This is a genomic window from Cognaticolwellia aestuarii (assembly GCF_002000025.1).
Lineage (GTDB): Bacteria > Pseudomonadota > Gammaproteobacteria > Enterobacterales > Alteromonadaceae > Cognaticolwellia > Cognaticolwellia aestuarii.
The window spans coordinates 115,344-230,686 of record NZ_MUZV01000001.1 but is presented as its reverse complement, the minus strand read 5'-3'; the positions used below and the strand labels follow the sequence as shown (position 1 = coordinate 230,686).

The following is a 115,343-nucleotide window of genomic DNA, read 5'->3' as shown; positions in this document are numbered from 1 at the left end:
GCGGGAGAAAGTACGTAGTTTCGAAAAGTCAGCACAATATGCCAATGCACCACGTTTGAGTTGGCTAACAAAAGATAATCTCCCGTTTGGTACACAGCCAGAAATCTTAGCAGGTGCCTATCTCAATCGAGATGCTGCAAAAGCTTTATTTACTGGAGCCGCTCGCACTCTAGAAGATATTTTTACCGCAGATACTAACAATAATGCCATTAAGGGCTTTGACTTACCGTATAAAGTTAGCTTGAAAAATCGCTCACGCTATGAAGAAATCTCAAGTCCAAATATTATTGCCGCGGTCGAAGGTAGTGATCCACAACTGAAAAACGAATATGTTGTTTTTAGCGCTCACCTTGATCACATAGGTATAAGTTCACATACCGATGATGAAGACACCATTAATAATGGTGCACTGGATAATGCTTCTGGTGTTGCTATTTTACTCGAAACGGCTCGTTTATTAGCAGAAATGCCAATAAAGCCAAAACGTTCTGTGCTGTTTGTTGTAGTGACAGGTGAGGAAAAAGGTTTATTAGGCTCTAGTTACTTTGCTAATAATCCTACCATACCTGTAATGCAATTAGTGGCAAACGTAAACTTAGATATGCCGTTAATTCTCTATCCTTTTGCCGATGTTATAGCGTTTGGTTCAACGCATTCAACCATGGGGGAAATTGTTGAGACAGCAGCAAATAAAATTGATATCGAACTTAGTGAAGACCCCATGCCGGAGCAAGCACTTTTTACTCGCAGCGATCACTACAGCTTTGTTAAGGCGGGTATTCCATCAGTCTTTTTAATGACAGGCTTTAAATCAACCGATGAAAATATTGATGGTGGTGCCGTCTTTGGTGACTTCTTAAAAAATCATTATCATCAACACAGTGATGAAATAACTTTACCGATAAATTATCAGGCTGCAGCGAGTTTCGCATTGGTTAATATGATGATAGGTGTAGAGATAGCAAACCAAGTTGAGCGCCCTAAATGGCATGATGGTGATTTTTTTGGTGTTACTTTTACACAATAATCATCGCTGATTAAAGTAAAAAACGTAGATTTTATATAAGGATAGTATTAATTGATGAATGCTCTTGAATATGCCCTGCAGGCTAATGGATCTTTCGCGTTACCTGATGCCTGTTTTAAGGTTAAAGCCTTAATGGAGGAGGATGATTCGACGATTGAAGATTTCGCCAATGTTATCAGCGTCGATCCATCGATGACTTCGCGTTTATTACAAATAGCCAACAGTGCTATTTATAGCTTTCCTGGTGAAATAAGTACCATCTCACGTGCTATTACCATTATAGGCACGCAAGCTATATACAATATGATGTTAGTTGATGTTGCCGCCACAGCGTTTAAACATTTTTCAACTCAGTCGATAGATCTGAAAAGATTTTGGCATATGAGTGTTTTTTGTGGCTTGGCAACAAAAAACTTAGCTATTACTGCTGGTATTCGTGATATTGAACGATTATTTGTTGCTGGCTTATTACAAAATTTTGGGGAATTAATTGTTGCTAAAGTTTCTCCAGAGTTAGCAAAGCAGTGTGAGGCCTACAGTGCCGAGATTTTACCTTGGCAGCTACAGCAAAAGGTCCTCGGCTTTACGTATACTGAGGTTTCAGCTGAATTACTGAAAATTTGGCAGATCCCAGAAAAAATTATTTTGCCCATTCGCCATTACAACAACGCTCAAAATATCGACATTAATAAAGATGTGAAAGTAATGTATCTCGCATCACGATTAGCATTAGTTGAATGCCACCCTGAAATATTTGACTATGACGATAATGTTGATACTGCTTTATGTCAGTCGTTAAATTTTACATCAGGTGATCTAGAAGCTGCTGCAAATTTCGCCACAATAGAAACAGATAATATTCTCAATATTATGAATGCTAAGTTTTATGGTTAGAGGCGCTTAGAAAGTGCAAGCAATATTATACACTTTGTTCGTTGTTGCTAACTGACAAAACAAGACATTATTATAGAAGCCTGCTAGCATCGGTGGGTTGAATAAATGAAATTATCTCAATAAAAATGGGCACTGTGTAGTCACAATTATAATTATTAGCCCTACAAAATTATTTCGAAGGATGTTTATGAGTACAGAAAGAGAGCATTTTAGTTCCCGTATAGGGTTCATTTTAGCTGCAGCGGGTTCGGCAGTGGGTATAGGCAATTTGGTTGGTTTCCCTGTGAATGCAGCCAAAAATGGTGGTGGCGCATTTTTATTAATGTATGCTCTTTTTGTTTTTTTAATTTGTTTACCGGTAATGATTGCCGAAATGGCGGTTGGACGGAAAACAGAGAAAGAACCTGTTGGTGCTTATAAAGCGCTAAGTGGAGGCAGTAAAGCTTGGGGAGCGGCCGGGTTCTTAGGCGTGTTAACGCCTTTTATGATTGCTGTATTCTATATGGTATTAACGGTATGGATTTTTGGTTATATTGTTTTAACATTGACCGGTAACCTAGATTATCTAGCAAGTAGTAATGGCTTTGGTGAGTTTGTTAATAGCCCATATTTATTTGCTGGCATGGTGGTCGTTGCTGCAATTATTAACTTTATTCTAGTTGCTGGTGTTAAAGATGGTATTGAACGGGCATCAAAAATATTAATGCCGACGTTATTTATCATGCTCCTGATGATGGTGGTTTATGTTTTAACACTAGATAATGCCATGGCAGGGGTTAAGTTTTTTCTAATTCCTGATGTGTCGAAACTAACTCCAGCAGTGATTAATGGTGCTTTATCACAAGCGTTTTTCTCTTTGTCATTAGGCATGGGTATTTTGATTACTTACGGCTCTTACATTAATCGTAAAACTGATATTGTTGGTTCGGCAAAATTGGTTGCGTTAACCGATACGGCTGTAGCATTTACCGCTGGTTTGATGATTTTACCCGCGGTATTTTCATTTAATCCTAATGTGAACCCTGCAGAGTTGAGTGACAGCTCAGTATCGTTAATTTTTACTTTTTTGCCGAAAATATTTTTAGCCCTTCAAACCTCTATTGGTTATATTGGTGCTAGCGCTGTAGCTGCTTTTTTCTTTATTTTGGTTTTCTTTGCCGCGATTACCTCATTAGTGTCAATTTTAGAAGTGCCGGTTTCTTATCTAGTTACAGAGAAGCAACATAGCCGTAAAAAAGCCTTGTCGATACTACTGATGACTGCAGGGCTGTTAACTGTGTTTGCGACATTATCTTTTGGCATGGTGTCTTTCTTTACTGAGTTCACCTCTTATGCGGGCGGTGTACGTTCATTTTTTGATGTGGTTTATGATATTTTTTATGACACGATCTTACCGTTAAATGGCTTCTTATTATGTGTATTTGTTAGCTATCGCTGGAAAAAACTGCAGTTATCTGAAGAGCTTGCTTTAGGGAATGCAAATTACAAAGGCTCTTGGGTTGAAAAGTATATTAACTTTTCATTAGGTACTTTTATTCCGGTGATCGTGCTTGGTATTTTCATTAATACAATTGCACAAAAGTTTTTTGCTTATAATATCTTCGGTTTTTAGTTAGTGACAAAGAGATATAATTTGCTGTGAATTAAAGCTATTAGATAACCCATAAGGCCGGATAATTTGTTATTATCCGGCCTTATTTTTTAAGCTGAACTGGTTTAGTGTAATGATCGAATTTATCCAAGCAAATGATTTCCAAGAAAGCCAACGACTATTTCATGGTCGTGGACATGCTTATGCTAATTTGTCTCATGTCAATATTGATTGGTTAGAGCCTGTTATTTTAATTAGCTTATATCAAGAGGTCGAAGCAACTTGGTTAGTAGAGTTAGTAGCTAAGCTTCAGAAGCTGACAGACAAGTGTCAATCAATTCAGGTGCAATATCGCTGTCGAAAATTCGCGCCCTGCGAGTTGCTTTGGGGGAAAGAAGTTACCCACTTATCTGCTCTAGAGCACGGTTTAAAATATCATATCAGTTTAGGTAAAGCACAAAATTCAGGCTTATTTTTAGATATGCGCAATGGCCGAGAGTGGGTTAAAAACCGTAGTGAAAATAAACGGGTATTAAACTTGTTTTCATATACTTGTGCCTTTTCAGTTGCTGCATTGGCTGGTAATGCAAGTAAAGTCGTTAATATTGATATGAGCAAAAGCTCGTTAGCGAAAGGGCGTGAAAATCATCGTTTAAATAATCAAGACCTAACGAAAGTGATATTTGAAGGTGTTGATATTTTTAAGTCTTATGGCCGTTTGAAAAAGCACGGACCTTATCAGTTATTGATTTCCGATCCGCCGTCATTTCAAAAAGGTAGCGTTGATATTGAAAGAGACTATAAAAAAATTATCCGTCGCTTACCTGAGCTGATGTCGGCAAACGCCGATGTTTTATTATGCTTAAACTCCCCAGACTTAAATGAAGAGTTCCTTCTTGCTGAAGTGGCAAAAGAGTGCCCAGACTGTGTTTACCAATACCAAATTGATACACCTGAAGTATTCAAAGAAGCGCATCAAGGAAAGGGCTTAAAGTGCCTTTATTTCATTTATCAACCTGAAGTTAATGCTTAGGCTATTGCTGTTTGACGGTAGTTTGCTTGATAACTGAGTAATAAATAAATGATATATGTAGATCTACTTGTTTATTACTCTGGCTCATTCATGTGAATTTTTTAACTCCATACAACTCGTGCAGCTAATAGAATCAAAAAACTTCCGGTGACTTTATCAACAATATGACTATTTGCTTTTAACTTATCTAAAATAGGCCCACGAGAGATGGTAAATGCAATAATGACGTACCAGAGCATATCAATAATACCTACAGTGGCTGTCATAATGCCCTTTTGTTGCCATCCAGCATTAGGCTCAACAAATTGACTAAATAGTGCTAGAAAGAAAATAGCAAGTTTAGGGTTGAGAAAAGCAATTAAGAAACCATCTCGCCAACCATTTATTGATGGGTCTCGTGTTGTTTCTTGTTGAGAAAGTTGCATGTTCTGTTGCTTGCTCATTAGGGACTTTATACCTAAATATAAAAGAAATGCCGCACCAGCGTATTTAATTACTGAGAATAGTAATGGTGATTGCACAATCAATAAGCCAATACCTGTAGCGGTGATTGCAGCATAAAGTGCTACGCCTAACCCATGGCTAATTGCTGTAGCATAACCTTGCTTTGAGCCACCACTTAAGGTGTTTTTAATAACTAAAGCTAGGCTAGGCCCAGGTGATAGCGCGCCAAGAATACAAATAACGACAAGTGATAACCATAAATGCAATTCCATAAAATTTTATGCCTTAAAATGTGCGACTAATGTTGGTTTTTAATTCGAAGAAAGCTGGCAAATCTTGGCACACCTTGCTGGGTTTTACCAATATATTTGTAGGTGATGATACTACCAATTTCAGGGGGATGTTGGCGTTGTTGATCAGAAAACCCACTTCCTATTTTAAAAATAATGCCTTCAGGTGTTTCAACTCTAATCGCCCCTAGCATGCCGGTATATTTTCCTTTGCCAGCAAGGTGTGCAATAACTTTCGCCTCGGCATCTTGATGCTTTTTGAGTTTTAATAAGTTTTTACTGCGACCAATTTGATAGTTTGCTGTAGCGAGGTGCAGCATCAATCCTTCGCCGCTTTGAGCAACGACTTTATCTAAAAGCATATATAATTGGATATTATCTGTGACCTTGAATTGTGAGACCATAGCCAAATAAGGTGAATGTGTTTTGTTCAGTAATTTATTCATGGTTTTAGCGCGGTTACTGAAGCTACCGGGTTGGTGAGGCAGATCGAAAACCATTAATTTTAAGTCTTTCCAACACTCGCCGTTAGTGTGCTTACGTCGAACACATCCACTGATGGTATCAAATTGTCCACGCTGACTCCATAATTCACCATCCATTGCTATTGTAGGCCAGTTAGCAATAAACCATTGTGGTGGGGACAGAACATTGCCGTTACGGGTTAATAGGTCTTTTCCTGTCCAGTATCCTCGAACACCATCTAATTTTTCGCTGACTAAGTAATCTGTAATAACGATATTTTGATGATATTTAGTTGCCAATTGTAGTTTAGGTTGCTCTTTCAGAAGGGCATGATTGCTGGCCGGAAGAGCGTAAGACCAGGTTGATAGTAGTAGCACTAAGCCAGAGTAGAGTGTGCTGTTAAATGATGATTGAAACATCCTTGTTCCTCTTTTTATATCGGTTTAATTGTTTTGTTGACTATGACGTGAACTTTACTGCCTGATTTTATTGTAGTTGCGGTTGTTGGGTTATGCTAAATATCAGCAAGGTTGTTTTGAAAACACATGTTTCATGCTGAACTAAATTGCCATTAAAGCCAGTGGTAGAGTCGAAAATTATCTAGAGTTGACTACACTTTTGTTATGGAAATGGAATTCTGTAGGTAAGGCAAGATGAAACAGATAATACTCTTTAGCTTGTTATTCATAATACTTTTTAGCTCTTTCGAGGTTATAGCAGGTAAAAAGCACTGCCAAAGTTATCGTAAAAAGCTTGATAGTATTCAAGCTAAGCAACGTCAAGCTAACTCAAATAAACGCAGCAATAGTTTAGCGACTCAAGAGGCTAAAGCCCGAAAAACTTGGTGGCAATGTGAAAATGGTAAACTTAAGCCTAAGGCGAAAAAGAAACCGCGAGTAAAAATAAAGCGAACTAATAAGAAAAAAGTTATTAACCTTCGCCGTGTTGACGGAAAAAAAGCTAAGTCGCCAAAACCTATTATGCCTTTTTCTACTCAAAATTCGGTAATGATTCACGCCAAATATCAAGGCGAAAAACTACAAGCTTGGTTACTATTTTATCAACCGAAAAAAATTTGTCGTCGACCTAAGTCCATGTCGCAATTTTCAGCATGTGCTGAAGAAAAAAGGCGTCAGCAAATAGAATTTGAAAAAAATTACTGAGAGCTCTTGCTCTCTTGACTATTATTTTGTCTTTTGCACCACTTTATGAAGTGTTTTTAAGCTAAATTAAATTTAGCTTATTGATAAATAAAGGTAATTAAATTTGGAATGTGTTTTGCTAATTCTTATGTAAACCAATAAGATTATTAAAGGCAAATAATGAAAAAAAATATATTAGAGCAATTAAAGCGCAGTACTCGTACTGCTTTAGGCTTTTTATTTTTATTGCTTGGTATCGTGTTTATCTTACTACCTGGGCCGGCAGTTATATTTATTCCACTGGGTTTAGCTTTGCTAAGTGTAGAGTATGATTGGGCGAAGGTCTGGCTGAAAAAAAGTCAGAAATACTTTCGACAAGCAGCTGTTAAGGCCGATCAAAGCTTGCGCTGGTTAGGGAAAAAATTGCGCAGCTGAATGTTAATAGGTTAACTTGGGGTAATCAGGGTTTCTGATTGTTACCCCATAGCTTATGCCGAACGTTGTTTTTCGGCCATGTAACGAGCTTTAGTTTGGTTGTACTCGGTAACTATATTATCAATAGTTTCTTGGCAATATTCACGTAAGCCACTTAATAACATAAACTTTTTACCATGTCCTATCACTTTGCCTTGTGATACTAAATCAAATGCTAAACAAGCATTTCCGCGCTTACCATCTTGTACTAACGTTGTTGAAGACAGGCTTAATGTGATTTCTTGAAAATCCAATTGCTCTAATTGAATTGACATACTTTCATACATGATCATCGGGCGCGCTGGGTTGATCATCACCTGATTTTCTTTCATTAGTTCAACGAGAATATGAGGAAAAGTTTGACCTGAAAACTCAACATAGGCACGGGTTAACGACTCAATAGCTTGATTGTTTTTGGTGCTATTGCCAGCAACAGACATATTTAAATATTCTTTTGCTTTATCGTCAATAATACTTGCTGTTGTGGTAATTTCTGTTGGAATATTTAGCGTGGTAGCATCAGTTACCATACCTGAAAATGTAAAACTCATTTCCTGATGTAAACCGGCACGTTCCAAAATTAGTGCAAATAGCAAGTCTCCGGGAACACAAAAGCGTTTAGCGTCGATGTTATGTAACGGATTAAAATCATCGGCAATTTGTTTTGCAAAATCACTGGCCTGCTGGCGTGTGAAGCTAATTTTATCATCTGTAATACGGCAATAGTTCTCTAAAAACATAGATATGTGTCATCACTTTAAGCTACTAAAATCGGCGCTATTCTATCAGTATGGTTGCGCAAAATCGAAGTTTATTGAGCTTTTATTTACAAAGCAGACCAGTAAAAACAAGGGGTTTAGGCGAACAAGTGTTTATTATTTTACTTGTTGGCATGCTGGTAATTTTCAACTATTAGCTCTTTGTGGCGCTTACTGAGTTGCTTAAGTTGATATTCACGGCGGCTTGCTTGCTGGCGATCTTGTTGCGCTTCAGCATAAGCAAGTTTTACCGGACGGCGCACACGTGTATATTTCGCCGCTTTTTTATTGCAATTGTTATGCTCATTTAAACGGCGTTCTAAGCAGGTGGTGATACCCGCATAAAGACTATTATCAGCACAGCGAAGAAAATAAACGTACCACATTTTAAGTAAATAAAGCCTGAACAGTGAGGTATCTATGTATCATCGCAAGTTTTTTGCTGATATTCGAGCTAAAAATGAATTAGTACTAGCTGCTAGTAGGTGATTTTTATATTATTGGCGACTGAAAAAATAACGGGTTGGTATATGTTGCAAATAGAAACAGGTGCTCTGCGCAAAATGCGTGCAGATCTATCTTTAGATGGTACGGTGAACTACCGTATGGTGCTTGGTGAGCAAGAAGTTGCGTTGAATTCGCTGATCGGTAAGCACCTAACACTGCAGTATAGTGGTCATATTGATTGTCAGCACTGTGGCAGAAAGACTAAAAAAAGTTATTCACAGGGGTATTGTTACCCATGTATGCAAAAATTAGCACAATGTGACATGTGTATTATGAAGCCCGAAACTTGTCATTTTGAGCAAGGAACGTGTCGCGAACCACAATGGGGAGAAAGTAATTGTATGATCCCTCATTATGTTTATTTAGCTAATACTTCAGGTTTAAAAGTGGGTATTACACGTCACACCCAGATACCTACTCGCTGGATAGATCAAGGGGCAACTCAAGCTTTGCCTATTTTTAAGGTGAGTACTCGCTTACAGTCTGGTTTGGTTGAAATAGCATTAGCTGAATATATTGCTGATAAAACAAATTGGCGAGCTATGCTTAAGGGAAGTGCTGCGGCATTAGATCTTAAAGCTATTGCAGAAGAGCTAAAGCCTAAAATTGCTGAGAAACTGGCTAGTGTTAGTTTGAAGTATGGCGCAGAGGCTGTTACTGAATTGGATGAGGATGTGATAAATTTACATTTCCCTGTTCAACAGTATTTAACAAAAATATCATCATTTAATTTTGATAAAACACCGGAAGTATCAGGTATATTAGTGGGTATAAAAGGTCAGTATCTGATTTTTGAGACAGGGGTCATTAATTTGCGGAAATTTACCTCTTATCATGTAAGTTTACAGGTAAGTTAATTGTGTTAAAGGATAATTTACATAAATAGGTTAAACTGAATTTATTAGTTATCGCTTTAATTTATCTTAAATTCGGTAAAACAAAATTAGGCATTTTATATTAGCTATCTCATCTATCGATCATTATGCCTACTGGCTTTTTGAGATAGTTTAGTTATGCCTACTTAGTTTAAAGTGCTGCAAAGGAATAAGCGGCAGATTTATTTGGGAATAATGTTAATGAACGTTAATGATTATGCAGAACGAGCGAGTGAGATATTTGTACTCTCGGATTCTTTTATTCGTATCAAGGAATTGATTGATGATGAAAGTTCTACAATTGATGATATTGCCGATGTTATTTTATTGGATCCGGCATTAGCGGGAACCATCTTAAAGTTAGCCAATAGTACCTTTTTTAATTATCCCGGTAGAATAGACACTATTTCTAAAGCTGTACTAGTGCTGGGTATTACAGAAGTTTATAACTTAGTTATTGCTTTTTTTACTAAGAAAGCTTTTAAAGGAATTATTGCTAAGCAGGATTATCTTGACGACTTTTGGTGTAAAAGTGTTGATTGTGCACTGATTGTTAAATATATAGGCACTAGGATTAATGTGCCGAATGCCGAACGTTTATTTATTTTAGGCTTACTCTATAACTTAGGGGAACTTGTTGTCCAACAGGTAACTCCAGAGAAAACGGTTGAAGCGAACGGTTTTTCTACAACTGAATTACCTTGGCAAAAGCAAATCGAAAGCCTTGGTTTCACCTATGGTGCATGTAGTGCTGAGCTATTAAAGCAATGGCAATTACCATTTAGTATTATTGAGCCAATTCGTAATCAAGATGAAAATGACTTTACTTACAGCAGTGATGAAAGCAAGTTGTTGTATCTGGCGAAGCGTATAATGCTAAGCCAATATGATTGCAGTTCACATGATGTGGAGTTGTTATTAACGGAAGATGCTATGCAACAGTTGCCAATTGATCAGGATATGCTTAAAGGTGCAAATAATTTTTGTGATCTTGAACGCTTGAGTATTTTGTCTATTTTAAATCCTGGCGCCGCGATGATTTATTAAGCAGATAGGGGGCGGACTTTCCTAACGACTATTATTTTCTTTCTTAAGCATAAAGTACTCAGCTTAAATTTTATTCAGCAGTTGTTCAGTTGTATTAACATCACCAGTAAACAATCATAGTAATAACAAGTTAGTGGTGTTAATTCTGCCTTACCTCCCCAACGAAAGTCGTATTTAAAGTTTATTGTATAAAGCCTGATACCAAGTGCCTAAATGGCGCTAGGGTATTAGAGTGATGCAGGGTACTCTCCGATAAAACCATTATCCTCTACTGTTAAGGTTAGCAAACTAAATACTGACGATACTATATCTTTGAGTCTAATAAGGCTGAGCCTGAGATAAGCTAAGCCCGTCAATACGATGATTTCTGCGTGGTTCAAGGCTTATCAGATTGATAATAAACTAGACGGAAAATTTTATGAAAATTGACTAAAGTGATTGCAAATATCGCGTTATATTAATTTTTTTTCACACATCTGTTATTCCGAACTCAGGTTAATAAAGCTCTTTCTTAGACGAGTTGGTTAACCTTGTATTTTTAATTAGCAATGCATTGCGATTTCATATCAATAGCTCAGCCGCCTCTATGTGCAAGGAGCTAAACTCGCCCTATTTTAACTCGCTATGGTAAGAGTAACTAACTGCTCCGTATCAGGTTATTCAATATAATAAATTAATTTATCTGGACTGTTTTCAATGCACCAGTAGCTTGCAATTCACTTGCTATCGCACTGTCATGGTGCGAGGCACCTAAGATCTAACTTGTTATCTACTTGTTTTTAAAGTTATTTTTATTTGGCATGGCGCTTGATAAGCATTAACTAACGAAAAATAAGGGAAAGTAAAATGAAACTAGTCAATGCGATAATAAAACCATTCAAACTTGATAATGTCAGAGAAGCGATCTCTGAAATTGGTGTTGAAGGATTAACGGTGAGCGAAGTAAAAGGTTTTGGCCGTCAAAAAGGGCATACCGAGCTTTATCGTGGTGCGGAATATCAGGTGGATTTTTTACCAAAAGTAAAACTTGAAATTGCGGTTAATGATGATGTGGTGCAGCGCTTAGTGGAAGCTATTGCAGAGTCAGCACATACAGGAAAAATTGGTGATGGCAAAATATTTGTTTATGACCTTGAACAAGCGGTACGAATTCGCACCGGCGAACAAGACGCAGAAGCGCTATAGGAGCTCATCATGGAACAAAATATTTTTCAACTTCAGTATGCGATGGACACCTTCTACTTTTTAATTTGTGGTGCCTTAGTGATGTGGATGGCTGCAGGTTTTTCGATGTTAGAAGCGGGCCTAGTTCGAGCTAAAAACACCACCGAAATTTTAACTAAAAATGTCGCCTTATATGCGATTGCTTGCATGATGTATTTATTTGTTGGTTACGACATTATGTATGGTGGTGGTATTTTCCTGTCAGGCATTGAAACGGTTGACCCTGCGAAAGTTTTAGCGGATTTTTCTTCGCGAGAAGATGGTTTTACTGGTGCAGCAATATATTCAGCAGCATCTGACTTCTTTTTCCAGGTTGTGTTTGTCGCGACCGCGATGTCGATTGTGTCGGGTGCAGTAGCTGAGCGCATGAAATTATGGGCATTTCTAGCTTTTGCGGTGGTATTAACTGCTGTTATTTATCCTATGGAAGGAAGTTGGACTTGGGGTGGCAATGCGGTTTTCGGTTTATACACTTTATCTGAATTAGGTTTCTCAGACTTTGCAGGCTCAGGTATTGTGCACATGGCGGGTGCAGCAGCGGCATTAGCAGGGGTATTATTGTTAGGGGCTCGTAAAGGTAAGTATAGTGCTGATGGGCACGTTAATGCGATACCAGGCTCTAATTTACCTATGGCGACATTAGGTACCTTTATTTTGTGGATGGGTTGGTTTGGCTTTAATGGTGGCTCGGTTTTGAAACTTGGCGATATTGCTAGTTCACATTCGGTTGCTATGGTATTTCTAAACACTAATGCGGCAGCGGCAGCGGGTGCAGTAGCGGCATTAGTATTAGCAAAAGTTCTATTTAAAAAAGCAGATTTAACCATGGCACTTAATGGTGCGTTGGCTGGTTTAGTTGCGATTACGGCTGAGCCATCAACACCTACACCATTGCAGGCAACATTATTTGGTGCCTTAGCTGGTATTATTGTTGTTTTTTCAATCATCAGTTTAGATAAATTAAAAATTGATGATCCTGTTGGTGCTATTTCTGTACATGGTGTTGTGGGTTTACTTGGTTTGTTATTAGTACCGGTGACGAATAGCGGCTCAACATTAAGTGGACAATTGATCGGTGCAGCGACGATTTTTGTTTGGGTATTCTTTACGAGTTTAGCAGTATGGTTTATTTTGAAGAAGTTAATCGGCATCAGAGTTACTGACGAAGAAGAGTATGAAGGTGTTGATAAATCGGATTGTGGTATGGAAGCTTATCCTGAGTTTACTCGTGGCTAACTAGTTTACTGATATTAAGGTGATCGAGCCTGTGCTTTAGTTTGCACGGGCTTTTTATTATCGAGTGTTGCACTATTTACCCCAAATATTATGGGCAAAATAATGCTAATGAAATAATTATTAAAGAGTTACTGCCATTAGCAATAAAATGTGTAAAATTAACGCATTAGTTAAATGTTTATAAGCGGATTTTGAAATGGCAAGAGAACAGTTTGGGGTATGCGCAGAGCCTAGCCTACACGGATATTATTTATTATTTAATGCCTTAGATGATAAAAATTTATTTTTACGTAAAGCACTTTCTCGTTTGCCTGCCTTATTTGATAAATATGCCGATCGTTTTTCAGAAGCTAATTTAGCTGGTGTTATTGCAATTGGTACGAACTTTTGGGATGAGCTATTTCCTCAAGCACGTCCTAAATATTTACGACAGTTTCCTGAAATGGCAGAAGAAGACTGTACGGCTCCGTCTAATAACTATGATCTATATATCGAAATTCGGGGCGATAGAGCAGATGTTAATCATATTGTTGCAACGAAAGTTTGTCAGCTATTGTCTGATAGTGTTGAATTAGTTGAGCAAGTGAGATCATTTCGATTTTTAGATGGTCGCGACCTCACTGGTTTTGTTGACGGTACCGAAAACCCTCAAGGACATCACCGTCGTCGAGTGGCCTTGGTTAACGAAGCAGAAGACCCTGAGTTTGCTGCCGGTAGTTATTTACATATTCAACGATACCGACATAATTTAAACTTATGGAACTCTTTGGCAGTAAAAGACCAAGAAGATATTTTTTCACGTACAAAAGTGAACAATGAAGAATATTCAGAAGAGAATAAAGCGCCCACTTCGCATATTAAACGCGTTAACCTCAAAGACAGTGAAGGAAATAGCCTTGAAATTTTGCGCCAGAGTATGCCTTACGGTGACATGAAACTACAAGGCTTGTTTTTTGTATCTTATTGCCATTCACCAGAGCCTTTTGAGCTGATGCTTAAAAGCATGATCACCGGTGATGCTCACGGGCACAGCGACCATATGCTTAAATATACGCAAGCCGAAACTGGTGCAGCTTTTTTTGTGCCGAGTTTAAATATTTTAGCTAAGCTTGGTGAGTAGCAAAACACTGGTGTTATCGTTATCGCCACAAGGTTGGTTTTTAAGGTATTTGAGTGCGCTATGCTCATAGAACATCTTTTATTAAGGTTTGTTTGTGCCTTAAAAATTGATGTCACAATGAGCATGACTGGTGTAAACCGCCAGTGTTTTAAGTAGGTTACCTGTTTAGCTTAAGTTTTTTAGAAAAAGCGCTTCAAGCTTAGCAATAGTTTGTTTGATTTCTTTTACGTCGGTTGGGGCGATAAAAATAGTGTCGTCACCGGCAATCGTACCAAGTACGCCATCACTTTTACTGACACTATCGAGCAGGCGTGCAATTAACTGAGCAGCACCTGGACTTGTTCGAATAATAATCATCACATCGTTATGTTCGATATCTAGCACCAGCTGCTTTAAAGGGCTTTTAGCTGTTGGCATACCAAGTTCTGCAGGCAGGCAATAAACCATTTCTTGACGAGCGTTACGTGTTCGTACCGCACCAAACTTACTGAGCATACGCGATACTTTTGACTGACTAATGTTATCAAAACCTTGAGACTTTAGTGCATCAGCAATATCTCCTTGTGAGCTAAATTGCTCTTGTTTTAATAAATCTTTGAATGCTTGTACTAAAGCTTCTTGCTTTTTTTGTCCGCTCATAAATAAGTTCGCTGTTTAATGGCTATTTTTATCGATTATTGTTGGTTTGTAATACCTAAGTATTATTCCACAATTTTTATTATACGTTATCCTTATAAGCCAATACAGGTTAATAATCATTGTTTTTTGGCCACTTATGCTATATCTTTTGGCCGACAAATTATTACGTAATTACTCAAATTTCGGAGACATCAAATGAAAGTTGCTGTGCTAGGCGCTGCTGGTGGTATCGGCCAAGCGTTATCTTTACTATTAAAAACTCAATTACCTGCCGGTTCTGAGCTATCTTTATATGACGTTGCGCCAGTTGTTCCAGGTGTTGCTGTTGATTTATCACACATCCCTACTGCTGTAACAGTTGCTGGCTTTGGTGCTGACGATTTAGCTGCTGCGCTTTCTGGTGCTGATATTGTTATCATTCCAGCGGGCATGCCACGTAAGCCTGGTATGGACCGTGCAGATTTATTTGCTGTTAATGCTGGTATCATTAAAACATTGGCGGAAGGTATTGTTGCTAACTGTCCAAAAGCATTAGTGGGTATTATTACTAACCCTGTAAATGGTACTGTGCCAATTGTTGCTGAAGTATTCAAAAAAGCGGGTACCTACGATAAAAACCGTGTTTTCGGTGTAACAACACTTGATGTTATTCGTTCTGAAGCGTTTATTGCTGAATTGAAAGGCTTGAATGTAAGTGACGTTAAAGTACCGGTAATTGGTGGCCATTCAGGCACAACAATTTTACCATTGCTTTCACAAGTTGAAGGTGCAACTTTCTCTGATGAAGAAGTAGCCGCTTTAACACCTCGTATTCAAAATGCGGGTACAGAAGTAGTAAATGCTAAAGCTGGTGGTGGTTCTGCAACACTTTCAATGGGTGCTGCTGCTGCTCGTTTTTGTCTATCTTTAGTTAAAGGTTTACAAGGCGAAGATGTTGTTGATTACGCTTACGTGGAAGTTGAAGGTGGCGATGCGCCATACTTTGCTCATCCAGTGCGTTTAGGTGTTAACGGTATTGCTGAAATTTTACCATACGGTGAGTTAAGTGCTTTTGAAGAAAAAGCAAAAAATGACATGCTTGCAACACTAAAAGCAGACATTCAAGAAGGTGTTGATTTTATCAACGGTTAATCTAGCTGTATTGTTTGTTTTAAAAACCGCGTTTAACGCGGTTTTTTATTGTCTAAATTTTCTTGAAGCCGTTACTATGTCAGCAGTGTACTAGCGGCTGTTGCTTTAGTCGTTTATAGCAAAGGCTAAAATGAAAGCTCAATAGGCCTTAGTTTTATCAAAAGGAAGCGTAATGACAACTGAAAACAACCAACGATGGCAACTCATTCGTGAAAGTATCAAATTTCAAATAAAACTAATTTTAGATGCAGGCAGAGATCTAATACTTAGTCCCGTAGCTATTATTTGCACTGTACTCGATTTATCAAAAGATAATAGTAAGGATGAAGGTCACTTTCAGCGCTTAATGCTATGGGGTCATAGTACGGATCATTGGTTAAACTTATTTGGCGATTTACCTGCAGATAAAAAGCCAAGCTCAGCTGAGTCTGCCGGCAATAATGAGCATGAGGAAAGTCAAAACGGCACTGAAAATGATGGTGATGAAGCCGTACCTGAAAATGCCAGTGTCATTAAAAATCAAGTCGATGAAAACTTAGACAAGCTGTTTAGTAAAATTGAACTGCTGCTTGATGAACAGCCCCAAGAAGGTAGACTCACAGCCGTTGCCAAGCAAAAAATAACAGACTATTTATCAGTACTTAATTCAAAAGGTCAAGAAAACACTAGCCTAGATAGTGCCTCTACTGCTGAGACAAAACTGCCAATATCGCAAGTTAATGAAAAAGAGTCTAACAATAAAAACAGTACGTTGGATTAAATTTATACGATTTTTCAGCCGTGTTCTCGCTTGATATTTCGATGTTAAAGTTAACTTGAGGGTAACTTTTATCTTCTGGCAAGACAAAATAGTAATTATATCGAGATGTGGGTAAAATGTAGATTATCTCATTGATTATGACTGCAATATGACACAGCCCCTTGATTACCAAACTACATTTATATTAGATAAATCTCATTTTAATGAATGTTATGAAGAGTCGGTACAAACAGCAACGTTTGCTCGTTTATATGGCAAAGGTTTAGCACTACTGATTGTTGGCACAAGCTTAGTACTCTTTTCAGAGCTCAACCCTTATGCTGCATGGTTTATTTTCTCTCTTGGTGTACTGGAACTTATTAGTACTCGCTATAAAAAAGCGTGGTGGGTTGCCCGTCAAATGTTAAGTAAAGTCGCTAAAGCGGAAGTTACCTTAAAAATGAATGCAGACTACATTCATATTTCGTCATTTTACAATGACAATAAAATGTTATTTAACGATATTGAACAGATAGTGCCAACAGCAAATGGCTGGCTCATCACTCATAACTCAGTTCGTCATTATATTGCTAATCGCTGTCTTTCAGAGCCGGCAATAGCATTCTTACAATCTAAAGCTTAAAATATATCGACTACTTGGTTATTATCTGTAGTCAACCGTTCAGACCGTGAAAGATATCGAGGCTTGAGTAGCCGTTGATAATATCATCTTAACTTAAAGTTAAATGAGAATAATTCTCAAAAACCTTGACAGTTATAAATATCTTCATTAGTCTGGCGGAAAATTTAGTAATCTCTTTTCTGACTGTTTAGGCGGCTTAATGTTAAATAAAATCTGGTTTATTAGTTTTGTTTTTATCACACTCTTAACTGCAAGTACTCATGTTGCAGCAAATGCTGAGGTGAATGTTTATTCTTATCGACAACCATTTTTAGTTAAACCACTTTTTGATGAGTTTACTAAAGAAACAGGGATTAAAGTTAACGTTGTTTTTGCCAAGAAAGGTATGGCTGAGCGTTTAGCTCGTGAAGGTGAGTATAGTCCTGCAGATATTTTATTAACCACTGATATTAGCCGTTTGATTGAGTTACATGATAAAGGGCTTTTACAGGCGGCAACCTCGGCTGAAATGACTTCAGCGATCCCTGCGCAATATAGAGCGTCAGACGATACTTGGTACGCACTAACTACACGTGTTCGTAATATTTATTCTGCTAAACGCTTAGGCAAAATAGATTTTAATTATGAAGATCTTGCAGATAAAAAATGGCAAGGAAAAATTTGTACTCGCAGTGGTAAGCATCCTTATAATGTGGCGTTAGTTGCATCTATGATTGCAGAGCATGGCGAAGCAGACACGCTAACCTGGCTAGAAAAAGTGAAAGCTAATTTGGCACGTAAGCCACAAGGCAGTGATCGCGCGCAAGTACAAGCCATTCACCAAAACTTATGCGATCTCTCATTAGGTAATAGTTATTACTTTGGTAATATGTTGAAAGATGAGAAGCAAAAAGTCTGGGCTGATGCGGTTTATATTAACTTTCCAAATCAAAATAATCGCGGTGCTCATGTTAATATTTCTGGTATGGCGATGGCCAAATATGCTCCTAACCAAAGCAACGCTTTAGCGTTAATGAACTTTTTAGTTTCAGAGCCTGCACAAAAAATGTATGCAGAAACAAACATGGAATATCCGGTACGCCCGGGCGTTGAGCCGTCAAAATTAGTAAAATCTTGGGGGCAGTTTAAAGCTGACAACTTGTCACTAGAAACTATTGCTCAGCAACGCAAAGCTGCGTTAATTTTATTAGATAAGGCGCAGTTTGATTTATAACTCTTTCTCTTAAGGCTTAGCCTTGTGATCATTGGAAATAAAAATACCAGCTGGAAATTTTTCAGCTGGTTTTTTGCTTTTGCATTGATGTTGCCCGTTGTTGTCATGCTACTGGGTAGCCTTAATGCCGCTAGCGATTTATTTAGCCATTTGTGGGCTACGGTATTACCAGAATATATCAGCAACACTCTTGTGTTAGGTGTTTTGGTTGCACTGTTATCCTTATGCTTTGGCGTTCCTGCGGCTGCTATCATCAGTCAAACTAATATCGTTATGGGCAAACAACTGCGTTGGTTGCTGATGCTGCCTTTAGCCATGCCGGCATATTTGGTGGCATATTTATATACCGATCTATTTGATTATGCTGGTCCAGTGCAGCGCTCGTTGCGAACATGGTTTGATTGGCAATCTCCCAATGATTATTACTTTTTTGATATCCGAACGATGGGCGGTGCAGCCATCGTGATAGCTTTAGTGCTATTTCCTTATGTCTACATGCTGACCCGTACGGCTTTTGAACAACAAGATCGAAATTTATTACGCGCAAGCCGATTATTAGGTTGTTCAGAGCGACAAAGTTTTTATCAAATAGCATTACCATTAGCTCGACCTGCAATTGCCGTGTCATTGGCATTAGTCATAATGGAAACACTCGCTGACTTTGCAACTGTTCAATACTTTGCTGTTAATACGTTAACTACGGCAATTTATGACACTTGGTTAGGTTATAGTGACTTTGCAGCGGCCAATGCACTTGCCAGTGTTTTAATGTTGTTTATTTTATTTGTTGTTGTTGCTGAACAACGAGCTAGAGCAGGGCAGCGTCATCAATCAAGCCGACCTAACACTCAACAGCAACGAAAAAAACTCTCTTTTACGCAACAAGTTATCGCCAGTTTGTTTTGTTGGTTTTTAGTTTTTGCCGGTTTCTTATTACCGGTGGTATTGTTACTAGTCATGGCGTTTGATTATGCGGATCAACAACAATTTTTAGCCTTAATTGAGACTGGAAAAAATAGCATAGAAATAGCGACTTACAGCGCGACTATCGCGACGTTAATTGCTTTGATATTGACATTATTTCAACGTTTACATCAAAGCCGTGGCCGAATGCTACCGTTACAAATTTCAGGTTTTGGTTATGCTATTCCAGGCACTGTACTAGCAATGGCAATGTTGGCGACTTTTGGGCCTATCGATCATGGCATCAATGATCTAGCTAAAATATTAGGTTTTACTGCCCCTGGTTTAATATTGTCAGGTACGGTGTTCGCTATCGTTTTTGCCTTTGTAGTGCGGTTTTCAGCTATTGCTAATGGTACGCTCAGTGCTGGACTTGGTCAGATCCCTCGTTCACTTGATTTAGCACCGGCAAGCCTAGGTGTAAAAACCTTACCTGCGCTTTTACGTGTGCACTTACCGTTATTAAAATCATCTATTCTTGTGGCTTGGCTATTAGTTTTTGTTGAAGCGATGAAAGAGTTACCGGCAGTATTGCTTTTAAGGCCATTTAACTTTGAAACTTTAAGCACACAAATATATCAGCTTATTTCTGATGAACGGCTAGAGCAAGGGGCACTCGGCGCTATTTTAATCGTGTTATTTGGCTTATTGCCTATTATTTTGCTTAATCGCCAAAAGGACAATCCGTGAACGCACATATTACCATCGAAAATTTAGCGGTTGAACTTCAATCAAAGCTGATTTTATCGCAAGTTGACTTATCACTGGCAAAAGGAGAAATATTAGGGCTTGTTGGGCCAAGTGGCTGTGGTAAAACCACACTATTAAATACTTTAGCTGGTTTTATTGGGCAAAGTAGCGGGAATATTAATATAAATACCGCAGAAAAAGTCATCAACGTTAGTCTTGAAAATATGCTGCCGGCGGAAGCACGTAATATTGGTATGATATTTCAAGATTACGCTTTGTTTCCACACCTAAGCGTGACTGAAAATATTTGTTTCGGTTTGAAAAAAATTTCCAAAGTAGAGCAAAAGTCTCGTTGTGCAGAGTTATTAAGCTTATTGGAGTTAACTGACTTTGCTGATCGCTACCCGCATCAATTATCTGGCGGTCAGCAACAACGGGTTGCTATTGCTCGTGCTTTAGCACCACGACCAAGCTTATTATTACTTGATGAGCCTTTTTCAAATATTGACGCGAGATTGCGTCATGAACTAATGATTGAGATCAGGCAGCTATTAAAGCGACTCGATATGACGGCCATTTTTGTTACCCACAATAAAGATGAAGTATTTACCTTTGCCGATACAATAGCGGTTATGCACCAAGGTAAAATATTACAGGTAGGATCGCCGACAGAAGTTTGTCAGCTACCTAATAGCTGGCAAGTTGCTGACTTTTTACAATTAGGCAGTTGGTTGCCTGTGGTATTTTCCCGTCAGGATACACAGTCTAAAGTTTTGAGCTTAATTGGCGAATTAGACCTTGATAGCATTATTAATCGAGATCGCTATGATGATACAAGTACAACAAACTTTCAGTTGCTAGTGAAAGCAGCAGATATCGAATTAGCTCAACAACAACCGAGCAATGCTATTATTGAACACATTGGTGTTACCGAGCAAGGTTACCGGTATATATTAAGCAGTATTAAAAAAGACTCAGCACTGGCATTCTCACAGGTCAGTTTTTATAGCCAAGAACTGTTCGTTTTAGGTGCCGAATTAGCCATTCAGTTAAAGCCTCAACATTTCCTGTTATACCCAACTATTGCTCATCAGTAGTTCGGGTAAAAGTAACACCCGTGTCGCTAATTTGTGACAGATAACCCGAGTTTTGGCGTAAAATATTTAATTTTATCGCCATAATTGGGTGGCAGATCCACAAAAGCCCACAAATTCATCCACTTCCCTCAAAGCCTTTATTTTATAGGCGCTCAGCGTGATCAAATTACAAAAACTTTGCTTGACATAAGTTTGCTTTACTCTCTAAACTGTATGATTGTGGGATAAAGTGGGAAATAGTGGATCAAAAGTGATCCCAAACAATAAGTTGAACTATGTACAGAGGCACTAGCGCAATAACGCTCGACAGCAAAAATAGGATCACGATACCAACAAGGTATCGCGAAGAGCTATTTGCCGATTGCCAAGGAAAAATGGTCTGTACGGTTGATATTCAACATCCATGCTTATTGTTATATCCACTGCCTGAATGGGAAGAAATAGAATTAAAGCTTTGTGGTTTGTCGAGTATGAATCCACAAGAGCGACTATTACAGCAAGTGCTATTAGGTAACGCTTCAGATTGTGAAATTGATAAAAGCGGTCGTTTATTAATAAATGGTCCATTACGCCAACATGCAGGGTTAGAAAAAAACTTGATGTTGGTTGGGCAATTAAGAAAATTTGAAATTTGGAGCGATAGTGCTTGGCAAGCGCAAATGCAACAAGGCATTGCGAAAATACAGTCGGGTGAAATAGAGCTGACAGACCGCTTACTTGATTTATCCTTGTGATAACTCGTTGAATGATAATAACTAAATGGCGTTTATAAATTTATAATGCAACACGATAATGCACATATTTCAGTACTGCTTGAAGAGTCAATCGCAGGGCTCGCGATAAAACCAGAGGGTATTTATATCGACTGTACTTTTGGTCGTGGTGGACATTCAGGTTTAATTCTTGAAAAGCTTGCTTCAAATGGTCGCTTGATTGCCATTGATAGAGATCCTACAGCAATAGCCGCAGCAGAAAAGTATGCCGATGATGAGCGTTTTATTATCGAGCATCATGGCTTTGCTGACTTACAAATGATTGCTGAAAAACACCAGTTGGTTGAAAAAGTCGATGGTATTTTATTGGATCTAGGTGTGTCGTCGCCACAACTTGACGAAGCTGAACGTGGTTTCAGCTTTATGAAAGATGGCCCGCTTGATATGCGTATGGATACTACGCGTGGACAAACTGCAGCTCAGTGGCTTGCAGTGGCTGATGTCGAAGATATTACCTGGGTGTTACGAACTTTTGGCGAAGAAAAACATGCTTGGCGTATCGCTAATGCCATTGTCGATGAACGTGAAGTTAATCCATTAACACGCACCGGACAATTAGCACAATTAATTAAAAAAACTGCGCCACAAAGAGAAATTAAAAAACATCCAGCTACGCGCAGCTTCCAAGCTATTCGCATGTATATCAACAGTGAATTAGAACAAATTGAAAAAGCTTTAGCAGCGTCTTTATCTGTACTTGCGACCGATGGTCGTTTAGTGGTGATTAGTTTTCATTCACTTGAAGATCGCTTAGTAAAACAGTTTATGAAAAAAAATTCGCAAGGTAAAAAAGTGCCACGAGGCATGCCAATTAGCGAAGCAGAATTAAATAAAGGTAAGAATTTAAGTTTAGTTGGACGTAAGTTGAAACCAAGCAAAGGTGAAGTTGAAGAAAATGTCCGTTCTCGCAGCTCGGTACTTCGTGTTGCGCAAAGGCTAGCGCGTTAATTACGGTGCTTTAGTATGGCAACCAAGAAAGTAGTGTTAGTACTTGATATTTGGCAGGATATTCGACGTCATCTTGCCATTTATGGCATTTTATTATTGGTATTACTATCAGCGTTTTCAGTTATTTACTTTACTCACTTAAATCGACAAACCACCAGTAAAATTGAAGTGTTATTAACAGAACGTGATGGCTTAGAAAACGAATGGCGTAATTTATTGTTAGAGCAAAATAGTTTGGCAGAACATAGTGCCATCGAAAGTAACGCAGAGAAGCAACTGAATATGACAAGACCAGATGCCAGCTCAGAAATTATTATTAAATTACCATAAGTTTTAGCACGAGTAGGGCTATGAAAAAACCAGCACAATATAATCCAAACACGGTAGCATGGCGTTTTTACGTTGTGCTAGGTGCTGTTGTGCTGATTTATGCTGGTTTAATGGCTCGTACAGCGTATATTCAAGTATTTGAACCTGACATGCTGAAAAAGCAGGGTGATAACCGTTCGCTTCGCACCAATACAAAAACGGTACAACGGGGATCTATCGTTGACCGTAATGGTCATGAATTAGCGATAAGTGTACCAGTTGAAACCGTTTGGGCAGATCCTAAAATTATCTTTGATAGCAATGCTTTATCTATGAAAAAGCATTGGCAAGCTTTGGCTGATGTATTAGGTCAAGACGTTAAAAAACTGCAAGTAAGAATCACTAAAAACCCGACTAAACGTTTTGTTTATATCGAGCGTAAAGTGGCACCTGCGATGGCTAACTATATTCGTGAACTAAAAATTCCTGGTATTCATCTTCGTAAAGAATCAAAACGTTTTTATCCCGCTGGTGAAATAAGTGCACATGTCGTTGGTTTCACAAATGTTGATGACAAAGGTATTGAAGGCATTGAGCGTGTTTATGATCAACTACTGACTGGTGTAGATGGTGAGAAAAAATATCGTAAAGATGCCAAAGGTCGAAAAATAGAAATACTATCAGTAAAAGCATCTACGCCACCTGAAAATATTACTTTAAGCATAGATCAACGCATCCAAGCTCTTGCTTATCGTGAGTTAAAGGGCGCGGTGAAAGCTTTTAAAGCGACCTCAGGTTCGGCAGTGGTCACCAATGTAAATACAGGTGAAGTGCTGGCATTGGTTAATAGTCCATCATATAACCCAAATAACCGTGCTGGTGTTGCTATTCATCGTTTTCGTAATCGCGCTATTACTGACATATATGAGCCGGGTTCTACGATGAAGCCACTAACCGTATTAACGGCTTTAGAATTTGGCAGTGTAGAGAAAGATAGCATAATTGATACTTATCCAGGTTGGATGCGTTTAGGTGGCAGTCGTGTTTCCGACCCGCGATACCTTGGTAAAATCACCTTGGCTGAGCTATTGGTACACTCTTCAAACATGGGTACGACTAAGTTGGCATTATCGGTACCAAAAGACTATTTAATTGATAAGTTTTTTGATGCCGGCTTCTCGGAAGATACAGGTACGGGCTTGGTTGGTGAAAGTTCGGGTATGATGCATGATCGAGCTCGTTGGTCAAAATTTGAATTGGCCACTTTGTCTTGGGGCCATGGTGTGGCAATCACGCCGATCCAACTCGCCCGTTTTTATACCATATTAGCTAATGGTGGTATTAAAACACCATTAACGATTTTAAAACAAGATCCCAAAAATCTAGCGAAGAAAAACGATGAACGTATTTTTTCAGCTGAACATAGCCAAAATGTAGTAGAAATGTTGGAGCATGTTGTCAATGAGCACTATACCGTTGCAAAGGTTGACGGTTACCGAGTTGGTGGTAAAAGTGGTACGGCAATTAAAGCCTTTGCTGGTGGTTATGGTAACGATTATGTTGGCTTATTTGCTGGTGTTGCACCTGTTTCTGATCCTGAAATTGCCGTGGTGGTGGTGATTGATGACCCCGGTGGCGATTTATATCACGGTGGTGAAGTTGCCGCGCCAGTTTTCTCCCGCATTATGAAAGGAGCGCTGCGGCTACTTAATGTGCCGCCAGATGCTAATACCAAAGTAACCGCTGTAACGGCAGCGCCAGAAAACACCAAAGTAGCCAAGGAGCGTGACCATGTTTGATCACGCTTTACGCGTTTCTAATCAACCAAGAAATTTTGCTGCCATTGAAGCGGTATTAAAACTGGCGGGTATTCGTTTAAATCCCATCGACTTGATTGAACTTAAGGCTAAATTTTCTCAACAGCATCAGCCCGATACTATTACTGCTGATTTGGTTAATGACACTCGAGCAATTAAGCCAGGTGATGTATTTTGTGCCGTTATTGGTAGTTTACGTGACGGACGTGAATATATCGCCCAAGCGCTTGCCGCCAATTGTTCAATGATAATACAAGAAACAACAGAGCCTTCAGCTCATGGACAAGTATCTTGGGTGCAGAAAACTGGCACACAAGCTATCGCGATATTGAATTATTTCAATTTGAATCAAGATTTATTTAATGTTGCTAAAGCATTTTATGGTGCGCCTCAGCAGGCGATGAATGTTATTGGTATTACCGGCACTAATGGTAAAACCAGCACCAGTCAAATTATTGCTAATTTATTAGATTACTGTCAGAAAAACTGTGCCGTAATAGGTACTAATGGTGCTGGTAAGTTGAGCAACTTGCATAACATTGAAAATACCACACCTGGCGCAACTGAATTGCATCAGTTATTGGCGTCGTTTAATCAACAACAGATTACTGACGTTGCGATGGAGGTTTCATCTCATGCGTTAGCACAAAGGCGTGTCAGTGCCGCGTTATTTAACACCGCAGTATTTACTAATTTAACCCGTGATCATTTAGATTATCATCATACTATGTCGGCTTATGCTGATGCGAAAAAACAAATATTTACTGGTGATAGTCAGCAAGTTGCCATTATCAATGGTGATGACAGTCAAGGGCGCAATTGGCTCAAACATTGGCCTGAAGTTCAACCTGTTGTAGTTTATGGCCGCAGACAAGATATTAGCGCTTATCAGCGTTTTGTTCAGGCAGTTAATGTAAAACATCATATTGACGGTGTTAGTTTTACGCTAAACACCGAGCGAGGCCAGTGCCAAATTCGTAGCCAGTTATTAGGTGACTTTAATGTTGACAACCTCCTTGCCGCTATTGCGGTATTAATGATTGAAAACATTGAGCTGGCGAACATTGCGAACGCTATTAAGCAACTTGTGCCGATTATTGGCCGTATGGAAGCTTTTTCATCAGCGGGTAAACCGACAGCCGTTGTTGACTATGCCCATACCCCTGATGCTTTGGCGAGTGCTTTAGATGCTTGCCGTTTACATTGTCAGGGGCAGCTTTGGGTAGTTTTTGGCTGTGGCGGCGACCGTGATGTTGGCAAACGTGCCTTGATGGCAAAGGTTGCTGAAGAAAAAGCCGATCAGCTAATTATTACCAATGACAATCCGCGTAGTGAAGCACCTGAAGCAATAGCTGGCGATATAATGTCAGGTTTGCGTCAGCCTGAACGTGCTAAAAAAATATTAGATAGAAAGAGCGCGATATTAAGCGCATTACAAAATGCACAGCCTAATGACGTTATTCTTTGTGCCGGTAAAGGCCATGAAGATTACATCATTATGGGAACTGAAAAGCATCATTATGATGAACGCGCTGTAGTCAGCGGATTTTATACAACAGAGGTGGTGCTATGATCGCGCTAACGTTAACTGAGCTGACTCAAGCTATTGATGGCCAATTGTTTGGCGAAAATTCAACCATAGATGCTATCAGCACAGACAGTCGTGCTTTAAATGCTGGCGATGTTTTTTTAGCGTTGCAAGGACCAAATTTTGATGGTCATAAATTTGTTCAGCAAGCTGCTGAGCAAGGCTGTAGCGCTGTTATTGTGCAACAATTTTATGATGAGATTGCAATTGCACAAGTGGTCGTTGCCGATACACATCAAGCCTTAGGTCAAATTGCCGCGTATGTGAAAGCAAAAGTTGCCCCAAAAACGGTTGCAATCACCGGTAGTAGTGGCAAAACCACGGTAAAAGAAATGGTTGCCGCTGTGTTAAGTCGTTTAGGTAGTGTTTTAGCAACCCAAGGTAATTTTAATAATGATATTGGTGTGCCGCTTACCTTATTGCGTTTAGAAGAAAAGCATGACTTTGCTGTTGTTGAGTTAGGTGCAAACCACATTGGTGAAATTGCCTATACCTCAGGCTTAGTAAAACCAGATGTTGCCATTATTAACAATATTGCTGCTGCACACTTAGAAGGCTTTGGCGACTTATGTGGTGTTGCTCGCGCTAAAGGTGAAATTTTTTCAGGGTTAAGTGCTGGTGGTGTTGCTATATTTGCTGCAAATAATCCATGGCTTGATAAATGGCAATGGCGCTTAGCTGATAAAAAAGTACAACACTTTTCTTGTGAAGAAACTGCCGATTGCTATAGCCATCAGGAAGTTTTAGATGATAACGGTTGTGCAAGTTTTAAACTAACTACGCCAATAGGCAGTACCTATATTGAGCTGACAGTACCAGGTCATCATAACGTTTGTAATGCGGTGGCAGCGGCAGCTATTGCCTTGGAATTTGGAGCAAGTTTAGATGATATTCGTTTGGGCTTAGCTGAAATGGCGGCAGTTAAAGGGCGTTTGAATTTATATCAACTGCAGCAAAACCTTAGATTAATTGATGATAGTTATAACGCCAATGTTGAGTCAATTAATGCAGCATCAGACCTTTTAGCCAGTTACCCAGGACGCAGAGTACTTATTCTTGGCGATATGGGCGAGCTGGGTAGTGAAGCGCGTCGTTATCATCAAGAAGTTGGTGAGCATGCAAAAAGTAAAAATATCGACGACCTTTTGACCTTAGGTGTGCTAAGTCGAAATACTTCAGATGCTTTTTATCAGGGCAAGGATAGACAAGATCTTCATTTTGGCAATAAAGAGGCGTTAATGTCGCGATTACAGCAAATGCTGCAAGGTGAAGATCAGCAAGTGACAATTTTAGTTAAAGGTTCGCGCAGTGCTCATATGGAATACGTAGTGGCTGATATTATTCAATGGCAAAACAGTCTAACACTGCAGGAGCAGGCATAATGTTACTTTGGTTAGGTGAGTATCTTACTCAATATTATTCATTCTTTAATGTTTTTTCGTATTTAACATTTAGGGCCATTATTTCAACGCTTACCGCGTTAGTTATTTCGTTATATTTTGGCCCTAAATTAATTCGTGCTTTGCAAAAAATGCAGATAGGGCAAACTGTGCGAGATGATGGACCAGAAAGTCATTTGTCAAAATCTGGTACACCAACGATGGGCGGTTTATTAATTCTAGCCTCAATAGTGGCCAGTGTTTTGTTGTGGGCAGATTTAACCAATACCTATGTTTGGGTAGTATTATTTGTTGTTGTCAGTTTTGGTATTATTGGCTTTGTTGATGATTACCGTAAGGTTATTCGTAAAGATTCTAATGGTTTAATTGCTCGCTGGAAGTATTTTTGGCAAACCGTTGCTGGCTTAGCTACCGCAATATTTCTGTATCAATTTGCCCAAAGCCCAGAAGAAACCACCTTACTTATCCCATTTATTAAAGATGTCTTACCGCAACTTGGTTTGCTTTATATCGGTTTGGTTTACTTTGTCATTGTTGGTACTAGCAACGCTGTTAATTTAACTGATGGGCTTGATGGACTTGCGATTGTGCCAACCATTATGGTGGCCGGTGCATTTGCTGTTTTTGCTTATATGACGGGTCATGCCAACTTTTCTGCGTATCTACATATACCTCATATTGCTTTAGCGAGTGAGTTAGTCATTGTATGTACCGCTATTGTTGGCGCAGGACTAGGCTTTTTATGGTTTAACACTTACCCTGCGCAAGTTTTTATGGGCGATGTTGGTTCATTGGCGTTAGGTGCAGCACTAGGTGTTATTGCGGTACTGGTTAGGCAAGAATTGGTGTTATTTATTATGGGCGGTGTTTTCGTGATCGAAACCCTTTCAGTTATCTTGCAAGTTGGCTCTTATAAGTTACGCGGACAACGAATTTTCCGCATGGCACCAATACATCATCATTACGAGTTAAAAGGTTGGCCTGAACCAAGAGTGATTGTCCGCTTTTGGATTATTTCTTTAGTGTTGGTACTGGTTGGGTTAGCAACCTTAAAGTTAAGGTAAAAATAGACGCGTGAATAAAGAACTGCAGCAGTCGGTAACGGCGCAATTAGCGAATAAACGCATCGTAATACTAGGTATTGGTATAACGGGGTTATCGTGTGCGCGCTTTTTACATCGTTACAAAATTTCATTTGCAGTGAATGATAGCCGTGCTATGCCAATTTCCCCAGGCGATTTCAAACATCAATTTGCTGATAATACATTAGTACTAGGCCATTGGGATCAAGCGTTGATTGCACAAGCTGATGTCTTGATTGTTAGTCCTGGCATTGATATTGCTGAAAGCGAGATTGATAAGGCGATCTCCAAACATTGTGATGTTATTGGTGATATTGAGCTTTTTTGTCGTTTAAGTGATACCCCTATATTAGCGGTTACTGGCTCGAACGGTAAATCGACAGTAGTTTCTATGCTTCATTATGTTGGTAATGACTTGGGCTATTGCGTGCAGTTAGGCGGAAATATTGGTTTGCCAGTATTAGACCAAATAGATAAAGTGCAGGCAGATTTTATTGTTTTAGAGTTATCGAGCTTTCAACTTGAAACCGTGAAAAGCATGAAAGCGTTGGCTGCTACTGTATTGAATTTAAGTGATGATCATTTAGATCGTCATAAGACGTTGGCAAATTATGGTGCAATTAAGCAAAGCATTTATCAAAACTGCACCTATGCCATTTTTAACCGCAACGATCTCGCGACACAGCCAAACGCAATTTATGCACAAAGCTCGCACTTAAGCTTTGGTATTGACCCAGCTCAATCAGGTGATTTTGGTCTCGCTACTGTACATGATGAAAGTTACTTAATGTATGGTGAGCAAGCTTTGTGTGCTTTGGCTCAGCTACCATTACAAGGTATTCATAATGCCTTAAACTATCTTGCTGTATTGGCGTTAGGAAAATCTGCTGGTTGGGATTTGAACGCTATGTTAGCGAGTTTAATGGCTTTTAAAGGTTTAGCGCATCGTTGTGAAGTGATTGAAAGTAATGACGGTATTCGCTGGGTTAATGATTCGAAGGCAACCAATGTTGGTGCTACTTTGGCGGCCATTGAAGGCTTATCGCCAACCCTTAAAGGTAATAAGTTAATTTTAATTGCGGGTGGAGACGGTAAGGGCGCTGATTTTTCACCGCTGAGTCAGGCTTTAACGCAGCAAGTAGATTATTTAATTACGCTAGGCAAAGACGGTCGTGCTATTGCTTCTTTAAGGGCTGATCAACAGGCAGATAAAACAACGCATGTTGATTCATTATCAGCTGCAGTAGCGCTTGCTAGAACACAAGCTCATTTAGGTGACATGGTTTTACTCTCTCCCGCCTGTGCCAGCTTAGACATGTTTGCTAATTATGTTGAGCGTGGTGTGGTGTTTATCAAATCAGTGCTAATGCAAAAGGAAGGCAATTAATGTCAGTATCTTTTGCTAATTTTTCGCAATGGGCTTTACCGCAATGGTTACAAGCTGATACTAAAGCTGTAGCCACTTTTGACCGTAGCTATGTAGCACTGGCACTGAGCATGTATATGATTGGTTTAGTGATGGTGGCTAGTTCATCAATGCCAATAGCTGAGCGATTATTTGATAATCCATTCCATTTTGTCATTCGTCATATGATCTACATTGTTTTGAGTTTAGGAGTTGCGGCTCTGGCATTACAAATACCGATGAGTCGTTGGCATCAATATAGTGGCAACTTGCTGTTATTGGGAATAGCCCTACTTGTGGTGGTATTACTCATTGGTCGCAATGTTAATGGCTCTACACGCTGGATTGCCATTGGCCCGATAACTATTCAAGCAGCCGAGCCAGCAAAATTATTTTTCTTTTGTTATCTATCAGCCTATTTGGTTAGGCGTCGTGATGAGGTGATGGAAAATATCAAAGGCTTTGCTAAGCCTTTGGTGGTTTTTGGTGTTTTAGGTGGTTTGCTATTACTGCAACCAGATTTAGGCACTATTATCGTGATGTTTGTTACCACCTTTGGCTTGCTATTTTTAGCCGGTGCGAAGTTATGGCAGTTTATTGCCATTGCAGGGGTTGGTATTAGTTTGCTGTCGATGTTGGCGTATTTATCGCCTTATCGTTGGGCTCGTGTTACTGGCTTTCTTGACCCGTGGAAAGATCCCTTTGGCAGTGGTTATCAGTTAACCCAGTCATTGATGGCTTATGGGCGCGGTGAAACGTTTGGGCAAGGTTTAGGCAATAGCGTTCAAAAATTAGAATATTTGCCTGAGGCACATACTGATTTTGTCATGGCCGTGTTAGCAGAAGAGTTTGGTTTTGTCGGCATTAGCGTTATTCTGCTGCTAAGTATGACCTTGGTTTTTAAAGCTTTGTTACTCGGTAGAAAGGCGGTTAACCAAGAAAAATATTTTGAAGGTTTTTTTGCTTACGCTATTGGGATTTGGTTTTGCTTTCAAGCCGCTGTAAATATTGGTGCGAGTGCGGGGATAGTGCCTACTAAAGGCTTAACTATGCCATTAATCAGTTACGGCGGCAGCTCAATGATAATTATGACAATTGCGCTGGTAATTTTAATTCGTATCGATCATGAAATTAGATTACAAAGCATACAAGCGACAAGCAGAACCACAGCAACCAATAAAAATAGTAAAAAGAAACGAAATAAAGTGAAGAAAACAGAACTTATCGAGGGTGAAAATGACTGAACAAACAAGTCATGCAGTAAAGCGCCCGACACTACTAGTGATGGCGGGCGGTACGGGTGGCCATATATTTCCGGGCATTGCTGTCGCGGAAGCATTAGTAAAACAAGGTTGGAACATACATTGGCTTGGTACTGCTGAGCGTATGGAAGCTGAACTTGTGCCAAAAAGTGGTTATCCGATTTCATTTATCAATATTGCCGGTATCCGCAACAAAAATTGGCAAACATGGCTAAAAACGCCGTTTAAAATACTGCAATCTGTACTGCAATCTATACGTGTGCTACGTGAAGTTAAACCCGATGTGGTCCTAGGAATGGGCGGTTATGCTAGTGCGCCTGGAGGTGTTGCTGCATGGTTATTACGTATTCCGTTAGTTTTACATGAGCAAAATGCAGTTGCAGGGATGAGTAATCGTTTTCTTTCACATTTTGCGACTAAAACCTTAAGTGCTTTTCCTGGCGCTTTTAGTAAAAGAGTAACGCCAGAGGTAGTTGGAAACCCATTACGTAGCGATATTATTGCCATTGAAAATGTGATGCCAGAACAGCCGGCGACCAGTAAAAAAGTGTTAGTGGTTGGTGGTAGTTTAGGGGCAAAAATTTTAAATGATGTTGTGCCACAAGCGATGAAGCAGATCAAAGTGCAAAGTATTGATGTTTGGCATCAAACCGGTGGTGGTAATGAACAAACAGTACTAAAAAGTTATCAAGACTATGGCTTGCCGGAAGAAAAAGTAAAAGTAACCGAGTTTATTGATAATATGGCCGAGGCATATCAATGGGCTGATGTGGTGATTTGTCGTGCTGGTGCGTTGACCGTTTCTGAGTTGGCAATGGCAGCCAAACCCGCGATATTCGTACCTTTACCGCATGCTGTTGATGATCATCAAACCAAAAATGCTATGTACTTGGTTAATTGTGGTGCTGCAAAGTTAATCACACAAAAAGAGTTCAATGGTACAACCTTAGGGCAAATGTTAAATAGCTTGTTTATATCAGACAAAGTGGTTCAACAGATGTCTAAAGCTGCACATAATGCTGCGCATGCAGATGCAACCAAACGTGTTGCCAATGCTTGTATAGAGGTTGCACAACAATGAGTAGAGAAATGACGACAGAAAAGAACAGCGATACAACTTTAGATAATGCTAATAATAGGGTGCCTGAAATGCGCCGTGTTAAAACCATCCACTTTGTCGGTATTGGTGGCGCTGGTATGGGCGGTATTGCAGAAGTATTACTCAATGAAGGCTATCAAATTACCGGTTCAGATATTGGTGAAAATCCAGTAGTTAAGCGCTTGAGTGCTTTAGGGGCAAAAGTAACTATTGGTCATCATCAAGACAATGTGATTGGTGCTAGTGTTATTGTAGTTTCAACAGCAATCAATGCTGAAAATCCAGAGCTTGCTGCGGCACACCAACAGCGTATTCCTGTCGTACGTCGTGCTGAAATGTTAGCTGAATTAATGCGTTTTCGTCATGGTATTGCTATTGCGGGTACCCATGGAAAAACTACCACAACTAGCCTTATTGCCAGTATTTTCGCGCAAGCTAAGTTAGATCCAACCTTCGTTATTGGTGGCTTACTTAATAGCGCAGGCACTAATGCACGATTAGGCAGTAGCCGTTATTTAATTGCTGAAGCGGATGAAAGTGATGCTTCGTTTTTACATTTACAGCCTATGGTTTCGGTGATCACTAACATTGATGAAGATCACATGGAAACTTATCAAGGTGATTTTGAAAAGCTTAAAGATACCTATATCGAGTTTTTGCACAATTTACCTTTCTATGGCTTAGCTGTGGTGTGTTTAGATAACCCAGTTGTGCGAGAAATACTGCCACGTATAAGTCGCCAAGTGATCACTTATGGCTTTGCTGAAGATGCAGATGTTAGAGCAACACAGTATCAACAATCAGGCGGCATAAGCTCATTTGTTGTTGAACGTGATGGTAGCGAGCCTTTGCCAATTAGCGTCAATTTACCTGGACAACATAATGTGTTGAATGCTTTAGCCGGGGTTGCAGTCGCTGTTGATGAAGGGGTAGCCGATAGTGCTATTCAGCAAGCATTACAAAATTTTGCCGGCATTGGCCGACGTTTTGAAACCTTAGCAACATTGGCCACCACCCATGGTGAAATGTTATTAATTGACGATTACGGCCATCATCCAACAGAAGTAAAAGCGACAATTTCTGCCATGCGTAAAGGCTGGCCTGAAAAAAGATTAGTTATGGTGTTTCAACCTCATAGGTACTCACGTACACGTGATCTATATGAAGACTTTGTCGAAGTTCTTTCAGAAGTTGACTGCTTATTTTTACTTGACGTATATGCCGCAGGTGAAACAGTGATAGCGAATGCCGACAGTAAAAGTTTAGCGCGAAGTATCCGTCAACGAGGTCAAATTGAGCCTATTTATGTCAGTGATACAGAAAAATTAGCAGAACTGATGGCAGCACAATTACAAGATGGTGACATGGTGATCACTCAGGGAGCTGGCAATATTGGTGCTATTGCACGTAATTTAGCGGCAGATGAAAAATTGATGGTAACAACACGATGAAAGCTTTGATCGAACAAAAACTGGCAGTTTTATATGGTGGTACATCCGCAGAAAGAGCGGTATCACTTAACTCGGGTAAAGCAATAGCTAAAGGTTTAAGAGAAGCGGGCTTTAATGTTCAGCTAATTGATACACAAGACTATTGTTTAAGTGATTTAGCGACACTTGACATTGATCGTGTTTTTATTGCTTTGCATGGTCGTGGTGGTGAAGACGGTTGTGTGCAAGGTGCTCTGCAATATATGAACATTCCGTACACCGGATCAGATGTGCTTGGCTCGGCGCTTTCTATGGATAAAATTCGCAGTAAGCAAGTGTTTCAAGCCTTAAACTTGCCAACAGCGGCTTTTGCTATTGTCAATAAAACGGAGTATCAAACCGGAGATGCGGATAAAATATTACAACAATTAGGCGATGTTGTGATGGTAAAACCGGCAAATGAAGGCTCAAGTATTGGCATGTCGAAAGCCAATAATGCTGAAGAGTTAGATCAAGCCCTAATTGCCGCCTTTGAGTATGACCATCAAATATTAGTTGAAGCTTGGATTCAAGGTCCTGAATATACCGTGGCAATTTTAGGGCAAACGCCTTTGCCCGTTATTCATATGGAAACTCCGCATGATTTTTATGACTATGATGCCAAATATATGTCGACCAGTACGCAATATCATTGTCCATGCTCATTATCGAAAGCCGACGAGACAGAATTGCAATCTATCGCATTAAAAGCATTTAATGCCACAGGCGCAAAAGGTTGGGGAAGGGTTGATGTCATGCGTAACACTCAAGGTCAGTGGCAGCTATTAGAAGTGAATACGGTACCCGGTATGACCGAAACCTCACTTGTACCTAAAGCGGCAAAAGTACATGGCTTAAGTTTTAGTGAGTTAGTGACAGAAATTGTTGCTATTAGTGCGCAAGGCAGCTTGTAAACTATGGCAGAGGCAACAGAAAAGCAGCTGCCATTAAAAGACGAGGTGGCAAATTTACACTGGTCATTTTGGCTCGGTGTTACGTTTTTTGTTGCTGTTATTGTTGCCATTTTGTTATTTGGAATATTTTTAAATAAACGCTTAAGTGCTGAAGAGTCAGCACCGGTTACATCAATTGCTATTGCGGGCGAAATGCCGTATACCACGCGTTTAGATATTGAAAGCGCGATAGAAAAAGTAAATTTGGGTAACTTTTTCAACTTGGATGTTAATGATGTCCAACAGAAAGTGGCTAAGTTGCCTTGGGTATATTCGGTTTCAGTACGAAAAAAATGGCCCGATGAATTAAAAATTTATGTGGTAGATCAAAAGCCTATTGCTCATTGGAATGGTGATTTTTTGATTAATGAAAATGGCAAAGCATTTCAGGCAGACGTAAACCGTTTATCTGATAAGCTACCGGCATTTTACGGCCCAGAAGGTAGTGAAAAAATAGCCTTAGAAAACTTTAGAAATTTGAATAAATTGCTGGATTTTAGTCAGTTAAGTATCGATGAATTAGTGCTGTCGGAGCGTTTTGCATGGCAGCTTATTTTAGATGATGGTGTAACGATTAATTTAGGACGCGATAACCGCGTTGAACGCATTCAGCGGTTTATGGATGTTTATCCACAGATAAAATTGAACACTAAGCAAGGTCAACAAGTTGATTATGTTGATCTGAGATATGATACCGGTTTAGCCGTTGGTTGGAAAACCGCGGACAATAAAGAAAGAGTTTAACCTTAATGTCAAAAGTAACTGAAAGAAATTTAGTAGTTGGATTAGATATTGGAACGTCAAAAATTTCAGTAGCTGTTGGTGAGATCACACCTGATAATCAGCTCAGTATTGTTGGTGTCGGTAATCAGCCTGCTCGTGGCATGGATAAAGGTGGTGTTAATGACCTTAACTTGGTTATTCAATCCATTCAGCGTGCGATTAACGAAGCTGAATTAATGGCAGACTGCCATATTACTTCAGTTTACCTTGGCATTTCAGGCAAGCATATCAGTTGTCAAAATGAAAACGGTATGGTGCCAATTAATGATAAAGAGGTGATGCAGGATGATGTCGATAACGTTATTCATACTGCCCGCTCTGTCCCTATTTCAGCAGAGCGACGCATGTTACATGTGTTACCACAAGAATATAGCATTGACTGTCAAGACGGTATAAAAAGCCCTATCGGCATGTCAGGTGTGCGTATGGAAGCCAAAGTACATATTGTCACCTGCGCGAATGATATGGCAAAAAATATTGTTAAGTGTGTTGAGCGTTGTGACCTAAAAGCCGACCAATTAATATTTTCGGCGCTGGCGTCTAGTTATGCAATTTTGACTGATGATGAAAAAGAACTCGGTATCTGTGTTGTTGATATGGGCGCAGGCACTATGGATATTGCGGTGTTTACCGGTGGTGCGCTTCGTCATACTGCTGTTATTCCAGTTGCCGGAAACCAAGTCACTAGTGATATTGCTAAAATTTTCCGTACGCCATTAAGCCATGCTGAAGAAATTAAAGTACAGTACGCCTGCGCGTTACGCCAAATGGTTAGTATGGAAGAAAATATTGAAGTACCCAGTGTTGGCGGGCGTCCAGCACGTTCGATGTCACGCCATACTTTAGCGGAAGTTGTTGAGCCTAGGTATCAAGAATTATTTGAACTGATCCAAGAAGAATTACGTGAATGTGGTTTAGAAGATCAAATTGCCGCAGGTTACGTTTTAACTGGTGGTACCGCTAAAATGGAAGGCGTAGTTGAGTTTGCTGAAGAAGTATTTCAAATGCCAGCACGAGTTGCTCAACCGTCAGATATCTGTGGATTGAAAGAGTATGTGAACGACCCAACATACTCTACTGTTGTCGGCTTGTTGCACTATGGCATGCAAGCGAATCAACAGCAAAGTAATGAAAAAAAGAAAAGTGAGTCAGTCGGAAGTATCGGCTCAAGAGTGCTTGCTTGGTTTAAAGGTGAATTTTAATTAGCGATTTTAGTCACTAATTAAAAAGTATAAAAGAGTTTTGGTGGAACAAAACGTATTAAAAATCGGAGATAATAAAAATGTTTGAATTAATGGAAGATCACAACGCAGAAGCAGTCATCAAAGTTATTGGTGTCGGTGGCGGGGGCGGAAACGCGGTAGAGCATATGGTGTCACAAACCATTGAGGGTGTTGAGTTTATTACTGCTAACACCGACTCACAAGCACTACGTAATTCAGCAGCGAATGTTACTTTGCAACTTGGCCATGACGTGACTAAAGGCCTTGGGGCTGGGGCGAACCCTGAAATTGGTCGCCGAAGCGCAGAAGAAGACCGAGAAACTATCAAAGAGACACTGCAAGGTGCTGATATGGTTTTTATTGCTGCGGGCATGGGTGGAGGAACCGGTACCGGTGCTGCGCCAGTCGTTGCAGAAATAGCCAAAGAAATGGGGATTTTAACGGTTGCAGTAGTAACCAAACCATTTCCTTTTGAAGGCAAAAAACGTATGAATTATGCGGATCAAGGCATCGAGTTTTTAGCAAAAAATGTTGATTCTTTGATCACTATCCCGAACGAAAAACTATTGAAAGTACTTGGGCCTGGCACAAGCTTATTAGATGCTTTTAAAGCAGCGAATAATGTTTTATTAGGTGCTGTGCAAGGTATTGCGGAACTTATTACTCGCCCTGGACTCATAAACGTTGATTTCGCCGATGTTAGAACCGTCATGTCTGAAATGGGCACAGCGATGATGGGATCTGGCACTGCATCAGGGCCTGATCGTGCAGAAGAAGCTGCAGAAGCTGCTATTTCAAGCCCACTACTTGAAGATGTTGATTTAGCTGGAGCGCGCGGTATTTTAGTTAATATCACTGCCGGAATGGATATTAGCATTGATGAGTTTGAGACTGTTGGTAATGCGGTTAAAGCTTTCTCATCTGAAAATGCTACGGTTGTTGTCGGTGCTGTTATTGACCCTGAAATGACAGAAGAATTACGAGTAACTGTAGTGGCAACAGGTATTGGCGCAGAACGTAAACCAGATATTACTTTAGTGAACCCAGCACCTGTAGCCGAGCCACAAGTTGTAGGTGGTGACTATATTCCTAGCGCACAACCTGAAATGTCTGCAAATCCTGTCACTATGCCAGAAGCAAATGCTCAAGCGCAGAAAGTTGCAGCGACAGAGCTTGATGACTATTTAGATATTCCTGCATTTTTACGTAAACAAGCGGACTAAAATATCGTCGAAGCGTTAGCTATGCAATACTAAAAATGTTGGTTTTTTGATTTTGTTAGGCTTTTTTGTTATATTACGTCTCCGCTTATTTCGGCGGCGATTTACTAGTGCAAAATATAGGCTTAAGAAGGCTATTTATGATTAAACAACGTACGTTAAAAGAAAGTGTCTCTGCTATTGGTGTAGGGTTACACAAAGGTGAAAAGGTGCAGATTACTCTCCGTCCTGCGCCTGCTAACACCGGTATTATTTTTCGCCGAGTTGATTTAGATCCCGTTGTCGATATTCCAGCGACGCCGGAAGCTGTTGGTGAAACGACTTTGTGTACGTGTTTAGTGAATGAGCAAGGTGTTCAGATTTCCACCGTCGAACATTTGCTCTCTGCTGTTGCAGGTTTAGGTATTGATAACCTGATTGTTGAGGTTGACTCACCTGAAATTCCAATCATGGATGGTAGTGCTTTACCGTTTGTTTATTTAATTCAATCAGTAGGTATTGAAACTTCAAATGTTGCTAAACGCTTTTTACGTATTACTAAAGCTATTCGCGTAGACGAAGGTGATAAGTGGGCAGAATTAAAGCCTTATGAAGGCTTTAGAGTTAATTTCGCTATTGAATTTGAACACCCGGTTATTGCGAATACTTGTCAAACGATGAGTATGGACCTCTCGAGTAGCTCATTTATCAAAGAAATTAGTCGTGCTCGCACCTTTGGTTTTATGAAGGACATTGAGTTTTTGCGTTCGCATAACCTTGCCTTAGGCGGTAGCTTGGAAAACGCTATTGTTTTAGATGAATATCGAATGCTCAACAAAGATGATCTTCGTTACGACGACGAGTTTGTTAAGCATAAAATATTGGATGCGATTGGCGACTTGTATATGAGTGGTGTCAGTATTTTAGGCGAGCTAAATGCATTTAAATCAGGTCATGGCCTTAATAACATGCTGCTACGTGAAGTATTTAAACAAGTGGATTGTTGGGAATGGGTAACGTATGAAGATACCGTTGAATCTCCGATTCAATTCCAAGAAATTAGTGCAACAGCATTTTAGTATGATTGAGTCGCAATAATCACTATTATAAAACCAGTCTTTGTACTGGTTTTTTTATCATTAAATTTTTATTGGTCATTGTTATTTTTTGCATGCGAAGCAAGTTTTTCTAGTTTTTTACGTAGGCTATCAGGAGCACTGCGTGCAACTTCTAATAACTGTGTTGCTGTGCGTGCTGATATAGTCGAGTTTACGGCGTTAGGAATAACGGTTTTTTCGGGTATTTTCGTGCGAAAAGGTGTGACTTTAATTTCTATTTGGTTGAACTCATTATTTGTTACTTCGCTAAGCTTTCGACAAATGTTCATTCTTTCAAATTGTAAACGCTGACTCCAAACAGCAGAATTTACTTCAATGACGATGGCATTCGCTTTGAAATTGGCTATTTTCCATACATCCTCTGGTAGGTCTGGGCAAATTTGTCGTACAATATCAGCCAATACCGTTAAAAAGTTGGTTTTTGCAGCTATTTGTGCCAAAGTGCCTGACGTTGAATTAAACAGCGCTGACATGTCTGTGGGGATTTTCGATTTTCGTGCCATAAGTCAGCTCTTGAACAAACGATGAATGAATTATGAGTTTAACATTACTGTACCGAGGAAAGAACGTTAGATTTTCCATGAAGCTTAATAAGCTGCATTGGTTATCTGCCTTAATAGTTTTTGCCTTGGTTTCGGGGTTTATTGTCCACTTGATTGCCTCAGCGGACGATGTACCACAAAGCACTATCTATCAGCTATCTAGCTTACCTATTGTTGATGATACCAAAGTCAATAGTCAACAAGTAACTGCCGTTACAATGAAGTTGGCTGAATTACAAAGCCAAGTATTAAGATTAAACGCTTTGGGAGATCGCTTAGCAGAAGAAGCGAATATTCCAGATAATGAGTTTAATTTTCAACTGTCTCCACCAAGTGGTGGTCCAATGATTCAAAGTCATGAAGAAAAGTCTAAAAGCTTAGCTGAATTGCTTTTAGAAATCACGGCATTGGAAGAATCTCTAAGTCATGAAGAAAAACAATTAAAAATGCTTGAATCTGTCACTTTGGGTCACCATATAGAGAATACAAGGTATTTGTCTGGTCGACCAATCAAGAAAGGGTGGCTGTCATCGTACTTTGGTATGCGTAAAGACCCTTTTAGTGGTAAGCCAGCAATGCATAAGGGTGTTGACTTCGCCGGCAGTGAAGATGCTGATATTATAGCGACTGCGTCGGGTGTGGTAAGTTGGGCAGGTGAGCGGTATGGCTATGGTCAATTAATTGAAATTAATCATGGCGATAACTTAAAAACTCGCTACGGTCATAACAAAGAAATAAAAGTAGCCGTTGGTGATGTTGTCACTAAAGGTCAGGTTATTGCAAAAATGGGCAGTACGGGTCGCTCAACAGGGCCTCATGTACATTATGAAATTTTACGTAATAACCGACAAATAGATCCAAAAAAATACGTTTATCGCAAAGCAAAAAATTAGCTTTTGCACGAATTTCAGTTGTTTAAAATACTGCTGCGATTACAATACTAAGCAAGTTTATGTGATTGGTCCCACCGATCATTTTATTTTCAGTGGAAGATTTTCTTCTCAATATGGTTTAACACGATGTTTGTAAAGTTAATGACAAAACTGTTTGGTAGTCGAAATGATCGATTACTTAAACAAATGCGCAAAGAAGTAACAAAAATTAATGCCCTAGAACCTGTTTTTGAAGCACTCAGTGATGAAGAACTAAAAGCAAAAACAACTGAGTTTAAAGAGCGAGTTCAGCAAGGTGAAGTATTAGACGAGCTAATTCCTGAAGCATTTGCTGTGGTACGAGAAGCAAGTAAGCGTGTATTTGGCATGCGTCACTTTGATGTGCAAATGATCGGTGGCATGGTGCTTAACTCTGGCAAAATTGCAGAAATGAGAACAGGTGAAGGTAAAACACTTACCGCAACGTTACCTGCTTATCTAAATGCATTAACCGGTAAAGGTGTTCATGTTATTACGGTTAACGATTACCTTGCTACTCGTGATGCCGACTGGAGTCGACCATTATTTGAATTTTTAGGTATGACAGTTGGCTGTAATGTTGCTGGCATGACGCCAACAGATAAGCAAGAAGCCTATAACTCTGATATCACCTACGGCACCAATAATGAATTTGGTTTTGACTATCTACGCGACAACATGGCATTTTCGCCAGAAGAGCGTGCACAAAAACCATTGAACTTTGCTGTTATTGATGAAGTTGATTCGATCCTAATCGATGAAGCGCGAACACCGTTAATTATTTCAGGTCAAGCGGAAGATAGCTCTGAGCTTTACCGCAATATCAACTTAGTTGTGCCAACGCTTGTTCAGCAAGATGAAGAAGACAAAGAAGGCGAAGAAAGTACTGGTGACTTCACCATTGACGAAAAAGCCAAGCAAATTTATCTTACTGAGTTAGGCCAAGTTCACATTGAAGAAATCATGATCGAAAAGGGCTTAATGCAGCAAGGAGATTCACTTTTCTCAGCAGCAAACATCACCTTATTACATCATGTTATGGCAGCGCTACGAGCGCATAAACTGTTTCAAAAAGATGTCGATTACATTGTTAAAGATGGTGAAATAGTCATCGTTGACGAGCATACCGGTCGTACAATGGAAGGTCGCCGTTGGTCAGAAGGTTTGCATCAAGCTGTTGAAGCAAAAGAAGGTGTGGATATTCAAAACGAAAACCAAACCTTAGCTTCTATTACTTTCCAAAACTTTTTCCGTATTTACAATAAATTATCAGGTATGACAGGTACAGCTGATACTGAAGCATTTGAGTTTAATCATATTTATGGTTTAGAGACGGTGGTTATCCCAACTAACCGACCTATGCTACGTAAAGATTTACCTGATTTGATTTATTTAACAGCTGAAGAAAAATTTGAAGCGATTCTAGATGATATTAAAGACTGTGTTGAACGTGGACAACCGGTTTTAGTGGGTACTATTAGCATTGAAACATCAGAGTTTTTATCTTCATTTTTAAAGAAAGCAAAAATTAAGCATAAAGTGTTAAATGCTAAGTTCCATCAACAAGAAGCAGAAATTGTTGCCGACGCGGGTAAATTGGGCGCGGTAACTATTGCAACCAATATGGCGGGTCGTGGTACTGATATCGTTCTTGGTGGTAACTTAAGTATGATGCTTTCTAAGCTTGATAACCCAAGTCCAGAACAAGTTGAAAAAATAAAAGCCGCATGGCAAGAAGAGCATGACAAAGTATTGGCTGTTGGTGGATTGCATATAGTAGCAACTGAACGCCATGAGTCTCGCCGTATTGATAACCAATTACGTGGTCGTTCAGGCCGTCAAGGTGATGCCGGTTCAACGCGTTTTTATCTATCGATGGAAGATGGTTTAATGCGTATTTTTGCTTCTGAGCGTATTTCTAACATGATGCGTAAATTAGGCATGGAGCGCGGTGAAGCGATTGAACATCCTTGGGTGACTAAAAGTATTGAAAACGCACAACGTAAAGTTGAAGGGCGTAACTTTGATATTCGTAAACAGCTGCTTGAGTTTGATGATGTTTCAAATGATCAACGTAAAGTGATCTATGAGCAACGTAATGAACTAATGGATGAGGCAGATATTGCTGAGGTTATTAAAGCTATTCGTGCTGATGTTGTTAATGGCTTAATTAGTCAGCATATTCCACCACAATCGTTAGAAGAAATGTGGGATGTTGCAGGCTTAGAAGAACGTATTAAAGGCGAACTTAATCTTGAACTGACTATCGCCCAATGGTTAGAAGAAGATACCAATTTGCATGAAGAAACTTTGCGAGAAAAAATTGTTGCAGAAGTTGAAGCAAGTTATGTTGCTAAAGAAGAAATGGTCGGCGCTGAAGTTTTACGTCAATTTGAAAAGGCTGTGATGCTTCAAAGTCTAGATTCTCATTGGAAAGAGCACTTAGCTGCAATGGATCATTTACGCCAAGGTATTCATTTACGCGGTTATGCGCAAAAGAATCCAAAACAAGAGTTTAAGCGTGAATCTTTCGAGTTATTTGCCGAATTACTTGATAACTTAAAATATGACGTTATTGGTATTTTAAGCAAAGTGCAAATTAAAGCTGAATCTGATGTAGAAGCGGTTGAAGAGCAACATAGAAAAGCTGATGAAGCTCCTAAAGAGTATACTCATCAGTCTGCTTCTCAGCCTGAAGAAGCCACTATGCCTCGTGTAGGACGCAATGAGCCTTGCCCGTGTGGTTCGGGTAAAAAATATAAACAGTGTCATGGTAAGCTAAGTTAAGCTAGCTTATCTTACGTTAAGTGCTTTATAAAAATACCAGTCAATAGACTGGTATTTTTATGTTTAATAGCTGTTATTTTAAATTACCTGAGTCCGAGATAAACGAAGCCCGCCAATACGATGATTTCTGCGAGAATCAAGGCTTATGGCATTGCTAATAAACTATGCGGAAAAGTTTATAAAAACCCACTAAAGTGTTTGTAAACATTGCACTATACTAATTTATTAGCACATCCATTATCCCGAACTCAGCTTAAAGTGCTGGTTTAATGATAATTTTAAAGTTGCTCTTTGAGTGCTGAAAGTGTCAGGATAATTGCAAACATTTTCCCTACTCAGGTATTCAATATAGCGCTAAGTGCTTACTTTTTTGAGATAAACGAGATAAAAAATAAAATTAATTAAGGCGGAGTGTTATGGCAAGTAAAACTGTTCATGTTGCTGTTGGGGTGATCAAACAGGGCGATCAATATTTTCTAACTAAGCGCTTGGCAGATAGTCATCAAGGAGGGAAATGGGAATTTCCAGGTGGTAAAGTTGAAGATGATGAAACTGTGCATCAAGCGCTATTTAGAGAGCTAAAAGAAGAGGTGGCGATAGAAGTACTAACTTGTACGCCGTTAATGGAAATAACCCATGATTACGTGGATAAAAAGGTACGTTTAGAAGTTTTTGTTGTGGATAATTTTATTGGTGAAGCAACGGCCTTAGAAGGGCAAGCATCAGCTTGGTATCAATTAGCTGATTTTGAGAACTTAAATTTTCCGGCTGCTAATCAAGCAATTATTGAAAAGCTACAAAAAAATTATTTGTAGCTTCGCGTTACTTGCTAATAGAGTGTCTTACTCCGGTTCAACAAAAAATTTATTATGTTGTAAAAATTGATCTTCCAACGCGTCAAGCATTTCTTCATTTAAGTCAACAGCGCCTTGTATTGGCTGGCTAATTTTATGATTTTCGTCAGCCCAATCACCGACATCAATTAACTGACAACGCTTACTACAAAATGGACGATGTTGGCTTTGCGCTTGCCATAGCACTTCTTTTTTACAAGTGGGGCAAGATACTTTTAATGTCATATCAGATGTTACTAGCGAATAAAGTGATAGCGCTATTATAAGAAATATTTTACTGGGCAGCTAGGAGTATCTTGGCTATTAATAAAGGGGAGTAATCAGCTTTAAGCTTTAGGTTTATCGCTACTCAGGAGTATGGTGCTTTGTCTTCACTTAACTCTGACAGCACTTTAAGTTTTTGTTAGCATTGCGCCAGTTGAAATGTCAGTGCTTGCTTGACATATTTACGCCCAGCATCATTACAAGGCATCATAAAGCGAATAGAATAGCGAAAGCGGTTACCGCTAATGGTTGGGTAAAATGACAATGTATTGGCTATTTTAATGCGTAAAAGTAATAGCCCTTCACCATTATCTTGATAGAAGCCACTTTCCGTAGAAATCTCTTTAAACGCAGCTCTTTGACGAATAAACTTCATTATTAATGTTAATGCCGAGCTGATATGTGCTAGCCGGGATAGCCAGTAATTACACTCTTTTTCTATTTGCGTGCTGGGCTGATGTAGCCAAAATTGTAATTGTGGTAGATCAAAGGTTGAACTGCCTCCTTGAATCGCAAATCGCTGTTTCAGTGCCATTAAAAATTTGTCGGCTTTAAGCTCAGTCCATTGAGGACAAGCAACTTTTAAACTACTTGCAAGGCTAATGGTTTTTTTTAAGTTATCATCTAAGATGGCATTGTCAATTTCAGGATTTTGTGACCAAATAACTAAGTTTTGTTCAAGTTTTTCAAGGTCTTTGATTAAATCACCACGAATATCATTTCGCTCTAAGGTATCAACTATGGCAAATAATGCGTTAAAAAATACACTATGACTGGTAATAAGGCTATATTGCAAACTGTCAAAAGCTTGCACAAAAAGTTGTTCAAGCTTTAAGTAATTACGTATGCGCTCATTAAGCGGATGTTCGTATAATATTGCCGTCATAGCGTTGGTGCTTAATTAATAAATTTAATGAATAATAACTTTATACTACCTATCACTAATGAAAATGGCGAATCATTTAATAGAAAACATGTATTTATCAGGCGCTAGTTAAGCTGATTTTGGACAGAAAAACCGACTCAACAAGCTACTTCAGTTTCGCTCCGAATTAGCTCTGTTATCAAAAGTAGTGATGGCCTACTCAGCTTAGCTTTAATGAATATCCAACTATCAATGCGAAGTGATTGCGCTGTTTGAGAGTGACATCTAAAACTTTTGATATTAGCTGTTATTTTTCGAGTGCTAAAGATTCACTCGGTTGAGCTTAAGTTAGACAACAGCGCTTGATATTGTTTATCTAAGTTGCTTACTTGTATGTGGAGCTGTTCTAAACTGATATTGTGATTGTTGATAACATCATCCGCTAAACTAAGGCGCTGCTCTCGGGGCATTTGACTAGCAATGATGCGTTTAACTTCTTCTGCAGAGCTTGGGTCGCGAGCAATAGTACGCGAAACTTGTGTTGCTTCATCGACATCAACCACTAAAACTCGATTGACTAACTTATCGAGTTTATTTTCCAAAAGCAATGGTGCAACTAGTATGCAGTAGTGACTTTTAGCTTGTGATATTTGTCTTAAGATTTCTTGTCTGATTAAAGGGTGTAATAAGTTATTTAACCACGTTTTATCTTCATCGATAGTAAAAATTCTGCTGCGTAGTTTTGCCCTATTGAGTTGTCCTTGATGATCAATATAATCAGTGCCAAAGCGATTACTAATAGCCTGTAAAGCACTGCTTCCGGGTTCAACCACAATGCGAGCGGCAACGTCAGCGTCAATAATATCAATACCCAATTGCTGAAAAATATCGGTAACAGTAGTTTTACCGCTACCAATACCCCCTGTTAATCCGACAATAAATTTCGACATAAACTAAGTTGCTCGTTTGTAATTATGTTGTATGGTTAATGAGTTTAAACTAATGAACTTAAATACCAAGACCAAATATCATTACCCCAAAGTAAGGTAATAAATCCGGCGACTGCTAAATAAGGGCCAAAGGGAATTGCTTGCTCTCGCTGATGGTTTTTAAAAACCATTAAGCTGATACCTATCACAGCACCAACAGCTGACGCCATTAATATAAGTAATGGCAGTAATTGCCAGCCTATCCAAGCGCCAAATAGTGCCACTAATTTAAAGTCACCATGGCCCATACCGTCTTTGCCAGTAACCAACTTAAATAGCCAAAAAATACTGAATAAGCTCATATAACCGGCAACCGCGCCAATAACCGCGTCATTTAGCGGAACAATAGCACCATTAATATTAACTAAAAGTCCTAACCACAATAATGGTAAAGTGATTTGATCTGGTAAAAGCATGTGATCGTAATCAATTAAGGTTAAGCAAATTAAGCCCCAAGTTAATATTAACAAACACAAGGTAGTTAAAGTGACGCCATAATGGGCTGCGATTACCATACTTAATAATGCCGTGCTCAATTCAACTAAAGGGTAACGTGAAGATATGTTGGCTTGGCATTGACTACACTTACCCCGTAAAAATAACCAACTAAGTAGCGGAATATTTTCGTAAAAGCGAATTTTGTGCTGACAACTTGGGCAAGTAGAGCTTGGGGTTGATAGTGTGATTAATGCATCATCAGTTGACCGTCTTGGTTTGGCAAGTTCATCGGCTAAAAATTCTCGGCATTCTTGCTTCCAGCCTTGCTCCAGCATTTTAGGCAAGCGGTAAATTACAACATTTAAAAAGCTACCGATCATTAGAGAAAAAATAAAAACAATCGAAAAGAAAAAAGTAGGGGAGTTACTCATTAGGGTAATGAAATCTGTCAAAAGTTTTACCTTGTTTGATCTGTTAATAGGGTTAACGAATGGCAACTCATGAAAGGCCATTGCTAATTCGCGTCTGTTTTAAATAAAAAATTATTCAAAGCAGACAATTTTATCTTTTAGCTAATAGCGGTAAACGATAACTTCATAACCATAGCTAGACAACCATACCAATTTGAAATATTGGCAGATACATAGCAATAATTAAGCCGCCGATAACTACGCCAAGTACAGCCATTATCATCGGTTCAAGTAGGGTAGTTAAGTTATCCACAGCATTATCAACTTCTTGCTCATAAACGGTGGCGACTTTTGCTAACATATCATCAACAGCGCCAGATTCTTCACCAATGGCGACCATTTGGATAACCATATCTGGAAAAATAGCACAATTTCGCATCGCTAGGTTCATTTGCATACCAGAGGTAACCTCAGCACGAATATCTAAAATCGCATCACGAAATACGGCATTACCAGAAGCCCCTGCTGCTGATTCTAATGCATCAGGCAAAGGTACGCCAGCGGCAAAAGTCGTTGATAAGGTTCTTGCATAGCGCGCAACTGCTGCTTTTTTTAAGACATTGCCGATGACTGGGATTTTTAATATTTTTTTATCAACACTATCGCGAAAGGTTTGGCTAGCACGGTGTGTTTTTTTAAATAAATAGCCAGCTGCAAATATGCCGGCAAGACCAAAATACCAGTAGGCTTGCATAAACTCTGATATGGCGAGAACTAATAAGGTAAAACCGGGTAATTCTGCGCCAAAACTGTCGAATATGTCTTTAAACACAGGCACAACAAAAATTAATAATACTGCGGTAACAATAAAAGCAATAATCAAAACAGATATCGGGTAGGTCATGGCTTTTTTAATTTTCGCTTTTAACGCTTCCGCTTTTTCTTTATAGGTAGCAACACGATCATAGATGGTTTCTAAGGCTCCAGATTGCTCACCTGAGTTGACTAAGTCACAATACAAGTCATCAAAATACAAAGGATGCTCACGGAGGCAATCTGATAATGGCACACCTGATTGTAATTTGTTGCCAATATTGCCTAACAATTTTTGCATATTGCCATTGTTATGGCCATTAGCAATCATTTCAATGGTTTGTACTAAAGGAACACCGGCGCCTAGCATGGTAGCAATTTGCCGAGTAAGTACCGCAATATCGACGGGTTGTATTTTTTTATCGCCACCGATACCGAATAAGGGTTTAGCTTTTTTACTGATTCTACCAGGGGTTATACCTTGCTTACGTAACTGAGCTTTAAGCTCTAATATGTTGTTAGCATTGAGTTCTCCGCCTACTTTTTTACCTTTGCGGTTTAATCCTTGCCACTTATAGATATCAAGTGCTTTTACTTTTTTATTTTTGTCTCTTGATGAAGAAATAGCAGCCATGCGAGTAACCTAATTTTTATTGTAAGAGCCATTGTTAATATTGGTGTTAGTACTGCATATACCCAAACCGCTTGAAAATGCAGGAGTCAGCAAGTCGAAAAAGGGTTAGCACCAAGGCATTGATTGAAAGGAATGGTTGTTCCATTGTTAAAATCAATAACGCCGGAGATGACCCTTTATCGACTTGCCCTACGGGCGCTAAGCTAGAAAACCAGTGCAGCGTTGCAGCACTTGATAAGGGAATAACCATTATCTGCGTGCTGTGCCTTGCGCTGATTTCCTAGCTTAACGCTGAAACTGCATTTTCAAGTGGCTTGGGTATATAAGGTAATTCTATCTATACTATTTAGCTTATATCTATTGTCTAAACTTGGCAATTTTAAAAAAATATCTACAAATCAATTGTTTTACAGCTGCTTTTATTAATTGGAGATTGACTCGAAGCCGGCTAATTATTTGTGACACGATTAATTTCTTCTAAACTGGTCACCCCTAAAGCAGCTTTCTCTAAACCAGATTGGCGTAAATTTTTGTATCCTTCCCGTTGACACTGAGCCGCAATATCTAAAGAGTTAGCGCCCGACATAATTAGATTAGCAGTTACGTCGCTGATTTTTATTACTTCATAAATACCGACGCGACCTTTATAACCACCAGTACATAAGTCGCAACCTACAGGTTTATATAATTTTATAGTACTTATTTGTTCCGGTAAAAAACCTTGAGTAAGCAGCTCGCTCTCTGGAATGTGTTCTTCTGTTTTGCACTGAATACATAATCGACGCGCTAAACGTTGGGCAATAATAACACTGATTGAACTTGCAACGTTATATGACGGTACACCCATATTCAATAATCGGGTCAAAGTCTCTGCTGCGGAATTAGTATGTAAAGTTGATAGTACCAAATGCCCTGTTTGGGCTGCTTTAATCGCAATTTCAGCCGTTTCTAAGTCACGAATTTCCCCGACCATAACAATATCAGGATCTTGACGAAGAAATGAGCGTAATGCCCCAGGAAATGTTAAACCTGCACGAGTATTAATTTGTACTTGATTGACACCTTCAAGGTTAATTTCTACAGGATCTTCTGCCGTGGAAATGTTGCGTTCTTCGGTATTTAAAATATTCAAGCCAGTGTAAAGTGATACGGTTTTCCCCGAACCCGTTGGTCCTGTAACCAATATCATGCCTTGTGGCTGTGCTAGCGCATCCATGTAAATCTTCTTCTGCTCTGGAGCATAGCCAAGCATTTCAATACCAAGCATAGCACTGGAGGAGTCGAGAATACGCATCACTACCTTCTCACCCCACATAGTCGGTAGAGTGCTGACACGAAAATCAATCGATTTTTTCTTGGATAGCGCTAACTTTATACGACCATCTTGTGGTACACGCCGCTCTGCAATATCCAACTTTGACATCACTTTAAGGCGTGCCGCCATTCGTGATGAAAGAGATACAGGGGGCTTAGCGACTTCGGTAAGTATGCCATCGACTCGAAAGCGAATTCGGTAAGATTTTTCGTAAGGTTCAAAATGTAAATCAGAAGCGCCTTTGCGAATAGCATCGAGTAATATTTTGTTGATATAGACAACGATGGGAGCATCTTCTTTATCGCCACCTGCAATACTATCATCTTCTTGGTGGTCATCTTGCACATCAATACCGGCTAATTCTTCGGCATCCATATCGGTGATGTCAAGGGCATCACTATCCGCTTCTAAAACTTTGTCGATGCATGCCATTAATGAGGTTTCGTTAGCAAGGACTAACTCAGTTGAAAAACCAGTATTAAACTGGATTTCCTCTAGCGCATCATGGTTTGTTGGATCTGACATGGCAACAAATAATACCTTACCACGGAGAAATAAAGGTAAGGCACTGTGTTTACGCACCAGTTTTTCATTACGTATCCCTTCAGGTACTAATGAAGTATCAAAACTATTTAGGTCGATCAGTGGGCAACCAAAACTACGGGATAGCGTGCTGGCTATTTGTTCGGCATTAATATTTTTATCTTCGACGAGGTAGCGAACAAATGGTTTTTTTTGACGAATAAAGTCAGCACTTATAGTGTCGACCATTTCACGGGTAACAATATTATGTTTGGCTAATGCCGACAGCAGACTTGATTGTTGATGAAGACCTTTCATAGTGTTTAAATTAGTATTCTTTTTATTTATTATCAAGAGTGTAGCGTATTGGAAGGCAAAAGCGCTTTTAACTACATTTATTTGTCCTAAATTATAAAAAAAGCTCCATCAGGAGCTTTTTTATTAAACTTATAAAAAATTAACAAAGGCCAGCGGCTGCACATGTTCCAGCTGTATTATCCCAGGTGATACTTTCATTATTAGTAATGTTACCTGTTAAAACGAAAGTAACATCGGCTCCTGCATCGTTAGTAAATGTTGATGTTACTGTTACTGTTGGGGCTGCTGCAGTACCGCCAATAACGACATATTTAACGCTAGGGGCCGCGGCCCAGCCATTAGTGTTAGCGGCTGTTCCTGTTTGTCCATCTTCTACTTGGTGGCATGCTGCAGCATTAGTCGTTTGAACGCAGAGTTCAATCGCTGTTTTTGCAGGGGTTGCTGCTAATACGACTTCAGAAAATCTCGCTCTATCTGAATATGTTTGATAAGCCGGCAAAGCTACAGCGGCTAAAATACCGATAATTGCAACAACGATCATTAATTCAATTAAGGTAAAACCTTCAGACTTTTTCTTCATATTTAAGTTTTGTAGTGTCTTTTTCATAATCAATCATTCCATACATTAATAGCGGTGGTTAAAAATAATACTGCGACAAAAATAACCAAATGTAAACATTGTGACGAATTATTTTTCAGAAATGTAATAAAGTGTTAGATTTTGTAATCTATATTTTAGTTAGTTATGTGAGTGCGAGTAAGCTATCACTTACCTTTTTCATCATTTAAAATGTAGGTTGTCTAAGTGTGGTGTAAATTTGATTGATATTCGTGGTAAAGTGAAATGAAATACACAAAAATAAGTTAGTCATTGATGTAGAGCAAAATAATTTTGACCTACATCAAATAACTGATTAATAACCCTAGACTGTTGAGTTTTTATGGTTGGTGTGCATATGCATATAGTAAAGCGCATTTATTGCTGTGCTGCTGGTATTAAGCACGGAACAATTTGTTGCTAAAGTAAGCACGAAAGAACAGCAGGCTCAAACAAAACGCATGGAAAGATCTACGGCTTGCACGTGTTTGGTTAGTGCACCTACAGAAATAAAGTCTACTCCCGATTTTGCATAATCTTTTAATGTAGTTAGTGTCATGTTACCTGAAACTTCTAATTTAGTGCGACCAGCAAATATTTCGGCAGTTAGCTTCACGGCTTGCTCGATCATTGGCGGACTAAAGTTATCGAGCATAATAATATCAGCCCCGGCATTTAGGGCTTGAGTTAACTCTTCGATAGTCTCAACTTCAACTTCAACCGTTTTGTCACTATGATTGATACGTGCGGTTGCAATCGCTTTTTCTATGCCACCGCAAGCGGCAATATGGTTTTCTTTAATTAGAAAAGCATCAAATAAGCCAATTCTGTGGTTTACACCACCACCACAAGTTACGGCGTACTTCTGTGCGCTACGCAAGCCTGGTAAAGTTTTTCTGGTATCGAGTAATTTGGTGGTTGTACCTGTTAGGTGTTTTACATAGTCACTGGTAATAGTAGCTGTGCCTGAAAGGCTTTGTAAAAAATTTAACGCGGTACGTTCACCTGTTAATAAAATACGGGCATTACCTGATAATTCAAATAGTGTCGTATTGGCGCTAACATGTTGGCCATCGTTAACAAACCAAGTGATTTTTGTGTTGGTGTTATAGATATTATCTAGCTGCTTAAATACTTCATTTACCCAGGCTACGCCACAAATGACACATTCATCACGACTAATTATGTTAGCTACTGCTTGATTTTCCGATGGAATAAGCTCAGCGGTAATATCGCTGCTGTTGCTAAGTTCATCATAGGTATTTACGCCTAGGTCTTCACATAAAGCCCATGTAACGGTTTTGGTTATGTCGTGTAATAATGAGTCTGGTAACATCTAAAGCTGCTCTCGTAAAATAAGTTGTTTTCCGGTTTGGCTAAATTCTACTCTTTTTAGGGCACTCATGCCCAACAGAATTTCGTCTGATGCCATACTCGGATTGATATGTGCGGCAACATTATACAGGTAGATATTGCCAATGCGTAATTCATTTAACTGGGTTTGATAAACAGTGATAGTGCCATTGGCGGTTTGTACTCGATACTTATCGCCAGCTTGCAATGATAATGTGTCGGCTATACGTGCAGGAATAGATACCTGAGTGGCACCGGTATCAAGTAAAAAAGTCACCGCAGTACCATTAATAGCACCGTTGGTAACATAATGTCCTTGTCGATTTTGTTGCAAGGTTACTTGTGCTTTGCCATTGCTTTGTAATGACAACTTAGGGTCTTGGTTTGGATTGTATTGCTGATCGAGTAAGTCTTGAAAAACAAAAACTAATAAAGCAATGCCGATAAGCCAAGCAATCCAAATAAAATATTTGCCAAAGCTTGTTGTAGTGTCATGTTCAGTCATAGTTAGTGATATTGATCTTAGGTTGATGGCTTGTCCTATGACCTACTTTACTATTTAATAGCGTTAGGATAAACACGATGGCGATTATTGTATGATAATGCTGAAAAATAGCCGAACAAATAGTGCCGATTGGGTTATTGAAAATGGTTGGTTAACTGGTGCTGATATTCAACCGTCTAGCCACTTTGAGCCCAGAGATAAAAACGAAAGTATTAGTTTACTGGTTGTACATAATATTTCGTTACCTCCGGGGCAGTTTGGTGGCAATTATATAACTGATTTTTTTCTTGGTCGTTTAGATCCAACATTAGATCCCTATTTTGAAACCATATATAAGATTCGGGTATCGGCGCATTGCTTGATCAAACGCAACGGCGAGGTCGTACAATATGTTTCTTTCAATGATAAAGCTTGGCATGCCGGCGTTTCTCGTTATCAAAATAGAGATAAATGTAATGACTTCTCTATTGGCATAGAGTTGGAAGGTACTGATGATATTCCATATACTAAAGAACAATATCAGCAGCTTAGTCAGTTAAGTTGTACGCTCATTGCTGCTTATCCAGCGTTAAAAGGTCATATTGTTGGTCACTGTGATATTGCTCCTGATCGAAAAACAGATCCAGGAACAGCGTTTGACTGGCAGCACTTTAGAGCAACACTTGAAAGTAACTGATTTTTTAGCTGTGAGTAAAGCCAAAAACACTGACGGCAAACGGTGTGGGTTTTAAACGGACATCTACCTTTCAATAGGCAGAAAATAAATATTTTTATTTAATATTAGGGTAAATCAAATGAGCTTAATTAGTTTGTTAATTGCACTGATTGCTGAGCGCTATTTATCATCAAGTGCTTGGCAATTTAATACTTTTTATCAACGCTATGTCAGCATGCTTAAGCAAACTAAACTTTTTGCTGATTATCGACACTCAACTGTTTTAAGTTATCTGGTTATTTTTATTCCGGTACTTGGCTGTTATTTTTTATTAGCACAAATAGATAATGCTTTACTGCATTTAATTGTTTCAACCCTGATATTAATTGTCTGCTTTGGTTGTGTAAAAACTAGAGAAGCTTATAAATGCTATTTACAGTCGGCATTTAAAGGTGAAATGACCAGTTGTGATCTACAGCGCTTACAGCTGTTACAAGATAAAAATATTGAAGAGATGGGCTTTGGCCAATCATTGGTTTGGTTAAATTACCGTTATTTTATTGCTGTTATGCTATTTTTCGTGCTTTTTGGTGCGGCAGGAGCATTATTTTATCGCTTATTAACCACGATAAATGAATGCGCTAATGAGCAAGATGTTGTCGTACCTGATGCAGCGCATGAAAATAGTAATAGCGAGATAGGTGATGGCAATAATCAAGCAAGTCAGCAATTACTTTTCTGGGTTGATTGGTTACCCGTGCGACTTGTGGCTTTTGGCTATATGTTTGTTGGTCACTTCTCGAAAGCTATGCCGGTTTGGTTAGAAAACCTATTTGAATTTGAGAAAGCACCAAGTAAAGTATTGATAGCTGTTGCACAGATGTCAGAGGATTATATGGTTGATGCTGATGACTGTACTGCCGAGCCTTGTTTACTGGTTAAATTAGCTAAACGTACATTGTTGCTATTTTTAGCGTTAATCGCGGTATTAATTTTAACAGGCATACTTTCCTAAAAGCTACTTGATAGCTTAACCACCATAAGATGCAGTCATAGGCTAAAGTGTAAATTTTAGGTGCTATAGCTATATAAGTTAATTTTCTGCTATCAATATTTAATTTAAAGCATCATTTCAACGGTATAAAATGATGCGCCTTCCCCCTATCTGCCAGTGCCTAAAAATTCGCCTGTAGGTTTACAATTGAATAAGCATTTGCTACATTATGACCCTTAAAAACAAGTGGTAAGACCAATTTACCACTTGTTTTAGGCTAAAATAAAAAGCTTAGCCTAAAACGTATTAACATAATGAAGGGTTTTAGATGTCAATTCCGAGTATTAAAAAACCGGTAAAACAGGCCAAGCTATCAGATATTATTATGGCTCAGCTTGAGACAATGATCCTCGAAGGCAGCTTAAAGCCTGGTCAAAAGTTACTAGCTGAGCGTGAACTAGCAAAACAATTTGACGTTTCTCGGCCATCATTACGCGAAGCCATTCAAAAGCTTGAAGCTAAAAATTTAGTGACACGTCGCCAAGGTGGCGGTACTTATGTAAATGAGCAAATTTTAGGCGGCTTGTCAGACCCACTATTTGCTTTAATGGCCAATAATAAAGAATCACAATTTGATTTATTAGAATTTCGTCATGGTATTGAAGGTATGTCTGCTTATTATGCCGCTATGCGTGGTACACAAGCTGATTTTGATGAAATTCAGCATAAACATGACAATATTGGTAGTGCACAATTAGAAGATAATTATCGTATTGAAGCGCAGGCTGTATTTGAATTTTACTTAGCCATATGTGCTGCTAGCCATAATGCCGTTATTTTACATCTGGCGCATAGTATGGCGCCTTTGCTCATCGATAATATCGAGAAAAATTTAACTATTTTGGCGAAAAGACCTGATGTCTTTAGCCAGATATCTGATTATCGCACACGTTTAATGAGTGCCATTATCAGTGGTAAGCCCCAAATAGCTTGGGGAGCTAGTCATCGCCATTTAGCTTTTATTGAAGAAGTGCTACTGAAAATGACGCAAGAAAATAGTCGCATGGAACGTTCGATGCGCAGAATGAAAAAAACAGAATTTTAAAATTTTTTGAACAATGACTTGAGTTAAGGATTTTTGCTTAAAAGCAGCTATCTTTAAACAATTAAATTTACTTAACAAATAACAATTGGAGACTAAGTAATTATGTCTGAGCTCCCAAATCTAGATATTGATTCAATGGAAACCCAAGAATGGTTAGAATCAATGGAGTCTGTGTTAGAAAATGAAGGCCCAGAGCGTGCTCATTTTCTATTGGAAAAGTTAATTGATAGAGCCCGCCGCAGCGGAACTCATTTACCTTTTGATGCTAAAACAGCTTATGTAAATACTATTCCTCCAGGATTAGAGCCACATATGCCAGCAGATCAAACCATAGAGTCACGTATTCGTGCCGCTATTCGTTGGAATGCGTTAGTGCTGGTATTACGTGCTTCGAAAAAAGATTTAGAGCTTGGCGGCCATATTGGTAGCTTTGCTTCTTCATCGACATTATATGATGTCGGTTTTAATCACTTCTTTAAAGCATCGTCAGAAAAAGACGGCGGTGATTTCATTTTTGCTCAAGGTCATATTTCTCCAGGAATATATGCTCGTGCATTTATGGAAGGTCGATTAACAGAAGAACAGATGAATAACTTCCGTCAAGAGTGTGATGGCAATGGTTTATCTTCTTATCCTCACCCGCATTTAATGCCTGACTTTTGGCAGTTCCCAACTGTTTCAATGGGTTTAGGTCCACTACAAGCTATTTATACCGCACGTTTTCTTAAATATTTAACTGATCGCGGTATTAAAGATTGTTCTGGTCAACGTGTTTATTGTTTCTTAGGTGATGGTGAAACTGATGAGCCTGAATCATTAGGTGCTATCGGCTTGGCAACACGAGAAGGCTTAGATAACTTAACGTTCGTGATCAACTGTAACTTACAGCGTTTAGATGGTCCTGTTCGTGGTAACGGTAAGATCATTCAAGAACTTGAAGGTACTTTCCGTGGCGCAGGTTGGGAAGTAGTGAAAGTTATTTGGGGTTCATACTGGGATTCGTTAATTGCCCGTGACACATCAGGCAAGTTAATACAGTTAATGAACGAAACCGTTGATGGTGAATACCAAAACTGTAAAGCCAAAGGCGGTAAATACACACGCGAAAACTTCTTCAATAAGTACCCTGAAACAGCGGCGCTAGTAGCTAATATGTCAGATGAAGATATTTGGCGTTTAAACCGTGGTGGCCATGATCCGGTAAAAGTTTATGCCGCTTATGAAAAAGCAATGAATACTAAAGGTCGCCCAACAGTCATTTTAGCTAAAACGGTTAAAGGTTTTGGTTTGGGTGCCTCTGGTGAAGCATTAAATATTGCTCATAACGTCAAGAAAATGGATGTTGATGCAATTAAACATTACCGTGACCGTTTCAATATTCCAGTCAGTGATGACCAAATTGCCGATTTACCTTTCTATAAATTCCCTGAAGATAGTGAAGAATTTAAGTACATGAAAGCACGTCGTGAAGCATTGGGTGGTTCATTACCTGCACGTCGTCAACAAGCAGAAGAAACACTTGATGTGCCGGCGTTAAAAATATTTGAACCTATCCTAAAAGGTTCAGGTGAGCGCGAAGTTTCATCAACAATGACTTTCGTGCGTGTACTTAACAGCTTATTAAAAGATAAAAAAATTGGTAAACGTATTGTGCCAATTATTCCTGATGAAGCACGTACTTTTGGTATGGAAGGCTTATTCCGTCAAGTCGGTATTTACGCCAGTGAAGGTCAAAAATATGTACCACAAGACGCTGACCAAGTCGCTTACTACCGTGAAGATAAGAAAGGCCAGGTATTACAAGAAGGTATTAACGAGTTAGGTGCTATGGCGTCTTGGGTTGCTTCAGGTACATCTTATTCAACCTGTAATGCAACGACAATTCCATTCTACATTTACTACTCAATGTTTGGTTTCCAACGAGTGGGTGATTTAGCATGGGCGGCAGGTGACAGCCAAGCACGTGGTTTCTTATTGGGTGCAACTGCAGGTAGAACCACACTTAATGGTGAAGGCTTGCAACATCAAGATGGCCATTCCCATGTACAAGCCGGTTTAATCCCTAACTGTGTTACGTATGACCCAACTTATGGTTATGAAATTGCCGTTATTGTCCGTGAAGGTTTACGTCGCATGTACGAAGAAAATGAAAATATTTTCTTCTATCTAACGCTAATGAACGAGAACTATCAGCATCCAGCAATACCTGATAATAAAACCATTGAAGAAGAAATTATCAAAGGTATTTACCAACTTGAACGTGTTGAAGCTAAAAAAGCTAAAGCCAATGTACAGTTGATGGGCTCAGGTACTATTTTACAAAAAGTACGTCAAGCAGCTCAAATTTTGTCAGCTGATTACGGTGTATCAAGTGATGTTTACTCAGTAACTTCATTCAATGAATTAGCTCGTGACGGACAAGAAGTTGCTCGTTGGAATATGTTACATCCAGAAAGCAAACAGAAAACAGCTTATATTTCTAACGTTATTACCGCTGACAAAGGTCCTGCAATTGCTGCAACTGACTATGTTAAAAACTACTCAGATCAAATTCGTGGTTACATTAATACCGAGTACCGTGTTTTAGGTACCGATGGTTTTGGTCGTAGTGACAGTCGCGCTAATTTGCGTCAGCATTTTGAAGTTGATCAAAACTATATTGTTGTTGCAGCACTTTATGAGTTGGCTAATCGTGGAGATATTAAACACTCAGTAGTGAGTGAAGCTATCGCACGTTTTGACATTAATGCTGACAAACTTAATCCGCTTTACGCGTAATTAAGACGAGATAAGGAATTAAGAAATGTCTGATATTGAAAAAATTCTCGTCCCAGATGTCGGTGGCGATGAAGTAGAAGTTATTGAAATATGTTTTGCTGTTGGCGACAACCTTGAGGCAGATGAAGGGATCCTTACTGTTGAAACAGATAAAGCATCGATGGATATTCCCGCGCCATTTGCTGGTGAGCTAGTTGCTTTAACTGTCAGTGTTGGCGATAAAATCAAAGAAGGTGATGTTATTGCTGAAATGAAGAGTGCTGCCGCAGGTGGTGAATCTTCAGAGCCTGAAGTTGCAGCACCTGCTGAAAAGCCTGTTGAACCTGAAGTGAAAGCAGAGGTTGCCGCTCAAGCGCCAGCACCTGTAGCAGCCCCAGCGGCAACAAGCAGTGAAATTATTGATATCGCTGTACCTGATATTGGTGAAGACGGCGAAGTCGATGTTATCGATGTACTCGTTGCTGTTGGTGATGTCATTGAAGCAGAAGATGGCTTAATCACTTTAGAAACTGATAAAGCGACGATGGATGTACCTTCTTCACACGCCGGAACAGTGAAAGAAGTTTTCATCAGTACGGGTGATAAAGTTAAGCAGGGCTCAATTGTTATCAAGCTAGAAACTAGCTCAGGTGCACCAGTTGTTGCTGAAGCGCCGGTTGCTGCCCCTGAAAAAGCCGAAGCGGCTGTGCCTGCTCCTGCTGCGAAAAAAGCAGCACCAGTACCGCATCATCCACAAGTGGGTTTAACGAATGCTGGTTCTATTTATACTTCGCCTTCTATTCGTCGCTTAGCGCGCGAATTTGGTGTTGATTTAACGGCAGTGAAAGGTTCTGGTCGTAAAGGGCGTATTCTTAAAGAAGACGTACAGTCATATGTTAAATATGAACTTTCACGTCCAAAAGCTAATGCTGGTAGTTCAGTTGCTGCAGGAGAAGGTGGCTTACAAGTTGTGAGTGCTAAGCAAATTGACTTTGCTAAATTTGGTGAAATTGAAACCAAAGCATTAACGCGTATTCAGAAAATATCTGGACCATTCTTACATCGTAACTGGGTGACAATTCCACATGTAACTCAGTTCGATGAAGCTGATATTACTGATGTTGAAGCATTCCGCAAAGAACAAAATGTTATTTGTGAAAAGCAGAAATTAGGTTTTAAAATCACACCTTTAGTGTTTATTTTAAAAGCGGCTGCCGATGCATTAAAAGCATTCCCAGTGTTTAATTCAAGCTTAAGTGAAGACGGTGAAAACCTTATTCTTAAAAAGTACATCCATATTGGTGTTGCAGTTGATACGCCGAATGGTTTGGTTGTACCGGTAGTGCGCGATGTTGATCAAAAAGGCATTCACCAGTTATCACGCGAATTACTTGAAATTAGTATGAAAGCACGTGATGGCAAGCTTAAGGCTGCAGATATGCAAGGTGGGTGTTTTACTATCTCAAGTCTTGGTGGTATTGGTGGTACAGCGTTTACGCCGATTGTTAATGCGCCAGAAGTGGCTATTTTAGGTGTTTCTAAATCAGAAATGAAACCTAAGTGGAACGGTAAAGATTTTGAACCTAAGTTAATGTTACCGCTATCGATGTCATACGATCATCGTGTAATTGATGGTGCATTAGCGGCTCGTTTTACTGTTCATTTAGCAAGCGTGATGAGTGATATTAGAAAGCTCATTTTATAGTTTGCTTTGACAAAGCTTGAATTAAGACAGTGATGTGAAATAACAAGTTGGCAAAATGAAAACCATTGATAGATTTTCATTTTTGCCCACTTTTCATCAATAATTGCTGATTAAAAGATAGCGATCCTTGTGCGCTTTAAGTAAAATTGCGTCAAGAAAAATACCAATAGTGCTGAAAATATTAATTGTTAATACCTTTAATAAACGTTTGGCAAATATAGGCTGGCATAACCAGCAATAAATACATCAATTTTTGAGGTTAGCATGAGTAACGATATTAAAACTCAAGTAGTAGTTTTAGGTGCGGGTCCTGGTGGCTATTCAGCAGCATTTCGCGCAGCAGATTTAGGTTTAGACGTAGTATTAGTTGAAAGCCGTGAAACGCTTGGTGGCGTTTGTTTGAATGTGGGTTGTATCCCTTCAAAAGCACTTTTACACGTAGCTAAAGTTATTGATGATGCGGCCGCTATGGCGTCTCATGGTGTTACTTTTGGTACTCCTAAAATTGATTTAGACAAAATTCGTGATTGGAAAGAAAGTGTTGTCGGCCAATTAACTGGTGGCTTAGGCGGCATGTCTAAAGCACGTAAAGTTAAAACCGTATTTGGTTACGGTAAATTCACTTCTGATAAAACTATCGAAGTTGAAGGTGCTGACGGCAAAACTACCATTACTTTTGATAACGCTATTATTGCAGCAGGCTCTTCTGTTGTTGATTTACCGTTTATTCCAACTGAAGACCCACGTGTTATTGATTCAACAGGCGCTTTAGAGCTTCAAGACGTACCTGAAGAAATGTTGGTACTGGGTGGTGGTATTATCGGTCTAGAAATGGGCACTGTTTATAAAGCATTAGGTTCAAACGTTTCTGTCGTTGAATTTGCTGATCAACTTGTACCAGCTGCTGATAAAGACATTGTTAAAGTTTACACCAACTTCAACAAGAAAAAATTCAACATCATGTTATCAACCAAAGTTGTTGCAGTTGATGCTAAAGATGACGGTTTATACGTTACTTTTGAAGGCAAAAATGCCCCAGAAGGACAAGTACGTTATGATAAGATTTTAGTTGCCGTTGGTCGCAAGCCAAATGGTCATTTAGTTGCAGCTGATAAAGCGGGTGTTAATGTTGATGAGCGCGGTTTCATCAATGTAACTAACGAGCTTCGTACTAACGTAAACCATATTTTTGCAATCGGTGACGTTGTTGGCCAACCTATGCTTGCGCATAAAGCGGTTCATGAAGCACATTGTGCTGCTGAGGTTATTGCAGGTAAGAAGCACGTATTTGATCCACGTTGTATTCCTTCAATTGCTTATACTGATCCAGAAATGGCTTGGGTTGGTGTTACTGAACGTGAAGCGAAAGAGCAAGGTTTAAACATTGAAATTGCTAACTTCCCATGGGCAGCTTCTGGTCGTGCTATTGCCTCAGCGCGTACTGAAGGTAAAACGAAGATGATCTTCGAAAAAGAAACTGGTCGTGTACTTGGTGGTGCTATTGTTGGTATCAATGCTGGCGAAATGCTTGGTGAAGTTTGTTTAGCGGTTGAAATGGGTGCTGATGCCGAAGATTTAGCGTTAACTATTCATGCTCATCCAACATTAAATGAATCAATCGGCTTAGCTGCAGAAGTATTTGAAGGTTCAATTACTGATTTGCCAAATGCTAAAGCAGTTAAAAAGAAAAAATAATTTGATAATGAAACGTTAGTTTTAAAGTTAAATTAATCAAAGCCAGCTAATTAGCTGGCTTTTTTGTACTTAACCGAAAATGATGGTCATCACTTATACAAATGACTACACTGAGTTATCAAAACGTATTATTGATGTTGTTTTATAGGAGTATATTCAATGAAAAAATTGCTTGTAGTAACCACATTATTACTTAGTGCCTGTAGTAGTCAGCAAGGTATTCCTAATGGCGCATCACAGTGGGATTTTGACCATCAAGTGCAGTTTAAGCAAACAGATTTAAAAGAGGGTAAACATCACCTTCAAGTTATCGCAAAGCAAAATACAGAGTTCAGCAAATTAGCAACATTTTTAATGCGTCAATCACTTCGTATTTGCAAAAGTTATGGCTTTAAGATTGAAGTGTTGGAAGGGGTAGAGCGTTTTGATGATAAGTTGTCATTTCCTAATATGATCATGCCGTCTTTATCAGCGAATATTGAGTGTCCTGTTCAATAATACTTTTGTTGATTGTGCGTCCAGTAGTGAGTAACAATTTATCCGCCATTAAACGGGTAGATGTGCAGCATTACTACTCATAAATATCAATTGAACAGCACATAAAAAAAGGTGACTTATATAAGTCACCTTTTTTATGCTTAACCTTGGTATTCTCTCTCAACTCTTGAACTAAGCATTGAGTGAAATACCAAGTTTAGCTAACGTTTACGCATCATATTAGCTAAACAGGTAGATGAAGCTTATACCATTTTAATTGGTACATATTTAGTGCTCATTTCTTCTGTTGGCGGCGCGAAGCGAGTTAAATCAATGCCTTCCACAGCTGCTTTGTATTCTTCGATTGTTGGGAAACGACCTAATACAGATGAAAGCACAACTAAAGGCGTAGAGCCTAGTAATGACTCGCCTTTTTTCTCTGCACTATCAGCAACAACACGGCCTTGGAACAAGCGCGTTGATGTAGCAATAACGGTATCACCTGGTTCAGCTTTTTCTTGGTTACCCATACATAAGTTACAGCCTGGGCGTTCAAGATACATGATGTTATCGTACTTAGTACGTGCGGCGCCTTTCGGGTTTGCATCATCAAATTCAAAACCAGAGTACTTACGTAAAATGTCCCAGTCGCCTTCAGCTTTTAGTTCATCAACGATGTTGTAAGTTGGTGGCGCAACAACTAATGGCGCTTTAAACTCAACTTGACCGTTTTGTTTTTCAATATTACGTAGCATTTGTGCGATAATTTGCATGTCACCTTTATGAACCATACAAGAGCCTACAAAGGCTAGATCTACTGGTTTGCCATCGTAGTATGAAACAGGGCGGATAACATCATGCGTATAACGTTTAGAGGCATCATCGTTGTTTACATCTGGGTCAGCAATCATTGGTTGATCAATAACATCTAAATCGATTACAACTTCTGCATAGTATTTAGCCGCGTCGTCAGGTGCTAACGCTGGACTAGTGCCTGATTTAACTTCTTCAATACGTTTGTCAGCTAATGCAATTAAGCCTTTAAGCGTACCTGCTTGGTTTTCCATACCTTTATCAATCATGATCTGGATACGGCTCTTAGCAAGCTCAATTGATTGAATTAATGTTTCATCATTTGAAATACAGATTGAAGCTTTCGCTTTCATTTCTGCAGACCAATCAGTGAAGGTAAATGCTTGGTCTGCTAATAACGTACCAATGTGTACTTCGATAATACGGCCTTGGAATACGTTTTCACCACCAAACTGCTTAAGCATTTGTGCTTGTGTTGCATGTACAACATCACGGAAGTCCATGTGACCTTGCATGTTGCCTTTAAAGGTTACTTTAACAGATTCTGGAATCGGCATAGCTGCTTCACCTGTTGCTAGTGCAATCGCTACAGTACCAGAGTCAGCACCAAATGCGACACCCTTAGACATACGTGTATGCGAGTCGCCGCCAATGATGATAGCGCGGTCATCAACAGTAAGGTCATTCAATACTTTATGAATAACATCGGTCATTGCAGGGTATACACCTTTAGGATCACGAGCTGTGATCAAACCAAACTTGTTCATAAAGCTCATTAGCTTAGGAATGTTAGCTTTCGCTTTACTATCCCAAACAGAGGCCGTATGACAACCTGATTGATATGCGCCGTCAACTATTGGCGAGATAGTAGAAGCAGCCATAGCTTCTAGCTCTTGGCAAGTCATTGGGCCTGTAGTATCTTGCGAACCAACAATGTTTACTTTAACGCGCACATCTGAGCCGGCGTGAAGGTCAGTTTCAGAAAGTACACCAACAGCATTTCTGTTAAATATTTTCTCTACCGCTGTTAGACCTTGACCTGCGTGTGAAATTTCTTTCGAAGGTGCATAAACCTGAGGTATTTCAACACCTAGTGTTTCTGCTGCGAGCGTTTGTAGTTTCTTACCAAAGGTAACTGCGTAAGAGCCACCTGCTTTCATGAATTCTACTTTTTGTGGCGTGAAAGCTGAAGAAATGTCTACTAGCTCTTTATCACCGTTCAATAGTTTTTTAGCTTTAGTGTCAATCGTTAAGACAGTGCCGGTAGCTACTGAGTATGCTTCTTCTAAAACTGCATCGCCATTTTCATCAACAACTGTGTTGCCACTTGCATCAACTTTCTTAACCCAGTTTTTAAGATCAAGACCAATACCGCCAGTTACATCAACAGTGGTTAAGAAGATTGGAGAAATACCATTTGTACCTGCAACTACTGGAGCAATATTAATAAATGGCACGTATGGACTTGCTTGTTTACCGGCCCAAAGTGCAACGTTGTTAACACCAGACATACGAGAAGAACCAACGCCCATTGTACCTTTTTCAGCAATTAACATAACTTTTGCGTTAGGGTGCTTAGCTTGAAGCGCTTGTATCTCTTTCTGTGCTTCTTCTGTGATCATGCACTTACCGTGCAATTCACGGTCAGCACGAGAGTGCGCTTGATGACCAGGAGAAAGTAAGTCAGTTGAGATATCGCCTTCACCGGCAATGTAAGTAACTACTTCAATCTTTTCTTCAACATCAGGTAGTTTGGTGAAAAATTCCGCGTTAGCGTAGCTTTCTAACAAGTCTTTAGCTACGGCATTACCTGCTTTGTATGCAGCTTCAATACGTGCAGTATCAGCGTCATATAAAAATACTTGAGTTTTTAATACACTAGCAGCAGGTGTTGATAATGCAGTGTCATCACCCAACGCTAGGTCAAGTAGTACTGCGATAGATGGACCACCTTTCATGTGAGAAAGTAGCTCAAAAGCAAATTCAACAGAAATTTCTGCTACAACTTCTTCACCTAAAATAATTTTTTTCAAAAATGCTGCTTTTTCGCCTGCAGCGCTCGTCGTACCTGGTAGTGTGTTATAGATAAAGAAGTTCAAAGAATCTTCGCGGTGCGCGTGTTCTTTATCTTTAATTTGTTCGATAATTTCCGCTAATAATTCTGCACTATCAATTGGCTTAGGTGCTAAACCCAGCTCATTTTTACGATTTTCAATTTCTGCTATATATTCTAAATACAGGCTCATTTGATACTCTCTCTCTCGCTGTAAGATGCTAATAACATGATCATTAGCTGGGACATATTTTGGCGCTATTTTACCTGATTTTTTAGTGACTATGAATCATTTGGTAAAATAAACACTATTCACGGTGGATATAGCCAACAGAAGCTATAGTTATGTTGATCATATGACCATGGTCTATCGTCATAATTTATCGTCAAAGCTTAACCATAGTCGATGATATGTTTAAGCAGTGTATACCAAATATGTAGCTTAAACATAAATGTGCCAAATCGCTCTAATCATTTAGTCGTAGAACTCGTGTCAGTGTTCTCTTTAAGTTACTGATTTAAATTAATTATAAGCAGCATTAATGGTATCGATACGGCTGGTGATTACTGCCGCAGTTCAATTAATGTACATGTTGGCGTATAGTATTAATGAAATTTTACTTAATCTCAGATACTTAACAAACTTAGTTTGCATCAACTTGGCTAGCAAGTTGAAAGAAAAGAGTTAAGGTTAACTATCGCTTATTTTAGAGGTGAACACCGTGCTTCAAGATTATCGTAAACATATAGACGAACGCGCAGCTGAAGGTATTGTGCCAAAGCCCTTAGATGCCGAACAAACTGCGGCTTTGGTAGAGTTAATTAAAGCTCCACCAGCAGGTGAAGAAACATTTTTAATAGATTTATTAACCCATCGAGTGCCTGCAGGTGTTGATGATGCTGCTTATGTAAAAGCGGGATTTCTAGCGGCAGTTACTAAAGGTGAAGCAACGTCCCCTATTTTATCAGCAGAGCAAGCAACGAAATTGCTAGGTACTATGCTGGGTGGTTACAATATTCAGCCAATGATAGAGCTTTTAGAGCACGAAACATTATCGGCCACTGCCGCTGAAGGGTTATCACACACTTTGTTAATGTTCGATGCCTTTCATGATGTACAAGAAAAAGCGCAAGCAGGTAATACTGCAGCTAAGCAAGTATTGCAATCTTGGGCGGACGGAGAATGGTTTACATCAAAAGAGAAAGTAGCAGAAAAAATTACCGTTAAAGTGTTTAAAGTCAGTGGTGAAACGAATACTGATGACTTATCACCAGCCCCTGATGCTTGGTCTCGCCCTGATATTCCATTACACGCAAAAGCGATGCTAAAAATTGAACGCGAAGGTATTACCCCTGATGAAGAAGGGGCTGTCGGACCAATCAAACAAATTGAAGCATTGCAAGAAGATGGCATTCCACTGGCCTATGTTGGTGATGTGGTCGGCACTGGCTCATCACGTAAATCAGCTACAAACTCAGTGCTGTGGTTTATGGGGGATGATATTCCCTATATCCCCAATAAACGTGCTGGCGGTGTATGTTTAGGTGGTAAAATTGCCCCCATTTTTTACAATACTATGGAAGATTCAGGCGCATTACCGATTGAATTAGATGTACAGAAAATGCATATGGGCGATGTGATTGATATCTACCCTTATGAAGGGGTAGTTAAAAACTCGACTGGTGAGGTTATTGCCGAATTTACACTTAGTCCGGTTTTATTAGACGAAGTGCGAGCTGGTGGACGTATTCCGTTAATTATTGGCCGAGGCCTAACCACTCGAGCTTGTGATGCGTTAGGTGTGTCTATACCGGATATTTTTGCACAGCAAGCTGCGATAACGTCTTCCACTAAAGGATTTACCTTAGCGCAGAAAATGGTGGGTAAGGCTTGTGGTGTGGAAGGCATTCGGGCCGGTCAATACTGCGAGCCTAAAATGACCACAGTAGGCTCTCAAGATACTACTGGCCCCATGACACGTGATGAATTAAAAGATTTAGCCTGCCTAGGTTTTTCAGCTGATTTAACCATGCAGTCGTTTTGTCATACTTCAGCTTACCCTAAACCTGTTGATGTTGTTACACATCACACCTTGCCTGACTTTATGATGAATCGTGGCGGTGTTTCATTACGCCCTGGTGATGGTGTTATTCATTCGTGGCTAAACCGTATGCTATTACCTGATACTGTGGGCACTGGCGGCGACTCACATACCCGTTTCCCTTTAGGTATTTCATTTCCGGCTGGTTCTGGCTTAGTGGCTTTTGCTGCCGCAACAGGCGTAATGCCACTTGATATGCCTGAATCAGTTTTAGTACGTTTTAAAGGGGAAATGCAACCAGGTATCACCTTACGTGATTTAGTGCATGCTATTCCTTATTACGGTATTAAAAATGGTTTGTTGACGGTTGAAAAAGCAGGGAAAATTAACGAGTTCTCTGGTCGCATATTAGAAATAGAAGGGCTTAAAGGCTTAACTGTGGAGCAAGCTTTTGAATTATCTGATGCTTCAGCCGAGCGCTCAGCGGCTGGCTGTTCAATTAAGCTTGAAGAAGACTCTGTGGCAGAGTACTTGCAATCAAATATTGTTATGCTTAAATGGATGATCAGTGAAGGTTATGGCGATGTTCGCACTATTACCCGTCGTATTAATGGTATGCAAGCATGGTTAGCTAAGCCTACATTGATGGCCGCCGATGCTGATGCTGAATACGCCCACATTATTGAAATTGATTTAGCTGATATTAAAGAGCCCATTGTTTGTTGTCCTAATGATCCTGATGATGCAAAACTGTTGTCTGATGTTGCCGGTGTCGACATTGATGAAGTGTTTATCGGTTCTTGTATGACCAATATTGGTCACTTCCGCGCTGCCGGCAAGCTGATTGAAAAGTTTGGTAAAACCTTACCGACTCGTTTATGGGTTGCACCACCAACGAAAATGGATAGAGATCAACTTACCGCTGAAGGTTATTATAATATCTATGGTAAAGCTGGCGCACGTATGGAAACCCCTGGCTGTTCGCTTTGTATGGGTAACCAAGCGCGTGTTGCAGAAAAATCCACGGTACTTTCCACTTCAACACGCAACTTTCCTAACCGTTTAGGTAATGGTGCAAATGTTTATCTAACGTCAGCCGAGTTGGCAGGGGTTGGCGCTATTTTAGGTAAATTACCGTCAGTTGATGAGTACATGCAATACGCATCGCAAATTAATGCTACTGCAGCTGATACTTATCGTTATTTGAATTTTCATCAAATGGACAGCTATACCAGTAAAGCTGATACGGTAATTTTACAAGTTGAAGCCTAGTTTGCTTTTACTTAGCGCTATAGAAACAACAGCGGCTCAGTGATTAGTTGAAGTATGCACTCGGCTGCTGGTTATTATGTACGATAATGCTACTAGTCATGCTGATGGCGATATAATGTAAAAGCATCAAAAAGATAAACGTCGATTGATTATCATCAATCGACGTTTTTTAATTGCTAATTTGCGTTCACTAATCCAGTGATTTTTTAAACCGCAGTGCTGCTAGTATTAACCCTAGTATAGTAAAGCCAATCAGCCATAGCATATCAAAGGTCATATCGATGACAGCCACGTCACGTAAAACAACGCCACGCACTAATCGAATAAAGTGAGTTGCCGGTAAACCTTCTGCGATGTACTGCGCTATTTCTGGCATACCTTCGTAAGGAAACATAAAGCCGGATAATAATATGGACGGTAGTAAGATAAACACCGTCATTTGCATGGATTGTAATTGGTTTTTCGCTAACGTCGATATCACTAAACCTAACACCAAACTTGCGCAGATAAAGAGTAGGGTTGCGAAAGTTAATTGCCACAAACCGCCATTAATTGGTGCGTTAAAAAAGCAATACCCTAAGCCTAAAATAATAATGACTTGGATTGCCCCAATAAAAATATAGGGGAAAATTTTACCTATCATTAATTCAAGTGATGCTAAAGGGGTGGTAATTAAGAGTTCCATGTTGCCACGTTCTCGCTCGCGAACAATAGCGGCTGAGGTGAACATGATCATGGTCATGGTGAGAATAATACCAACTAGCCCTGGTACTATATTAACTACACTACGTTGTTCTGGGTTATAGATTATTGTCACTTCAAAGGTTGGTACATTACGATTGACGGGTTTGTCTAATAACTCAGCTAAGGGCATATTGCGTAAACTTTTTATGCTAGCGGCAATTGCAGTATCAGAGCCATCCACTAACCATTGTGCAATAGGGCGGCTAGTTTCTTGATCACTTGCCGAAGATGTGCCAAAACCAACAGTAGCGTGACGTACTAAACGCTGGCTAACATCGTCTGGAATAACCAACACCGCTCGAACATCACCGCGGTCAATAGCGGCTTGCGCCTGCGCTAACGAAGTATAATGACGAGTGAAATCAACGATACTAGTCGCTGTAATCGTTTGTTGTAATACTCGACTTAATGCGGTTTGGCTTTGATCGACAATACCAACAGGAATATGGCGTATATTGGTATTAATGGCAAAAGCAAACAGTAGCAATTGCACTAGGGGGATCATGATCACCATGCCGAAAGTCATTCTATCGCGCTTAAGTTGAATTAACTCTTTGATAACAATGGCTTGAATTCTTAATAAGGAGTTCATTGCTCAACCTTATTAATTGATGCCCTTGGCATAATGTGATTGCCTGTTGATAAAACAAAAACATCTTCAAGACTCGCTCGCACCAAGTGCATTGCGGTATGACTTGGCATAATATGGCTTTGTTTAAGAAAAGTCATGGGATCAGCAATAGATTTATTGACCAAAACACGTAAATGAGCACCAAGCTGTGAAGCCGATACGACTTCGGGTAAAGCGACTAATTGTTGTTTTAATTGTCTAAGGTTATCCGTTGAAACCTCAATAACATTCGCTGGCATGTTAGCCATTAATTGTGCGGGTGAATCGTCGGCACGTTTAATACCATTTTCTAATATTGCCAATTTATGACAGCGCTCAGCTTCATCCATATAATGAGTGGAAACTAAAATAGTAACGCCCTGATCACAAAGATCAAATAACTGCTCCCAAAATTCACGACGATTTTCAGGATCTACCGCTGAGGTAGGTTCATCCAAAAATAATAATTTAGGTTTATGCATTACCGCACAGGCGAGTGCTAAACGTTGCTTTTGACCGCCACTTAAACTCCCGGCTAATTGTTTTTTAAGCGCTGTTAGTTGATAGATACTAATAAGTTCGTCAAGGCGAGATTTTTGCTCCTTAGGGTTTAAACCATAAACACGAGCAATAAACTGCATATTCTCAGTTAGCGTTAAATCATCATAAAGTGAAAACTTTTGGGTCATGTAACCTATTTGTCTACGTAAACGCTCGGCATCTACAGGTAAATTGTAACCTAATACCTTAACGTGGCCGCTACTGGGTTTAAGTAAGCCAGTAAACAATCGAATAGCGGTGGTTTTTCCTGAGCCATTAGGACCAAGAAAACCATAAATTTGTTGTTTTTCTACTTGTAAATTTAATGATGATACCGCTGTCATCTCAGCAAATTTTCGCGTTAAATTATTTGCCTCAATAGCTAACTCTGCCATTAGCGTTCACTTAGGTCAGTTATTACCGGTAAAACGACTTGAGCGGGAATACCGCTGGGCAAATCGGCAGCACTATCAGGTAATATAATTTCGGCTAAATACATTAAGTTAGCACGCTCGGCTTGGTTAAGCGCATAATAAGGTGTGAATGCAGGTTCGGTAGCTATCCAGCGAACATTACCGAGTATAGGTTTAGTTATACCATCAACATGTACCGTTAATGAATCGCCAACTTTGACATGAACACGGTAAGGCTCAGGAATATAAACACGAGCAAAAGGTGCTTTGCCTGCTAATACTATGGCGACGGGACTTCCAGCAGTAACACGTTCTCCTAAATTCCATGGTAAGTTATCTAGAATACCATCGCGCTTTGCGGTAATAGTTAAATTACTGAGTTTTTTTTCTTCACTGGCTAACATGGCAAGACTACTTGCTAAAACGGCTTCAGCAATGGCTAAATCTTCAATACGAGTACCATTAATAAGTTGTAATAATTGCTCTTGCGTATTATTTAGCGCTGCTAAATGTTCATCACGGTTTGCAAGTGCATCATCGAGCGCGGCTTGGCTCGTTAAGTTAGCTTTTATTAAGCTTTTCTCTCGGGCGTAATGTGCGCTGCTTTTTGCTAAAGCGGCCTTAGCTCTGGCAACATTAGCCTTTGCTGCCGCCACCTCTTCTGTCCGCGCACCGTTGTGTGCTTTGTCTAAGGTTGCTTGCGCTTGTTGTACTTGTGCTCTTGCTTTAGCAACCGACGCTTTTTGTAAATCGTCATCAAGTCTAACTAATACCATGCCTTTAATAACTTTACTTCCTGCTGCTATAGGTAAGTCGGTGATCACTTCACTGGTTGTTGCTGTATGTGCAATTCGATCACGTTCTAAGGTGCCTAATGCGATATTTTCTTGCTCGTGACTGCAACCGGCGCAAAGTAAAAATACGAAGCTAATTAAGATTCTATTAAGCATGATAACTTTCTTCCTGAAAAGGGCTGTAAAAATAGCTTATTTGTTAAGTTTACGCTTCAGGAGAGCAAGTTCAAGACAGTGGTAATAATATGGCGTTAAAATAGCGTTTATATCAATGTTTTGAGTGTGAAATAATTATTTTTATGTTCAATAATTTTAGCAGTTATAATTATGGTTGTTATTTAAGCTGCTGAAACTTAAGCTTTATTCTGTTTTTTTTAGTTTCGTTCAAGCAAAGCCTTTACCGTTCAGTTTCAGCAAAAGTTCGTTATACTTTATTTAGTTTTTACCTATCTTGGCCTTTACTTTTTTCATATGTTCGCGAAAATTCTTATCAAACTTGGACTCGCCACAACTAAAAAATTGTCTTGATGAACCCTCGCTTAAGCCATAAGCGCTCATGTCTTGTGTGATAGAGCACACGCCATCTTCCCCTTTAGTAATGGCTATACCGCTGCCCATATTTTTGGTGCGTTTTTCTCGCTCTTTTTCTTCATCACGCAAAGGGACTGAATGAGGCACTGATTTTACATTTGTATTAAATATCGAGGGTGCTTGGTAATCTTGATAAGGGTTGTCGACATTACTGGCCGCCCTTTGGTTAAGTTTGCTGCGTAAATTTTGTAGTTGTGTAAAACTATCTAGTTTTCTCTTTTTGGGCTTTGGTACAGGAGGAGTTTGTGTTGAAGCCACGCTTTTGTCATTTGTTGGCAAAGTGCTAGTGGCTATTTCAGGTAAAGGGGGGAATTTATTATTATCTGCGGATAGCTTAGGGAGCTTTGTCACTTTTTTAATATCATTGTTAGATGCAGTTTTTTGATTTTCTTTTGTTTGTTGTTTTTTCTTTAGAGCTTTTTCTGTTTGAGGGGATTCAACGGGAGTGGTGTTGACTTGCTGTTGATCTGCAATCATAACTTCTGGCTTTGCTAACTTGGGGGCATAATAGATAAAACTTTTAATGGGTATTACTTTAGTTTCGGGTTGAGCTAAATGTTGCTTTGTTGGCTGAGCAATAAATATCATAAAAAACAAAAGTGCATGAATGAGTAACGAGTATATGAGTGTCGTATAATTCCCTTTTAGCACAGTAATATCAAAACAAAGTAAACGAAATGTTACTGAATAGACGTATCAGTCACCAGATAGTTCAATGTATTACCTGACTATTTTTCGCTTTTATGTAGTATTGCTGATAATTCTCCACTGTCGTACAAGCGCTGTAATGCTGCTGACAACTTAACGATCTCATTTGCTAGTGGTGATTGCTTCGCAATCGCAATATAAGAGCCTACATCTTCATTATATGAATACTTAGCGATGCTAATATTAGTAGCATAAATTTTTTCATCTACCAACGGTAGTACAGACTCTTCGCGCTCCAAAAAAGTATCAATTCTACCTTTTAGTAACATATCAATGAGCTGCTTATGATTACTTAACGCCACTTTAGATATGTGCTTGTCGTGATCAAAGGGATCAAAATATGAAACACCTCGTAACACGCCCACCTTTAAAGGAGTCAAATCGTCGTAATGATTTAAAGTAATATTATTGTCGGTAAGGGTATAAAATTTTAGTGGTAACTTTTGTATTTTAATTGGTGGTTCAAGATAATGAAGAAACTGCTCTCTTATCGCAGTTTTTCTTACCGCTATAATCATGTCTGCTTGGCCACTTTCTACAAAAGAAAAACAACGTGCGACAGGACAATAAACAAACTTAGTTTTATAACCTAGCTTAGCGGCTAATGCATTAGCAACATTAATATTTTCACCGGAAAATTCACCATCAATTATTTCAGAAAACGGTGGTTCAACATACATAGCAACAACGATTGTTTCTGTAACCTTAGCTTTAGTGTCTAAAGAAATAAAAAATAAGCAAATACAGAAACTAACCACAAAGCGTATTGCACGTGCAGGCATCGGCGGTATTACTTGATTATTAACATTATGGTGAATGGTAGACTCCCTGAACGGAACAATTAGGTAAGGCATTTGGGTTTATTCTACATCGTTACTCAACGTTTCATTCGGCTTTGTCTTATGTTAGCTTTGCGGTTAATCAGCTTAAGAACGGCCTTTTTACATTGAAAATATTGACGATCATTAATTTAAAGCACTGTCATAAATATAGTCTTTTTTTTGATTATTGCTTTGCATGTAATCGCAATCTGATTTCAAGCATATCGTTGAGATGCAATTGAAGGGGTATTGTAATCAGGTAGCTATAATCATTATAAGTTGTTGATGCTTCGTTGCCAATGGCCATAACGGCAATGGGTAGTGAGTTATTTATTGATTTTTATCGAAAGAATTAGCTTATAATCCAGACTAGTTAATCTGAACTCTGAATAAGCAGCACTTGCTCAATCCTCCTTTTTAACCCATTATCTGCGTTAAAATGTCGATAAATAGTTCGCTATTGATAAACGTTTTGCCTTGGAAATGGCATAAAATGAAGCATTGATGGTGTCTATTAGTGATGTTTACCTTGCTATAGCATTTACTTTGCCACCTAAGCTTTTGATTCCTTGAATATCAAGCGCTCATTATCCAGAGTTCAGGTTAGTTATATTACGGTCCTTAAATTGGGCTTTAGCAAAAATTTATGAGGTAAGTATGGAATATCAGTTTATAGATGATCCGATCACAGGTGTAGCAACAGCCAAATTTTCACTTGATCACGAAGTTATCGGCCCGTGGTTAGAGGTAGAAGTGGGAACAAGTACCGAAAAATTGCAGCAGTTGTTGTCAGCTATTTCAGACATAGAGCAAGAAAAACAAACCGAAATCATCATTACAGGTAATGAATACAGCGCAGTCTTTAACCGCGGTGATGTCACTATCCAAACTAATGCCAGTATGGATGGATTAGAAATTTTGCCAGATGGACTTATTGAAGAGAATATCGATTTTGATCAGCAAGACTCAGCAGCCTGTGGTAGTGAGGATCTTAGAGAAATATTACTGTCTTGGGCTAAGTTCATTAGTAAACATTAACGTTGATGAATAGGTGTTTAAAACTTGTTAATTTAACACGCTAAGTTATTATTATTCCTATATTAACCCAAGCTAGGGTTATATTATTAAATTCGTTTAGTAGTGTAATACCTTTTATTACCTTTTTATTGAGAATCAATGATGAACTCTGCTGTTGAGAATAACAAAAAGCAAAACAGACGTATGATCCCATTACGTTTTGTACTAACCCCCATCGCTATTATCTTGCTGGCGATTATTAGTTTGATTATTTTTGCTATTTTATCACCTAAACCAGCGAAAAAACCGGCCATCATCAAAGCACCACTGGTCGAGGTCAGAGAGATTGAAAGGCAAAATGTTAGGTTTGTTATTAGCAGTCAAGGTAGTGTTATGCCTCGAACACAAACTAATTTAGTGTCGGAGGTTTCAGGGCAAATAATCTCAGTTAACGACAAGTTTAATGTTGGTGGTTTTTTTAACAAAGGCGAAGTATTACTGACTATTGACGATAGCAGCTATCAAGTAAGCTTATTGCAGGCACAGTCGAGGCTAGATGCAGCTAAAGCGGCTTTGGTTGAAGAGCAAGCAAGAAAAGATCAAGCAGAAGATGAGTGGCAACTAACCGGAAAGGCAGTGTCTGATGCACCAATACTCGCTTTACGTTTACCGCAATTACAAAAAGCGAAAGCAGATGTTAAAGCCGCAATGGCAGATGTTGCTGACGCGGAGCTGAAACTTGCTCGCACTAAAATTACCGCCCCGTATGACGCGATAGTTAAAGAGAAGCAAGTTGATATTGGTCAATATGTCAGCATGGGCTCTACGTTGGCAAAAACATTTGCGGTTGATTATGCCGAAGTAAGGCTACCAATCAAACAACGCGATGTTGGCTTTTTGAATTTACCTAAAATTAACCAAAGTGAAGGTCAGCTTTCCAAAGTTGAGATTTTTTATCAACTGTCGGGCACCGAGCATAGTTGGGCATCACACTTAACGCGTTATGAAGGTGAGGTTGATAGTCGCAGTAGAGTACATTACGTCATAGCGCAAGTTGATGACCCATATGGGGTTTTATCATCAAACGAGCGAAAAGAATTGCGTATAGGCACATTTGTAAATGCGAATATTTCCGGCAAAGAACTCAGCGATATAGTGGTTATTCCTCGAGATGCTTTACATGGCGCAAGTAAACTTTATTTGGTCGATGCAGATAATAAACTCCATATTCAAGAAATTAATATTTTACGCAACGACGCTAATTATGTGTATAGCCGTGACAGCTTTAGCGAAGGACATCGCTTAGTGACAACACAGATGGAAACGCCTGTTGAAGGTATGGCTGTACGTGTTGCTGGTGAACAAGAAACGCTGCAAAAAACAGGTGATACAAATAGTGTTACTGATGCACAAGGTAATGACTCATGAGTGAGTTTAATCATAGTGCTAAAAAACAGCAACATAGCGGTATAATTGCTTGGTTTACCCATAACAGCGTTGCAGCTAACCTGTTGATGGTGTTTATTTTAGTTTCAGGCTACTTCTCTTATCAGGGCATTAATAAAAAAATGTTTCCTGAATTTAACGCCAATAGCATTCAAGTTATGGTGCCGCATTTGGGCGCTGCACCAGAAGAAGTTGAACAATCAGTTATTCTCAAAGTTGAAGAGTCATTAGAAGATATAGAAGGTATAAAGCGTATTACCGCTGTCGCTAGAGAAGGCATAGGTATTATTACTATTGAGTTGCAGTCGGGCTATTCAATGTCTGAAAAGCTTGATGAAGTGCAAATGCAAGTTGATGCCATTACAACGTTCCCTGAGCAAGCTGAAAAACCTATTGTTACTAAGCAAGAATTCAAAGGTCAGGTGATGTGGCTGTCAGTTAGTGGCCCAATGGAGCGACGAGCTAGACAAGTCATGGCACAAAATATTCGCGATGAAATCATGGCCCTGCCCAGTGTTAATAGTGCAGAGCTAGTTGGTAACCGTGATTATGAAATTAGCATTGAAGTATCGGAAGAACAACTGCAACAATACCAACTAACTTTTGATGAAATCACCCAAGCTATTCGAAGCTCTTCAGTTGACATGCCAGGCGGCACGATAAAAACTCGTGGTGGCGATATTTTACTACGTGCAGAAGGACAAGCGTATACCGGCCATGAATATGGCGACTTAGTGTTACGCACCGATGCTGACGGCACCCGTTTGGTGCTGTCAGATATTGCTAACATTAAAGATGGCTTTGTTGAACAAGAAGACTTTGCTACTTTCGATGATGAAAACACCTCAAGTATTATGGTGCAATCAACCGGCGATCAAAACGATTTAGAAATTGCCGCACAAGTACGAGGTTACGTAGCTGAAAAAAATCAGCAATTGCCACAAGGCGCAAAGTTAACCGTTTGGGGCGATAGCTCTTATTACCTTTCTGAACGCCTAGACATGATGATTGATAATATGTTGATGGGCGCGTTTTTAGTTTTTATTGTTTTGGCCTTATTTTTGCGCATAAAAATCGCCTTTTGGGTCATGTTAGGTATTCCAATTAGCTTTTTTGGTGCCTTGTTGATGATGCCGTTGTTAGGAGAATGGTCAGTATCAATAAATATGCTGAGCTTGTTTGCCTTTATCATGGTACTGGGGATTGTTGTTGATGATGCCATTGTCATTGGTGAAAGTGCTTATGCTGAAATCGAAAAATACGGACACTCTCGAGATAATATTATCAGTGGTACCATGCGAGTGGCCATGCCAGCCACCTTTGGGGTGCTTACCACCATAGCGGCTTTTACACCGTTATTGTTTATTGATGCGACCTTTGCTGCTTTCTTTCGCTCTATTTCAATCGTGGTTAGCTTTTGCCTAGTTTTTTCTTTAATCGAATCAAAGTGGATATTACCCGCACATTTAGCGCACATGAAATATGTGCCACTTACGGCTGACAACGCCAATGTGCTCGAGCGCTTTCAAATGCGCTTTAAAGAGAAGTTAGATAACTTTATTCATACAGTTTACAAGCCAATGCTTGAACGCGCTTTAGTTGCACGTTACAACACCATGGCAGCCTTTGTCGCCATCTTAATTTTAGCCATCAGCCTAATTGTTGGTTCGTTTGTTAAATTAGAAGTGTTTCCTAATATTCCCAGCGACTTTATTCAGGGCAATATTACGATGATTGACGGCTCAGCAGCACATCAGCGTAATAAAGCGATAGCGCGAGTTGAACAAGCCATCAAAAAAGTTTCTAAAGACAATACCTATGAAGGCGTCAGCTTTATTAAGCATAAAATGATTTTCACCAATGGTAATACCAGCGCTAGCGTGTTGTTAGAGTTAGTAAAACCGGACCAGCGCGAACTAAACGCTTATGAAATAGAAAAATTATGGCGTGACGAAATAGGTGAAATTCCGGGTACTAAAGAACTGCGATTTTTTGCTGGCACTAATGCCGGCGGTGGCGCAGCAATTGAATTTCAATTAACAGGGCAAAATGACACTGAACTAGAAGCCGCAGCTGAAGCCATACAAGGGCAGTTAAATAGTTACGACGGTGTTTATGATGTGCGTCACTCTTTTAGTCGTGGTAGCCAAGAAATTAAACTCAGTATTAAGCCTGAAGCAGAAGTGCTTGGTTTAACGTTATCAAGCTTAGCTCGACAAGTAAGACAAGCTTTTTATGGTGATGAAGCGCAGCGTATTCAGCGCGGACGCGACGAGTTAAAAGTAATGGTACGCTATCCTGAAGAAGACAGATTGTCGGTATCAGACCTAGAAGAAATGTGGATCAGAACTCCAAGTGGCGAACAAGTGCCGTTTTATCAAGTAGCAGATATAACAATAGGCCAAGGGTTCTCAAGCATTACACGTATTAATCAAAAACGCTCTATTACTATTTCTGCTGATATTGACAATGAAAAGGTAGAATCAAGAAAAGTTGTTACTGAAATGAATGAGCAGTACATCCCTGAAATTTTAGCTGATTACCCAAGTGTTAATTACGGCGTTGAGGGGGCGAGTAAAGACCAAGCTGACTTCTTATCGCAATTAGGTTTTGCTGCTATCGGTGCCTTGTTTTTGATTTATGGTTTAATAGCCATTCCAACTAAATCATACAGCCAACCTTTAGTGATTATGTCAGTTATTCCGTTTGGTATCATCGGCGCTATTATTGGTCATTGGTTACTTGGACGCACCATTAACATGATGTCGATGTTTGGTTTTATTGCCTTAACTGGGGTTGTGGTTAACGATAGTTTGATCATGGTCGACTTTATCAATAAAGCCAAAGGCTCAGGCAAGCGCATGTTTGATATTGTCAGCGAGGCTGGCACACAAAGATTCAGAGCGATACTATTAACATCATTAACAACGTTTTTTGGTATTTTCCCGTTGTATTTTGAACAAAGCTTACAAGCGCAGTTTATTATACCAATGGCAATATCATTAGGCTTTGGCATTGTTTTTGCCACGGTGATCACGTTATTTTTAATTCCTGCGCTGTATTTGATCAAAGAAGATATAGCGAATATTTTTAGAAAGCCAGCAGAGAAAAATACTGAAGCAACGCATATTTAAACACACAGTTAAAAGTTAGAACTTAGGCCCACTGAGTAGCTTGCCTGATTTAACTAATGCAGTATTGAAGTATTAGAGCTTAATAAAACCGCATGTTATCTAATGGATAATATGCGGTTTTTAGTATGTAGCTGAACCTGGGGTAAAAACCAACGGTTTTTTATTCTTTAAGTGACTTGTTGTGTGCAAACCTACTAAGTGCATAAATTAACGCACATGAGCGATTTGGAGTCACCCATGGATGCAATAAGTTATACAGCCAAAAGAGAAAATTTAGCAAGACAATGGCATGTGTTTGTAATTATCGGCCATGCACAATTATCATCTGTAAAAGTGAAGTTCCTGTTGTTATGATGTTATTAGAAGGTTATAAGCCATGAAGGAAACTGCATAGTTACTTAAGTCACCTGCAAATGCTAGCAGCCCTTTAGGGTCCATTGCTGAACTTGAACAACAAAAGTCAGCGCAAAAGGCCATAATCAAAGATTTGATACCATCATTGTCACTACTCTTATTTGTTAACCACCGCGTAATAATTTAAAGACCGAATAACCATTTTTCTATTTTTCTCGAATCTTCTTTATTGAAAACCATTAAGCTTGAATGAGCGCGATCTTCAAAAATAAGCTTTGTTAAATATTTATTTTTTACCGACAAGAAGTAATTAGGCGGTGAAATTGAATCAATATTTGAATTTACTAGCAACGTTGGTTTATTGCTTTCATTCAAATTAATTAATAAATCAGTTTCTTCTAATGTAATTGATGCATTAACCATTGTTTGAGTGACAATATCATCTACATAGTCAGAAAAAAAACGATTAAGGGTAGGAGCTTTATTTGGTAGGTATTCTTTCGCCGCTAGGTCAAACCTCATCATAGGGGCAAGTAAAATAGCAGCATCCACATATTCAGATGACAGTAGGTTACTAGCTGCTATAGCTCCCATTGAGTGACCTACAACAACTGTTAATTCTTCGCTTTCTTTTTTATATGTCAATTTACGTAGGAGTTGAGATAGTATGGGGTGTTCTCGAGAGGCAAAGGCAAATTTCTCTTTTGACTCACCATGACCAAATAAATCAGGCATGACTACATTCATGCCAAGAGCCCTAAAATAGATCGCAGTAGCCATCATTACTTCTTTATTACCTCCATATCCATGCAGTAATAGAGCTGTTCCTTTGATGCGATTAAAAGTATCAGGTGTCATTGTATGAGATATTGTATTCTCTACTCCATTTCCTATTGCGTGAAGATTGTAATAAACAGCACTACCCGTGGGAAAGTCTTCAATAAGATAAGGAGGAGCCATTAAATATGGAATACACTCGTTTGTATGCTGCGAACAAAACTCATGCTTTGTAAAACCAATTTCCTCAGGCTTGGCTTTGATAAACTCTGCCTCTGATAAATAAACTTCAGGGTTTGATACGATATAGCTACCAATCGAAGTACAGCCAGACGCCAAAGCAGTGAAAAAAATATAAAAAATTAACTTGATTATGTTATTCATTTTTAATACAAAATTTCAAGTAATTCATAAAAATATAAGCTTAACGACCTTAGAATGTCCTGTTAATTTTGGTTATAAATCGTTAATCACTGCACTCGACTTTTGCATACTCGCCACCATTAACTGAGCTATCAGGTATAGTAAAACCTATATTTTCCGCTACTTGTGAATCACTATTATTAATAGTAAATACATGTAGTTTTCCTGTTTCACCTCCACAAACAGAAGGGTAATCAACCAGTGTTAAATTACCACAGCTTTCAGCTTTGACTTCAATACCTGCTTCTTGCAGGTAACCCTTAGTTAATGATATTGGTAAGCCATTATCCTGACACTGCAACTCACCTGTACTTATATAGACTTCAATATTATTATCTGGTTCCGATTCGTTACAACCAAAAAGAGCGACCATTACTGGTAGTATTAGATAGGTATATTTCATAGCGTACTCCATTACTTTATTTAGATTTATGACAATATATTAATGCGGAATTTCGATTTAATACAAAATGAAAACCCGATATAAAAAGCAACACAATATAGTTTTTATTAATAATATTAGCACGTTAATTGTAATCATTTGACTTTTTAAACATCACGCTGATTGTAGAAAGTGAGCATTGAGATATGTGAGCCATCGTATGCCACATTATATACAATAGCAATGATGAATATAGATTATAAAACAGTGAGTTAAGAATTTTTATTAAATTTTTGTGTCATTTAAAAGTGACACAACGTGCCATACTCTATTACTTAGTTTAATTCAGTTGTGTAAAAAAATGAGCCTGTTCCCAAAGTAACAAACACTTACCACTGATAGCTCTAAACTGACAGCTTAAAGCTGTTTGTTCACCAACCTATCGAGCTAAGCCAACTAATAATTTCTTTTGCTAAGGTTTTTTTCGGATAATAACCCGTTACCCTATTGTTTAATTGCTTTTGTCGATAAGAGACTTTCATTTCTCTTTTTGCTGCGTCTTTTCTCAGCTTTGCATTGGCAACTACTAAGCGATTATCTCGTTTTAAATATAAATCGAGTATCGGATAGTCAGTTAAGGCCAGTTGTTGAGCTATTTTATTATTCTCAGCTATGGTAGGCATATAACTACTGAGCATGACCAGTGCACTAGGCATGGCAAGTAAGTTTTGTTGATAAACATCGAGCATGAGTGCAGCATGACTGCCTTCAGCAACAATGATAATGACTCCAGGGTAGTTTTTTGCCTGCTCGATAACAGCAAGCATAATATCAGCCATTTTTTTACTATATAGCGCTATTTTTTCACTGTTTTCAGTCTCACGCTCTTTTGCTAGTAAGGCCTGTGACGGGTAGTTTTCAGGCTTATGAGGAGGGTGTAAAGTAATCGTGGTCCAGCCATATTTGGGGATATCTGTACGTAATTGATTCAGTGCATTGGGTGTTGCAATACTTTGTTGCCAGTCGGGAATTAACACCATTACCCCTTTATTAACCGGTGTTGTGTGCTTATTGATCGCAATAAGGTATTTATCACTACCGACAAGTATAGGAGTAACTTGTTCTTCAGTTAGATAGTGCTCTATGTCTTGTTGCTGTTGTGTAAATGCGTTGACCGGCGGGTTAATCACCACTTGGTGTTGATGGTTATCTTTATCCGATTCTGTTGGCTCAGAGTTGTTTGTTGCGGCGTTATTTTCACTGCTTTTTGCCGTTTTACCTGGTTCTTGTGTAGCCTTATCACCATTGGTTGCTTTTTCTTCTTGGGCACCGACAAACGCTAATGAGGCTGGAGTGTTTATAATTAAGCATAGGGCCGTTAATAGGATAAATAAAAATGCCGGTGGTGTTTTTAAGCGCATAAAAAGCTAGGTTCCTATAACAGGTGAGCAATTAACAAAGCATACAGACTTATTATCGACAAAACCTGTGATTTCTTTAAACAACTTAACGGCCAAGCCGAATTAATGCTAATAGTTTTAGTCAAAAGGGCAGGCTTTGGTAAATGTTAAGGTTTGCCCGCTAACCGGATGACTAATTTGTAGCATTTGTGCATGTAATTGCAACCGATTACTGCTGGTTAAGGCTTGTTCATGAGCATAAAGCCTATCACCTAGTATCGGATGCCCGAGAGATAGCATATGTACACGTAGTTGGTGTGAACGCCCTGTTACGGGAGTTAGTTCGACTAATGTTGTGATCTGGTTATCTTCATTTTCACCATAACTTAATACGCTATAGTGCGTTAGTGAGGCTTTGCCATGTTCATAATCAACTTTCTGTTTTGGCCTATTCGGCCAATCACAAATTAGCGGCTCTTCAACACTGCCCTCTTTTTTCTCGACTTTGCCAAACACACGAGCAACATAGCTTTTTTGTGTTAATCTTTTTTCAAACTGGCGACTAATGGCAACATGTGCGGGTTTGTTCAGTGCCATTAAAATAATGCCCGAGGTTGCCATATCTAATCGGTGTACCACTGTTGCCGTTGGCAGTACTTTTAACACTCTGTTTTGCAAACAGTCTTGGTGCTCAGGTAAACGTCCCGGTACCGTTAATAAGCCACTAGGCTTATTTAACACCACAATATCATGGTCTTGATAAACAATATCAAGATAAGGGCTCATAGGAGGTTGATAAATAAAGTCAGGGTTAGCAGCCATGTTGATTTTCCTTAGCAATGATAGTTGTTATAACGCTTATGCCGCTTATGAAGATGGTGGTAAGAAAGAGTAAAATGATAAAAATCCGATGCCTAGCTCAATACTAGTGCATCGGAATGGTGCATATGAGATATGCCCTAATTATCAGTGTTAGTTGCTCACTACAATTAAGCGCACGGCTTCAAACTGAATTTGAGCTTTTTCAATATATTCAGCTAAAGCATGCTTTTGCATTGAAATAAAATCAATTTCTTGTTGGCGTACACTCGGGTTAATGGCTTTAAGTGCCGTTAAGCGTTGATGCTCTTCATCCATAGCGACTCGCATGCCAGCTAAGGCTTTTTCTTGAATAGTCACTACTTGCTGCTCAGCATGGGCTTCTGCTTTGGTAACTAGCGGAGAAACTTGGCTTTTCAGCGCTTTAACAAGCTGTAATGCTACTTGTTTTTTAACCGGTGATAATTGTTGATCTAAGACGGCTTCACTTACTTTATCAGCTAAGTCATTACCATTTTTGTCAACAAGTATACGAATAGGTGTGGTTGGCAAATAACGACCTAGTTGTAAATTACTTGGGGCAATTGCTTCTAAAGTAAATATACACTCTAAGAAAAAAGTACCGGCCGGCAAGGCTGGGTTTTTCAAAATACCAATGCTTGAGTTACCTGTTTCATCACTCAGTACTAAGTCCATAGCACCACGCACCATCGGGTGATCCCAAGTGATCAGCTGGTAATTTTCTACAGCCAATGCGGTATCACGGTTAAAGGTAATAGTGGTACCGTCTTCCGGTAAACAAGGGAAATTAGTACACAGCATGTGCTCAGAAGGCTGTAAAGCGATAGCATTGTCTGCTTTATCATCTTGTTGAATACCAAATACATCGAGTAATTGAAACATAAACTGTGGCAAGTGAATTTGTTGATCTAATTTTTCAATTTTTTCAACTAAGGCGTGTGCTTTACCTTGTCCTGAAGAATGCAACTCAAGCAATTTATCACGGCCTGATTCTAAATCTTGTTTGATGGTTAAGTGTTTTTCATGACTTTGTTCAATTAATAGTTGTGCCTCTTTTGAGTCCCAAGCGGCGCTTAATGCAAGATCAAATAACGTTTCACCAAAAGCTTGGTAAACCGCATGGCCAGTAATACAGGTATGTTCAAAAGCGTTTAACGCTTGCTTGTACCATTTAAACAATAAGCTTTGCGCTGAATCTTGAAAATAAGGTACATGTATGCGAATAGTTTCTGTTTGGCCAATACGGTCTAAACGGCCGATGCGTTGCTCAAGTAAGTCAGGGTTTCGAGGTAAATCAAACAATACCAAGTGGTGCGCAAACTGGAAGTTACGCCCTTCACTACCAATTTCAGAACAAAGTAATACTTGGGCACTATCTTCATCTTGAGCAAAATAGGCGGCAGCACGATCACGTTCAAAAATGCTTAAACCTTCGTGGAATACTGCAGCACGCATACCTTCTTTAACACGCAGAGCTGTTTCTAGGTCAATGGCGGTCTGCGCATGAGCACAAATGACTAATACTTTTTCTTTTTTCAACGACTGTAATAAGTCAATTAAATAGTCAACGCGAGGGTCAAGATCATACCAATTTTCATGGCTGTCTAAGCCAAATAATATTTCAGGTGTAAAAATAAGTTTTGCTTGCGCTTGCGCGCTTAGATCTTCCGCGGCGTTAGATAATAATAATTCGTTAATTGAGTCTTGATAAGCATCAGGCATTGCCAAAGCTGTTGGGTGTAATTCACGACCAGGGAAGCCTTTAATGGTGTTTCGGCTGTTACGGAATAATATACGACCTGTGCCGTGGCGATCTAATAATTGGTCAAGAATGTGCTGACGTGCATTTTTCTGCTTATCTTGTTCAGCATGATTTATTGCCGCAATATGGGCGCTAACATCTGCTTCTTTTAACAATGTTGTTAATGTTGCAACTTGTTCTTTAGCCAGAGGTTGCTCAGTGACTAAGGTATTTGCGGCATCAGCAACTTCGGTGTAATGCTGCTCTTCTTCAGTAAACTTTTGATAATCGAAGAAGCGATCAGAATCGAGTAAGCGTAAACGAGCGAAATGACTTTCATGACCTAATTGATCCGGCGTTGCTGTGAGTAACAGCACGCCAGGAATCGTTTGAGCTAATTGCTCGATACATTGATACTCAATACTGGCATTATCTTGCTGCCAGTTTAAGTGATGGGCTTCATCAACGACCATCAAATCCCATTCTTCATCAATCATCGCTTCGTACCAGCGAGGATTTTTAGTGATAAAACCAAGGTTTACTAGCACTAGTTGTTCAGTGCTAAAAGGGTTTGCATCTTCATCATTGCTGGCGGTTTCTTCACAACGGCTTTCATCAAAAATACTAAATTTTAAGTTGAATCGACGTAACATTTCGACCAACCACTGATGCATTAATGACTCAGGCACTATGATCAATACGCGTTTTGCGCGGCCTGTCACAAGTTGCTGATGGATAATTAAACCGGCTTCAATAGTTTTACCTAAACCTACTTCATCGGCTAATAAAACCCGTGGAGCGAAACGACTACCAACTTCTTCAGCGATATAAAGCTGATGAGGAATTAAGCTTACTCGACCACCGCTAAGCCCCATAAGTTCAGATTGTTGTTGGCTAAATTGGTGATGTAAGCAATCTTTACGTAAACGAAACCAATCAAGGCGATCAATTTGGCCATTGAGTAGGCGGTCATGAGGTTTATTAAATTTAATGAAATGATCTATCATCATTTCTTTTATTGATGCTGCTTCGCCGGTGTCTTGTCGCACGCCATGATAGGTTAATAAATTATGATTTTCTTCGAAAGATTCAACGGTTAATGACCAACCTTCATGGCTTGGAATGCTATCACCAGTATTAAAAATAACGCGTGTAAGTGGTGCATTGTCTATGGCATATTGTCTTGCATCCCCAGTTGCGGTAAATACGATAGTTACAAAACGACCTTCGACTGCGGTAACCGTACCTAGCCCTTGATCTGACTCACTATCACTAATCCAACGCTGCCCAGGGTAAAATGTCATAGAAAAACTCCAACTCAATAATTCGCGTAATCATACACGGCAAAAAAAAGGCGCTATAGTATCGTTAATCATAGAAGTGATCATTAAATAATTCCGGAAAAGGGCACTTTTTTTGATTAAAATTTATAGAATTGGTCTTTACTGTCTTGAACTTAGCAATTAACACATTTTAATCAGTGATTGTTAACTGAAGAAGAATTGGTTTTACTTAATTATATGGACTTTATTATCAGGTGCTTATGGCTAAATTGCCAATACAATACTGTGCTGTAGAGCCGAAAACTGAAATAAACGGTGTGGGTAAAAAGAAATCGTATATCGTTTAGCAGGCGGTCGTCATTAAAGTGTCAAAAAAGTGTTTTATTGTAGCAACATAATTTTTAAATTTGTTTAATAAAGCGACTTGCTTACCAGAAAGTAAACTGTCACAGTAATAAATAAGCTTAGTAGCGTAAGCGGTTTTTATGATTGTAAAAGCAATAGTAAGAACGAATAGGTAATTAAATTGTTTTGGTTAGATGAGTTACAACTTTTTGTGGTTTCTAGCAGCAGTTTATCATAAGCGTGCTGTGGAGCCTTCACTTGGTAAAGGACTTTCATATGACAGCAGAAAAAATTATTTATGTTTTAGACACCAACATATTACTACACGAACCTTTCGCTTTTCTCTCTTTCAAAGAACATGATGTCGTTATTCCCATGACGGTATTAGAAGAATTAGACTCCATTAAAGATCGCCATAAAGATGTCAGTCGTGATGCGCGCATTGCAATTAGAGCGCTTGAAGATGTGCTGGTTAATGCTTCACCAGAGCAAGTACTTGCTGGGGTTAAATTGCCGCAAAATGATGAATTACACCCAAGTGGTTGTTTGTCTATTTTTAATGATTACGCCTTAGAAGAAAGTAAAGTTAAACTGTCTTTCAATGAAAATGATAACCGTATTATTAGTTGCGCTATTTATCTGCAATCAAAAAATCCTCAAAACAAAGTGGTGTTAGTTACCAAAGATATCAACATGCGCTTAAAAGCCAAAGGTGCTGGTTTAGCTTATGTTGAAGACTATCGCACTGATCAATTAATTGATGATATTAAATTTTTAACTAAAGGTTATCATCAGTTTTCAGGTGACTTTTGGCAGCATGTTGAGAAGTGTGAAAGTGAAACAGAAGGGCGTAATACTACCCATTACATTAAACGTGATGTTTTACCTAACCGCTATATGAATGAATATTTGATTGACGCAGGCGAGCACTTTGCCGCTAAAGTCACTGGTTGGGATAATGAAAATATCGCAATAGCTGACTTGAGCCGTGAGCGTTTGATGGCAAAACAGGCTTGGGGCATTCACCCGAAAAATATTTATCAAGGCATGGCGATGGATGCTTTACTTGATCCGACCATTGATTTAGTGATTTTGACAGGGCCAGCAGGGTGCGGTAAAACGGGTATTACGTCAACAATAATATCAATATTTGTGCAGACCTCAGTAAAAATAAAGTCTATAGCTCAGTTTTTACAAAGAAATATTATAAAAAACTTCTCATTCACTAATCAAATTAAGACTCCTTCTAAATTATTCTTAGGAGAGTGTTATGTTTAAAAATAAAATAATTATGGATTTAACTAGTAGTCACGGATTAATAAAAAATAATCTTGAGGTAAATCAATAATGAAAAATTCAAACGAAAATAGAAATCCACGTGTACTCGATACATCAGCTTTAGTACATGATCCTAAGAGTCTCTTAGCATACAGAGATGATATATATATCTGTCTAACCGTGCTTGAAGAACTAGACAATTTAAAAGAACGAACTGATAAAAATGTATCTCAAGATGCTCGTGCAGTCATTAGAATGCTAGAGGACATCATTAATGGTCATTCATCTGAAGAGATGGAGCAGGGAATTGATTTACCGTCAACTGAGACAGCTAAGCGCGGTAAATTATTCATTGGTATTGATACTCAGATAGACTTTGCTAAAGAGTTAAAGCATGCAATCGGTAGTGATGCTGATAACCGTATTATCAATTACGCACTTCATTTGCAAAATACATTAAAGGAAGATGTGTCGATTGTAAGTCGTGATATCAATATGCGCTTAAAGGCACGGACAATTGGTGTTGATGCCGAAGATGTACTTGTCGATAATCAAATTTCGGATGTTGATTTACTCTACACAGGAGTTCAATCATTTACTGGTGACCTGTTTGATCGCTGTGAAGAAGAAAAAGATTTTGCGATGTCTGGAAAGTTATACCGTTTCAATCGTGATATTTTTAACGACGAAGCTCAGCCGAATATGTATTGGTATGATGAAGTTGGTCACGTTGGGAAAATAAAGGAAGTAACTGATGAACATATCTTTACGACATTACTTCAAAGAAAACCTGAAAAAATATGGGGAATACTTCCTAAGAATCAACGTCAAGCAGTCGCTTTAGATCAACTTACCGATCCTGATTTTGATCTAAATATCATCCTTGGCCCTGCGGGTTCCGGTAAAACTTTTTTAGCGATTGCGGCTGGGTTACACCAAGTTCTTGAATTAAAACAATATAAAAAAATCGTTGTCGTGAGAAGTCGAGATTTCATGGATGATGATCCGGGCTTCCTCCCAGGTGATCTAACTGAAAAATCATTACCTTTGTTAGCTGGTGTTACAGATGCTTTGATTTCAATGCATTCAGACGATGAAGATGATGAAAAGAGTACTCGCGCTACTGTCGAACATATTATCGATAGAGCTAATATAGAGTTTACTTCCATGGCTTATTTTAGAGGTAGATCAATTGATGATGCCGTTCTCATTATTGATGAAGCTCAGAATATGACGAGAGCGCAAATGAAAGGAATGCTTAGTCGCGGTGGTAAAAACTGCCGAACTATCGTACTTGGAAATCTTGCGCAAATTGATGATAGGTTCGTTACTCCTGCATCATCAGGAGCTAGTGCAGCAGTTAATATCTATCGTAACTATGAAAAAGGTAGTGTTTTGATATTTGATGAAGTTGAAAGAAGTTCTCTAGCTGATTTCACAGAAAAGAATTTTTAGACCTAATTAACAATTGATTTAAATATGTAATAACAGCCATAGCTTTTAATTAAGCTATGGTCTGTTAGAGAGGCCAGCCTCCACCTTAGCAGGCCAAATAGAGTGATGTGATCTAAGTAAAAAGGCGCTGGTTTATTAGGTAGTGAATCAATCTCACACGCGATAAATAATCTTCTTTTGAATGTCATTCAATTTCACTCGTATATTTACCTTTATTTTGTAAATTCAAATCACACTTGTGATAGATAAATCTTGCTCACTTTTTTTAGGTCTGTTTTATTTATAAAACAATGCCAAATGATATTTAGAGTATTTGTTTTTTAGTATAGATTTCAATATATTAACTATGAGGAAATGATTGGTAGGAGTTAATTAATAGGAGATGACATAAATAATAATATTAAGGTAAGAAAATGAGCGTAAATTGTTTTTATAAAAGTGAATTAACAGAAGAGTTGAAGAAAGAGCTACTTAACAGAAAAGATTTTAGCAATAAAGATCAGGAAATCCTGCACTTTATGTTATTTGAAATAATCAAAGGGTACGAATTTTCAAAAATTTTAATTCAACAAAATGTAAGTGTGGCTGATGATGAAGGCATCGAATATTTATATTTTATTGACGGTCAGTACTTACCATTTCAACAAAGAAAAGATTTCGCAAGGTATGTTTTCAACAAATCTAAATTTGCGACAGATTTAAAAATGTCTTATCAATATCACAATCACTATGGCGAAGTCCTTATTAAATTTCTAGAAGCTGCGACAGCAGCATTAGTTGATTATGCTATTTCAGGTGTATTTAAAGATATAGTAAGTAATGGAGGGCTATTTGTTACGGCTCCAATGGAAACGGCTTAATGTGCTTCAATCCTCCTAATTATGGACGCTGCTCGTATTAAAGTTCCCCTCATCGAGAAAAATCTTTTAGCCATGATATGTATTACCTTGATGAATAATATCAATGCAGTAAAAACTGTTTATCATATTACTTAAAGTGGAATTTAGTGTAATAATAGACATGGCTTTGTATGTTTAATCTTGTAAAGTCAGGCCGTATCAAAGAGGCCAGTTCCCACGATAATGAACGAAATGGATATACTTTGAATAGATTGTAAATTCGCGTAGCGAATGTGTACCAATAAAATTTACTCGACAAAAAGAGCGTGGGCTTTTTGTTGCGTATTTTTGTATTGGTGAAAACATGTCGCTTAATAATGAAGACTTGCTTAACAATGTTAAAAGGCAAGCAAAAAGGCTTTCGAAAAAATTATCTATTCCGCTTGGCCAAAGCCAAGAAATGTTGTCCTATGTTGTTTATGGCTGTGATAGTTATGGACAGTTAATTTCATTGCTGAAGTCTGACTCCTTTGAAAATCAAAATCTGATATTAGCGGCTTTACACCCAAGAGCAGAAGACTTCCTTCTAAAGTTCCTTCATACAGATATGAATAATATTTTATCTCGCTTTAATGAAAGAGTTGAAAATACAAAAATAAATGAAAATAGCGTTGTTGAAATTTTTGGTATTGAACCAACTGATTTTAAAAGTAAAATAAAATAAAATCCTTTTAAATTATACAGATATGTATAACCCTGTTCTGTTTACAATCGTTTTACTCTCATATATATTAGCAAAAAAGGCTGAACGGACAGCCTATGCCTACACATATTTATAATTAAGTATGAACGATGAAGCAGAGCATCCGTAAAAATTTGGTTTTCATAATTAACAAACTGGCGTTAGTAGGCTGTTGTTTGTTTTAATTTATGGATAACTAAATGATCACATCAGACACATTAACCCTAAAGTTAACACTCCAATCTAAACTTCTTGCAAAATCCCTAAATTTACCTGAATCATTTGGTTATGATTTATTAGCAACAAGTGTCTACCAACATATAGACTTTGAAGATTTATGCGACTCAATAGCTGAATTTAATTATGCATCAAGTTTTGGGGCTTTATCAGAATATCAAAAGTTAAAATACTTATTGATATGTGAAGTGGAAGATAAAGAGTTAATTAAAGATCTTCATTTAGAAATAGAACACATGGCGATTCGACTAGAATCGAAGACAGTAATAAATATTTCTAAAATTGATCTAATATCAAACCTATTCAAATTATTTGGTCTCGAAAATGAGTCAAAATACATTGTAGATGCCGAGCATATTGAATTTAAATGGCGACCTTGTTTTGATTCATTGCAAGATAATCAAGCTGTTTTAAGCACTGATTTGTTAATCAATGAAATACCATTCCGTTTTCTAGCAACAAAAGTTTCATTTGATGAGTTCTCTGTTGATAACGTAAAGCATTCACTTCATACAGATCTAGCACAAACAGATATCTCATCTGCTCAAGAAAACGAAGAAAGAATAAAAATAGATGAACATATTAAATGGGTAGCTGATAGCTGTGACTGCTTATCAAATTTTGAATCAGATACTCCTGACCGAAATCCTTGTTATTTTAAAATAAATAACCAAAACTATCTGGTATATGGTTTCCCATTATCACCACATTTGCAGATCACTGACATTGGACAAGCCCCCAATATTAATATTCGGATAAAAGATACCGAAGAAAAGCAGGTGTTTATTTTAAATTTAGGAAGTGAAAGATTAACTCTTGAGTGCATTTTTCTGAACAAAATCGAGGACGGTGAAAAGTGCTATTCATCGAAAAACCAATGGATTAATGATTCACTTTTATCTCGTAAAGATGCATGTAAATTTCGAATTGTTTTCAATAAATCATATTACCTAATGATCTTGCGACCTTTTGCTCACGTAGATTGGCTGGTGAATGCACTATGAAAACATTCTTAAAAGAAGCAACAGTATTAAGTGTTTTTGATTTCCATAATGGTGAGAAAATATTTCTTGGGGAAATGTTATTCGGTATTGTTCATTCAGATCATACGTATCGATTTCCCGCAGGTCAACGAATAATAACATCACTAATTCAATTACAAAATAATTTTGAATTTATTACAAAAAGTGATAATTGCTATGTCACTGAAGATAAACCCGAAAGTTTTGAGTTGAGATTATCTGAATTTGTAGTCATGAGACATTTGTTGCTTTCACCTGCTGAAGTAATTGAAGCAAGAGAGAAATTAGAGCGTGAAGATGCAAAACGATTACATTGAACGGTGGTCAAATGAAACATAATCAAAGGGCAACAATAACCTCAGTCGATCATCTCAATGAAAATTTTGAAGTCAAAGTAAATAGGTGCCCAACTGCATTTGAAGATGATTCAGATAGCAGTGTATTATTTTCACTGCCAAAAGATAAATTCAGTGACTATTTTGAAGTCGGTGATTTGATTGAATTCAAAAGCCTGGGTAGTTCCAGCCTAGAAATTGCCAACTTAAGCTGTAAGGTGCTTAGGCCAGCTAAGCTTAAACGCGAGCTAAACTCAATATTGAGGCGGTTAGATGATGATCATCATCCGTTAAAACGATGCATTTTATTAAGCGAGCATAGCCTTGTTTTATTGTCTATAAACAAGAACGCTGAAGAGTTAATGTTATTAAAGAATCAGCAAAAAATTTAGAGTAATCATGAAAAATTTTGAAGATGAAGTTGTTAAAGTGATCTCTAAACTAACTTGTGATGGTTGTGGCGAACAAGCAACTCAAGATGACTACGAATTTCATGAATTTATAAGTATTGATCATAAATGTGGCTATGGAAGTATTCACGGTGATGGCAATCAAATCAGTATTGATCTTTGCCAACAGTGCTTTGCTGACATGTGTGGTGATAGTTTGACTGTTATTGAGCCTAATGAAGAAAAGTATGATAGTTGTTCACGAATTGATGTAAAAGATATTTTGTCAGCAAATAAAATAAGTAATCAGGAAGAGTTAACGTCTGCGTTAAAGCGGCTTGATCAACTCTGGGATGCTCAACACCTTTCAGAATCTGGAGGTGAGTTTCATCAACTAGTTGACTTGATTACTGCTTTTGAAGGGAAAAGCTGGGATTCATATTTTGGAACAGTTTATGCTGCATCAGATGATTTTATGTCGGAGCGTGCAATTACTGTTGGTAAATCTTAACAAAGTGGTATTAACAGTAGTAGGTATTAACGATTTATATTCTGCCTGCATAACCTTAAAAAGATTAACTATCTAGTGACTTAATGATCCCACATGCTTCAATAGTATTGTTTGAACCACAAGCACTTGCCATCTGTTGTAACTCTGCTTTAAGCGCTCTTAATTCTTTCATGCGCTTATTCACTAATGCGAGTTGCTGATCAATTAATGCATTAACGCTAGAGCAGCTTTCTTCTGGCTTATTTTTTAATTCGATAAGACGTTTAATATCATTGAGTGATATATCTAGGCTGCGACAATGTTTTACGAATTCCAATTGTTTTAGTGCTTTACTATCATACAGCCTAAAATTACCTTCTGAACGGTTTGGATTTAACAGCAATCCTTCTCTTTCATAATATCTAATTGTCTGTATTGAACAACCTGACTTTTTTGAGAACTCGCCTATTTTCATAAAATTCCCTAACAAACTTGACTCTATAGTTACTATAGGATTTATAGTAATAATATACAAGTTAACCGGAGTATAAAATGGCTGAGAAATATTTAAATAATACGAATGTTGTTAATTTTGAACACAAGAATATCCAATCTCTTATTAATAAACGAGGGTGGAAAAATTTGGATGATTTCAACAAAATTGGTGCCGCTTATCAGTTTGTAAAAGATGAGATTCTCTTCGGCTATAATGAAAGCGATGATATTGCAGCAAGCGATGTGCTAGCAGATGGTTATGGGCAATGTAATACTAAGGGTAATCTATTAATGGCACTCTTGCGTGGATTAGGTATCCAGTGTCGTTTCCATGGTTTTACCATTGTTCAGCAATTACAAAAAGGTGCCATTCCCAGCTATATATTTTGGCTAGCACCTAAATATATTATCCATAGTTGGGTAGAAGTTTATTTTGATGGGCGCTGGATTAATTTAGAGGGCTTTATATTAGATAGGCAATACTTAACCTCACTACAGCAGAAGTTTAACCAAGAAAAAGATGATTTTTGTGGTTATGGTGTTGCGACAAAGTGCTTTTCATCACCAGATACAGATTGGCGTGGAGAGGATACCTATATTCAAAAAGAAGGTATCCATGACGACTTTGGACTTTATAATTCCCCTGATGAATTTTACCTAGAAAAAGGCACAAATTTATCAGGAGTAAAACGTTGGTTGTATCAACGCGTGATCCGTCATTTGATTAATATGAATGTATCAAAAATTAGAAATACAAAAGCACTGGAGGTACAAAATGCACAACCATAGTCACAGTCACCATCATGAAAAAAACGACCGCATTGGTTGGGCGTTTTTTCTTAATGTGATATTTACTATTATTGAATTTATTGGCGGTTGGCTAACCAACAGTACCGCGATAATGGCTGATGCAGTTCACGATCTTGGTGATAGTCTTTCAATAGGTTTTGCGTGGATTTTAAGTCGTTTTTCAGATAAAGAAGCATCAGACAAATTCAGTTATGGTTATCGCCGACTTACACTTTTTGGTGCATTGGTAAATAGTATCGTTTTGATTATTGGTTCTATTTGGGTTTTATTTGAAGCAATACCGAGGTTGTCCAATCCTGAAATGCCTGTAGTTGAGGGGATGCTGGGACTTGCCATACTCGGTGTTGTCGTTAACGGATATGCGGTATTTAAATTAAAAGCGGGTGAAACACTAAATGAAAAAGTGCTGACATGGCATCTACTTGAAGATGTACTTGGCTGGGTTGCTGTTCTTATTGTTTCTGTCGTACTTTTTTTTGTTGAACTGCCAATTTTAGACCCTTTATTATCAATTGGCTTCACGCTATTTATCTTATTTAACGTTTTTAGAAACTTGAAATCAACGTTGGTACTTTTTCTTCAAGCGGCACCAGAAAAAGAGACCCAAGAACGTATTAAACAATCATTAATGGAATTTCCAGAAGTTAATGGTATCCATCACATGCACTTTTGGTCACTAGATGGTGAAAGTCACGTTTTAACAGCTCATCTTGAGCTGAGTGACAACTTTGAAGTTGAAAACTTAATTAGACTTAAACAAGAAGTTGCAACTAAATTAGCTTCCTATCATTTATCGCATACGACGATAGAGTTTGAGTTTTTAAATGAAAGTTGCCGAGACGATGCGAATTAAACTTTAAAAGTTGAAATAAAAAAGATTAAATATAAAAGCAGCTTAAACATAAATTAAGCTGCTTTTGGGGCATTAAATTTCGTCAGATTGCTGTTTACTAATCTCTGAGCCATGCGCCCACTGATATAAAACAGGTAATACAAACAAAGTTAAAATGGTAGAAGATACAATACCGCCGATAACAACTGTTGCTAGTGGTCGTTGTACTTCTGCTCCAATTCCAGTGTTTAGCGCCATTGGAATAAAACCTAAACTTGCAACTAGTGCCGTCATTAAAATAGGTCTTAAACGAATGATGGCACCTTCAATGATCGCTAAGTAAAGATCGCCTTTTTCATGCCAAAGGTCTCGAATAAAAGCCAACATAACCAAGCCATTTAATACGGCAACACCTGACAATGCAATGAAGCCGACACCTGCCGAAATAGATAAAGGCATGTCTCTTAAATAAAGAGAGAATACGCCCCCAGTTAATGCTAAAGGCACGCCACTGAAAATGATCAATGCATCTTTTAATGAACCAAATGCAATAACCAAAATACCTAAGATAACAACTAATGTGATCGGCACAACTAAGCTTAATCTTTTACTCGCTGACTCTAGTTGTTCAAACGTTCCGCCATAATCAAGCCAGTATCCTGCTGGGATTTCTCCTTCCTGATTAATTTTAGCTTTCACTTCTTTGACAAAACCACCTAAATCTCTACCACGTACATTGACGGTAACCACAACTCTTCTTTTTCCGTTCTCACGGCTAATTTGAGCAGGTAAATACTCTGATTTAAGCTCTGCAACTTCTTCAAGTGGCACATAGTTACCATTCTCAAGTGGAAGCGGCAGATACTTCAAGCCATCGATATCCGTTCTTATTTGCTCTGGTAAACGAACAACTAACTCAAACCGTCTGTCACCTTCATAAATGATCCCCGCAGATTCACCGCCTATTGCTGTGGCAACCCAGTCTTGCAGTTCAGTAACACTCAAACCATACCTACCAAGCGCTTCGCGTTTAGGGATTACCGATAAAGATGGAACACCTGTGACTTGTTCCATTCGGGCATCTGCTGCACCATCGACGGTTTTCACAATATTTAGAATATCTTTTGCGGTCAGTAATAACCGATCCAAATCATCGCCAAATACTTTGATACCTATGTCTGCTCTAACACCTGAAATCAATTCATTGAAACGCATTTGAATAGGTTGAGTGAATTCATAGTTGTTGCCAGGAATGTTTTTCAATACCTCTTCCATTTCTTCAACTAATTCACTCTTCGGTTTTGAAGGTTCATTCCAATCTTTGCGTGGTTTTAATATAACAAAGATATCAGCAATACTCGGTGGCATTGGGTCAGTCGCAACTTCTGGAGTACCGATGCGCGAAAATACTTTATCAACCTCAGGAAATGCTTTAATACGTTTTTCAAGTACTTCTTGCATTTCTACTGATTGCTCTAGGCCAGTCGAAGGAATTCTTAACGCCTGTAGTGCAATATCACCTTCATTTAATTGTGGAACAAATTCTGTCCCAAGCGTAGTTGCTAACCAAAGGCTATACCCCATTAACAGCGTTGCAAATGAAACAATAATCCAACGAAATTTCATTGCCATAATTAGCAATGGTTTATAGATAGACTTGGTTGAACGAATAACAACACTTTCTTTTTCGCTGATTTTACCTTTCATAAATATCGCAACAGCAGCAGGAACCAGTGTAACTGAAAGGATCATGGCTGATATTAACGCCATTACGACAGTTGCCGCCATAGGATGGAACATTTTCCCTTCAACACCAGTTAGGGTGAAAATGGGTATGTATACCACTGTGATAATGGCTACACCAAACAGGCTTGGACGTATGACTTCTGAAGTGGCTTCAAAAACAGTATTTAGTCGTTCCCTTAGGTCTTGCCTATGACCGTTGTGTTGCGCCTCAGCTAACCGACGAACAGAGTTTTCAACGATGATGACAGCCCCGTCCACTATCAAACCAAAGTCCAATGCACCAAGGCTCATTAAGTTAGCAGATACTCCTGCTTGTACCATACCTGTAATTGTCATTAACATTGATAGTGGTATTACGGCGGCTGTTATTAATGCGGCGCGTAAATTTCCAAGCAACAAGAAAAGTACAACGATAACTAATAGCGCACCTTCAACGAGGTTTTTGGTAACGGTTGCAATCGCTTTATCTACTAACGTTGTTCTATCATAAACAGGCTCTGCGATAATGCCTTTTGGAAGAGATTTTTGTATTTCACTGAGTTTCTGTTCTACATCTAAGGCAACGGTACGAGAATTCTCACCAATCAGCATCATGGTTGTACCAAGCACTGTCTCAATGCCATTACGAGTAGCAGCCCCTGTTCTAAGTTCTTTTCCTATAGCAACATTGGCAACATCACTTATTTTTACAGGAATACCATCGTTCTTTTTGATGATGACATTGAGGATTTCATCCATTGTCGCTAGTTGCCCAATGGAGCGTACTAACACTTGCTGTCCGTTTTGCTCAATATAGCCAGCGCCACGGTTATCATTGTTTTTACGCAATGCATCAGATATTTCTTCAAAGCTTACACGATGAAAAAGTAATTTTTCAGGTTTCGGCGTGATGTGATATTGCTTGTTGTAGCCGCCGATGCTGTTGACCTCAATGACGCCTTTAACCTGAGCCAATTGCGGTTTAATGATCCAGTCTTGAATTTCCCTCAGGGCAATAGCGGTATAAGGTTCTCCATTAGACATTTTAGCGTCAGGAGAAGCTTGCACTGTATACATAAATATTTCGCCAAGCCCTGTAGAAATAGGACCCATTTCTGGCTCTAAGCCAGAGGGAATAACGCCTTTTATCGCAGCTAGTCTGGCATTGATTAAGTTGCGTGCGAAATAAATATCTGTTCCCTCTTCAAAAATAACGGTTACTTGGGATAAACCATATCTTGACAGGGAACGGGTGTGAGACAGTTTTGGTAGTCCAGCTAACGCGGTTTCTACAGGAAAGGTTACCCTTTGCTCTGCTTCTAAAGGTGAATAACCGGGAGCAGAAGTATTTATTTGTACCTGTACGTTTGTTATATCTGGAACTGCATCAATGGGAAGTTTTTGATAACTCCACATACCAACGCCGATGATTACCATCAGCAAGCTTAATACTAAGTAGCGCCTATTTATTGCAAGACGCAAAATTGATTCAATCATATTGCGTCTCCTAATCGTCGTCTTCTACTTCAGATTTCAATATATCTGCTTTAATCAGATAACTGTTTTTGTTTACATATTCAGCGTCTTTACTGAGGCCATCAATGACCTCGATATAGTTTTTGTCTGAACGACCGAGGACAAGTGGTGCAAACTCATACTCTTCATCTTCTTTTACAAAGACACCAAATTGTCCTCCCAGTTCTTGTATGGCAACTTTCTCGACGGCTAAATCCACCTCAAATCGGTTTATCTTTACGCTACCCATTAATAATTGGCCTGAGGTTAGGTTTAGCTCAGTGTTATTTAAACGTACACGTGCTAAAACATATGACTGATCTATAGCTGGAATTATATTGGTGATGGTTGAGTTGAATGCTTGTTCACCATGCTCAATATCAACAGACTGACCGACTCTGATTTGATTATACTGGCTAGTAAAAACCTTAAATTCGGCCCACAACGTGTCAAAATTGACGATTTCAAACAAGCTGGTGTTTTGTGTGATACCGCCAATATTTCCATTTCTCTGTAAAACAGTCCCAGAAACAGGGGAAATTATCTTATAGGTATTTAAGCTTTCGTTAGATTCAATAACGGCTAATAGATCGCCTTTTTTTACCTTATCACCAACAGTGGAGTTTATTGTCTTTATAACGCCATTATATCTAGCGCCAACTTGAAATAATTGTTCAGCGCCTATCGTCGTAGCGCCGTATACAGGGATAGTTTGGTTCAACGTTTTTGAAGCTAAATAGGCTGTTTCAACACCAACCCTTTTTGCCATGTTATTGTTAATTTTGCTAATGCCTTCTTCGCCTTCATGTTCATCTTCACTAGCGAAAGCACTTTGAATGGGTGATAAATGCCCGATAAAAATCAATAGTGCGAGTAAATAGTTTTTCATTTTTAATTCCTAAACGATTCAGTTAATAACTGAATCAATAAATTGTTATTAATCTTAAAGTGATGTTTATTTAGAGTGACAGCGCTTCGTTTGTTAGTTTTTCTATCTCTGCGCCGTAAATCAGGGCAGCAGATGCCGCGTCAATAAGGGTTCGCCGAGCATTTAACAACTCTTGTCTAGCCGATACATAATCAAGGTAGCCATATCTACCTTTTTGATAGGCGTCTTGAGTATCTTCCAGTGCATCTTCAAGCATTGGAATAACTGACTGCTTTAATGAATTTGCCGTTAGTATGGCTTGTTTTCTATTGGAGTATGCTCGCAGTAAGTGATTTCTAAATCTTAACTTAGTCGCTTCTTTCTCTATAGCAACTTGATCACGCTCTGCTAAGGCACTAGCGATTGCGCCAGAATTTCGCTTTTCAGCAAACAAAGGTAAGCTAAAACCAGCGACCAGTGCCGTATCATTAGCTTCTTGAGAGCGCCTAACACCGACAGACCATTTGATATTGGCAGTTGACTCTGTTTTAGCTAACTGTATTTCAGCCTCTTTTAGTCGTTGTTCGCTTGCATAGATTTGAATCGCTGGATTTTTTTCTAACTTCGCAAAAAGGCTGTTAAAGTCACTGTTATTGCCAAACTGAAAAAGATCACCTTGTACTTCAGAGAAGGTTACAGAGTTTTCTCCCCAGAAAGCTGCTAAAGAAAGTTTTAAATATTCCAAGCGCTTTTGTTCCGATTGAACAGTTAGATTTGCCTGAGCAATAACTGCTTTTGAGCGTTTCACTTCAGCCTCAGGAGTTGCACCTGCGCGGTTACGTTGAGATACAATCTCTAACGTTTCTTGTGCTAACTTCAGTGCATTATCTGCCAATATAACTCTTTGTTGGGCTGCAAGTACTTCCACGTACTTTTCAGTGACTTGAGCCATCAAGTTTAGTGCTGCTACCTCTTTTTCAGCAGTGAGCAATGCTCTTGAGTTTGAAACAAGCCCAATTCGCGCTGAGCGTTTATCTCCCATTTCAATAACCGAAGATAGAGCGACAGTTAATTCTGCGCTGTCGAATGCATTAAATTCACCTGAGCCTGCAAAGTTCTCGGCTTCAAGTTCTAGTTCATAAGCGGGATTTAAACTTGCTGTTTGTTCTCGTCCTATTAATGCGGTTTGTTTGAAATCAAATATTTTGAGTTCAGGATTTTGTTTAAGCGTTCGCTGTATTGCCTCTTGAAGATTTAACTGCTTTTCAAATGCATAAACATTAAATGTAAAAAGTGACAAAGCGAGAAACGCGATATATTTGAGCCGAGGTGTTACACACCTCAAAATTTCTATCTTGCGATGCACACAGGTATAAAGTGCCATATATACTTTCCTATAAATTTATATTGTTATTTAGGTCAATAATGTTGACCTTTTTAAATTTGATATAAAAATTAGGCGTATTTAGGGGGACGAAATGGCACCGACATATAGCCTTTTAGCTCAGGAGAAACTAAGGCGTAGGTAGGAAAATGATCTATTGCTTGTAAAATATTACAAGAAGAATCTGCATTTAAAAACAAGTGACAACAGCAACAAAAATTACAATTTTCAATTGAACTGTTGCTATTATTTACTTCAAATATATTGGAGGTTTCTGAAGCTTTTAGTGGGGTAGTTGACTCAGTTAGTGATGTGTTAAAAGAACTTTCTATCAAGTTTATTTCAAGCTCTTCTAGCGAAAAAAACACAGACTGCACCGCGATTAAAATCATTATCACGTATGATATATATGGTTTAAAATATGATGGGTGCATTAGGTTCATTGTTATCTAGTTCGCTTCAATCAGTCTGATAGTTCCCAAAGGCGTTGGGACTATGTTTAAATCTGAAACATGAGTAAACCCTGATTCAACCACCAAAGAGGGAATAACTCCATCTACATTATCTTTTGTAGTTTCGAAACCATCTAATAATTGAACGACAAAGAACAATATCCGTTGAAATATTGAAGTAGGCTTTCCCCAGTCTGCAATTATTAAAGTACCGTCCGGTTTCAGTACCCGACGAATTTCAGTTAATGTCGCGAGCTTAGCGGAACTGTTTAAGTGGTGAAAAAACAAACTTGAAACTACGATGTCAAAAGAGTTTTCATCAAAAGGCATTTTTTGTCCAAAGCCCTGTCTAAAAGAAATATTAAGATCTTTGCCTATAACTTTTTTCTGTGAAATATCTAGAGCTGTTTGGTCTGCATCTAAGCCTATTACGGTATGTTTAGGTGATTTTTCAGCTATTAATTTTGTGAGCGTTCCTGTTCCACAACCAACATCAAGTAGATTGTTTCCTTTGACGTTGGCAACTTTATCAACAATCAGTTTTTTAAAAAATGCTTCTCTCGTGGTGATAGCAACGAGGCTGTCATAAAAACTCGTTAACCAATGAAATCGTAGTGGTGGAATGTAGGTATTGTTTTTCATAAGTTCATTTACCTTTAGCTGTTCACGGCTAGCGCATTTTAATCCCAGATTCTAACAGGGTTGAGCGATAATCATCGTCAAGCCCTGCCATTTTCTTTTTCCTAGCCATACTGGCTGACTTGGATGTATCTCGTTTAAAGAGTGCCATTGCTATCTTTCGCATCACATTAAAAACAAGTGGTCCCTGCTTTTTACGTATTCTCGATTCATCTTCTCTAAAGTTCATATCCAACATCCAATGCATGCTTTCAACCTGCCAATGGCTGTTTGAGCCAGACTTAAAATAGCTATACAGGTGTCAATAATGGTTTTAAAATTTAAATAAATGGTCATGATTAATTTCAGTTAATACTTTAGCTGTAAGATGCGGCGAGCACCGTTTAAAACGACAAAAGCAATTATCAAGCCAATCACTAAATCTGGATAACGGCTGCTTGTTACTGTAACTAATAAGCCAGCTAAGATTACGCCAATGTTTGCGATAACGTCATTTGCGGAAAAAATCCAACTCGCTTTCATATGAGCGCCGTCTTCTTTATTGCCAAATATTAAAAACAGACAAGCAATGTTAGCGATTAGTGCTATTCCACCAAATATCATCATTAAAGATGACATAGGCTCACTACCATAAATAAAGCGTCTTACGACTTCACTCAAAGCACCTAGCGCTAAAATAATCTGAAGCACACCAGAGATATGTGCTGCTCTAAGTTTCATGCTGATACTTTTACCTACCGCATAAATAGCCAAACCATATACGGCAGCGTCAGCAAACATATCTAATGAGTCTGCAATAAGGCCAGCAGACTGTGCAATAATCCCAGCAATTATTTCTACAAAAAACATGATCCCGTTAATAGCCAGCAACCATTTTAGCGTTGACGCTTCTTTCATCTCATTTTTTTGGGCTAGATCTTTTGCTTTTGCAGCTTCTGTGCTGCAACTTTCTTTAGTTGATGCTAACTCTGCATCGAGTTTAAGTTGTTGTAACTTTTTTGTTATCTCATCTAAATTTTCATCATGAAAAACTTTGACTAATCGACTAGGAATATCAAATTGCAATCCAACAGAAGGCTCAATTGAGTCAAGTGCTAATCTGATCAATCTCTCTTCTGAAGGACAGTCCATTTGAGGCACTTTATATGTACTGACAAACGCGCCACCATAGTTATCTAATTGTGTATCAATTTTTACGTCTTCGTTGGTAGGAGATGATTGACGCTGACCACTACATTTTTCTGACATATTTAACATTCCGTAACAATATTTCGTTGAGTATAAAATCTATAGCAACTATAGAGTCAATAGGTTTTATAATCTTTATTGGTGAGTTTCCGACATTAAGTATTAAGACGATTTAACTCTTCTAATAACATCCCAGTTTTAAGATTAGCTAGTAAAATAACTGCTCTTAATTAAGTTAGTGGTGATGCTCAATGAATGATTACTAACTACTGTGTAAATTATGAGGCATTGCGATTCCTTGAACGATACATATACAGTGAAAATAATATCAGAATGGTCACCTGAGCTGTTATACCTTGCCAAGTAGAACCTATACCGAACCATGTAACTTCCACATTAATAGGTAACGGAGTGATTCCTATAATCGCAGCCTCTTGAAGAGCTGAGATGGCTTTACCCATTAATATGAATGATAGAACTAAAAGCAAGTAAGTTGTTGTAGAAAAGAAACGAGCAATTGGCAATTTAACAGAATATCTAAACATTCCCCATGCAAGAATCGATAACACAGCTACCCCGAATAAAAATCCACTGATAACAAATGAGTATTGAGTTGTTGAGGCTTGTGTTACAAGTGATTGATAGAATAAGACTGTTTCAAAAACCTCTCGATAAACAGCAATAAATGAGAGCACTGCTAGTCCCCACAGTGTACCCGCTTCTAATTGTGAATTAATGTGCTTTTGAATATATGCCTGCCAATGTTCAGCATTCGTTTTGCTATGCATCCAGATCCCAACATAAAACAACATTACTGCTGCAACCATTGCAGCAATACCTTCCATGACTTCCCGACTCGCACCACTGATATTGATAATTGACTGTGCTACCGCCCAAGTAGCAAAACCTGCTAATAGCGCACTGAACCAACCAAAATGGACATATTTTAAGGCATCATGACGTTTAGTTCGAATTAATACTGTTATTAAAGCCAGTACAACTAGCAACGCTTCTAAACCTTCTCTTAGTAAGATAACTAAGCTTGCAGTGAAAAGAGCTTCATTTGACAAAGTGGTTTCTGTCAACAATTCTTCCGCATCATGGAGTTGCCCCACAGTAATCTCCATAAGGCTTTCAAATTGATTAACCTGTTGCGCGTTACTTAAAACTTGACGAAGCTTAATCAAGTTTCCTTCGATGCTTTTTCGTAAATCTTTGTCTCGTGCATCCAAACTATTTTCAATTAATTCAAAACCATCTAGATAAGCACTCACAGCAAGTGTCTTAGCCTTCTCGTACTCCTCATTTTTATACGCATTGCTTGCGGCAGCTAATTGAGTTTTGGTTATTGCGATAGGACTACTTTGATTGGTAAACAATAATGTAGGATTAGCCCTTAATCCTTCAATTTCATTTTTAGTTAATCCGTCAGTTTCTGTCGATAACTTTAATGGACTATAATTTATCCAATTTTGTAATGAAATTGATTGTGATGGTTTTGTTAATTCACTTGATGATTTAAATGCCAAACCACCTACATAAAATGCAAGGGACCATTTCTGCTGTTCTTTTAATTGTGTAAATGCAGGCATGGCAGTGTCATCAAGCCCATTAGATATGGCATCAAATAAGCCTAAAAGTGAACGGTTTTCTGCACGTGTTTTATCGGTAAAATCGGTAGGAGCAGGCTCTAATCCCGATGCCAAAACACCATTTCCTTGACCTGAAATACCATGACAACTCGCACAGTTATTTTCAAATAAAGAAAACGTCGCTTCTTTAGAAAGTAACCTTTTAGGGAGAGGTAGCTCTGGCATCATAGCCAATAATGAAATTCGTAACTCAGATGTAATTTTCCTGACAATATTTGCATTTTGCTTAGTTGAAATAGCTGTTTGTAAAGCTAATGCTTTCTCATTGAGTGAACGCATATAATTATTATTAATTGACGTTTTTTCAACTATCAATTTGGAGAATTCAAGCATTTCTTGATATTCATCATCGTTAATAACTTGGCCGTCCTTAATAGCCGACTCATAATCAACACCTACATATTCTGCTAATTGTATAATTTGTCGATGCTGCGAAAACTCTTCCAAATTGGAAGCTATACAAAATTTTGAAAAAAATGCTGTGACTAGCAAGATCAAATAAGCTAGCGGCTTTAAATAGTTATAGTATTGGCTTTCCTGTTTTACTTTTGGGGAAAAGGGCATAAAATGAGTTCCACAGTTCAAATCTAAATGATATTTATTATCACATTGTAAAATCTATAGTGGCTATAGAGTCAAATAAAAAGTTATTTAATGTAAAAGCGTGGAAACTGACTGGGAAAGCTAGTTTAAGTAAATAGTTTCTGCTAGTATTTTAAATACTATATTTAACAGGTAATAACTTTGAACCTTAATGTTGTGCTAAAAATACTATTAGTCGTTTCGATTGTTTTGCAATCGTTAACTGCTGTTGTATCCGCAACTTCTGAGAATCATCAAATAGATATAGAGCATCTTCAAACTCAACATGATCATGACGATGATCGAAATGTTTTAAATGATAATACAGATGATGAACAGCACGATGTAAAGGATTGTCATCACTGTGGTCATTGCAGTGGCAGCCACTTATCTTGGATTTTAGTCAGTAATTCAAATGTCGATGGTAAGCTAAATATTATCAATAAAACTCCTTATCAAATTGATCAAACAAGTACCTTTCTTGAAGCGATACTTCGCCCACCCATTTCTTAATTAGATTGATTTTTAATGACCTATTTGTCCATGAAAAGGATAAAGGGTTCGTGTTTATTAATTTTAAAATTAAGAGTTTTTATGTATATATATTTAAAAAATACAGGGTTAGTCCTGTCTTTATGCATGGCTGTGAGTTTTTCAGTTGCCAGTTATGGCAAAGAGAAAAATATTTCATGGCTTGATAGTCAAATAAATAAAGATCCCGAAGTTGTTGCGGCTAAAGAGTTACTTAATGCAAGTAATCATAGAGCAAAAAGCTTAACTCAAGCCGTATATAACCCAGAGCTTGAAGCAAGCTATGAAAAAGAGGGTGATTTTGATAATTACTCTATTGGTATCAGTCAAACGATTGATTTTTGGGATAAGCAATCAGCAAATAAAAGCATTGGTGAAATTGATGTTTATGCAAACCAGCAACAGTTGTTATCTCTACTCGATTCTAAAAAGGCTAACGCTTTAACTGCAATAGTTAATTGGCAAGCAGCAAAAAAGGCGGCTCAGTTACTTTCAGAAAGAGAAGAGCAATTGCAAACGCTCGTTGGAATTGTTGAAGATAAGCGAAAAGCTGGACTTCTAGAGCCACTTGACGCTGAACTGGTCTACGTAAACTTGTCCCAAATTTTCAGTGAAATATCTGAGTCGCAAATTACTTTGAAAAATGCAGAGGTAAAAGTTCAGGAGTTATTGCCTGATTGGACGCCTAATACCGCCAATTTATCTTCATTTACTTTTGGAGTAACAAGCTATTCATTTAAGTCACAGTGGGTTGAGAATCATCCAAAAGTTAAACTCGCTAGAGCGAAATGGAAAGGACAACAATCGAAAGCTCAATTAACCACTATGGAATCTAAAGCTAACCCAACCATTGGAGTTAGCGCAGGGAAAAGTGGAGATGAAGACTTGATTGGTGTGACTTTCTCAATTCCATTAAATATCAGAAATAACTATTCAGATACTGTTAAAGCTGCTTATTCAGAAGCAATCGCAGCAGAAGCCAACTTTCGCTCGGTTTATCGAAAGCAGTCTTTTGAAGCAAAAGCTAATTATGAATCGCTTAATGTCAGTAAAAAATACTTTGAGCAATGGCGAAAACTCACAGAAGGCAGATTAGAAAGTAGCGCAAATTTATTAAATAAGCGCTGGGAAGCTGGTGACATTAATACGTCTGATTACTTACTTGTATTAAATCAACGTGCGGAAGGACTTCATGCAGGAATTCGTTTGGAAAATCAATTCAAGCTTGCAGAAATATCCTTCGTTTTAAGTATGGGTCAGTTATCAAAATTTGAGATTTGAACGTTTACTTTTTCAGTTACGAAAAACGAAATCTTAAATTTACAAAAAATATAGGTTACAAAAATGAATACAATATTTAGTAAAAAATTATTAGCCGTAGTAATTAGCAGCCTGTTATTAGGGCTTACTACAAATCATGATGCTTTTGCACAGTCATCAGATGGTACTGGTTCTGTCGCAAAGGTTTTGAAGCAAGATGTAAAAGAACATAAAGATGATCATGACGATCACGAAAAGGGACATGAAGAAGACAAAGGTGACCATGACGAGCATGGCCATGAAGGTGATAATAAAGAGGGAGAAGAAGAACATGAAGAGGGTATCACTATAGATCCAAAGAAGATGTCGCTTGCTAACATCAAAGTGGAAAGTGTTAAGCCTGAATATCAATTTAGCACCGTGTATGCACCTGGCGAAATAAAAGCTAATGGCTATAAAAGTTATGTGGTATCACCACGTACAGAGTCAGTTATTATCAGTCGCCATGCATCGCTTGGCGAACATGTAGATAAGGGACAAAAACTGGTCACTCTATTTAGTGAGTCCATGTCACAAGCGCAAGCGGACTATCTAATCGCTTCAACGGAATGGCAACGTATTAAAAAACTAGGTAATAAAACAGTAAGTGAAAGCCGCTTATTACAAGCTGAAACGACTTACAACGCTTCATACGGAAAACTCATTGCTTTAGGGTTAACTGAAAAAGCAATTAAAAGTATTTCTAATAAGGATATTAAGGCATTCGGGCAATATACGTTAACGGCACAGCGTGATGGTGTTGTACTTCAAGACGACTTTATCCAAGGGCAACGTGTTGATGCTGGGGATACCGTTATGTTGCTAGCTGATGAAAAAAAATTATGGGTTGAAGCAAAAGTTTCTCCAAATAAAAAGCTTAATTTATCAATTGACTCTCCTGCGGTACTTAAATTAGAAGGCCAGAGTTACAATGCCAAAGTTATCCAAGAAGCCCATACAATTGACCCTATTACTCGTACTCGAATTATTAGATTAGGAGTAGAAAATTCGGATGATAATCTTCATTCAGGCATGTTTGTAAAAGTTTACTTTCAGTTCGCCACAAAGCAGAAAGTGATGGCTGTGCCAGAAGAGGCATTGATCCGTAGTGCCGATGGTGATTGGACCGTATTTGTCGAAGACCACCCTGGAGAATTTAAAGCTGTAGAAGTAGAACTAGGCCGAGCCTTAGGTGGTTTTAGAGAAATCATTGGCCTTGATAGTGGAACGCGAATTGTAACCAAAGGTGCATTTTTTGTTGCGTCTGAAATCGCTAAAGGCGGATTCGATCCGCATAACCACTAAGGGGCAAAACTATGTTTAATAAAATAATAGATTGGTCTGTTAATAATAGACTCCTGATTTTGATTGCGCTGTTTGCCACCATGGTTGGCGCAATTATGGTTATTCCAAAACTAAATTTAGATGCCTTTCCTGATGTTACTAATGTTCAAGTTGCTGTAAATACTGAAGCGCCAGGACTGGCTGCTGAAGAAGTTGAACAACTCATTACGTACCCTATTGAAGCGGTAATGTATGCCTTACCTGATGTAGAACAAGTGCGCTCAATTTCTAAAACAGGTTTGTCTGGCGTAACGGTTGTTTTCAAAGAAGGCACCGACATTTACTTTGCAAGACAACTCGTATTTGAGCGTCTTCAAGCCGCAAAAGAACTCATACCTGAAGGTGTTGGGACACCCGAAATGGGGCCAAACACCTCAGGGCTGGGCCAAGTTTTTCAGTACCTTCTTATTTCTGATAAAGATGCAGGCTATGATGCTATGGCGCTTCGAAGTCTTAACGATTGGATTGTGAAGTTACTCGTTATGCCTGTCGATGGTGTTACTGATGTACTCTCCTTTGGAGGTATTGTTAGGCAGTACCAAGTAAATGTAGATCCATCTAAGCTTCTTTCTTATAACCTAACGCAAGAAGACGTTGTTGGTGCCCTAGATAACAACAATGCGAATGTTGGCGGCTGGTATATGAACCGTGGGCAAGAGCAGCTTGTTATTAGAGGTACAGGTTGGTTTGAAAGTGGTGACGCTGGTATTAGTAATATCAAACAAGTTCCCGTCAAAACAGTTGATGGGACGGTTGTGACGGTTTCGGATATTGCTAAAGTTGAAATGGGCAGTGAAATTCGCCAAGGTGCTGTCACTATGACGCGAAAATCACCCAATGGTAAAGTAGAGAACTTAGGTGAAGTTGTCTCTGGTATTGTATTAAAACGCATGGGGTCAAATACTAAAGCTACCATTGATGGTATCAATGCAAGAATCCCATTGATTAATCAAGCATTACCTAAAGGTGTTCGCTTTGAGCCATTTTATGATCAGGCTGATTTGATTGAAAAAGCCGTTGATACGGTAGTTGATGCACTTTCACTAGCATTTATTTTCATCTGTATTGTATTGGCTCTATTCTTAATGAATTTACGTGCAACCTTCTTGGTATTAATTTCAATTCCAATTTCTATTGGTATTGCGTTAATGATCATGGCTTGGTGGGGGATATCTGCTAACTTAATGTCGCTAGGCGGAATAGCTGTCGCTATTGGTATGCTAGTTGATGGCTCAGTCGTGATGGTTGAGAACATGTTTAAGCATTTAAATAGACCAGACTCTACCCATTCAAACAGTGTAAAAGAAAGAGTGCCTAGTGCTGATACTGATCCACATGATGTAGAACAAGATGAGCATGGTATTAATTTACGTCTTCAAAATGCTGGTAAAGAAGTGGCTCGTCCGGTATTTTTTGCAGCCTCTATTATTTTAGTCGTATTTACGCCTTTATTTAGCTTTGAAGGTGTTGAGGCAAAGTTATTCCAACCTATGGCAATAAGTATCATTTTAGCTGTTATATCCGCTATTGTGGTTGCGTTGTTTATCGTGCCAGCACTGGCAACTTATCTATTTAAATCTGGTGTGAAAGAGAGGGAAAGCTTTGTTCTTAAACCATTAGATAAACTCTATAGAAAAGGTCTAACATTCGCATTAAAACACACTAAGTTAGTCATTTCAGCTTCACTTATTTTAGTTGCATCTGCATTTGCATTAGTTCCATTTATTGGCACTGAATTTGTTCCTGAGTTAGAGGAAGGGACTATTAATTTAAGAGCAACCCTTGCGCCATCTTCAAGTTTGGATACGGCGTTAACCGTAGCTCCGATTTTAGAAGAAAAGTTAATGGCGTTTCCTGAAGTAACTTATGCATTAAGCCGAATTGGACGAGCAGAAATAGGTGGAGATCCAGAGCCAGTTAATAACATAGAAATTTACATAGGATTGAAGCCTGTTTCTGAGTGGTCAAGTGCATCTAATCGATATGAACTTCAAGGTAAGATGGAGAGATCTTTGGAAGAATTCCCTGGGTTGTTACTCAACTTTTCTCAACCTATTGCGACTCGTGTTGATGAGCTACTATCTGGGGTTAAAGCTCAGTTGGCGATAAAGTTATTTGGCCCTGAGTTAGACGTTTTAGCAACTAAAGGGCAAGAGATCGAAGCAGCTATAAAGAGTGTTGACGGTGCAAGAGATGTTGCTCTTGAGCAAATTGCAGGTGAAGCGCAACTTGTCGTAAAACCTAATAGACAAGAGCTATCGCGCTTTGGACTTTCAGTTGTTGATATAATGGAAGTTGTGCGAGATGGCATTGGTGGCGTCGAGGCAGGGCAAATTATTAACGGCAATGAACGCTACGATATTTATGTGCGTATTGAAGAAGAATATCGACGAAATAAGGAAGCTATTTCAGACATTCGAATTCAGTCACCAACAGGTGCCTGGGTACGCTTAGGTGATGTTGCAACTGTTTCATTTGAATCAGGTCCTCCTCAAGTAAGACGCGATGATGTTCAAAGGCGTGTCGTTATTCAAGCAAACGTTCAGAATAGAGATATGGGCAGTGTAGTAGCCGACATCAGAAAAGTTATTGCTGAGAAAGTTGACCTACCTTCAGGCTACTCGGTAGCAATAGGTGGACAATTCGAAAGCCAGCAGCGTGCTCAAAACAGACTAGCTATTGTTGTACCTCTATCTTTAGCGCTAATTGCATTGTTACTTTACTTTGCTTTTGGCTCTGTTGGTCAAGCTATGCTGATTTTAGTGAATGTGCCACTTGCCGTTATTGGTGGTGTATTTTCTTTGTATCTAACAGATCAGTATTTGTCAGTGCCTAGCTCCGTTGGTTTTATTACGTTATTCGGTGTAGCGGTATTAAATGGTGTTGTAATGGTAGAAAGCATCAACCAACGAATAAAAGATGGTTTAGAGGCTTCCAAGGCAGTTTTTGAAGGAGCAACGTCAAGATTAAGACCTGTACTTATGACAGCAATAACTTCCGCATTGGGATTAATCCCAATGTTAATGTCTAATGGTGTAGGTGCTGAAATACAACGTCCGCTTGCCAGTGTTATTGTAGGTGGTTTGGTAACGGCAACGCTGTTAACACTGTTTGTATTACCTGTTTTATATCGCTGGTTTTCAAGGAAAAAAATTGAGGAGTTGTCTCGTTAACTAAGATAGCCTAACTTAGATTATTCCGTATTAGGTACGTAGCTGATGCGGAATAATTTTATATTTTACGTGGTAAGAGATGGGTCATTGTCTTTCTGGAAAAAGAGGTGGTTTGATCTACTGCTATAGTAAAGAAGATATTTTAATATACAGCTCTTTTGCTTGTGCGTGATTTAAATTATTTGCTGACTTATTTTGACCAATAGTTGAAGTGACACTTACAGCCTCGTTAGAGGTTTGTTCGATATCTTTTGTGGTTTTTGCTCCATTATCTTTATGCAAGCGTTCTATACCAATACTAGAGATATTGACCGAATCACTAGTAAGCACGTTAAGATTTAATTTCGTTACGGTATTTAAAAACGGCAGACCAGCACTAGCGGAATTTACATCCGCTATATTTGTATTGACACTTAATAGGTTAATACTCAACATTACTTATACTCCCCTAGTATCCAATTATAGTATCTTGTTGGGGAAATCGCCATTTTTCTATTAGATAACAAAGCTAACAATATTTGTGATCGGATACTTTTAATGGGCACTTCAGCTTTAAGCTCATTATTTGTGTATATTAGGTAACAGTAGAGGGCGAACTTCTTCCATATTGTTTTGATTAACCTGCACAGCATGAAAGCTCAGATACATCTTTATTAAAAGTTTGAGCACACAGCTTTAAACCTTCGACCATAGTTAGGTATGGAAATAATTGGTTTGCCAAATCAGTAACGGTCATTTGGTTACTGATAGCTAATGCCGCACTCTGTATTAACTCTCCACCTTCATGTGCTAAGATCTGTGCCCCAATAATGCGCTCACTTTCACGCTCAGCAACTAACTTAATAAAGCCATCAGTTTCAAAGTTAGCTAACGCCCTCGGCACATTTTCCATGTCCAAAACTCGACTAATAACATCAAGTCCTTTAGATATAGCTTGCTCTTCAGTTAAACCTACCGTTGCAACTTGTGGGTCAGTGAAAATCACAGCAGGCATGGTAGATAAATCAAGTCTAGAATCACCGCCTGTCATATTAATACCAGCTCTACTTCCTGCTGCCGCAGCCACATAAACAAATTGAGGCATGTTAGAGCAATCACCTGCGGCATAGATATTCGCTATTGATGTTTCCATGCGATCATTGACTTTGATCGCACCATTTTTTTCTGATTCAACACCAATACTGTCCAAGCCAAGTTTAGTTGTATTTGCATTACGACCTGTAGAGATGAGTAGTTTGTCAGCCTTTAAAGTCCCATCATTAGTACCTAATGAGAATTGGCTTCCATCATGACTTACAATGCTTGCCTGCGTATTATCTAGTATTTTGATACCTTCATTTTCAAAGCACTGTTTAAGCTTTTCACCCAAAAGAGGGTCTTCTGAATACAATAAAGTATGTCGTGCTAACACAGTTACACGAGTCCCTAAACGAGCGTAGGCTTGAGCGATTTCTAGCGCAACAACTGAAGAGCCGATTACTATTAAGCTTTCAGGTAACTCTTGTTCAAATAGTGCTTCTGTTGATGCCCAGTAAGGGGTATTTTCTAATCCTTTAATTGGCGGAATTGACGGAGTTGAACCAGTGGCTATCAATATTCGATCTGCATGCAGTTCTTCATTAGTGCCATCTGGTTTTTGGATAATCAATGTACTTTCGTTTTTAAAACTCGCATAGCCTTTAATCAAAGATAATGCCGAGTTTTTCTTTAGAATACTTTCATATTTAGCTTCGCGTAGCTCTTCAACACGAGACTTTTGTTGATGAGCTAGCAGAGCACGGCTTATTTGAGGGTTATTATTCTCAAGCCCATCAAATGGGTTTCTTCGTTGTTGGTGCGCTAATTGCGCAGCACGAATTAAAATTTTCGATGGAACACAACCAACATTGACGCAACAACCGCCAATAACATCAGCACCTTCTATAATGGTCACTCGTGCGCCATTTTCAGCGGCTTTTATAGCGCAAGCAAAAGCACCAGAGCCGCTACCGATAATAGCAACATGTAGCTGCTCGCTTTCACTCTTAGAGCAACAGCTTGTTGAGCATTGATCCGAAGACATAATAATTCCTTAAAGTTTTGTTGCTATTAATCTTTGGTGCATTTGTTATGGCTAAACTAATCAACAAGCAGACTTATGCAAAATCTTACTTGGTAGTTTTTACTTTTGCTGGGTAGCCAATATTTGTAGACGCTAACGCAATAGCTTCAATGCTGGCCTTGTTAGGATCAAATAAAACAGTCGCTGTTTTTTCATCATAATCAACAGTAGCTTTTACAACACCATCTACTTTTTCCATCGCCTTACGTATAGTTATATTGCACATCTTGCTGGTCATTTTCTCAAT

97 protein-coding genes and 2 pseudogenes (2 of these 99 cut by a window edge) are annotated in these 115,343 nt (G+C 38.8%); 61 read left to right on the top strand and 38 right to left on the bottom strand.

From position 1 onward, the window contains the following. The 4 genes from B0169_RS01030 to B0169_RS01015 form a co-directional block, all read left to right on the top strand. Positions 1-1,027, top strand: the 3' portion of a protein-coding gene (locus B0169_RS01030) for a M28 family metallopeptidase (protein ID WP_235838427.1). Its footprint begins 671 nt before the window's first position; 1,027 of the gene's 1,698 nt are visible here — the last part of the coding sequence; its start codon lies beyond the left edge, outside the window; the stop codon is at positions 1,025-1,027. A 54-nt stretch (positions 1,028-1,081) separates the two neighbouring features. Further along, the gene (locus B0169_RS01025) at positions 1,082-1,921 is read left to right on the top strand and encodes an HDOD domain-containing protein (RefSeq protein ID WP_077283838.1); all 840 of its coding nucleotides are present in this window, start codon (positions 1,082-1,084) and stop codon (positions 1,919-1,921) included. Between the two features lie 187 nt (positions 1,922-2,108). Next, on the top strand, positions 2,109-3,533 hold the full coding sequence (locus B0169_RS01020) for a sodium-dependent transporter (RefSeq protein WP_077283836.1): 1,425 nt from the start codon (positions 2,109-2,111) through the stop codon (positions 3,531-3,533). 112 nt (positions 3,534-3,645) lie between these two features. Next, on the top strand, positions 3,646-4,545 hold the full coding sequence (locus B0169_RS01015; RefSeq protein WP_077283834.1) for a class I SAM-dependent methyltransferase: 900 nt from the start codon (positions 3,646-3,648) through the stop codon (positions 4,543-4,545). A gap of 101 nt (positions 4,546-4,646) precedes the next feature. Here B0169_RS01015 and B0169_RS01010 read toward each other — a convergent pair whose 3' ends face one another. Together B0169_RS01010 and B0169_RS01005 are read right to left on the bottom strand one after the other, a co-directional pair. Next, complete coding sequence (locus B0169_RS01010; RefSeq protein ID WP_077283832.1) at positions 4,647-5,261, bottom strand: LysE family translocator; 615 nt, start codon at positions 5,259-5,261, stop codon at positions 4,647-4,649. Between the two features lie 26 nt (positions 5,262-5,287). Beyond that, a complete protein-coding gene (locus B0169_RS01005) occupies positions 5,288-6,163 on the bottom strand; it encodes a DNA ligase (protein ID WP_077283830.1) in 876 nt (291 codons plus the stop codon). A gap of 234 nt (positions 6,164-6,397) precedes the next feature. On the opposite strand from B0169_RS01005, the gene B0169_RS01000 reads away from it, so the two are divergent. Then, a complete protein-coding gene (locus tag B0169_RS01000) occupies positions 6,398-6,907 on the top strand; it encodes a hypothetical protein (protein ID WP_077283828.1) in 510 nt (169 codons plus the stop codon). A 159-nt stretch (positions 6,908-7,066) separates the two neighbouring features. After that, the gene (locus B0169_RS00995; protein ID WP_077283826.1) at positions 7,067-7,321 is read left to right on the top strand and encodes a PGPGW domain-containing protein; all 255 of its coding nucleotides are present in this window, start codon (positions 7,067-7,069) and stop codon (positions 7,319-7,321) included. Positions 7,322-7,374: 53 nt separating this feature from the next. Here B0169_RS00995 and B0169_RS00990 read toward each other — a convergent pair whose 3' ends face one another. After that, positions 7,375-8,100 (bottom strand): DUF3581 family protein, encoded by a 726-nt coding sequence (locus tag B0169_RS00990; RefSeq protein WP_077283824.1) that lies wholly within the window; start codon positions 8,098-8,100, stop codon positions 7,375-7,377. 140 nt (positions 8,101-8,240) lie between these two features. Next, positions 8,241-8,504: a GIY-YIG nuclease family protein gene (locus B0169_RS00985; protein WP_077283822.1), complete on the bottom strand. Its 264-nt coding sequence runs from the start codon at positions 8,502-8,504 to the stop codon at positions 8,241-8,243. 177 nt (positions 8,505-8,681) lie between these two features. On the opposite strand from B0169_RS00985, the gene B0169_RS00980 reads away from it, so the two are divergent. The 5 genes from B0169_RS00980 (at position 8,682) to B0169_RS00960 (ending at position 14,127) form a co-directional block, all read left to right on the top strand. Continuing rightward, a complete protein-coding gene (locus tag B0169_RS00980) occupies positions 8,682-9,482 on the top strand; it encodes a DUF2797 domain-containing protein (protein WP_412842108.1) in 801 nt (266 codons plus the stop codon). Between the two features lie 219 nt (positions 9,483-9,701). Next, positions 9,702-10,547 (top strand): HDOD domain-containing protein, encoded by an 846-nt coding sequence (locus B0169_RS00975; RefSeq protein WP_077284512.1) that lies wholly within the window; start codon positions 9,702-9,704, stop codon positions 10,545-10,547. A gap of 846 nt (positions 10,548-11,393) precedes the next feature. After that, complete coding sequence (locus tag B0169_RS00970; protein WP_077283821.1) at positions 11,394-11,732, top strand: P-II family nitrogen regulator; 339 nt, start codon at positions 11,394-11,396, stop codon at positions 11,730-11,732. Between the two features lie 9 nt (positions 11,733-11,741). Further along, a complete protein-coding gene (locus B0169_RS00965) occupies positions 11,742-13,007 on the top strand; it encodes an ammonium transporter (protein ID WP_077283819.1) in 1,266 nt (421 codons plus the stop codon). 196 nt (positions 13,008-13,203) lie between these two features. Continuing rightward, positions 13,204-14,127: a Dyp-type peroxidase gene (locus tag B0169_RS00960; RefSeq protein WP_077283817.1), complete on the top strand. Its 924-nt coding sequence runs from the start codon at positions 13,204-13,206 to the stop codon at positions 14,125-14,127. Between the two features lie 165 nt (positions 14,128-14,292). Here the strand turns inward: B0169_RS00960 and argR are convergent, their stop codons facing one another. Continuing rightward, positions 14,293-14,766 (bottom strand): transcriptional regulator ArgR, encoded by a 474-nt coding sequence (gene argR, locus B0169_RS00955; protein ID WP_077283815.1) that lies wholly within the window; start codon positions 14,764-14,766, stop codon positions 14,293-14,295. A 195-nt stretch (positions 14,767-14,961) separates the two neighbouring features. Here argR and mdh point away from each other — a divergent pair, with 195 nt between their 5' ends. From mdh to lpxC, 22 genes are all read left to right on the top strand, one after another. After that, positions 14,962-15,897, top strand: coding sequence for a malate dehydrogenase (gene mdh / locus B0169_RS00950; RefSeq protein WP_077283813.1), 936 nt, complete (start codon positions 14,962-14,964; stop codon positions 15,895-15,897). Between the two features lie 172 nt (positions 15,898-16,069). Beyond that, positions 16,070-16,657, top strand: coding sequence for a hypothetical protein (locus tag B0169_RS00945; RefSeq protein WP_077283811.1), 588 nt, complete (start codon positions 16,070-16,072; stop codon positions 16,655-16,657). A 148-nt stretch (positions 16,658-16,805) separates the two neighbouring features. Next, positions 16,806-17,279 carry a hypothetical protein gene (locus B0169_RS00940; RefSeq protein ID WP_077283809.1) on the top strand — a complete coding sequence of 158 codons (474 nt, stop codon included), beginning with the start codon at positions 16,806-16,808 and terminating at the stop codon, positions 17,277-17,279. 199 nt (positions 17,280-17,478) lie between these two features. Next, on the top strand, positions 17,479-18,492 hold the full coding sequence (locus tag B0169_RS00935) for a Fe(3+) ABC transporter substrate-binding protein (protein ID WP_077283807.1): 1,014 nt from the start codon (positions 17,479-17,481) through the stop codon (positions 18,490-18,492). Positions 18,493-18,516: 24 nt separating this feature from the next. Further along, entirely contained in the window at positions 18,517-20,145 is a 1,629-nt protein-coding gene (locus B0169_RS00930) for an ABC transporter permease (RefSeq protein ID WP_235838426.1), read from the top strand. Beyond that, positions 20,142-21,242: an ABC transporter ATP-binding protein gene (locus B0169_RS00925; RefSeq protein WP_077283805.1), complete on the top strand. Its 1,101-nt coding sequence runs from the start codon at positions 20,142-20,144 to the stop codon at positions 21,240-21,242. The genes B0169_RS00930 and B0169_RS00925 overlap by 4 nt, the downstream gene beginning before the upstream one ends. Positions 21,243-21,517: 275 nt before the next feature. Then, positions 21,518-21,976, top strand: coding sequence for a division/cell wall cluster transcriptional repressor MraZ (mraZ, locus tag B0169_RS00920; protein WP_077283803.1), 459 nt, complete (start codon positions 21,518-21,520; stop codon positions 21,974-21,976). 45 nt (positions 21,977-22,021) lie between these two features. After that, positions 22,022-22,963 (top strand): 16S rRNA (cytosine(1402)-N(4))-methyltransferase RsmH, encoded by a 942-nt coding sequence (gene rsmH, locus B0169_RS00915; protein ID WP_077283801.1) that lies wholly within the window; start codon positions 22,022-22,024, stop codon positions 22,961-22,963. Positions 22,964-22,978: 15 nt separating this feature from the next. Continuing rightward, positions 22,979-23,293 (top strand): cell division protein FtsL, encoded by a 315-nt coding sequence (ftsL, locus tag B0169_RS00910; protein WP_077283799.1) that lies wholly within the window; start codon positions 22,979-22,981, stop codon positions 23,291-23,293. Positions 23,294-23,313: 20 nt separating this feature from the next. Next, positions 23,314-25,071: a peptidoglycan D,D-transpeptidase FtsI family protein gene (locus B0169_RS00905; RefSeq protein ID WP_077283797.1), complete on the top strand. Its 1,758-nt coding sequence runs from the start codon at positions 23,314-23,316 to the stop codon at positions 25,069-25,071. Beyond that, positions 25,064-26,662 (top strand): UDP-N-acetylmuramoyl-L-alanyl-D-glutamate--2,6-diaminopimelate ligase, encoded by a 1,599-nt coding sequence (locus B0169_RS00900; RefSeq protein WP_077283795.1) that lies wholly within the window; start codon positions 25,064-25,066, stop codon positions 26,660-26,662. The genes B0169_RS00905 and B0169_RS00900 overlap by 8 nt, the downstream gene beginning before the upstream one ends. Then, positions 26,659-28,059, top strand: a complete 1,401-nt coding sequence (locus B0169_RS00895; protein ID WP_077283792.1) for a UDP-N-acetylmuramoyl-tripeptide--D-alanyl-D-alanine ligase — start codon at positions 26,659-26,661, stop codon at positions 28,057-28,059. The genes B0169_RS00900 and B0169_RS00895 overlap by 4 nt, the downstream gene beginning before the upstream one ends. After that, positions 28,059-29,141: a phospho-N-acetylmuramoyl-pentapeptide-transferase gene (gene mraY, locus B0169_RS00890; protein ID WP_077283790.1), complete on the top strand. Its 1,083-nt coding sequence runs from the start codon at positions 28,059-28,061 to the stop codon at positions 29,139-29,141. The genes B0169_RS00895 and mraY overlap by 1 nt, the downstream gene beginning before the upstream one ends. 10 nt (positions 29,142-29,151) lie before the next feature. Then, a complete protein-coding gene (gene murD, locus B0169_RS00885) occupies positions 29,152-30,546 on the top strand; it encodes a UDP-N-acetylmuramoyl-L-alanine--D-glutamate ligase (protein ID WP_235838425.1) in 1,395 nt (464 codons plus the stop codon). Further along, positions 30,546-31,808, top strand: coding sequence for a cell division protein FtsW (ftsW, locus tag B0169_RS00880; protein ID WP_077283788.1), 1,263 nt, complete (start codon positions 30,546-30,548; stop codon positions 31,806-31,808). The genes murD and ftsW overlap by 1 nt, the downstream gene beginning before the upstream one ends. Continuing rightward, on the top strand, positions 31,801-32,907 hold the full coding sequence (gene murG, locus B0169_RS00875) for an undecaprenyldiphospho-muramoylpentapeptide beta-N-acetylglucosaminyltransferase (protein ID WP_077283786.1): 1,107 nt from the start codon (positions 31,801-31,803) through the stop codon (positions 32,905-32,907). The genes ftsW and murG overlap by 8 nt, the downstream gene beginning before the upstream one ends. An 8-nt stretch (positions 32,908-32,915) precedes the next feature. Beyond that, positions 32,916-34,376 carry a UDP-N-acetylmuramate--L-alanine ligase gene (gene murC, locus B0169_RS00870; protein WP_143323452.1) on the top strand — a complete coding sequence of 487 codons (1,461 nt, stop codon included), beginning with the start codon at positions 32,916-32,918 and terminating at the stop codon, positions 34,374-34,376. After that, a complete protein-coding gene (locus B0169_RS00865) occupies positions 34,373-35,308 on the top strand; it encodes a D-alanine--D-alanine ligase (protein ID WP_077283782.1) in 936 nt (311 codons plus the stop codon). The genes murC and B0169_RS00865 overlap by 4 nt, the downstream gene beginning before the upstream one ends. Before the next feature lie 3 nt (positions 35,309-35,311). Further along, a complete protein-coding gene (locus tag B0169_RS00860) occupies positions 35,312-36,091 on the top strand; it encodes a cell division protein FtsQ/DivIB (RefSeq protein ID WP_077283780.1) in 780 nt (259 codons plus the stop codon). A 5-nt stretch (positions 36,092-36,096) separates the two neighbouring features. Continuing rightward, the gene (gene ftsA, locus B0169_RS00855; protein ID WP_077283778.1) at positions 36,097-37,332 is read left to right on the top strand and encodes a cell division protein FtsA; all 1,236 of its coding nucleotides are present in this window, start codon (positions 36,097-36,099) and stop codon (positions 37,330-37,332) included. A gap of 80 nt (positions 37,333-37,412) precedes the next feature. Next, complete coding sequence (ftsZ, locus tag B0169_RS00850; protein WP_077283776.1) at positions 37,413-38,576, top strand: cell division protein FtsZ; 1,164 nt, start codon at positions 37,413-37,415, stop codon at positions 38,574-38,576. A 137-nt stretch (positions 38,577-38,713) separates the two neighbouring features. Then, positions 38,714-39,631, top strand: a complete 918-nt coding sequence (gene lpxC, locus B0169_RS00845) for a UDP-3-O-acyl-N-acetylglucosamine deacetylase (RefSeq protein ID WP_077283774.1) — start codon at positions 38,714-38,716, stop codon at positions 39,629-39,631. Between the two features lie 68 nt (positions 39,632-39,699). Here lpxC and B0169_RS00840 read toward each other — a convergent pair whose 3' ends face one another. After that, positions 39,700-40,173 (bottom strand): DUF721 domain-containing protein, encoded by a 474-nt coding sequence (locus B0169_RS00840; protein ID WP_077283772.1) that lies wholly within the window; start codon positions 40,171-40,173, stop codon positions 39,700-39,702. A gap of 32 nt (positions 40,174-40,205) precedes the next feature. On the opposite strand from B0169_RS00840, the gene B0169_RS00835 reads away from it, so the two are divergent. The 3 genes from B0169_RS00835 to mutT all read left to right on the top strand — a co-directional run bounded on the left by B0169_RS00835 (position 40,206) and on the right by mutT (position 44,725). Further along, entirely contained in the window at positions 40,206-41,105 is a 900-nt protein-coding gene (locus B0169_RS00835; RefSeq protein ID WP_077283770.1) for a M23 family metallopeptidase, read from the top strand. A gap of 126 nt (positions 41,106-41,231) precedes the next feature. Then, complete coding sequence (gene secA / locus B0169_RS00830) at positions 41,232-43,910, top strand: preprotein translocase subunit SecA (RefSeq protein WP_077283768.1); 2,679 nt, start codon at positions 41,232-41,234, stop codon at positions 43,908-43,910. A 416-nt stretch (positions 43,911-44,326) separates the two neighbouring features. After that, positions 44,327-44,725 (top strand): 8-oxo-dGTP diphosphatase MutT, encoded by a 399-nt coding sequence (gene mutT / locus B0169_RS00825; RefSeq protein ID WP_077283766.1) that lies wholly within the window; start codon positions 44,327-44,329, stop codon positions 44,723-44,725. A gap of 27 nt (positions 44,726-44,752) precedes the next feature. Here mutT and yacG read toward each other — a convergent pair whose 3' ends face one another. From yacG to B0169_RS00780, 9 genes are all read right to left on the bottom strand, one after another. Beyond that, positions 44,753-44,989 (bottom strand): DNA gyrase inhibitor YacG, encoded by a 237-nt coding sequence (gene yacG / locus B0169_RS00820; RefSeq protein WP_077283764.1) that lies wholly within the window; start codon positions 44,987-44,989, stop codon positions 44,753-44,755. 178 nt (positions 44,990-45,167) lie between these two features. Next, complete coding sequence (gene zapD / locus B0169_RS00815) at positions 45,168-45,914, bottom strand: cell division protein ZapD (RefSeq protein ID WP_077283762.1); 747 nt, start codon at positions 45,912-45,914, stop codon at positions 45,168-45,170. Between the two features lie 308 nt (positions 45,915-46,222). Continuing rightward, positions 46,223-46,843, bottom strand: a complete 621-nt coding sequence (coaE, locus tag B0169_RS00810) for a dephospho-CoA kinase (RefSeq protein WP_077283760.1) — start codon at positions 46,841-46,843, stop codon at positions 46,223-46,225. 44 nt (positions 46,844-46,887) lie between these two features. Next, entirely contained in the window at positions 46,888-47,772 is an 885-nt protein-coding gene (locus B0169_RS00805; RefSeq protein WP_412842105.1) for a prepilin peptidase, read from the bottom strand. Between the two features lie 154 nt (positions 47,773-47,926). Continuing rightward, positions 47,927-49,177, bottom strand: coding sequence for a type II secretion system F family protein (locus tag B0169_RS00800; RefSeq protein ID WP_077283756.1), 1,251 nt, complete (start codon positions 49,175-49,177; stop codon positions 47,927-47,929). Between the two features lie 448 nt (positions 49,178-49,625). Beyond that, positions 49,626-51,332 carry a type IV-A pilus assembly ATPase PilB gene (gene pilB, locus B0169_RS00795; RefSeq protein WP_077283754.1) on the bottom strand — a complete coding sequence of 569 codons (1,707 nt, stop codon included), beginning with the start codon at positions 51,330-51,332 and terminating at the stop codon, positions 49,626-49,628. A 139-nt stretch (positions 51,333-51,471) separates the two neighbouring features. After that, entirely contained in the window at positions 51,472-51,939 is a 468-nt protein-coding gene (locus B0169_RS00790) for a pilin (RefSeq protein WP_077283752.1), read from the bottom strand. A gap of 439 nt (positions 51,940-52,378) precedes the next feature. Next, on the bottom strand, positions 52,379-53,266 hold the full coding sequence (gene nadC, locus B0169_RS00785; RefSeq protein WP_077283750.1) for a carboxylating nicotinate-nucleotide diphosphorylase: 888 nt from the start codon (positions 53,264-53,266) through the stop codon (positions 52,379-52,381). Beyond that, positions 53,267-53,788 carry a retropepsin-like aspartic protease family protein gene (locus tag B0169_RS00780; RefSeq protein WP_077283748.1) on the bottom strand — a complete coding sequence of 174 codons (522 nt, stop codon included), beginning with the start codon at positions 53,786-53,788 and terminating at the stop codon, positions 53,267-53,269. 91 nt (positions 53,789-53,879) lie between these two features. On the opposite strand from B0169_RS00780, the gene ampD reads away from it, so the two are divergent. From ampD to B0169_RS00745, 7 genes are all read left to right on the top strand, one after another. Next, positions 53,880-54,464 (top strand): 1,6-anhydro-N-acetylmuramyl-L-alanine amidase AmpD, encoded by a 585-nt coding sequence (ampD, locus tag B0169_RS00775; protein WP_202971799.1) that lies wholly within the window; start codon positions 53,880-53,882, stop codon positions 54,462-54,464. 118 nt (positions 54,465-54,582) lie between these two features. Beyond that, entirely contained in the window at positions 54,583-55,458 is an 876-nt protein-coding gene (gene ampE, locus B0169_RS00770; protein ID WP_077283744.1) for a beta-lactamase regulator AmpE, read from the top strand. A 322-nt stretch (positions 55,459-55,780) separates the two neighbouring features. Next, positions 55,781-56,542: a pyruvate dehydrogenase complex transcriptional repressor PdhR gene (pdhR, locus tag B0169_RS00765; RefSeq protein WP_143323450.1), complete on the top strand. Its 762-nt coding sequence runs from the start codon at positions 55,781-55,783 to the stop codon at positions 56,540-56,542. Positions 56,543-56,644: 102 nt separating this feature from the next. Then, positions 56,645-59,320 carry a pyruvate dehydrogenase (acetyl-transferring), homodimeric type gene (aceE, locus tag B0169_RS00760; protein ID WP_077283740.1) on the top strand — a complete coding sequence of 892 codons (2,676 nt, stop codon included), beginning with the start codon at positions 56,645-56,647 and terminating at the stop codon, positions 59,318-59,320. A gap of 25 nt (positions 59,321-59,345) precedes the next feature. After that, positions 59,346-61,004, top strand: coding sequence for a dihydrolipoyllysine-residue acetyltransferase (aceF, locus tag B0169_RS00755; RefSeq protein ID WP_077283738.1), 1,659 nt, complete (start codon positions 59,346-59,348; stop codon positions 61,002-61,004). 264 nt (positions 61,005-61,268) lie between these two features. Next, positions 61,269-62,699, top strand: coding sequence for a dihydrolipoyl dehydrogenase (gene lpdA / locus B0169_RS00750; RefSeq protein ID WP_077283736.1), 1,431 nt, complete (start codon positions 61,269-61,271; stop codon positions 62,697-62,699). A 159-nt stretch (positions 62,700-62,858) separates the two neighbouring features. After that, positions 62,859-63,197, top strand: coding sequence for a hypothetical protein (locus B0169_RS00745; protein ID WP_077283734.1), 339 nt, complete (start codon positions 62,859-62,861; stop codon positions 63,195-63,197). 242 nt (positions 63,198-63,439) lie between these two features. On the opposite strand, the gene B0169_RS00740 is transcribed toward B0169_RS00745, so the two are convergent. Beyond that, the gene (locus B0169_RS00740) at positions 63,440-66,235 is read right to left on the bottom strand and encodes a bifunctional aconitate hydratase 2/2-methylisocitrate dehydratase (protein ID WP_077283732.1); all 2,796 of its coding nucleotides are present in this window, start codon (positions 66,233-66,235) and stop codon (positions 63,440-63,442) included. A gap of 529 nt (positions 66,236-66,764) precedes the next feature. Between B0169_RS00740 and acnB the strand changes: the two genes are divergently transcribed. Then, on the top strand, positions 66,765-69,356 hold the full coding sequence (acnB, locus tag B0169_RS00735; protein WP_077283730.1) for a bifunctional aconitate hydratase 2/2-methylisocitrate dehydratase: 2,592 nt from the start codon (positions 66,765-66,767) through the stop codon (positions 69,354-69,356). A 190-nt stretch (positions 69,357-69,546) separates the two neighbouring features. Here the strand turns inward: acnB and B0169_RS00730 are convergent, their stop codons facing one another. From B0169_RS00730 to B0169_RS00710, 5 genes are all read right to left on the bottom strand, one after another. After that, entirely contained in the window at positions 69,547-70,692 is a 1,146-nt protein-coding gene (locus B0169_RS00730; RefSeq protein ID WP_077283728.1) for an ABC transporter permease, read from the bottom strand. After that, the gene (locus tag B0169_RS00725; RefSeq protein ID WP_077283726.1) at positions 70,689-71,645 is read right to left on the bottom strand and encodes an ABC transporter ATP-binding protein; all 957 of its coding nucleotides are present in this window, start codon (positions 71,643-71,645) and stop codon (positions 70,689-70,691) included. The genes B0169_RS00730 and B0169_RS00725 overlap by 4 nt, the downstream gene beginning before the upstream one ends. Then, on the bottom strand, positions 71,645-72,613 hold the full coding sequence (locus tag B0169_RS00720; protein ID WP_077283724.1) for an HlyD family secretion protein: 969 nt from the start codon (positions 72,611-72,613) through the stop codon (positions 71,645-71,647). Before B0169_RS00720 ends, B0169_RS00725 begins: the two co-directional genes overlap by 1 nt. A 279-nt stretch (positions 72,614-72,892) precedes the next feature. Then, a complete protein-coding gene (locus B0169_RS00715) occupies positions 72,893-73,525 on the bottom strand; it encodes a hypothetical protein (protein ID WP_143323426.1) in 633 nt (210 codons plus the stop codon). 251 nt (positions 73,526-73,776) lie between these two features. Continuing rightward, complete coding sequence (locus B0169_RS00710; RefSeq protein WP_077283720.1) at positions 73,777-74,610, bottom strand: substrate-binding periplasmic protein; 834 nt, start codon at positions 74,608-74,610, stop codon at positions 73,777-73,779. 624 nt (positions 74,611-75,234) lie between these two features. Here B0169_RS00710 and B0169_RS00705 point away from each other — a divergent pair. The 3 genes from B0169_RS00705 (at position 75,235) to B0169_RS00695 (ending at position 80,174) form a co-directional block, all read left to right on the top strand. Further along, on the top strand, positions 75,235-75,615 hold the full coding sequence (locus B0169_RS00705; protein WP_077283718.1) for a YacL family protein: 381 nt from the start codon (positions 75,235-75,237) through the stop codon (positions 75,613-75,615). A 138-nt stretch (positions 75,616-75,753) separates the two neighbouring features. After that, positions 75,754-77,022 carry an efflux RND transporter periplasmic adaptor subunit gene (locus B0169_RS00700; protein WP_077283716.1) on the top strand — a complete coding sequence of 423 codons (1,269 nt, stop codon included), beginning with the start codon at positions 75,754-75,756 and terminating at the stop codon, positions 77,020-77,022. Next, on the top strand, positions 77,019-80,174 hold the full coding sequence (locus B0169_RS00695; protein WP_077283714.1) for an efflux RND transporter permease subunit: 3,156 nt from the start codon (positions 77,019-77,021) through the stop codon (positions 80,172-80,174). The genes B0169_RS00700 and B0169_RS00695 overlap by 4 nt, the downstream gene beginning before the upstream one ends. A 537-nt stretch (positions 80,175-80,711) precedes the next feature. Here the strand turns inward: B0169_RS00695 and B0169_RS00690 are convergent. From B0169_RS00690 to rapA, 5 genes are all read right to left on the bottom strand, one after another. Continuing rightward, a complete protein-coding gene (locus B0169_RS00690) occupies positions 80,712-81,689 on the bottom strand; it encodes an alpha/beta hydrolase (protein WP_077283712.1) in 978 nt (325 codons plus the stop codon). Positions 81,690-81,771: 82 nt separating this feature from the next. After that, entirely contained in the window at positions 81,772-82,131 is a 360-nt protein-coding gene (locus tag B0169_RS00685; RefSeq protein WP_077283710.1) for a hypothetical protein, read from the bottom strand. Positions 82,132-82,541: 410 nt separating this feature from the next. Further along, positions 82,542-83,531 (bottom strand): DUF3530 family protein, encoded by a 990-nt coding sequence (locus B0169_RS00680; protein ID WP_077283708.1) that lies wholly within the window; start codon positions 83,529-83,531, stop codon positions 82,542-82,544. A gap of 117 nt (positions 83,532-83,648) precedes the next feature. Then, positions 83,649-84,332 carry an RluA family pseudouridine synthase gene (locus tag B0169_RS00675; RefSeq protein ID WP_077283706.1) on the bottom strand — a complete coding sequence of 228 codons (684 nt, stop codon included), beginning with the start codon at positions 84,330-84,332 and terminating at the stop codon, positions 83,649-83,651. Between the two features lie 150 nt (positions 84,333-84,482). Further along, complete coding sequence (rapA, locus tag B0169_RS00670; RefSeq protein ID WP_077283704.1) at positions 84,483-87,395, bottom strand: RNA polymerase-associated protein RapA; 2,913 nt, start codon at positions 87,393-87,395, stop codon at positions 84,483-84,485. 600 nt (positions 87,396-87,995) lie between these two features. On the opposite strand from rapA, the pseudogene B0169_RS00665 reads away from it, so the two are divergent. The 8 genes and pseudogenes from B0169_RS00665 to B0169_RS19410 form a co-directional block, all read left to right on the top strand. Continuing rightward, positions 87,996-88,841 (top strand): annotated as a pseudogene (locus B0169_RS00665) (PIN domain-containing protein); the annotation flags it as partial. A gap of 225 nt (positions 88,842-89,066) precedes the next feature. Continuing rightward, positions 89,067-90,452, top strand: a complete 1,386-nt coding sequence (locus B0169_RS00660; protein ID WP_077283700.1) for a PhoH family protein — start codon at positions 89,067-89,069, stop codon at positions 90,450-90,452. A gap of 413 nt (positions 90,453-90,865) precedes the next feature. After that, complete coding sequence (locus B0169_RS00655; protein ID WP_077283698.1) at positions 90,866-91,312, top strand: hypothetical protein; 447 nt, start codon at positions 90,866-90,868, stop codon at positions 91,310-91,312. A 343-nt stretch (positions 91,313-91,655) separates the two neighbouring features. Further along, positions 91,656-92,015 (top strand): hypothetical protein, encoded by a 360-nt coding sequence (locus B0169_RS00650; protein ID WP_077283696.1) that lies wholly within the window; start codon positions 91,656-91,658, stop codon positions 92,013-92,015. 218 nt (positions 92,016-92,233) lie between these two features. After that, positions 92,234-93,274 carry a hypothetical protein gene (locus B0169_RS00645; protein WP_077283694.1) on the top strand — a complete coding sequence of 347 codons (1,041 nt, stop codon included), beginning with the start codon at positions 92,234-92,236 and terminating at the stop codon, positions 93,272-93,274. Beyond that, a complete protein-coding gene (locus B0169_RS00640) occupies positions 93,271-93,609 on the top strand; it encodes a hypothetical protein (RefSeq protein ID WP_077283693.1) in 339 nt (112 codons plus the stop codon). Before B0169_RS00645 ends, B0169_RS00640 begins: the two co-directional genes overlap by 4 nt. Before the next feature lie 11 nt (positions 93,610-93,620). Further along, entirely contained in the window at positions 93,621-94,019 is a 399-nt protein-coding gene (locus B0169_RS00635; RefSeq protein WP_143323425.1) for a hypothetical protein, read from the top strand. Between the two features lie 7 nt (positions 94,020-94,026). Beyond that, positions 94,027-94,527 carry a hypothetical protein gene (locus tag B0169_RS19410; protein WP_077283689.1) on the top strand — a complete coding sequence of 167 codons (501 nt, stop codon included), beginning with the start codon at positions 94,027-94,029 and terminating at the stop codon, positions 94,525-94,527. Positions 94,528-94,591: 64 nt separating this feature from the next. On the opposite strand, the gene cadR is transcribed toward B0169_RS19410, so the two are convergent. Beyond that, positions 94,592-94,981, bottom strand: a complete 390-nt coding sequence (gene cadR / locus B0169_RS00625) for a Cd(II)/Pb(II)-responsive transcriptional regulator (RefSeq protein ID WP_036985255.1) — start codon at positions 94,979-94,981, stop codon at positions 94,592-94,594. 77 nt (positions 94,982-95,058) lie between these two features. On the opposite strand from cadR, the gene B0169_RS00620 reads away from it, so the two are divergent. Further along, on the top strand, positions 95,059-95,790 hold the full coding sequence (locus B0169_RS00620; protein ID WP_077283687.1) for a transglutaminase-like domain-containing protein: 732 nt from the start codon (positions 95,059-95,061) through the stop codon (positions 95,788-95,790). Continuing rightward, positions 95,777-96,664 (top strand): cation diffusion facilitator family transporter, encoded by an 888-nt coding sequence (locus B0169_RS00615; RefSeq protein ID WP_008114333.1) that lies wholly within the window; start codon positions 95,777-95,779, stop codon positions 96,662-96,664. Before B0169_RS00620 ends, B0169_RS00615 begins: the two co-directional genes overlap by 14 nt. A gap of 72 nt (positions 96,665-96,736) precedes the next feature. Here B0169_RS00615 and B0169_RS00610 read toward each other — a convergent pair whose 3' ends face one another. The 8 genes and pseudogenes from B0169_RS00610 to B0169_RS00575 form a co-directional block, all read right to left on the bottom strand. After that, a complete protein-coding gene (locus tag B0169_RS00610; RefSeq protein WP_077283685.1) occupies positions 96,737-99,865 on the bottom strand; it encodes an efflux RND transporter permease subunit in 3,129 nt (1,042 codons plus the stop codon). Between the two features lie 10 nt (positions 99,866-99,875). Continuing rightward, complete coding sequence (locus B0169_RS00605) at positions 99,876-100,772, bottom strand: efflux RND transporter periplasmic adaptor subunit (protein WP_008114330.1); 897 nt, start codon at positions 100,770-100,772, stop codon at positions 99,876-99,878. Between the two features lie 70 nt (positions 100,773-100,842). Next, positions 100,843-102,135 (bottom strand): TolC family protein, encoded by a 1,293-nt coding sequence (locus tag B0169_RS00600; protein WP_077283683.1) that lies wholly within the window; start codon positions 102,133-102,135, stop codon positions 100,843-100,845. Between the two features lie 71 nt (positions 102,136-102,206). Next, positions 102,207-102,503 carry a hypothetical protein gene (locus tag B0169_RS00595; RefSeq protein WP_233131303.1) on the bottom strand — a complete coding sequence of 99 codons (297 nt, stop codon included), beginning with the start codon at positions 102,501-102,503 and terminating at the stop codon, positions 102,207-102,209. Positions 102,504-102,584: 81 nt separating this feature from the next. Further along, positions 102,585-103,229 (bottom strand): class I SAM-dependent methyltransferase, encoded by a 645-nt coding sequence (locus B0169_RS00590; RefSeq protein WP_077283681.1) that lies wholly within the window; start codon positions 103,227-103,229, stop codon positions 102,585-102,587. 28 nt (positions 103,230-103,257) lie between these two features. Continuing rightward, positions 103,258-103,494, bottom strand: a pseudogene (locus B0169_RS00585) (transposase); the annotation flags it as partial. Between the two features lie 80 nt (positions 103,495-103,574). Beyond that, positions 103,575-104,474, bottom strand: a complete 900-nt coding sequence (locus B0169_RS00580; protein WP_077283679.1) for a cation transporter — start codon at positions 104,472-104,474, stop codon at positions 103,575-103,577. A gap of 218 nt (positions 104,475-104,692) precedes the next feature. Then, the gene (locus B0169_RS00575; RefSeq protein ID WP_077283677.1) at positions 104,693-106,630 is read right to left on the bottom strand and encodes a cytochrome c/FTR1 family iron permease; all 1,938 of its coding nucleotides are present in this window, start codon (positions 106,628-106,630) and stop codon (positions 104,693-104,695) included. A gap of 180 nt (positions 106,631-106,810) precedes the next feature. On the opposite strand from B0169_RS00575, the gene B0169_RS00570 reads away from it, so the two are divergent. From B0169_RS00570 to B0169_RS00555, 4 genes are all read left to right on the top strand, one after another. Beyond that, on the top strand, positions 106,811-107,161 hold the full coding sequence (locus B0169_RS00570; protein WP_077283675.1) for a hypothetical protein: 351 nt from the start codon (positions 106,811-106,813) through the stop codon (positions 107,159-107,161). 81 nt (positions 107,162-107,242) lie between these two features. Continuing rightward, positions 107,243-108,460, top strand: a complete 1,218-nt coding sequence (locus tag B0169_RS00565; RefSeq protein ID WP_077283673.1) for a TolC family protein — start codon at positions 107,243-107,245, stop codon at positions 108,458-108,460. Between the two features lie 63 nt (positions 108,461-108,523). Further along, positions 108,524-109,783 (top strand): efflux RND transporter periplasmic adaptor subunit, encoded by a 1,260-nt coding sequence (locus tag B0169_RS00560; RefSeq protein ID WP_077283672.1) that lies wholly within the window; start codon positions 108,524-108,526, stop codon positions 109,781-109,783. A gap of 11 nt (positions 109,784-109,794) precedes the next feature. After that, complete coding sequence (locus B0169_RS00555) at positions 109,795-112,995, top strand: efflux RND transporter permease subunit (protein ID WP_077283670.1); 3,201 nt, start codon at positions 109,795-109,797, stop codon at positions 112,993-112,995. A 123-nt stretch (positions 112,996-113,118) separates the two neighbouring features. Here the strand turns inward: B0169_RS00555 and B0169_RS00550 are convergent, their stop codons facing one another. The 3 genes from B0169_RS00550 to B0169_RS00540 form a co-directional block, all read right to left on the bottom strand. After that, positions 113,119-113,430 carry a hypothetical protein gene (locus tag B0169_RS00550; RefSeq protein ID WP_077283668.1) on the bottom strand — a complete coding sequence of 104 codons (312 nt, stop codon included), beginning with the start codon at positions 113,428-113,430 and terminating at the stop codon, positions 113,119-113,121. A 181-nt stretch (positions 113,431-113,611) separates the two neighbouring features. Continuing rightward, positions 113,612-115,057 carry a mercury(II) reductase gene (merA, locus tag B0169_RS00545; RefSeq protein WP_077283666.1) on the bottom strand — a complete coding sequence of 482 codons (1,446 nt, stop codon included), beginning with the start codon at positions 115,055-115,057 and terminating at the stop codon, positions 113,612-113,614. Between the two features lie 85 nt (positions 115,058-115,142). Then, positions 115,143-115,343 carry the 3' portion of a heavy-metal-associated domain-containing protein gene (locus tag B0169_RS00540; protein WP_077283664.1) on the bottom strand. 129 nt of this gene lie beyond the right edge of the window, so 201 of the gene's 330 nt are visible here — the last part of the coding sequence; the start codon falls outside the window, past its right edge; its stop codon occupies positions 115,143-115,145.

Bases quoted from the DNA above. Each gene is read 5' to 3' on its own strand.
- B0169_RS01025 (WP_077283838.1), top strand. From the start codon at position 1,082: ATGAATGCTCTTGAATATGCCCTGCAGGCTAATGGATCTTTCGCGTTA.
- B0169_RS01020 (WP_077283836.1), top strand. From the start codon at position 2,109: ATGAGTACAGAAAGAGAGCATTTTAGTTCCCGTATAGGGTTCATTTTA.
- B0169_RS01015 (WP_077283834.1), top strand. From the start codon at position 3,646: ATGATCGAATTTATCCAAGCAAATGATTTCCAAGAAAGCCAACGACTA.
- B0169_RS01010 (WP_077283832.1), bottom strand. From the start codon at position 5,261: ATGGAATTGCATTTATGGTTATCACTTGTCGTTATTTGTATTCTTGGC.
- B0169_RS01005 (WP_077283830.1), bottom strand. From the start codon at position 6,163: ATGTTTCAATCATCATTTAACAGCACACTCTACTCTGGCTTAGTGCTA.
- B0169_RS01000 (WP_077283828.1), top strand. From the start codon at position 6,398: ATGAAACAGATAATACTCTTTAGCTTGTTATTCATAATACTTTTTAGC.
- B0169_RS00995 (WP_077283826.1), top strand. From the start codon at position 7,067: ATGAAAAAAAATATATTAGAGCAATTAAAGCGCAGTACTCGTACTGCT.
- B0169_RS00990 (WP_077283824.1), bottom strand. From the start codon at position 8,100: ATGTTTTTAGAGAACTATTGCCGTATTACAGATGATAAAATTAGCTTC.
- B0169_RS00985 (WP_077283822.1), bottom strand. From the start codon at position 8,504: ATGTGGTACGTTTATTTTCTTCGCTGTGCTGATAATAGTCTTTATGCG.
- B0169_RS00980 (WP_412842108.1), top strand. From the start codon at position 8,682: ATGCGTGCAGATCTATCTTTAGATGGTACGGTGAACTACCGTATGGTG.
- B0169_RS00975 (WP_077284512.1), top strand. From the start codon at position 9,702: ATGAACGTTAATGATTATGCAGAACGAGCGAGTGAGATATTTGTACTC.
- B0169_RS00970 (WP_077283821.1), top strand. From the start codon at position 11,394: ATGAAACTAGTCAATGCGATAATAAAACCATTCAAACTTGATAATGTC.
- B0169_RS00965 (WP_077283819.1), top strand. From the start codon at position 11,742: ATGGAACAAAATATTTTTCAACTTCAGTATGCGATGGACACCTTCTAC.
- B0169_RS00960 (WP_077283817.1), top strand. From the start codon at position 13,204: ATGGCAAGAGAACAGTTTGGGGTATGCGCAGAGCCTAGCCTACACGGA.
- argR (WP_077283815.1), bottom strand. From the start codon at position 14,766: ATGAGCGGACAAAAAAAGCAAGAAGCTTTAGTACAAGCATTCAAAGAT.
- mdh (WP_077283813.1), top strand. From the start codon at position 14,962: ATGAAAGTTGCTGTGCTAGGCGCTGCTGGTGGTATCGGCCAAGCGTTA.
- B0169_RS00945 (WP_077283811.1), top strand. From the start codon at position 16,070: ATGACAACTGAAAACAACCAACGATGGCAACTCATTCGTGAAAGTATC.
- B0169_RS00940 (WP_077283809.1), top strand. From the start codon at position 16,806: ATGACACAGCCCCTTGATTACCAAACTACATTTATATTAGATAAATCT.
- B0169_RS00935 (WP_077283807.1), top strand. From the start codon at position 17,479: ATGTTAAATAAAATCTGGTTTATTAGTTTTGTTTTTATCACACTCTTA.
- mraZ (WP_077283803.1), top strand. From the start codon at position 21,518: ATGTACAGAGGCACTAGCGCAATAACGCTCGACAGCAAAAATAGGATC.
- rsmH (WP_077283801.1), top strand. From the start codon at position 22,022: ATGCAACACGATAATGCACATATTTCAGTACTGCTTGAAGAGTCAATC.
- ftsL (WP_077283799.1), top strand. From the start codon at position 22,979: ATGGCAACCAAGAAAGTAGTGTTAGTACTTGATATTTGGCAGGATATT.
- B0169_RS00905 (WP_077283797.1), top strand. From the start codon at position 23,314: ATGAAAAAACCAGCACAATATAATCCAAACACGGTAGCATGGCGTTTT.
- B0169_RS00900 (WP_077283795.1), top strand. From the start codon at position 25,064: ATGTTTGATCACGCTTTACGCGTTTCTAATCAACCAAGAAATTTTGCT.
- B0169_RS00895 (WP_077283792.1), top strand. From the start codon at position 26,659: ATGATCGCGCTAACGTTAACTGAGCTGACTCAAGCTATTGATGGCCAA.
- mraY (WP_077283790.1), top strand. From the start codon at position 28,059: ATGTTACTTTGGTTAGGTGAGTATCTTACTCAATATTATTCATTCTTT.
- ftsW (WP_077283788.1), top strand. From the start codon at position 30,546: ATGTCAGTATCTTTTGCTAATTTTTCGCAATGGGCTTTACCGCAATGG.
- murG (WP_077283786.1), top strand. From the start codon at position 31,801: ATGACTGAACAAACAAGTCATGCAGTAAAGCGCCCGACACTACTAGTG.
- murC (WP_143323452.1), top strand. From the start codon at position 32,916: ATGACGACAGAAAAGAACAGCGATACAACTTTAGATAATGCTAATAAT.
- B0169_RS00865 (WP_077283782.1), top strand. From the start codon at position 34,373: ATGAAAGCTTTGATCGAACAAAAACTGGCAGTTTTATATGGTGGTACA.
- B0169_RS00860 (WP_077283780.1), top strand. From the start codon at position 35,312: ATGGCAGAGGCAACAGAAAAGCAGCTGCCATTAAAAGACGAGGTGGCA.
- ftsA (WP_077283778.1), top strand. From the start codon at position 36,097: ATGTCAAAAGTAACTGAAAGAAATTTAGTAGTTGGATTAGATATTGGA.
- ftsZ (WP_077283776.1), top strand. From the start codon at position 37,413: ATGTTTGAATTAATGGAAGATCACAACGCAGAAGCAGTCATCAAAGTT.
- lpxC (WP_077283774.1), top strand. From the start codon at position 38,714: ATGATTAAACAACGTACGTTAAAAGAAAGTGTCTCTGCTATTGGTGTA.
- B0169_RS00840 (WP_077283772.1), bottom strand. From the start codon at position 40,173: ATGGCACGAAAATCGAAAATCCCCACAGACATGTCAGCGCTGTTTAAT.
- B0169_RS00835 (WP_077283770.1), top strand. From the start codon at position 40,206: ATGAGTTTAACATTACTGTACCGAGGAAAGAACGTTAGATTTTCCATG.
- secA (WP_077283768.1), top strand. From the start codon at position 41,232: ATGTTTGTAAAGTTAATGACAAAACTGTTTGGTAGTCGAAATGATCGA.
- mutT (WP_077283766.1), top strand. From the start codon at position 44,327: ATGGCAAGTAAAACTGTTCATGTTGCTGTTGGGGTGATCAAACAGGGC.
- yacG (WP_077283764.1), bottom strand. From the start codon at position 44,989: ATGACATTAAAAGTATCTTGCCCCACTTGTAAAAAAGAAGTGCTATGG.
- zapD (WP_077283762.1), bottom strand. From the start codon at position 45,914: ATGACGGCAATATTATACGAACATCCGCTTAATGAGCGCATACGTAAT.
- coaE (WP_077283760.1), bottom strand. From the start codon at position 46,843: ATGTCGAAATTTATTGTCGGATTAACAGGGGGTATTGGTAGCGGTAAA.
- B0169_RS00800 (WP_077283756.1), bottom strand. From the start codon at position 49,177: ATGGCTGCTATTTCTTCATCAAGAGACAAAAATAAAAAAGTAAAAGCA.
- pilB (WP_077283754.1), bottom strand. From the start codon at position 51,332: ATGAAAGGTCTTCATCAACAATCAAGTCTGCTGTCGGCATTAGCCAAA.
- B0169_RS00790 (WP_077283752.1), bottom strand. From the start codon at position 51,939: ATGAAAAAGACACTACAAAACTTAAATATGAAGAAAAAGTCTGAAGGT.
- nadC (WP_077283750.1), bottom strand. From the start codon at position 53,266: ATGTTACCAGACTCATTATTACACGACATAACCAAAACCGTTACATGG.
- B0169_RS00780 (WP_077283748.1), bottom strand. From the start codon at position 53,788: ATGACTGAACATGACACTACAACAAGCTTTGGCAAATATTTTATTTGG.
- ampD (WP_202971799.1), top strand. From the start codon at position 53,880: ATGATAATGCTGAAAAATAGCCGAACAAATAGTGCCGATTGGGTTATT.
- ampE (WP_077283744.1), top strand. From the start codon at position 54,583: ATGAGCTTAATTAGTTTGTTAATTGCACTGATTGCTGAGCGCTATTTA.
- aceE (WP_077283740.1), top strand. From the start codon at position 56,645: ATGTCTGAGCTCCCAAATCTAGATATTGATTCAATGGAAACCCAAGAA.
- aceF (WP_077283738.1), top strand. From the start codon at position 59,346: ATGTCTGATATTGAAAAAATTCTCGTCCCAGATGTCGGTGGCGATGAA.
- lpdA (WP_077283736.1), top strand. From the start codon at position 61,269: ATGAGTAACGATATTAAAACTCAAGTAGTAGTTTTAGGTGCGGGTCCT.
- B0169_RS00745 (WP_077283734.1), top strand. From the start codon at position 62,859: ATGAAAAAATTGCTTGTAGTAACCACATTATTACTTAGTGCCTGTAGT.
- B0169_RS00740 (WP_077283732.1), bottom strand. From the start codon at position 66,235: ATGAGCCTGTATTTAGAATATATAGCAGAAATTGAAAATCGTAAAAAT.
- B0169_RS00730 (WP_077283728.1), bottom strand. From the start codon at position 70,692: ATGAACTCCTTATTAAGAATTCAAGCCATTGTTATCAAAGAGTTAATT.
- B0169_RS00725 (WP_077283726.1), bottom strand. From the start codon at position 71,645: ATGGCAGAGTTAGCTATTGAGGCAAATAATTTAACGCGAAAATTTGCT.
- B0169_RS00720 (WP_077283724.1), bottom strand. From the start codon at position 72,613: ATGCTTAATAGAATCTTAATTAGCTTCGTATTTTTACTTTGCGCCGGT.
- B0169_RS00715 (WP_143323426.1), bottom strand. From the start codon at position 73,525: ATGATTGCAGATCAACAGCAAGTCAACACCACTCCCGTTGAATCCCCT.
- B0169_RS00710 (WP_077283720.1), bottom strand. From the start codon at position 74,610: ATGCCTTACCTAATTGTTCCGTTCAGGGAGTCTACCATTCACCATAAT.
- B0169_RS00705 (WP_077283718.1), top strand. From the start codon at position 75,235: ATGGAATATCAGTTTATAGATGATCCGATCACAGGTGTAGCAACAGCC.
- B0169_RS00700 (WP_077283716.1), top strand. From the start codon at position 75,754: ATGATGAACTCTGCTGTTGAGAATAACAAAAAGCAAAACAGACGTATG.
- B0169_RS00695 (WP_077283714.1), top strand. From the start codon at position 77,019: ATGAGTGAGTTTAATCATAGTGCTAAAAAACAGCAACATAGCGGTATA.
- B0169_RS00690 (WP_077283712.1), bottom strand. From the start codon at position 81,689: ATGAATAACATAATCAAGTTAATTTTTTATATTTTTTTCACTGCTTTG.
- B0169_RS00685 (WP_077283710.1), bottom strand. From the start codon at position 82,131: ATGAAATATACCTATCTAATACTACCAGTAATGGTCGCTCTTTTTGGT.
- B0169_RS00680 (WP_077283708.1), bottom strand. From the start codon at position 83,531: ATGCGCTTAAAAACACCACCGGCATTTTTATTTATCCTATTAACGGCC.
- B0169_RS00675 (WP_077283706.1), bottom strand. From the start codon at position 84,332: ATGGCTGCTAACCCTGACTTTATTTATCAACCTCCTATGAGCCCTTAT.
- rapA (WP_077283704.1), bottom strand. From the start codon at position 87,395: ATGACATTTTACCCTGGGCAGCGTTGGATTAGTGATAGTGAGTCAGAT.
- B0169_RS00660 (WP_077283700.1), top strand. From the start codon at position 89,067: ATGAAAAATTCAAACGAAAATAGAAATCCACGTGTACTCGATACATCA.
- B0169_RS00655 (WP_077283698.1), top strand. From the start codon at position 90,866: ATGAGCGTAAATTGTTTTTATAAAAGTGAATTAACAGAAGAGTTGAAG.
- B0169_RS00650 (WP_077283696.1), top strand. From the start codon at position 91,656: ATGTCGCTTAATAATGAAGACTTGCTTAACAATGTTAAAAGGCAAGCA.
- B0169_RS00645 (WP_077283694.1), top strand. From the start codon at position 92,234: ATGATCACATCAGACACATTAACCCTAAAGTTAACACTCCAATCTAAA.
- B0169_RS00640 (WP_077283693.1), top strand. From the start codon at position 93,271: ATGAAAACATTCTTAAAAGAAGCAACAGTATTAAGTGTTTTTGATTTC.
- B0169_RS00635 (WP_143323425.1), top strand. From the start codon at position 93,621: ATGAAACATAATCAAAGGGCAACAATAACCTCAGTCGATCATCTCAAT.
- B0169_RS19410 (WP_077283689.1), top strand. From the start codon at position 94,027: ATGAAAAATTTTGAAGATGAAGTTGTTAAAGTGATCTCTAAACTAACT.
- cadR (WP_036985255.1), bottom strand. From the start codon at position 94,981: ATGAAAATAGGCGAGTTCTCAAAAAAGTCAGGTTGTTCAATACAGACA.
- B0169_RS00620 (WP_077283687.1), top strand. From the start codon at position 95,059: ATGGCTGAGAAATATTTAAATAATACGAATGTTGTTAATTTTGAACAC.
- B0169_RS00615 (WP_008114333.1), top strand. From the start codon at position 95,777: ATGCACAACCATAGTCACAGTCACCATCATGAAAAAAACGACCGCATT.
- B0169_RS00610 (WP_077283685.1), bottom strand. From the start codon at position 99,865: ATGATTGAATCAATTTTGCGTCTTGCAATAAATAGGCGCTACTTAGTA.
- B0169_RS00605 (WP_008114330.1), bottom strand. From the start codon at position 100,772: ATGAAAAACTATTTACTCGCACTATTGATTTTTATCGGGCATTTATCA.
- B0169_RS00600 (WP_077283683.1), bottom strand. From the start codon at position 102,135: ATGGCACTTTATACCTGTGTGCATCGCAAGATAGAAATTTTGAGGTGT.
- B0169_RS00590 (WP_077283681.1), bottom strand. From the start codon at position 103,229: ATGAAAAACAATACCTACATTCCACCACTACGATTTCATTGGTTAACG.
- B0169_RS00580 (WP_077283679.1), bottom strand. From the start codon at position 104,474: ATGTCAGAAAAATGTAGTGGTCAGCGTCAATCATCTCCTACCAACGAA.
- B0169_RS00575 (WP_077283677.1), bottom strand. From the start codon at position 106,630: ATGCCCTTTTCCCCAAAAGTAAAACAGGAAAGCCAATACTATAACTAT.
- B0169_RS00565 (WP_077283673.1), top strand. From the start codon at position 107,243: ATGTATATATATTTAAAAAATACAGGGTTAGTCCTGTCTTTATGCATG.
- B0169_RS00560 (WP_077283672.1), top strand. From the start codon at position 108,524: ATGAATACAATATTTAGTAAAAAATTATTAGCCGTAGTAATTAGCAGC.
- B0169_RS00555 (WP_077283670.1), top strand. From the start codon at position 109,795: ATGTTTAATAAAATAATAGATTGGTCTGTTAATAATAGACTCCTGATT.
- B0169_RS00550 (WP_077283668.1), bottom strand. From the start codon at position 113,430: ATGTTGAGTATTAACCTATTAAGTGTCAATACAAATATAGCGGATGTA.
- merA (WP_077283666.1), bottom strand. From the start codon at position 115,057: ATGTCTTCGGATCAATGCTCAACAAGCTGTTGCTCTAAGAGTGAAAGC.